Here is a 115,343-nt window from a genome sequence, read left to right on the forward strand (position 1 = left end):
GAATGGGAGATCGACGTCTGCCTAGGTGCTAGTCAGAAGGTTCTCTCTGCACCTCCGGGACTGACCTTTCTAAGTATCAGTGACACTGCATGGAAGATTATGGAAAACAGAGAAAGTCCTATTGCTGGTTTTTACTGTAACTTACTAATATGGAAGGACTATTATGAAAAGAAATGGTTCCCCTATACTATGCCAATAAGCGATATAGAGGGTTTGAATACCGCCGTCGACAACTATTTTTCAGAAAACACCATAAAGAGACATCAGATAATCGCTTCGTCCTTTAGAAAATCTATCGTCGAAGCCGGTTTAGAGCTATACACAAAGGATTCATATTCAAATACAGTAAGTGTTATAAAAATTCCTGATGGAATTGATGAAAAAAAGCTGAGAAAAAACCTTCTAGAAAAACACAACCTCATGATATCAGGTGCCTTCGGATATCTCGAGGGCAAAGTAATAAGAATAGGTCATATGGGAGAAGGTGCTAGAGAATACAGCGGATTTTATGTATTAAAATCTTTGGAAAAAGAACTTATGGATCAGGGATTCAAGCCGAAAAAATCTCTTACGGAAAATTTTATAAATATTCTTAAATAGTATACAAATATAAAAACCGGCCTAATTACTGGCCGGTTTTTTATATTTGTAATTTTAATAAAACTTAAATTTATCACTTTGAATTCGTACAGGAAACCTCTGTGTCTGTTGATAGTTTTTCATACTCATAATCTTTATAAGCAACTCTAAAAAATATCGTGTATAAAACTGGAATTACTCCCAGAGTAAGTATAGTTGCAAAAATAAGACCGAAAATAAGTGACACTGCCATAGGCTTCCACATATTTCCTCCAAAAAGCCATAAAGGAATTAAGCCACACAGAGTTGTCAATGTTGTCAGTATTATAGGTCTAAATCTGCTTTGGGCCGACATAACCACAGCATGGTCAGGTTCTAAACAATTTTCATTTATCTCTATATCTATCTGATCTAAGAGAACAATGGCATTATTTACAACAACTCCAGACAAGGAAACAAGTCCTATTATTGCAAAGAATCCAAAATTTTGATTACCTACTATAAGACCTACGGCCACTCCTAAAATACCAAGTGGAATGGTCAAAAGAATAATAATAGGTTTTCTTATGGAATTAAATTGTGCAACAAGAAGTAAAAGTATAAATAATCCAGCATAAGGAAGCTTTTGCCCTAGAGCATCACTCTGCTTATTGGACATTTCTGATGATCCACCTATTTCATATTTGTAATTAAGTCCTTCTGCACTTGCAGGAATTCCTGCTATATTTTTGACCTTAACTTCTTCTCCATTTTCAGCTTCCCATTCTATCACTTGTTCAGCTATCCAAGGAGACATTATTCTGTCAATTTCATTTGAAGTATGTCCACTAATAACATCGGCCTGCACTGATACAGTGTTGGTTCTGTCCCTTTTATGAATATACCCACGTTCAAACTCCATTTTTATATCTGCAACCTGACTTAATGGAATAAATTTCCCAGTAACCGAAGAGTATATTTTCATTGTGTCTAGTTTTGAAAATACAGTATTATGAGCTTCGTTTGTCCTTAGTACAATGGGAATGGATTTATCGGTTAATGGAGACTCAGGTTCTCTATAAGTTCCTATAACCATACCCTCAAGATTTACCGCCATAGAGTTAGAAACATCTTCTGAGGTCAACCCTACTTTTCTCAATCTCTCCTGATCTATGTCAATAGTCAGTTTCTTAACTTCATTTTTCCAGCTATTGATAACATTTTTAGCTATAGGGATAGAACTTAGCTTAGACTGAACTATATCCACCTTATCAAAAATATCTTTTAAATTATTACCTGATATTCTGTACTCCACATCCCTGTCTGCTGACGGACCTGTTTTCATTTTCTTTGTGGATATATCAAGATCAGGATAAAGATTTTTCATGTAATTGTCGATTTTCTCAGACATTTCAGGAATAATTTTATGATCGGTACTGTTATAGATTACATAGGCATATTCCTCTGAAGGCGCTTCTGGAGAATAAGCCAGAACAAATCTTGGAGCTCCCCCTCCGATAAAGGTACCCCAGCTCAACACACCATCTTTTTCATATTCCCGTATAGTAAATCCGCTTATAATATCTTTAAAAAATCCTACTTTTAATTCTTCATCAGGCACTTTAAAATTTTTTTTGATATACAAATCTAAGTCCTTTGCCACTTTTTCTGTAGCCTCAACAGAAGAACCCTTAGGAAGCCTCATAGTTGTAAGCATTATCTTCTGATCAGATTCAGGCATAAATTCATTTCCTGTAAATCTGAATAAAAATATCCCGGTGCAAAAGATTCCAAAAGCAAAAATTACGGTTATTATTTTATGCTTAAGCCCAAAAATCAATATTTTTCTATAATTAGTATATGTACGACTTTTATATTCATGCTCCTTGTGATCCACTTTTAAGAAAATATAACAAAGAAGAGGAACCAAGGTCATTGCAACAAGCCAAGATGAAAGTAGTGTAAAAACTACAACCTTTGCCATAGGCCCGACATATTCTCCCATTGATTCTTCTATGAGAAATATGGGTGTAAAAGCTGCCACTGTTGTCAATGAAGACATTAAAAGAGGAATTTTCAACTGGTTTGCAGATCCAAGACATGCTTCGAGCCTTGATTTTCCCTTTTCCATTGCAACCATTATACTTTCACTCATTACAATGGCATTATCAACAAGCATTCCTAGAGCGATTATAAGCCCTGCAAGAGACATCTGATCTAAATTTACTCCATAATGAGGCATCAGAATAAAAGCCATAGCTATGGAAGTAGGAATAAGGGATGCTACTATAAGCCCTGTTCTAAACCCTAAAGAAATAAGCATTACAATAAGCACTGTGGCCACTGCCTGTGTTAAGTTACTTACAAAAGAGTTTATTTTATCTTCTACCCTCTGAGGAGAGTAAGCAACGAAATCAAAGTCAACACCTATAGGATATTTTTTTTCAAGACTGTTTACATAAGCCTTTAAGTGTTCTCCCAATTTTGTATCATCCATGCCATCCTTTAATGATACCGCTATTCCTATTGATTCTTTACCGTTAAACCTTGTAATATAAGTAGCTGGATTTACATAACCTCTTTTTATATCAGCTATATCCTTCAAATAAACAATTCCAGTACTTCCAGGAGTATTTATAACTGTATCTCCTATCTCCTCTATACTCTTAAAATCCCCACTGGTATCTAGAGTCATCTTGTCATTTCCCATTACTATATTTCCAGATGAAGTAACCTGATTCCTTCCACTTATGGCATTTCTAATATCAGCAGTTGTTATACCAAGTTGTGTTAATTTTGCAGGATCGAAATTCAGATAAATTTTTTCCTGTTGATCTCCGTAAACATGTACCTTCCCAGCTTCAGGTACTTTTTTCAAGATATATTCTCTTAATTCCTCAGCTATAACAGCCAATTCATGATAGCTATATCCATCTCCTGTTACCATAATTACAGATCCGAAAACATCACCAAATTCATCATTTACAATAGGTACACTAGCGCCAGTTGGAAGATAAGGCTCAACTTCATATTTCACTTTTTTCCTAAGAGTATCCCATATAGGCTGTAGATTCCTATATTCAGGTTTTATATTTACATAGGCCGTAGACAATCCAGGAGAATTCTTGGTTTCCACATAGTCAAGCTCCTCTATATCCTGGACAACCTCTTCAACCTTGTCCCCTATAAGCTCCGACATCTGCTGGGCAGTTGCCCCTGGCCATTTGATAGTTATAGTTGCTGTTTTTATTGTAAAAGGTGGATCCTCTCCCTTTTGCATGCCCCTAAAAGTATTTAAACCTGCAAAGATAACTAGGATATACAAAATTATTATAGTGGCTCTGTTTTTTATGGAAAAATTAGTAATATCCATCTAATTTTCCTCCCTTGAAGATACGGACACCTCTTGTCCTTCTGTTATCTGAGTAACCCCAGAAGTTATAATGTAATCCCCTGATTTTATTCCACTCAATATCTCTACACCTTCAGAAGTTATCTCACCTATTGTCACTACAGATTTTATTACTTTTCCCACTCCGTCTTTTATCTCTTTTACTGTATACACATATTTTTCTCCTGCAGGATTCTGATCCAAGGCACTTATAGGAATAACAAGCCTTGCATCACTATTCTGACCGAAATCAAAACCTATTTTAGAAGACATTCCAGGTTTTATATTTTCGTCTTTTTCAAGTAGCTCTATTTTTACAGGAAAGGTATTTCCATACCCTTCTGAGGATGTACCTATCTCTTTTATTTCGCCTTTATAAACTTTTCCAGTTAAAGCACTTATTTCCACATCTACTTTTTGCCCTTTTTTTATTAGACTTATTATAGTCTCAGGTATAAAGGTTTCAGTCTGCAGTTTTTCTCCTAGACTAATTTTATAAACCGGCGTTCCTGAAGAAACAGTTTCATTTTCTTCTTTTTCTTCGGCAGTTATAAAACCATTTTCAGGTGCTATTAGCTTTGTATAGGATAGTTTTAGTTTACTTTGAGCCAGCTGCATCTCGCTTGCCTTTAGATTTGACTGGGCAGATTTTTTATAGGCTTCAAACTGAGCCAAATTAGATTCTGTAACGTCCCTGTCTGCCTTAGATGAATCATACTGACTTTTAGATACATTATCATCAAAGTATAATTTTTCAATACGGGCGTATTCATTTTTAGAATTTATTAACGAAGCCTTTGCACTCTTCATCTGTGCATTCGCCTCTGCCAATTTTGCCCTGCTACTATCATACTGGGCAGCGGCATTTTCTACATCTAATTTATAATCCTCGTTATCTAACTCTGCCAAAATCTGGCCTTTTTCTACATAATCACCTAATTTGGAATATTTTTTTATAATTGTTCCAGAAACCCTGAAACTCAAATTTGATTCAGTTTCAGATATAATGTTCCCTGCAAAGATTCTTTTGAATTCAGAAGTTTTATTTTCTGCAACTAGATATCTCACTGACCTTGGTTTTTCCTTTACTTGAACTTCTTCTTTTTTCTTTCCACAAGCTGCCAAGACTAAAATTATAAATATATAAATTAAAACTTTCTTCATTAATACGGCCCCCTACTTCGATGTAATTATATCTTTGATATTTTCAAACTCGATTTCTTTTTCGTCACTGCTATTTTCAAAATAATATTTTCCACATAATTTTTCTAACATAGCCTGAGATATGAAAAAATCAAATTTTACAGATGTTTTTTTCTGTTCTGCCCCTATCAGGCTGTTTCTGGCATCTAACATATCTGTGATTGTTATCTTTCCTTTGACGTATAATTCTGTCTTTAGTTTAAGGTTTTTTCTAGAAGATTCTGCTGATTTTTCCGCCGATCTTATTTTTCTGTAAGCTGCAGAAACTTTTGCATACTGACTAGATATATTCTTTGAAATTTCAGAAACCATAGTTTTTCTGTCAAGTTTTAACTTATCTAATTCTGCTTCTAGCTGTTTCTTAGTGTAAGTCAGCTCCCCTCCTTTATATATAGGTATAGAAAAGCCAACTCCTGCATTCCAATATTCATCAGAATCACTATTGTCAGACCCTGTTCCCCAAGGGTCTACAACATCTCTGTCATAATTTCCACTAGCTGTGACAGTAGGGACATATCTTTTTCTTTTTGCAGCCTTCAGTTCCCTTTCTTTTGCAGCTATTTTAGCATCCATACTTTTTATTTCAGAAGAATTTTCCAGACCCTGTTCGATAAAATAATTTTTGATTTTATCGAATTTCCAGGGTTTATTTAATTCATTTTCAAAATTTCTGAATAGATAAAAACCGATTATATCACCGATCCCATCTTCACTAAGGGAAAAATAAGTGTCCATTGAACTGCCTAAAAGTCTGTTAAGTTCTGAGTTTCCAGATAATATATCACTTTTTATATCTTCAAGGTTGGTTACGGAGTCAGCAAGTTCACTTTCAAAGCGATACACATCTTCAGGTCCTCCGCTTCCGATACTGTACTTTGTTTTTGCAAGACTTAAATATCTTTTTACCAGGTTCATATTATATTTTTCTATTTCAAATCTGGATTTAGATTTTAATAGGCCTAGATAAGCTTCAATTAAACTTTGAATCTGACTGATCTCTTTGCCTCTCATTTCTCCTTTTACAGCATCATAAAGTTTCTTTTGAATTGTTATATTTGAAAAGGTACTTTCATCATAGAGGGTCTGACTTATTTTACCTCCTACCTGCAATGAATTTTCTGCACCTGTAGAATAAAGCCTAGCCCGTGTATTGTCCTGCTTATCATAATCAAAAGTAGCTGTTAGATTTGGTTTTAATGCAGCTTTAGCTATTTTTACATCATAACTACTAGAGACCAAATCCTGTTTCTTTGATTTGAGTTCTGTATTGTTTTCAAATAGTTTATATAAAGCATCTTTTAAGCTTAGTTTTACAGTTCCTATTTCTGACTCATTTACCATCCTGATTTTTTCAGTTAGAAAATCTCCCGGATACAAATCTAAAACCTGAGCCACCTTGTAGTCTAGAAAAATATTTAGATTTTCTGAGTCTAGTTTTGTAGTCATTTCTGAAAACTCTCTTCCTTCACAATATTTCAGAAGATTCACAGCTGCAGCACGTATGCTTCTTTCTTGTATCTCTTTTAAAGAATATCCCATAAAAACATTGGCACTGTTTTCTGAACGAAAGAAAAGAGAAAAACTAGGAATTTTTTTTTCAGAAGCCCTTGCAACAGCCTTCTTTAAAACTATATTTTTATCTGAAACAATTATTAGACCGTCATTTTCTAATATGTCAGCAATATATTTTTCTTGAGATTCATCTAAAGAGATAATATTTATATTTTCCTTATCAAAAATCTTTTCAGATATTATTTTTTCTTTATATTTTCTTGCTGTGTTTTCAAATCCACCAGAATATACTATTCCTAGTTTTTCCATATCTTTGATCTCAGTCAGCATTTCTAAAATTTCTTTGAAATTGTAATCAGTTGAAATTAAATTTAAATTTTTAATATTTTCATTATTACCGTGGAAAAATGGCACAATTACAAGTTTATCAAAAGCACTCTTCATGTTTTCAGGTAAATTTATATCAAGAGATATAATAGCATCTATATTACTGTCATTTTGCAACTTATTTATAATATCTTTAATATCTTTTTTAAAAACAGTAACCTCTTTTTTTATTACCGGATCAAACTGAGTATTTTCAAAATTTTTCCAAAGCTCCTTTTCTAAGGTAATCTTTAAATGCTCATTGACTTCCTTGGGCTTGTCTCCATATATAACCCCTATACCTACCTCTTTTCCAAAGGACATCAGAAATATCCCAAATGTTAAAAAAAATACAAGAACCCGCCTTTTCATAATAACCTCCCATTCAGTATTAATATATTCAAGTTCAAAGCAGTTAAAATTTGTCTTTTCCTTTCATTAAAAAATCAAATTATTTCAATCAACTGTTTCATTATAAACTATACAATTGTTTCACAGTCAAGAGTTATAAAAATTTAGCAACTTTCATCCTTCCTATCATATTAAAAGGCTCAAACTCTTTAAAGAGTTTAAGCCTAAAATTTCCCAGATTAATTGAAATATCTTATCAATTTTGACCCTGTATTTCACGGATTTTAATATATAAAAATCTCAGATATTCATATTCAAAGGGAGTTCCCGTACTATAATATCTAAAATTAACATTACTTCTGTTGTCTACTGAGTTTGTTACCAGAAATTCTGTATCATTCCTGCTGGCATCTCCTAGATTCAAAGGGTCTGCATAATTCTGGACTAAGGTATCCACACCTAGGCCAGTGGCATCTCTTAAGGTGCTAGGCCCAAGAAGTGGCAAAACTAAATAAGGTCCCGACTTCACTCCATAGTAGGCCAAAGTCTGCCCAAAGTCTTCCTTATATTGCCTTAGACCAACTCGTGAGGCCAGATCAAAGAAACCTAAAATTCCAAAAGTACTATTAATTGTAAATCTGTTAAATGTTACAAGACTTTTCTTTCCCTTTAACTGAAGGGATGAGTTGAAAAAGGTTTTAATTTCACTGAGATTACTAAAAAAATTATGTACCCCTTCTTCTACAAAGTTCGGTGTTACATACCTATAGGTGTCCACAACAGGAAGAAATATATATTCGTCAAATTTTGCATTGAAATAATACACCCTTCTGTTAAAAGGTTCCCATGGATCATAGGCTCTAAAGTAATTCCCACTGTCTTCTTTCATCTTCAGTATTCTTTCATTTTCTTTGGAGATCGATTTTTTCTCTACTGAACTGCAGGATACTCCAAATACAATTAAAATTAGAACTATCATATATTTAATTTTCATGGGCAAACACCCCTTTTTGAAAGTATCTTACCATGTTTTCCACATTGGTCGTATAATACATATTTCCACAGTGTCCGCCTCTAGGATATATTATACTTCTTCCTTTAAAAGTCTCTTTTAAAAATTTCAAATTATCAGGAGTTAATATAAGTTCGTCTTCATTGGTTACCATAGCTATTTTTTCACTTTTTATTAGATAATCTTTGATCTCATGTATATCGGTTTTTGAGATGAGCTCTTCTAAAGTAAGACCATCGTATATCTCTGCATAATAAGGATAGGCTATATTTCTCACGTATTCAGTAAAACTTGCAAAATTAATGTTATCCAGATAAGGGTCTAAAGATTCAAACTTCCCTATATCTCTGTCTTTAGGAACATAGACTCCTCTTTTATTGAGAACATCACCTAAATAATTGACATCAATTGCCGCTACTCTAAAGGCTATTCCTATAAGTGCAGCAAGTTCTTTTTGAGAAAGATAATTGTCTTTAAAAGAATCATAAATAGTATCTTCATTTATCTCTACATTGTCCCCTTTTATATGCTGCCCTAACTCTCGGTAGATTTTCTCCAGAAACTGGCCTACATTTTTTCTTCCTCCTGGAATATTGTTATCTAACATATCATCTAGTATCTTTGCAGATTCATAAAGGTTCACTGCAGGATTTACCATAAGCACCCTTTTGAAATTAAAATATTTTTCTTCATCATCAAGCATGGTCACATAGGCAGCCTGTGTGCCTCCTAGACTGTAGCCCATGAGATAAAACTCCTCTATATCTACCTTATCTTCTATCTCTTTGTAAATATATTTCATCACCTTATATACATCATGACTGTCATTAAATAAAACCCCAGGCATTTTGATATTTGATGCCGTAATTAAAAAATTTGGGTTTACAGGAGAAGAAATAGATACAACATGAAATCCTGCATCATAAAATATTCTCTCAAAACTCTTCATCTTCCATGATGAATAAGATGTTCCTGTCCCTGCTATCAGAAATATCAAGGGAGCCTTATGGTTTTGTTTTACAAGGGAAAACTGAAACCCTTTGTGATACCATAAATGTTTTGGTGGTTTCTCATCAGGATTTATTTGGATCGTATATTCTCGCCTTGGAACTTCTTCACTTACTCCACTTGTCATCATATTTGAACTTCCTATTACTGTTGCTATATACGGGTCCTCAAAGGGATAATTGTATTCTCTTTGGGAATAGGAGGTCATACTTATAATTAAGACAAAAATAAATATTATTTTTTTCATTCGTTAGCCTCCTTTGTCTATCTACTCAACTAATCTTACACCACTTAAAAATACAACTCAAATTAAAATAAGTTAATCTAAAATCCATTTTATTCACTATAGAAAAAATAATTTCACCTAGGGTGCTTTTAATTTCAAATTAAAGTATTGAATTTATCCAAAGTTTCCGTTACTTTTCCTTGATGAAAAGTAACCAAAAATCAAGGCCTGTGAAAAATAAGCTAAATGCCTTCGGAAATCTAAGTAAAAATCAAAACTCGCTTTGCTCAGACAGTTGATTTTTTCTAGAGATTTCTCTCAGTCATTCTTAACGCTTATTTTATCAATGGCCAAAAACTTAAAAAAAACTTTTGTGTGAATAAACCTTGGTAAACCTTTGCGCTTATTTCTTATAGATAGATCATACGGTTTTATATTTTTTGAATTTCAAGTCGCAGGGCTTATACAGGAAAGAACCTGCACTCAGCCGTCCTACAGAATAAGTTCCGCAGGGAACCGAGGACTGTAGCTTACAAAGGCGATAAAAGAAATATCTACTTCCTAGACATTTGAAAATTCTTGAACTTTTGGTTACTTTTCTTTCAAGAGAAAAGTAACAGGTTCAAATAAAGTCAGTAATTTACAAGAATTTATTAAAAATAATTTCTATTTAATATTTAAATTAGCTCTTTTAAAAGTTTTTCCTTTTATAATGATAAAATACTGTTTTTAAATGCATCAAAAATATTAATATTTTCAACATTTTCAGAGTATTAGTGTATTTTTTTCACATGAACTGTCCAACTTTTGACTCGAATTTTTAGATTACTTTTTGATCTTTTGAAGATTATAAAGTGTTCAAAATTTAACTATAAATTAATCTAATGGTTTTTAACCACCGTTTTTATTAGTTTTTTAACCATAATTTTTTTAAAAAAACAAAAGATTAAATTTTAATCTTTTAACTTGACATTTTTTTCACTTAGATGTATCATCTAGTTGAGAACAAAGAAATAATTTTTTCACAATCTAAATAACAAATAAAATTATATTTTATAAAGGGGGATATTATGACAATCGAACAAACTATCGTAAATGTAAGATTAGCTCAAAAACAATACTCAACTTTTACTCAGGAACAGGTGGACAAAGTTTTTAGAGAAGCTTCTCTGGCTGCCAACGCTTCAAGAATCAAACTTGCTAAAATGGCTTTTGAAGAAACTGGAATGGGAATAGTAGAGGATAAGGTTATAAAAAACCACTTCGCCTCTGAATATATCTACAACCAATATAAAGACGTTAAAACTTGCGGAATAATAGAAAAAGATGCTTCTTATGGAATAACTAAAATAGCTGAACCTATCGGGGTTATCGCTGGAATAGTTCCCACTACAAACCCTACTTCTACAGCTATATTCAAAGCTCTTATTGCATTAAAAACTAGAAATGCTATTATTTTCTCTCCACACCCGAGAGCAAAAAAAGCAACTGTTGAAGCTGCTAGAATAATAAGAGATGCTGCTGTAAAGGCAGGGGCTCCTGAAAATATCGTAGGATGGATAGAAGAGCCTTCTATCGAAGCTTCAAATACACTTATGAGATCTGCTGACCTTATCCTTGCAACAGGTGGACCTGGAATGGTAAAAGCGGCTTACTCTTCTGGTGTACCGGCTATAGGGGTTGGAGCAGGAAACACTCCTGTAATCATTGATGATACTGCACATATTAAAATGGCTGTAAACTCAATACTTCTTTCTAAAACTTTTGATAACGGAGTAATCTGTGCTTCTGAGCAGGCTGTAATTGCAACAGAAAACATCTATGAAGAAGTTAAAAAAGAATTAGCAGACAGAGGAGCATACATACTAAAGGGAGACGAAATTTCTAAAGTTGGAAAAACAATAGTAATTGACGGTCACTTAAATGGAGATATTGTAGGACAATCTGCATATAAAATTGCAAAGATGGCAGGAGTAGATGTCCCTGAAAATGCAAAAGTACTTGTAGGAGAAGTGGAATCAGTAGAATTAGAAGAGCCATTCTCACACGAAAAACTTTCTCCTGTATTAGCTCTTTATAAAACAAAGTCTTTCGATGAATCTTTAAAGAAAGCCGACAGATTAATAGAATTAGGTGGAATGGGACATACTTCTGTTCTTTATGTTGATGAGCTAGACGGAGTTGATAAAATATCTAAATTCTCAAACACAATGAAGACAGGAAGAACTCTTATAAACATGCCTGCAGCCCAAGGTGCTATCGGAGATGTATTTAACTTTAAACTAGCTCCTTCTCTTACTCTTGGTTGCGGAAGCTGGGGAGGAAATGCAGTTTCTGAAAACGTAGGAGTTAAACATCTTATAAACATAAAAACTGTAGCTGAAAGGAGAGAAAACATGCTTTGGTTCAGAGTTCCTGAGAAAGTTTACTTTAAATACGGTTCTCTTCCTGTTGCATTAAATGAGCTTCAAGGGAAGAAAAAAGCTGTCATTGTTACAGATTCAGTGCTAGCTTCACTCGGATATACAGATCATATCACAAAGGTTTTAGAAGATATCGGGGTAGACTTTAGAATATTCTCTGATGTACAAGCTGACCCTACTTTATCTATAGTAAAAAAAGGTGCTGAAATGATGCAAAGTTATCAGCCTGACATAATCATAGCCCTTGGTGGAGGATCTCCTATGGACGCCGCCAAAATTATGTGGGTAATGTATGAGCATCCTGAAGTAGATTTCCAAGATCTTGCTATGACATTTATGGATATCAGAAAGAGAATAGTTGAATTCCCTAAAATGGGTGGAAAGGCTAAATTCTGGGCTGTAACTACATCTGCAGGAACCGGTTCTGAAGTTACTCCGTTTGCAGTAATCACAGACGACAAGACAGGAATCAAGTATCCATTGGCAGATTATGAACTTACTCCTGATGTAGCTGTAGTTGATCCACAATTAATGCTTTCTATGCCTGCGGGTCTTACTGCTGCATCTGGTATAGACGTAATGACTCACGCTATTGAAGCCTATGCCTCTATACTTGCATCTGACTTTACAAACCCTCTAGCCTTAGAAGCTATGAGACTTACATTAAAATATCTTCCTGAATCAGTAAAGGGCGGAGCAAAAGCTAAAAAAGCTAAGGAAAAAATGGCAAATGCATCTTGTGCTGCCGGTATGGCATTCTCAAATGCATTCCTAGGTGTATGTCACTCAATGGCTCATAAACTAGGTGCTGCATTCCACCTTCCTCACGGAACTGCAAATGCTCTTTTATTAGATGAGGTAATCAGATTTAACGCTACTGACAAACCGTTAAAAATGGCTGGTTTCGCACAATATAAATATCCAAATGCTAAGAGTAGATATGCAAAAGCTGCTGACTACTTAGGTCTTACAAAAGGAAATGAAAATCCTGAAGAGAAAACTAAACTTCTAAGAGCTGCTATAAGAAATCTTAAAGAAGAGATCGGTATAAAGGCAACTATCGCTGACTACGGAATCTCTGAACAGGAATTCTTAGGAAAACTTGATCAAATGGTTGAAGATGCATTTGACGACCAGTGTACAGGTGCAAACCCTAGATATCCTCTTATGGAAGAACTTAGAGAGATGTACCTAAGAGCTTACTACGGAGTTGAAAAATTCAACGAAATAAACAACCTTAAAGTTACAAAAGAAAAAACTAAAGAAAAAGCTCACGAAAAAAAAGCTCAATAATTAAAAATTTTTAACAAGGGATTTATTTCAGGAAAATTATCAGATAAATACCTCACAAGGTACAGAATATGAAATGTCCATAAAAGTCTTATAAATGCTCACTCAAAAGATCTGATAATTCACCTCTGTACCAAAAAGCCTCCATTCTTAATAAGAATGGAGGCTTTTTTATTTTTTTATATATAAATATTTAATTTTAATATATGTCGTATCCTGCATCTATAAGTTCTCTTTTTATTATCTCTCTGTGCTCCATGTCAGCACATTCAATTACAAGATCCATCTCATACTTTCCTATTTCAAGATTTTCTCTAAACATAGACTGATATATCTGAATTATATTTGCATTCTGATTGGTTATTCCTTCCAGAAGGTCTTGAAGGGCCCCTGCCCTGTCAGGAATATCCACCCTGAACCTAAATCTTCTACCCTCTTTTATAAGGGCCTCATTTAATATTCTTTCCATAAAATTCACATCTATATTTCCACCGGAAATTATAGACACTATTTTTTTACCTGTCATTTTCAGTTTTCCAGAAATTACAGCTGCCAGAGATGCAGCTCCTGCACCTTCAGTTACTACTCTGTTTTTTTCTATGAGAAACAATATAGCCTGAGCTATCTCAGATTCAGTAACGGTAATTATCTCATCAACATATTTTTTAATAAGGCCATAGGTCACCTCTCCTGCCTTTCTAACTGCTATACCATCGGCAATTGTAGAGTTTGTATTTATCTCATGGACATAGCCTTTTTGAAGAGCTGATTTCATTGAGGCAGCATTTGAGGCTTCTACCCCGATTACCTTTATATCTGGGTTTATAGATTTTACAGCTACCGCTATCCCTGCTAGAAGACCTCCTCCACCTACAGGAACCACGATAGCATCAACGTCTTCTAAATCCTCTAATATCTCTAGCCCTATTGTTCCCTGACCTGCGATAACACATTCATCATCAAAGGGATGTACAAAGGTAGCCCCAGTTTCTTTTTGAATCTCACAGGCTTTTGCATAGGCATCATCATATACAGGACCATGCAATATTACCTCTGCACCATAACTTCTGGTTGCAGACACTTTAGCAAGAGGAGCATTTTTTGGCATAACTATTGTTGCCTTGATCCCCATATCTTTTGCACCTAGTGCAACACCTTGAGCGTGGTTACCTGCAGAAGATGCTATTACACCTTTTGATTTTTCATCTTCAGTAAGATTGGATATTTTATTTAAAGCTCCTCTTATCTTAAAAGAACCTGTCTTTTGAAGATTTTCCAGTTTAAGATATACCTCATTTCCAGTTATTTCACTCAAAGCCGGACAATCAGCCAAAGCAGTTCTTTTCACAGAACCCTTTAAAGTATTGTGTGCTTTTTTTATATCTTCTAATGCTACTGTCATAATTCCTACCCCCCATAAGATTATATCAATTAATTTTTTTAGATTTAAAAATGAATATTTACAAAATAAAAAGAGCTTAAACCTTTTTGGCTCAAGCTCAATGTATATTTTATACTCTCAAGCTCAGGCCTCTTCTGGTTTGTATCAAAATGAGGTCTGAACTTCTATGTTAAAAACGCTAGTTTTTAAACAGTCCACACCTGAGAGCTAATTATTATTATAATATTTTCATATTTTTTTTCTTTAAGAAATATATTCATATTTAATTCTCCAAAAATAATTTTATATTTAAATATAGTACATTTATTTAGTCCTATTGTCAACCTTTTTTTAATATCTAACAGTCTTTGACAAAGAATCTCAGGAGTGATATAATCAAAATAAAAATACAAAGATCTTTAGGGGCGGGGTGTAATTCCCCACCGGCGGTATAGTCCGCTAAGGCTTTTGCCTTGATTCGGTGAAATTCCGAAACCGACAGTTATAGTCTGGATAGGATAGAGATCACAGCATATTTTATACAATGCTGTTTTTAGAATTATAAGCCCCTTTTTCGGGGTTTTTTTATTTACTGGAGGTTTTCATGAATTCTTATAAAAACAAAGAAATGATAGGTGCTCTGTTTATCTGTGGTGCAGCAGTCTTATGGGGATTTGACGGGGTAGTCCTGACTCCTAGACTATACTCTCTAAGCGTTCCACTGGTAGTGTTTATATTACATCTACTTCCTTTTGCAGGAATGTCTGTTTTATTTGGAAAAGAAGAAATAAAAGCAGCAAAAAAAATACCTAGAAAAGATTTTATCTATTTTTTCCTGATTGCTTTATTCGGAGGTTCTATAGGTACTTTAGCCATTGTAAAAGCCCTGTTTTTAGTTAATTTCAAGCACCTCACTGTGGTGACGCTTCTGCAAAAACTCCAGCCTGTTTTTGCTATAATTCTTGCCAGGATTATATTAAAGGAAAAAATAGGAAAAAATTTCCTTTTATGGTCTTCTATATCATTATTAGCAGGATATTTTCTAACCTTTGAATTTCATGTTCCGGAAATAGCAAATGGAGGAAATATGTTCAAGGCCAGTCTTTTATCTCTCCTTGCAGCATTCTCATTTGGAAGCGGTACGGTATTTGGTAAAAAAGTCCTGGAAAACTCTTCTTTCAGGACTGCTCTGTATTTAAGGTATGGCTTTACCAGCCTTATAATGTTTTTAATAACTCTTTATACAGGAAGTCTCGGAGGCATATCAGCCACTACAAAAACACACTGGATTATTTTTACAATAATCGGTCTTACCAGCGGTAGTGGAGCAATACTGCTTTACTACAAGGGATTAAATTACATAAAGGCAAATGTTGCTACCATGTGTGAACTTTGTTTCCCCATATCGAGTATATTATTTGATTATATATTCAACGGGAATATTCTAAGTCCAGTCCAATGGATCAGTGTCTTTATAATGCTTATATCTATATATAACATCACCCAAAACAACTCCAAACATCAAAATGAAGAAATTTCTCAAAATATATAAAAATCTCTCCTGGGGAGAGATTTTTTTATGCCTTCTATTTGGATTTCAAGAAGCCTTAACTTCTAATGATTATAACTAATTTATAAAATATTACCTTGAAAAAGCAAAAAAGTTTCTCTATAATTTAAATAAAAACAGGAGGTAAAATTATGATTTATGATTTAATTAAAAATACCAGATCTATCAGAAGCTTTGGAGATAAAAAAATAACCAAAGAAGAGATAATGGAAATAATGAAGTGTGTAAGATTGTCAGCTGCTAGCAGAAATCTGCAAGGAATTAAATATATAACTGTAATTCAAGAGGAAAGCTTAAAAAAAGTATTTCCACTCACACACTGGGCTGGTCTTCTAGAATGGAACCCTTCAGAATCAGAAAGTCCCTCGGCATACATTCTCATGTGCAGTGATAAAAATCTTCCTCTTCCGGAAAAGTCTCTTTACTGTGATATAGGTATCGCCGCTCAAAATATTATGCTAAAAGCTACAGAGATGGGGTATGGAGGCTGTATGATCGGAGCCTTTGACAAAAATAAAGTCAAAGAAGCAATGAATATAGCAGATGACTTTCAGGTGGAGCTTATCATAGCTCTAGGAGAATCTGCAGAAAAGATAAAAATTATAGACGCAAAAAATGGAAAGATAAATTATTTCAGAGATGAAAATAATGTTCACTATGTACCTAAAAGGCCTTTAAACGAGCTTATAATTGATGAAAAATAAAAACAGAGGGTGACCCGAAAGGGTCTGCCCTCTATTTTGATGCTTTTATCAAAAGATTAGTTATCTTGTTGGAAAATTCCACAGGATCATCTAACTGGAACCCCTCTACAAGAAGTGCCTGATTGTAAAGAATATCAGCATAGTCTACAATTTCCTCAGGTGATTTTTCATAAATAGATTTTAAAGCCTTAAATAGATTGTGAGATGGATTTATCTCTAAAATTCTTTCTGCCTTTACAGCATCTTCTTGTCCAGGAATATCCTTCATAACTTTCTCCATCTCAAAAGAAATACCGTTTTCACCGCTTACCAAGCAGACTGCACTTGATTTTAATCTGTTTGTTAGTTTTACCTTGGATATTTTATCCTTCAAGGCATCTTGAATTCCGTCTAAGAGATTTTTGTTTTCTCCTTCACTCTCTTCTAAAATCTTTTTTTCCATCTCGTCTTCAAGGTCTAAATTTGACTCAGTAACAGATTTAAAAGGCTTTCCGTCAAACTCCATAAGAGTTCTTATGGCAAACTCGTCTACACGTTCATTCAGGAAAAGAACTTCATAACCTTTTTCCTTTACTGCTTCCATCTGAGGCATTTTTTTAAGGGATTCAAGATCCTCACCTGAGACATAATATATCTCCTTCTGATCCTCAGTCATTCTGCTAACATATTCAGAAAGAGTTGTTTTATCATCACTGAAAGTGCTATGGAAAATCAAAAGATTTTTAAGATTATCTTTATGTAAACCATATTCACTGTATATACCTGCTTTTATATCCGTACCGAAGGCATCCCAGAAAAGCTCATATTTTTTCCTGTCATTCTTCAATAAATTTTCTAACTCTCTCTGAATTTTTTTCTGTATATTTTTACCTAGGCTCTGCAGCTGTCTGTCCTGTTGAAGTATTTCTCTTGATATATTAAGTGAAAAGTCGGCAGAATCTACTAAACCTTTTACAAATCTAAAATGGTCTGGAACAAGTTGTTTGCACTTATCCATAATAAATACATTTTTGGTGTAAAGTTGAAGTCCCTTTTCATAGTCCTTAGTATAAAAATCCATAGGTGTTCTTGACGGGATATAAAGAAGAGCAGTGTAATCTATATTTCCCTCTACTTTTATATGAATATTCATAAGTGGTTTTTCCCAATCATGAAATTTTGAAATATAAAACTCGTTATATTCTTCTTCAGTTACATCAGTTTTATTTTTTTTCCAGATAGGAATCATAGAATTTAAGGTTTCCATAATTTTTTCTGTTTTATCCCCATCTTTTTTTTCAACTTCTAGGTTTATAGGATATCTTACATAATCAGAGTACTTTTTAATCAACTCTCTTATTTTGTATTCTTCTAAATATTCGTCGTTTGGATTTTCTTTATCCTCTCTTATATGAAGGGTTATCTCTGTACCCCTCTTCTCTTTTTTAATCTCATCTATTACAAAGGTATTTTTCCCGTCTGACTCCCATTTATAAGCTTTTTCCTCTCCAGCTCTTCTTGTGGCAACTGTTATCTTCTCAGCTACCATAAAAGCAGAGTAAAAACCTACACCAAACTGTCCTATTATCTCTAGGTCAGATTGTTTCTTAGATTCTTTCATTGCCTTCATAAAAGCCTTTGATCCTGACTTGGCAATAGTACCTAGATTCGCAACTAACTCATCGTGATTCATCCCTATACCGTTATCAGATATCTTTATAACTTTTTTATCCTTTGACGCTGCTATCTCTATTTTAAAATCCTGATCTCCTTCTAAAAGCCCTTTATCTGTAATAGATAAAAATTTTAGTTTATCTATTGCATCACTTGCATTGGAAACCAACTCCCTTAAAAAAATTTCTTTGTGTGTGTAAATCGAGTGGATTACCAGATTTAAAAGTTCACTGGTTTCTGTTTGAAAATTTAAAGTTTCTTTTGACATTTTTGTCCTCCTTGTTAGCAATTGTTTATAATGAGTGCTAATATTTTTTTAACATATTTTTAAATATATGTCAAGTATATGTCGACTTCAACTTTCTTTTCATTAGAGAATGTATTTTGATTTCATTTTTTTTTGAACTTTATGTATATAAGGGTTTTAATGTATCTATAGCAGAAAAAAAATATTATTTTAATTGTAAAAATTTTAAAAATAGAATATTATAGAGGATATAAACAAAATTTAACAATGAAGGAGAATCATTTTAATATGAAAAAGGCTCATAAAATAACGATACTTTTAAGTTTTTTAATTATTTCAATATCCTTAATATCATTTTTTAATCCTTTATCCGATCCTCCGGAAAAGAATCCAGAAAAATTGAGCAAAGATGAAATCAGCATTTTTTTCAACTACGAACCTAAAACCCTCGATCCTTCCAAGGCAGCAGATGATTATTCTATAGAACTCTTAAAAAACTCATTAGAGGGTTTAACTAGAATTTCAAAAAATTCTGTGGGAGAAGAGGTTCCCGAAAAAGCCGGAGCTCTCTCATGGAAGATAGAAGACGACGGTAAAAGATGGATTTTCTTTCTGAGAGATTATCAGTGGGAAGATGGTAGAAAAGTTACAGCGGAAGATTTTGAGTACGGAATTAAAAGAAGTCTCGACCCGAAGACAGCCTCTCCTATGGCATATCTTCTATATCCAATAAAAAATGCTGAAAAATATAATAGCGGAAAAGCGGATAAAGAGAGCCTGGGAGTAAAGTCTATAGATAATAAAACCCTTGTTGTAGAATTAGAAAACCCAACACCTTATTTCATACAGTTAACCGCCTCGACTCTTATGTCTCCTCAGAGAAAAGATATCGTCGAAAAATATGGTGAGTCTTATGGAAGCAGTGCTGATAAAATGGTATATAATGGGCCTTATAAGATAAGTGAATGGAATCATGAAAAAAAGATAGTTTTGTCAAAAAACAAAAACTACTGGGATAAACATTCTGTAAAACTATCTAACGTAAATGTTCATATTGTCAAAGATGAAAATGTGAGAATGGCAATGCTCTCAAAAGGACAGGCAGATATCGTAGAGGCAACAAAAAAAGAGTGGGCAGATAAGTTTATAAAAAGTAAAAAATTCAATGAGATTTCTGGATACAGTGCCGCCACTAATTTCTTATTTTTCAATCAAAAATCAGAACTCTTCAAAAATAAGAAAATAAGAAAAGCTTTCTCTATGGGAGTTAAACGTCATGAGATGGCTGAAGTTATATATAGGGGAATATTTGAGCCAGCTTACGGCTGGGTCCCTCCTAAGGTAAGTATAGGGGAACAAGAGTACAGAAAAAAAAGAGGTAATTTTATAAAAGAAGATAGTGAAGAGGCAAGAGAACTTCTTATAGAGGGATTGAAAGAACTTGGAATAAACAAGTCTCCAGAAGATATAACTGTAACTTTTTTAAACCCAAGTACTACAACATGGGCTAGAAAATATTCTGAATATCTTGCACAAATGTACAAAGAAACACTAGGGATTAATGTTAGATCTGAATTTGTTCAGTGGTCTATTTTTGAAGGAGAAGTTGCTAAACTAAATTATGACTTTGCTGGTATGGGATGGTATGGAGATTATAATGACCCTTCAAGTTTTTTAGAACCTTTTGTAAGCGACCAAGGTTCTATTGTTACCGGTTGGAAAAATATTAATTATAATCAACTACTGAAAAAAACAACCTTGACTTTAGACGAAGAAAAAAGATATGAGTATTTCAAAGAAGCAGAAGAAATTCTTATTGATAATGCTGTTATTGCTCCCACTGTATTTTTAAAAAGAAGAATATTTCATAAAAAAAATCTTAAAGGTTTATTAATATCGGTATTTGGCAGCACTGACTATAAAAATGTATTTGTTGAAAAAAAATAATGAATAGCTTAAAATAGTGGTAGTGTTGTATTTTGCTACCACTTTTATTTTGGAGGAACAATGAAAAAATTCATTCTAGGAAAAACTATCAATATGATAATAAGTCTTTTTACAGTGCTTACGCTGACCTTCTTTATGCTCGAATCTCTCCCTGGGACGCCTCTGTCTCATCTTGGAAAGACTATAGGCACTCAGGCTAAACATAATTATCTGGAGCATTACAATCTAAACGAGCCAATTTTAAAAAAGTATATAAATTTTACTAAAAATATTTTTCTTTATAGAGACTTGGGAGAATCTATGATCTATCCTGGAAGGAAGGTAGTCGACGAAATAAAAAGATATGGAAGTACCTCTTTCTCAATAGGAATAAAAGGAATTCTCTTAGGTTTAGTTATAGGGGGGATAACAGGGATTTGTAGTATTACCGTTAACAATAAATTCATAAGAAATATTTTGGTAGTTGTATCTATCCTAATGGTTTCTGTTCCTAGCTTTATAGTTGCAACCTTTCTATATTATATATTTGTTGTCAAACTTACAACTCTATCTACTCTAACCTTAGACGGAGAAAATGTAATCCTACCTATTGTATGCGTAGCCATCTCCACTGCGGGAATATATGCAAAATATTTTAGAGAGGGAATCTTGGAAGAGCTCCACAAAGATTATATCCTACAAGCTAGAGCTAAAGGTAATACCAGATGGACTCTTCTCAAAAAGCACGTTTTAAAAAATGCACTTTTCCCTATGATCACACTTATTCTTCCTCAGATCGCTGGAATTTTTATGGGTTTTTATGTTATTGAAAGTATTTTCTCAGTTCCTGGTTTTGGAACTGTATATATCGATTCTGTAAACAACAGGGATTACAACATGATTTTAGGGTCAACTTTGGTTTTTACAATAAGTTACATTATATCTGTTTACGTCGCTGAACTTCTTTTTATTATTGCAGACCCAAGACTTAGGAGGAAAAATGGATAAATTTGAAAAATTAAACAGTTATTCCTCTGAAGAAAAATTTTCAAATCATAAGAAAAAAAATTATGACCCTGTATTGTTATGTGAGATGAGTTTCATTATTCTTATTATTATTTTGTCATTTATTATACCAGACCACCTGGCAGAAAACAGATGGAATATGAATATGCTTCCTTCTGGAGATCATCTCTTTGGTACTGATGACCTTGGTAGAGATATCTTTTTCAGAACTTTAAAGGGAACCAAAATATCAATGACTATAGCAATCTTTGGAGGGGTAGTAGAACTTTTTGTTGGTGGAGGATATGGGGCTATAGCAGGCTATCTTGGAGGAAAAACTGAATTTCTTATGATGAGAGTTTTAGATATATTTTCCTCTATACCCTACCTTGTGCTAGTGACTCTTATCCCTATTTTCCTCGGAAGAAACCTTTTTGGAATTACTGTTGCCATCACCTTTACAGGATGGTTTTCCACCGGAAGGGTAATAAGGGGAGAAGTCCTGCATTTGAAAGAAGAGAATTATGTAAAGGCCTCAAAATTAATGGGAGCATCTCCATTTTCAGTTATAAAAAATCATATATTTCCTAATTTAATAGGTATCTTATCTGCCTCTGTTATTATGAATATCCCAAAGTATATTTTTGCAGAAGCTTTTCTACAGATTTTGGGTCTTGGGTTGGGATACCCCAATGTAACATGGGGGATGTTGATTGCAGGGTCTCAAGAGAACTTATTTTTTTATCCCTATCAAATTATTTTCCCGAGCATTATACTGGTAACTGTCATCTTTATAATAACTCATATGGGGGAGCGGATTAAAAAACTTGTAAACGGAAGCAGACTTCACTGGAGGGGATACTATGGATAAGCTCCTTCAAATAAAAAATCTTTCTGTAAAGCTTGGAGAAAAACAAGTGGTAAAAAATCTTAGTCTGGATATCAAAATAGGGGAAGTAGTTGCCCTAGTAGGAGAATCAGGGAGTGGAAAAAGTACCCTTGCCAGAACTATAATGGGATTTGAAAAAAATTTCAAAGGTGAAATTTTCTTTAAAAACAGAAGGATTGATATGTTAAGCGACAGAGAATATTCAAAAATAAGAGGAAAAAAGATTGCAATGGTCTTTCAAAACTCCATGAACGCATTTAATCCCACAATTCGGACAGGATCTCAGATAGAAGAACCCCTATACATTCACACAGAGGAAAAAAAGAAGTCAGTTTTTGAAAAGGTATATTCGGCCCTTGGAAAATTAAATTTAGACAAAAAAAGAGCCTATTCCTCCTTTCCTCACGAACTTTCAGGTGGGATGAAACAAAGGGCCGCCTTTGCCATGGGATCCATATGTGATCCAGAAATTTTAATTTTAGACGAGGTTACAACTGCAATTGACGTAGTAAATTTCCGTACTATAATTACCTCTGTCAGGGAAAGAAAAAAGAACTCTAGTGTACTATTGATTACTCACAACATTGATCTTGCCAGGACTCTCGCAGACAGAGTCGCAGTTATAAAAAACGGTGTTCTCATCGAAGAAGGGAAAAATATTCTTAACGCCCCCTTACATCCATATACAAAACTCCTTGTCTCGTCAGAGCTCACCATCTCATGTAAAAGAAAAAAAATAAAAATACCCCTATACAGCAAAACAGATAGGGAATCTTACGGGTGTCCCTTTGCCCCAAACTGTTTCGATGTCATGAAAATATGCATGGAAGAGATTGGATATGAGAAAAAAATAAACGACAGAATTATTAGATGCTGGAAGTATCACCCAGATTACTTGAGGAGGAAAGATTTTGAGTAGACTCTTTGATATAAAAAATCTCACTGTAAAATTTAACAAGGGATCTTTTAACGCCCTTGAGAAGGTAAACCTATACCTTAAAAAAGGAGAGATATTAGGAATATTAGGAGAAAGTGGTGGTGGAAAGTCAACTTTGGCAAATTCTATGACACTTTTAAATGATAGATATACAGGTGAAATACTATACAAGGGGAAAGAGTTAAAATCCATGAACCATGGAGAAAAAAAAATTTTTTCAAAGGAAGTTCAGCTTATATTTCAAGACCCGTATTCTTCACTTAATCCAAAAATGAGATTAAAAGATATAATTCTTGAAGGAGCATTTATCCACGGCCTTATTCCAAAGAATGCCTGTAATGGTTTGGTAAAAAGTCTTTTAGACAAGGTAGGATTAAAAGAAAGTTACTTAGATAGATATCCTAGAGAACTCTCAGGAGGAGAAAGACAAAAGGCAGCAATAGCTAGGGCACTGGCTCTTTTTCCAGATGTCATTATCTTTGATGAGGCAACTACTAACCTAGACCTAGTAAGTCAAAGAGAAATATTAAACATCATACTTGAACTTCAAAAGTCCGGAGTCACCTGTATAGTTATATCACACAACCTCCCTCTTATAAATATAATCTCCGACAGAATTATCGTCATAAACAATGGCAGGATAGAGGAAGAAGGTAAAACAGAAGATATTTTAACTTCTCCCAAAAGTGAATATTTAAAAGAAATCCTCAATTCAAATTATAAACTTTAATTAAATATAAATAACTTTAAGTTACTTCCTGAATCTAAGATATTCGTTTGAAGATATTGATTTATTCGGATTGTATTGCTTTTCTTTTGAAAGAAAAGCAATACAGGCTTTCAGATAAATTCAGTAATTTATCTTCAAATTAAGTTGATAATATTTATTTCAAATGTCAAAAACAAGGTGAAATTCCAAATATAATATTGAACCATTTTAATTTCTTCTCTCAAGGTTTCTAAGAGTAAAGACAGAATCTGAAATATCTGGATCAATAACTATATCACTTAAAAGCAGCTCCGTATAAGACCCCTTTTTTATCTTGTCTTCCATCCGAAACTTTGTTATATAATATCTGCCCTTTATCCGAATAATTTCATCTACATAAAACTCCTTGAGAAGTTTACCAGACATAGCATACATTTTTGAATTCTTCAGGACATAGTTTTCTTTATCCACCTCTATAACCCTCATATAGTAAGCTGTATCCTCTCCCTCTTTTGCAACGAGTCTCAAAGTATACAAGCCCTCTGTTTCTTTCAATATTTCAGAGTTGTAAATGTCTGTGAGATGAGTTCTGTCAGTCTGATCTTCATAAGATATGTCGCTTCCCATCATATTTTGTCTCAACATATGCCCGGATATTTTCACTGTTCTGTCTGCCTTAGGGAGAAATATCCAAAGATTATCTCCATTCCTCAAGTACTTTGTTCCTTTGTCTCTCGGAGGAGATATAAACTCGATAAAAGCTAAATTTTTCCCCACTGCCTGAATCTTCATTTTTTTTACAAATTTTTTATTCTTTTTATGAATAATCATCTCCCCGTCGTATTTTATTGAGCTAGGAGTCATATTATAGTCCACTTTTTCCAATATCTCCTCTGCTGTAATTCCAAATAAAAAAATCGAGAAGATCAAATATATAATCAAATATTTTTTCATGAAATCCTCCTACTTATTTCTCAGATTATCCACAGCTTCTTTTTTGATTTCCGGAGTTACGGTCATAAAAGTTACAAAAACAGATAGAATGGATCCCAATAAAAACCCAAAGATAAGAAGCCTCCAGCTAAAAAACATATAAATAGTACTCTGGATATTAATTGTATCAGAAACAGTCTCTAAAACTTCTCCAAGCTTTATGCCCTTTACTGAAAAATAATATACGATACCACCTCCTGTTACAATCCCAAGGAAAGATGCAAAAGATCCTATAAGACCTCCTTCGAGACACAGAAGGTTCCTTATATCAGAATTCCTCATTCCCTGCGACTTTAAAACTCCTATCTCTTTTCTTCTTTCAAAAACCACCATCATCATAGTATTAGTTATACCTATGCCAGAAAGGAGACTCAAGATCAATGTGAATATTAATTTCACTACTGGAAAAACTGACGACATATATTCATTTATCCCTATCTCACTCCAGAGTTTTACTAGATAATTTTTCCCAAGTTCAGATACCAGTATTTTTTTATATTCTTCAGAGTTTTTTTCTTCCTTTGGATATAGAAGAAATTCAGTCACCATATTATTCATATCCAATAAATACTGAGCATCTTTTAGAGTGACATAAAAGCTTCTGTTTAGTCGCCCGTTATCCATCTTATAAAATCCGGATATTTTATAATTAAGAGCCGAAATAGACTTATCTTGTGTGAAAGTAAGAACAGTAACAGAATCTCCGATTTTTAATCCTAGTTTTTCTTTCACCTTGCTTCCTATTATTATCTCATTATTTTTTTCAAAGTCTAAAAATCTTCCTTCGTAAATAAAATTATCAAACCCTATTATATTTCTGTCCTCTTTTTCAATTCCGATTCCCATAGCTCTTTCATCTTTATCGCCGGAAAAAATCATCGCTCCAAATTTTATCCTTCCAATTGCAGTACCGTCAAAATCTCTCAAATATTTCCGAATTTCATCAGAAGATATATTTGAGGATATATCTAAAGACTTTTCCTTTAGCTGAAAATCGTGAGCCGTAACCCTGACAATCCCAGTAAGTTTTTTCCCCTCCTCTGTAAACATCCTTTCAATTCCATATACCCAGCCTAGACCAACTGTGACTCCCATTATGCCAATCATCGTTGATACTACCGTCAGGAAAGATCTCCTTTTATTTCTAAATATATTTCTAAATGCTATTTTTAACATGACCATCACCGGTCCTTTATAGCTTCTGAAGGATTTAATTTTATAGATTTTACTGCAGGATATACCGAAGCAAATACAGAAAAAACAATTCCCACAACAAATATAATTAAAGATTTTTCTAAATCAAAATAAAGATAAAGTCTATCTGAAAAAGGAATACTTATTCCTAGATCGCTACTTTTTATTGTGATTTCTATACCATTATTTTGGTAATAATTAGTAGTTATACCTCCAAAAATAAATCCAATAAAACTTCCTAAGCTCCCTACAAGGGTTCCTTCGCCTAAAAAAAGGATTAAAATTTCCCTATTATTCATACCATTTGCCATTAATATACCTATCTCTTTCTGACGTTCTAGCATGGCCATGAGCATTGTATTGGCTATTGTCACACCTGCCATGACCAGAATGGTAATACTTATTATGGCAAAGGCTTTTCTTCTTATAGAAGTTATCCTAAGTATGTCCTTTATCTCTTCCTGCCAAGGAATAAAATCTATCTGCAGTTTTTTCAGACTTTCAACTTCTTCATCAGTCAGCAGAGTCTTTACAGCAATATCATTTACAAAAGGGGTGTCTGCAAATTTTTGAGCAAAATTCAGATCAATAAAAACACAGCTACTGTCCATAATGGTATTCCCGGTTTTTATTATCCCTGTTATAACTAGACTATAAGCATTTATACTCTGTGATGCAGTTCTGGCTATGAGAGTCACTTCATCCCCTATACCCAACTTCAAAAGTCTCGCCATTTCCAATCCCAAAACCAGTGAATTCTCATTATCTACAAAAGATCCATCTACCATGTATCTGTTTCTTTTAAATACAAGATTTTCTTTATGAGGTTCCACCCCTATAAACTGAGCTCTAAGCTCCTCCTCACCGTCAGTTATACTGCCTTCAAATAAAAGCCTTTTACTATAATCCTTATTTTTCAGTATTTTTTCTACCTTATCTAGATTATCTATTGGATAATCCAACTGGTCATTATCTTCTTTTTCCAGATAAAAATCTTTACCATATATTTTATAATAGGATGTATCTGTTTTTATATAAATATCTGTTATCTGATTTTCCAGCCCGGAATTTAGACCCTCGCCTAATATTGCAAGATATATCCCCACAATCATGGTTATCAATGTGAGAACCGTTCTTTTCTTATACCTAAATATATTTCTAAATATCATTTTAAGTATCATGACGAATCCCCCTCTTTGATCCCATCTCGGAGTCTTACTACTCGTTTAGCTTTTTCAATTATTTTGAGATCATGAGAGGAAAAAATAAAGGTTATATTATATTCCTCATTGAGTTTTTTCATCATCGCAAGAATAGCTTCACCTGTTACACTGTCCAAATTTGCCGTAGGTTCGTCTGCTAGTATAATACTTGGTTTTTTCACTAGAGCCCGGGCCACTGCAACTCTTTGCTGCTGACCCCCAGATATTTCAGAAGGCCTTCTGTCTTTAAGCTCATAAATATCCATCTCTTTTAAAATAGTTTCCACCATCTCTTTTTTGCTCTCTTTATCATGAATCCCGAGAAGGTCTAAAGAAAACTCCACATTCTCATATACTGTCAACACAGGAATAAGGCTGTAATCCTGAAATATAAACCCTATCTTCTCTCGTCTAAAATTCGAGGCATCCTTAGGTTTTAAAAGGGAAAGATCAACTCCGTCTACCAAAGCCTTACCAGAGGTAGCTCTGTCCATGGCCCCTATAATATTGAGAAGTGTCGTCTTTCCTGATCCTGAAGGTCCTGCTAATACTGTGAATTCTCCCTTTTGAATATCAAGGGTTATACCGTTAAGAGCCTTAACCTCTAGAGCGCCCTTTAGATAAATCTTTTTTATATTTTTAAGACTCACTATAGCCATCTTCTGCCCCCTCTAAAAAAATCCTTGGATTTCAAAAACCAGTTCACTGTCTAACTCTTCATTATAAGAATATTGGTATAAACCTCTGAAATTATTATAATAATTATAAGATACCTGAATATTGAAATAATCATTTAATTTATAAGTAAGACCTGATCTCAGATAGAGATAACTTATTTCTCCGTCTACAAGTAAACTCTGAAAAACCTCTATATCCTCACTCACCACATAGTTATACCTTAGATAAATAGCACCTGTATCTTCCTCTTTTATATAAATAGTCTCTGCAAGGGTATAAAGAAGAGTTCCACTTAGATCGAAGCTGTAGTCTCCTCCTATTACAACTGCATTCTGATCTGAACCTTCAGATTCTTTGTGTATAAGCTGTGACCATATTCCTATTCCTGCATCTCCCTTTAATTCAAGTACAACATCTTCATTCTTGACTGCTTCTCCCAAAGGATTTTTTTTATCATAATGAAAATAATTTGTCATGAATTCATAATTGTCAACTAAAAAAGTATAACGGGCCCCTATATTGTTATCTCTGGCTAAGTTTTTAAAAACCACCCCTTCAAGACGGGACATGTTTTGCAAATTATACTTCAATCTCAGAGAATCAAGCCCATCCTTATCACTCCTGGGGTTTTCAAGATCAACCTCGTTAAAAACATCAGCTCCGTTAAAAATATATGCACTTCCCCAGACTATCATCTGTCTACCTGCACTAAAAGTAGTATAATCACCATAAAGTTCTAAATAACCTCTATACAACTCCAAATAATCCTCAGGATCATCGGTAGCCTTTAGAGAGATCTGGGAATAAAAATTATCCTCCTGATGCTCTGCTCCTAATATAAGCTCTATAGAACCATAGCTACTGTTGTAAGAGTTAAATCTTTGGGTTCCTTCTACCTCTCCAAAGTAATCTAGGGAGAAAACTTCAGAAAAAACAATTAAAAATATAAAAGCAAATAATTTTTTCATATTTCCCCCGCCTTTTCAAAAGAATAAAAATTTTAACCTTCATTTATTCTATTCTGCCTTATAAATTAATTCCTTTGATTGGCGAAACATTATAATATACGTAAGAATACCGATCTATTTACCAGGTCTTAAAATTTCATATACAAAGATTTTTTTATAAATAAACTCTAAAAAATAAAGATCTCATCGTTTTATTTTAGAGGCTCTCTCTGATTCTTGATTTAAAGAAAAAACTTGTGTAGACTTTAATGAATAAAAACAGATTAGAGGAGGACAAAAATGGTCATTAAAGTATTAGTAGAAAATAATTCAGGTGACATTTGTAAAGGGGAAAAGGGTCTTTCCCTCTATATAGAGGCTGATAATAAAAAAATACTCTTAGACACTGGAGAAACATCTCTTTTTTTAGAGAATGCATCTAAACTAAATGTAACTTTAAATGACTTAGACTTTGTTGTCTTGAGCCATGGTCATTTTGACCACGGAGACGGCCTTAGATTTATAAAGAATAAAAAACTCATATGCCATCCAGATTCCTTCAAAAAACGATTTAGAAAAAGAGATAGTTCTTATCTCGGCCTTCACATGGATCTAGAAAAGGCCAATTCAAAATTTGACCTTATCCTCACTAAAAAGCCCTATAAATTATCTAAAAATATAACTTTTCTAGGAGAAATTCCCAGAGAAAACAACTTTGAAAGTAAAAATACACCTTTCAAATTTGAAAATGGTCAGGATGATTTTGTTCTAGATGATTCAGCTCTTGTCATAAATTCTAAAAACGGCCTAATAATAATTCCAGGATGTTCTCACTCAGGTGTATGCAACATAATCACTTATGCAAAAAAAGTAACAGGTATAAATAACATTTATGCGGTTATAGGAGGGCTTCACCTTATGAACCTAGATAATGTAACCTATAAAGCCATTGATTTTTTAAAAAAGGAAAATATCAGTATATTTTATCCTATACACTGCACAAAAAAACTTGTGTCAGATGAAATCTCAAGGCTATTAATCAATACAGAAGTAAAAAGAAGCTTTTCTGGAGATACCATTTCTCTATAGATATTGACGCAAATAAAAAAGTCCCTCTGAATCTAATTCAGAGGGACTTTTTTAGAAATTAAATTATTTGCAATGCTTGTTAATAAATAGTTTAAATTTACCAAATATACTGTAATCCAATCAAAGCAAGAAAATAAATACCTGAATCTGTACTGGAACTGCTGTCAGAAACATTCTTTTTATATCCGTATCCTGGAAGTCCTATTTCAGAAAAAACTCTTAAATTAGGATAAACTTCCCTGTTATAAAGCAGATGTGGGTATAAAGTAAGTTCACCTGTATAATCCTGGCTTGTACCTCCTATAAACTTATCCACATCCACTTCCGTTTCAAAGCAAAATGCCCAGTTCTTATTAAATTCATAAGTCCACCTGGTTATACTTTCCAGTCCTAGAAGATATGTCCCTTCATAACCACCATAGTCATAATATTCATTATAAAGGGTGTTGAAAGTCTGCCATCCGTATCCCCAGTTTGTAGATGTGAGAAGGTTGCCTTCAAGGGAATATCCATCTCTTCCAGTGACAAATACTTTCCCCAACCAAAAATCAAATCCCCAGTAAGTTCCACCCATTCCTATATCCGCATTGGTTCTCAATCTGTATCTCAAGGCAAATTCATTTTTTTCGTAGTTTCCACCGCTCTCACCTGGAAGCCCCAGCTGATTATATTCCCACATAATTCCAAAGTCTGTACTCCACATATTACCTGCAAAATTATGCCTGCCTGTATCTTTTACAAAACCCACGAGACTATCCCATCCGTTATAATTTACACTGCCGTTTCCCAGATCATCATCGATATAAAACTCACGATCTGTATCATATTCAAAATCCCATTTTTCATCCAAAGCAATATAACCCTGAGCTATTTTCCACTCTACCAGCGAATAAGCTGCACCGTATTCATAACTTAAATAATTCCTTATACTATTTTTCTCTGATACAGGTTCATAAAAATTGAGCACATCAATACCTCTGCTTTTTCCTACGAAACTTTTTTCCTCTAATGCCAGCTCATCTTTTGAAAAGGATGTCAGAGATACTAAAAGCATTAAAAAAAATATATTCTTAACTCTATTCACCTATATACCTCCCATCTCTGTCAAATCCATTTCTGTCAATTCCTGAGAAGTTATATCCCCTTCGGTCATAACCATCTTTATCATAACCATAAATATCATAGCCTTTCGGATCATAACCTGTCCCTGTAACTATATGTGTAGCATCATTTTTCCATCCATCTCTACTATAATTTTTACCTGTAGTTTGGTGTAGACCGTTTCTGTCAAAACCAAGGCTGTCATATTTTGTACCTGTTTTTTTGCTTATCCCACGGCTGTTCCATCCGTATTCGTCATATCGGCTACCTGTTTCCTTATTTATTCCTCGCACATCAAATCCGTAATAATCATACCTAGTGCCTGTTCCTTTAAAGATGCCTTTCCTACTCCATCCTGACCTATTATATCCGTCTGAATCAAGACCCCTATCATCATAACCACTTTTATCGTAGCCTTCCTTATTGTAGCCATTAACATCATAATAGTCTCTTGTCTCTGAATTTAAACCATACCAGGTCCAGCCATTTACATCAAATTCTGTTTTTGTATCTTTATGAATCCCCTCAGTGTCAAATTTAAGAAGGTCATATTTTGTCCCGGTTTTATTATGAATCCCTTTAAAATCAAAACCTCTTTCATCATATTTCGATTTTGTAGCAGGGTTATAACCATCTTTCTCAAAGCCCCTATAGTCAACTGTGGTGCCAGTATATTTAAACACCCCATTCTCATTCCAACCTTCACGGTCAAATCCCTCTGCGTCTTTTCCTTTCCTATCGTATCCCTCTCTGTCATATCCTTGAATGTTGTACCCATTGGAATCATAATATTCTCCAGTGTCTTTATTTACTCCGTACATGCCCCAGCCATCTTTATTGAATGCTGTTCCTGTATCTATATGAATTCCCTCTCTTTTAAAACCATCTTTATTGTACACTGAGCCTGTCTCACTATTATAACCAGAAGCATCAAATCCATTTTCATCAAAAGATGTTCCTGTCACAGAATGTCTTCCATAAAAATCAAAACTATAATAATCATAGGGTGAATCGGTGTAAATATTCCAGCCTAAAGATGTAAACCCTCTTTTATCTGCTCCATCAGAGTTATAACCCTGTATATCATAACCACTGAAATCATAGGTGCTCATAGTATGCCAGTTATGCTTTGTTATATTATTAAATCCTCTTTCATCATATCTAGAACAACCGTTCAAAAATCCAGATAAAAGTATTATAACTATCACAGGCAGATAACCTTTTCTGCTTAAAAACTTGTCCAAGATATTTATCAACGGACTTCTTATTATCTTTTTAAAATTTTGTCTGTAAAAAGTAGTATAGCTAATATTTTTAAAAAGTCTATTCAGCAAAATATTGGCAAATAAAAGAGTTATAAAGGAAGAAAGAAAAAACCCTAGCCCAGTATATTCATTTCCAAATTTTACAAAATAAAGAGAAAATAAAAGGTCTGTTAAAAAAAACACAAAAGACACCATAAGAGCCTGTATTCTAGCGTCAAAATATAAAAATATAGTTATGATCATAGATATAAACACGGCACAAAATGCTGAAAAAAGTGATATCCTAAATAGATCTAAAAGATATAAATCAAGTCCATAATTTTCAAATATCAATTTTGAAAGTAGTGCAAAGGATATACTTATGAAAAACTGCATCTCCATGCAATAAAACATCTCTCTCTTTAATACATCCATCATTGTAGCCAAACTTTTATCTATATCATCTAAAGTTCCTTTATAAGATATATGAGCATAATAAGTTTTATAATCTGGAAAAAATTTAGTTTCTAAAAAAACAACAAAGTATACCATACTTGGAATAGTTATAAAGAAAGCGTAAAATAAAGCCACTTCATAAAAAGGTGAAGCTGTAAAAGTCCCGGCAATTATATAATGGTCTCCCTTTGTCCAGACAATAAAAAGATGAACCCATATTCCCAATATATAGAATAATCCCATAAAAAAAAGAGAGGAATAACCCTTTAAATATTTTAAAAATCCGAACTCAGTGCCTCCTCTCTCCTTAAAAGCTGACAGAAGATAGTATGACAAAAGTAGAAAAGTCAATAGTATTCCCATTGCATAGGCAAAAATAAGATTGGTAGCCAAAAAATTTTCTGGAAAATTAATTGGGTTTTTTATAAGATAAAATCCCAAAACCATTGCCAGAAGGTTTCCTATAAAGTAGGAAAAAGCCACAAATTTATAATTCTTTAGTACGTTAACAAAACACATCCCTATCCACGATGCCGATAACAGAGTAAAGAGAATAACGGCCATTTTTTTATAATAATACGGCAATGGAGAATTCCGTAAAAACAAACTTCCTATTATAAATGCCATTATAATTATTACTTTTATTATTCCTATATATGTTTTTCTAAGCTCGTTACTTCTCTTCTGGTAGATGCAGTCTGACATATATCTTGTTACTACGTACTGCCAAGGGGTTGCCAGAAGCTGAGAAAATATAAAACAATAAAGTACTGTAGACATAAACAGCACTCTCTCATCTCTTATAAATATATATTCTCTCGATATATGCATGAGAAAATTCAGACTTATTGTTGTTATCAACCAAGGTCCTACACTTATAAGAGTGGAATATGCTATGGCTTTTAGATCTCCAAGGGTACTGTCACTTTCTGAGAACAATTTTCTAAATTCAAATCCTATTCCTGCCACTGTTTATCACCCAACTCTCTATATATCTTTCTGTAACCTTCGATAAAAATTTCTCTGGAGTAATATTTTTCTACGATTTTCTTTCCATTCTCTCCCATCTCTTTTAGCCTGTCTCGGCTTTGATACATTTTTACAAGTGAGTCAGCGAGATCGACATAGGATGTAGGAGGAATTATGACTCCAGCTTCCCCTATTTCTGTTTTTTCTGTTAGTATCTCCCTGCAGTTCCCAACATCTGTGGCTATAAATGGTATTCCTGCAGAAAGGCCCTCTAATATACTCAAAGGCTGCCCCTCTGATATAGAAGTCAATAGCAAAAGGTCTAAAAACTTGTAATAATCAGCCACATTTACTTTCCCTGTAAATTCTACATAATCTTCCATTTCTAGACTTTTAACCATCTGTACACACTCTTTATAATACTCAGGGTTTTCATCTATAGGTCCTATCAGGTATAGTTTAGTGTTTCGAAGTTTCCTCAGAGCCACACGGAATCCCTTTATCATCATCTTTACATCTTTTATAGGAACAACTCTCAGAACAGCCCCTATACTAAATGTATCTCTTTTTTCAAAATCAAGGTTACCGAACCTACTTTTATCTATTCCATTTGGTATAACCAAGCATTTTGACGGGTCGGCCCCATTTTTAATTTGGAGATCTCTGTTATAATCAAATAAAGTGACTACAACATCACTGTATTTATAAGTTATTCTAGAAAGAAAGTAAAAGAAATCTATCCATATACTTTTGAAGCTTTTATCCACCCACTGGGCGTGTACTATCTCTTCTTCTCTCTCTCTTGGATAGATTCCGTGCTCAGTAAGTATTACTTTTCCTTTTCCCCTATACCCTGCCATAGCTGCTATAACTCCAGCGTATCCTGTGGCAACAGAGTGGTAAATATCTGCTTTAGGAATTTTTTCCTGGAGAATTCCGATTAGATTCAAAAAAATATTTCTATAAGTCCAGTAAAATACATTGTAATTGGTACTGCTGTAATTTTCGCTGTAATATCTCAAAAGAGGGTCCCAAAATACCTTGCTCACTACCACTTCCATAGGATTTCCGTATTTTTTTCTAGAAAAACTTTCAAGAAGTTTTGCGGCCTTTTCAACAGATGTATCTCTGAAGTTCATGAGATTAAAAAGTTCCTCTTTGACCTTTTCTTTTTTCATATAGTTATTTCTAAACATCCTGAATCCGTTTACCGGGGTATCAGGATTCAAAGTTATGTTTTTAACCTCTTTGACATTGTCTGGAAGATCATATTTTGAAACAGCAAATTCCTCATTTGGAATAATACACAGTATAGAAAATTCATGTTCTTTATTCAAGTTTATTAGGTCCTGTACCCATGAAGATACCCCCCCTACAACATAGGGATAAGACCCTTCACAAATCAAGCATATTTTAGCCATCACCCTACGCTCCTTTTATGTCGTTTCTAAGATGATAAGGAATCTCAAGCCCTGTTTTTATAAATTTTTCTTTCATCTGGATTATTTTTTCATACCAGTTTTTCTCATAGTAATATTCCAGGGCAAAATTTAATACCTCTGCATCAGGTTTTTCTTGCTCTAAAATCCGCTCCAAATGAATCTGACATTTTTTATCATCCATATTTTTATAAAATTTTAGAAGCTTTACAGCATAGCTTCTGTCTTTATCAAAAAGAGTTTTTAGAATATTGAGAGCTTTTTTCTGAGCTAAAAGCAGCACATCTCCCTTTAAAAGACCAGATTCTATATAGTCATTATAACTTTTAAAGATTTTTTTCAAATCCCCACTTTGATTAGAGTTTTGTATATTAATCCTATGTTTTTCATAGATCCAGTTTAATTCTGTAGCTGCATAATGTATAACATCTATGTCTTCATCTAAGAGGGCTTTTTCTAGAACCTCCACCTTAAACCGTTCATCAGGAGGATCAAAGTTTATCAAAAAGTTTTTTTTCTCTTCTGGAGTCCCTGTGGCAAGTATATCAAAGGCCCCCATCGTCCCGAGTTCCAATGCCAGATCTATAAATTCTACCTCTCTTCTATTTTTTAGATAGGTTTTAAAGTCTGAACTTTCCTCTATCATTTGATAATCTGCATCTAATTTTGGAATAAGCTCTATAAAAAGAAATCCTCCAAATCCCATGACTGGAAATAAAAATATCAAAAGATCAAAATAATATATGTCCTCATGAAAGAAAATCCAGTTTAGTAAAATAAAAATCAGACTTAGTCCTATATGAAAATACCAGAATTTTTCCAATGGAAACTTCAGATTATAATAGGTTTCTATTAATAAAAAGGAATCCAGACAGGTAGCCAATATTAAAATTAAAATAAATATCCATCTCTTTTTTATAGCTCTTCACCTCCAAGTATAATATTAGATTTATCAGCATAAAACTTTACAAGATAAAGGTTGTCTTTAGCTGTCTTTTCAATTAGGTGAAATTCTCCGTTTTCAATTTCTTTAATTCTGTTGCCTCTTATTCTCACAAAGGTATTTACAGGACCTCTATAATTACTAAAATTAATTTTTATAATATTCTTTATTTTCTCATGATCTATAACTAAATCTTCCATCTGCATATACTTAAGAGTAGCGTCACTTTGAACATCTGCATCTAGCATGGGAAAATGTGTGTTTATCTGTGAAAATATATTTTCATACTCTTTTTTCAATTGCTCCCAGGATTTACCCCCGCCTCTTTCCTGATCTATAATATCATCAGGATGTACAAAATGACTTACACAGCCATAAGCTCCTATTGTATTGTATATACTCCACATTAGATCCTCGTTGTAGTGAAATCCTGAAGAAAACCTTGGCAGACTATAAAGCTGAGGATAGTCTGGATCCCTTCCAACTTCCTGCAAAAGTAATCCTGGTTCATAGACTCCTTCAAAAACTCCAGATATTGATTTTAATTCAGGCATAGCAATAGTAAGGGCTTCCTTCCCTTCTTTTGTTAGAATATTACTTGGCGGCACATAAGAAAATATTTTCACTTCCTCTCCGTAGAGGTTTTTAGTCAGTTCTTTTAATTTTTCAATGGAAAAAGCCATGTCTGTTACCCCTTTCCAAGGGGAATAATTATAATCCTCAAAATCCATTCCGCCTTCTAAAGCTAATGAAAAGTGATTATATCCGTGAAAACCAAGCTCTCCACCATTTTGAAAAACTTCCCTTCCAAAATATCCCGTTGTTTCCTTCAACTCTTCTGTGAAATCTACAATTTTTTCTTTATCTGTAATATCAGTATAATCACCTATCATAAAAGTTGTATATCTTAGTTTTTCTCTCTGGGCTATTGACTCCATGTCAGGCCACCATACTTTTTTAAAAAAATTGATATTATTCATATTATATTCTTCGTGAATTTTTTTATTATCTCCAAGAGGTATCGGTGCTGGAAAATCATCGATATGAGCTATCTTGGAGTTAAACACCGGCATTATAAAATATTCATTTCCATAGGCTATAAGCTGAGTCATAAGTCCCCTGGTCGTATTTGCTTCAAATATTGAAGTATTAGAATATATTACTCTTCCCTTTCCGTAAGAAATCTCCCAGATCAAAGGGGTGTTATCATCAGAGGCAGCTATAATCTCTGCACCTTTAGAAAGATTAAGCTTTAATGATGATCCACTCATTATCTTCGCACTGGGTTTTGTAGTTTCCATCCCAGGGAAAAAACTCGTATAAAAATTAACTCCCGATGTCTCTGTAAAACCATCAATGTCAAGTATCCCTGCCATGGAATTAAAAGGGCTTTTAAAGGACCTTTCCAAAACTATAAGGTTTCCACCATCTCGGACGAATTTTTTTATTTCTAAAAAAACTTTTTTTCTCATTCCTGCGAAATCTTCTGCTACAATTATCACACTAGAATAATCAGATATTTTCCCTCTATAACCATTTATCTTTTCACTATGGTATTTAGTCTTTGTAAATTCAAAAACTTTAGTTAAATTATATAAAATCTCCCTACTTCCTACACCGTCTTCATTGTAAAGTAGAAGGTGCTTTTGAGGATTTTCTATATTCAGATCCCCATCTCTGCTTTCAGGTAGAATAAATTCCATCTCTTGCTTTAAAGTAAAGTGGGTATGAAGTGCATTTACACGAAAATACTGAAGTCCTAACACAGTTATAAAAGTAAGCAGCATAAAATATTTAAATTTCATAGAAATCAACCTCTATACCATGGAACAGACTTGCTATTTTTTCCATTAATAACTCTTTACTTGCTGCAGTTGTGGCAGGAAAAAGTATCCTTAACTTATTATCATCCATTGCCATAAAGTCACTCTCACGAACCTTTCCTTTTATCATCTCTGCAACCTCATCTGGAGTGACTCCTTCGATTTTAGTTTCAAAGGCCATGAAATCCATACCCAGAAGTTTTTTTCTTCTTTCCTCTTCAGACATAATCTTGTTAAAATATCCCATAGTAAATATTTTGGTATCTTTAAGATAATTTTCTTTTATCTCTTTTTCCTCTTTGACAAAGGCTTCTGATAGAGCTTCATTCAGCCAGTGGGTTATTATCTTAAACATCTCATAGCTGTACCTTTCACTGGCCTCAAGACTCATTCTTTCTATATTTATAAATCCTAAAATTTCATCATTATTTTTGATAGGAGACACAAAAATCGGAGAGTCACCTTCTATATCAAGGGGGAATTCCATAGGAGCCCCAGCTTTTATAACCTCATCAAACACACTGTCTTTTTTTACCTGAAGAAATCCAGGGATTCGTCCGTTTCCTGCTCTTAGTTTTAACCTCATAAAATTCTTCTCATGATTAAAGCTGTAAATAGACACTACATCACTTTCTAAAAACTGTCTCATTACAAGTATGGCTTCTGTATATATCTGTTCCACATTCATATTTGCAAAAGAGGACTTTATCTGATTCAGGGTAACTATACTCTCACGACTACTTATTATCCTTTTTTTTAGCCTGCTGTTTATAGTTATAAGTTTGACATTATTTTCCTTTTGCTTCTCATAGTCCTCTCTGGTTTTAGAAACCTCTCCTTCTAAATGCATTATCTTTTGATCAGTGGTGTCTCTCAGTTTCCCTAAAAAAAGTGCCGTAAAGAAAAACATCAAAATAAATTTATAATATTCAAAGCTTGAAAAGAATATAATCATATCCCTTCCAAGTCCTATATAGGCTAAAATATAGTAAATTATAGAAAAAGAAACTACAAATCCACTCATATAGGTTCCGTACTTAAGGGATATAACCGCTATTACAATCAAAAGGGGATGAAGGTTCATAGCCAAAAAACTATATTTAAAGGAAGAAAAATGAAAAAATACCAGATAAACTGCCGTGGTGTATAATAAACTCTCTATAAAACAATTAAAAGTTTTGCTTTTCATAATTTACTCCTTTTCCTCAAAAAACCTATAGGTGTCTACCGTATCCAAAAAATATCCGTCAAAACCTGCAGAATCTATTTTTTTCTGATAATCTTTACTTATCTTTTTCCAAGCAGGATCCCAGTATTTTACAATATAATTTCCCGGCCAGTTGGGGTTTTCTTTTTCGATCCATTCAGGCAAAGTTTTACTCCACTGCTTTTTCCAATACTTCCTGTAATTTTCCGCCTCTCCTATACTAAAATATGCAACAACCAGTCTTCTGGCTCCATTTTTCTTCTTTTTCAACCTTTCTACCTGAGATCTGCTCAAGGCCTTCCCCATGTGGTCAGAATCTATTATAAGTAGATCATAATCTAGATTTTCAAGTGTTTTTATAAAACTTTCAGCACTTTTAAATTTTTCTGGATTCAAGAGACACAAAAAATTTTCTGCATCTTCTAAAGACTCTACACTCTTATTATTGAATCCAGATAAGGGTTTATATATTGAATTTAGCTCATATGTATCGAAGCTTTCCCCTATAAAGTCATATTTCTTTATATACTTTTTTATTTTTTTCTTGTTCCAAAAGCTGTCTGTGTACTCTATCAAGAGAATCTTTTTGTTTTTTTCTCTTATTCCTATGAGTTCTTTTAAGGGTTGCTGAATGTACTCAGAAGAATTTTTTTTGTTATATGCTCCTTCACCATAAAAAAGTGATTCTCGGGATATCCCGTCTATTTTTGATAAAAGTTTTTTATCTGCTTTTTTTCCCTTGTAAAATAATTCAGTCGAGTTTTGCACTATGATAATTTTCCCTTCATCAGAGCGCTCCCTTATCTCTCCTATAAAATTTATCATCTCTTTCCTGTAGTCTATATTTTCTCCGCTACTGGTAAGAAAGACAGAAAGCATGAGAATTAATAAAATCGGCATTTTATTCCCTCCTTAATAATCGTCTAAATTTTTGTATCATAAATCAACTTTTTAAAAGCCAAAGTTTATAAAATTAATTTTAAAATTCAATGTATTTTCATTGTTTATTTGGTTTCACAGCTTATTTATACCATATTCACTATTTATTATCAATTTTTAGAAATTTAGGTTTCATAATTAGTACAAAATGTAATTTTTATTCCTTTTTTCGCCCCTTAAAGAGATCTGTTTCCTTGAAAAACCCAGTATAATAACTTTTCTGCCTCTAAAAAAATACTTTCATTTTAAAAACAGTTCTTTTAAAGATAATTTATTTCAAAAAAAAATGAAATCTAATATTTCTTTCAAAAAGGAAAATAATTACTTCTCTTTACAAGGAACTGTTTGGACATTGAACATTCAGGACGTGAAGAGTATAGTTAATACATAAAGAGTAATATAATTAAAAAATTAAATTTGAGGAGGAAAAAATCATGAGTCAGACTGAAGTTAATAACGAAAGTCAAAGTTTGAAAGTTAAGGTTCAGGCATTTGGTAGATTTTTAAGTGCGATGGTTATGCCAAATATAGGGGCGTTTATCGCTTGGGGGTTTATCACGGCATTGTTCATCCCTACAGGATGGCTTCCAAATGAAACCTTGTCAACACTGGTAGGTCCAATGATAACTTACTTACTCCCTTTATTAATAGGATACAGTGGTGGTAAAATCGTTGCAGGAGAGCGTGGAGGAGTGGTAGGAGCTATCGCTACTTCAGGAGTAATTATTGGTACTTCAATACCTATGTTTATGGGTGCTATGATTGCAGGTCCTATAGGAGGATACGCAATCAAGAAATTTGACGAAGCTATACACGGAAAGATAAAATCTGGATTTGAGATGCTTATAAACAACTTCTCATCAGGATTAATAGGTATGACTTTAGCTTTATTATTCTTCAAGGTTATAGGACCTGTTGTTGAGCTGCTTAACACAGCTTTAGGAAATGCAGTTAAAGCACTAGTTGAGATGAACCTTTTACCACTTACATCTCTTATAGTAGAACCTGCAAAGATCCTATTCCTTAATAATGCAATCAATCATGGTGTATTCTCTCCACTAGGAATACAACAGTCAACTGAGGTTGGAAAATCATTATTCTTCTTGATAGAGGCTAACCCTGGTCCTGGACTTGGAATACTAGTTGCCTATATGCTGTTTGGTAAGGGAATGGCTAAAGAATCTGCACCTGGTGCCGCTATAATACATTTCTTCGGTGGAATACATGAAATTTATTTCCCGTATGTACTTATGCAGCCATTATTGATAATAGCTGTAATCCTTGGTGGAATGACAGGAGTATTTACAAACGTATTGTTAAATGGTGGTCTTATAGCTCCAGCATCACCTGGAAGTGTCTTTGCAGTATTAGCTATGACTCCTAAAGGTGGATTTATTGCAACAATGACTTCAATCATTCTTGCAGCATTGGTTTCAGGTTTCGTAGCTATGATTATTCTCAAGAAAACTGCCACTGGAAAAGATCTTGATGAAGCTAGAGAAAATATGAAATCTATGAAAAACAAGACAAGTGTAGCAGGATCAAAAGATTTATCTGCAAATATCTCTAAAATAGTAGTTGCTTGTGATGCCGGTATGGGATCTAGTGCAATGGGTGCAAGTCTTCTAAGAAAGAAAGTAAAAAATGCAGGACTTGATATCAGCGTTACAAATCTGGCTATAAACAACCTTACTGAGGATATCGATATAGTTATAACTCATAAAGATCTTACTTCAAGAGCTGAAAAGAAAGTTACAAATCCTGTGCATATGTCTCTAGACAACTTTATGGACGGTAAATTCTACGACTCTTTAGTAGATGAACTCAAAAATAAAGTCAGTACAAGCACAAGTGATAAAACTGAAGAAGCCCCAGCTAAAGAGGCAGGAGATAACACTATCCTTGTAAAAGACGGAATCGTATTAGGACTTCCTTCTATCTCTAAAGAAGAGGCTATCAAAAAAATAGGTATGCAAATGGCTGAAATGGGTTATGTAAAAGATACTTATTATGAATATATGCTTGAAAGAGAAAGTAAATCTACAACATTTATAGGAAACAATGTAGCTATCCCTCACGGAACTCTAGAAGGAAAAGCAAGTGTTTTAAGAACTGGTATTGTTATCAATCAGTATCCTGAAGGTGTTGATTTCGGAGACGGTAACAAGGCATATCTACTAATAGGAATAGCTGGTAAAAATGATGAACATGTAGATATTATCTCTAATATCGCAGATGCAATTGAAGAGGAAGAAACAGTAGAACTTCTGTCTAAAACAAAAGACAAAGAAGAAATTTATAGCAGATTTTCATCATAAAATTATAAGGAAGGGGTAAATAATGAAAATAGCAATTCAATTTGGTGCGGGGAACATCGGACGTGGATTTATAGGTAAACTTTTATCTCAATCAGGATACAGTGTGTACTTTGTAGATGTAAACGAAAAAATTATTGACGAGCTTAAAGCTAAAAAGCAGTACACAGTAGAAGTAGTAGGAGAGGCCAAGGAAGATATCCTTGTAACAAATGTAGATGGTATGATGTCAACTAGTCCAGAAGTTCTAGACCTGATATCTAAAGCAAAAATAATAACTACAGCAGTTGGACCAAATGTTCTTAAAATAATTGCAAAAACAATAGCAAAGGGAATCGAAAAAAGAATCCAAGATGGAAATAAAGAGAACTTAAACATAATTGCCTGCGAAAATATGATCAACGGTTCTACTTTCCTAAAAGAGGAAGTTGAAAAACATATATCTTCAGAGGCACTAACTGCAATGGCACCACTTGTTGGATTCCCAAATTCAGCAGTTGACAGAATTGTTCCTCCTATGGAAGGATCTGACGACGTACTAAGAGTACGTGTGGAACAGTTCAAGGAGTGGATAGTAGAAGAAACTTTATTTAAGGGAGAAATACCTAAGATAGAGGGAATGCAGCTTACTGACAACCTTATGGCTTTCGTTGAAAGAAAGCTTTTCACTCTTAACACAGGACACGCTATAACTGCATATTTAGGAGTACTAAAGGGTTATGAGACTGTAAAAGAGAGTATAGAGGATGAAGAGATTGCAAACACTGTAAAAGAGGCTATGAAAGAAAGTGGAGAGGTTCTTATAAACAGATACGATTTTGACAGAGAAAAACACTATCTTTACATCGATAAGATACTAAATAGATTTAAAAATCCTTATCTGAAAGATGAAGTTAGCAGAGTCGGAAGAGAGCCTTTAAGAAAGCTTAGCTATAACGACAGACTTATAAAACCTTTAAGAGGTACTATAGAGTACAATACAAAAAATGATAGTCTGATAAAAGGTATCGCAGCAGCTTTAAAATACAGAAATTCTGCAGATGAACAAGCTCTTAAATTAGAAGAAAGATTAAGTAGCGACGATTTAAAAACTGCCATTGAGGATATCACATCACTTAGCAACAAAGCTGTTATAGAAAAAATAATAGACGCTTACAAAGCTTAAATTTAATAGCTTGCAGTTTAGCTGAAATTATAAAAGGTGTAATTCTTGTTATAAGAATTACACCTTTTTTTATTAAGCCAACTGTTTTATAGTCGTATTTAAAATGTGCGTAGACTATCAGATAATTCTTTTTATTCTTTTTATTTAATCAACTCAGGTTTTCTGACCAGTTTACGAATAAGGAGTTTAAAGTAAACTTATCTCTTATAAAAAATAAATCCGGAGCTTTTGCCCCGGCATTTTAAATCTATTCTACTGTAACTGATTTTGCTAAGTTTCTAGGTTTATCAACATCTATTCCTCTCATAGCTGATACATGGTAGGCTAAAAGTTGAAGTGGTACAATTGCAGTTATTCCCGCAATAAGGTCATCTGTTTCAGGGATATAGATTACTTCATCAGAAACTTCCTCTACCACTTTGTTATTTTCTTGAGTAACAGATATTACATAGGCTCCTCTTGCTTTTACCTCTTTTATATTAGAAACGGACTTTTCAAAAAGGCTAGACTGAGTAGTTATTGCAACTACAGGTATATCATCCTCTATAAGGGCAATAGTACCATGCTTTAATTCTCCAGAAGCAAATGCCTCTGTATGCATATAAGCAACTTCCTTCATTTTTAGAGAAGCCTCTGTTGCCACACTATAATCAAGTCCTCTTCCTAGGTAAAAACCTTGAGTACAGTCTTTTATTTTTTCAGCTATTGCCTTTATCTTATCTTCCTGAGCAATTATTTTTTCAATTTTTTCAGGTACTTCATTAAGTCCGTTTAAAATTGTTGTATAATCCTCATCAGTGATTATCTCTTTAAGTTTTGCAATATAAAGTGAAAGCATGTAGAAAACAACTACTTGAGTTGTATAAGCCTTTGTAGATGCAACTGCGATTTCAGGACCTGCCCATGTATAGATTACATTGTCTGCTTCTCTTGCTATTGATGACCCTATAACGTTTGTTATTGCTAATGTTTTAGCACCTTTTAGTTTGGCCTCACGAAGAGCTGCCAAAGTATCTAGAGTTTCACCAGACTGACTTACCAGTATTACAAGAGTTGTTTCATCCATGAAAGGATCTGAATATCTGAATTCTGAGGCAATATCAGCATCTGCCTTTATTTTTGCTATCTTCTGTAGTGCGAACCTCCCTTGAAGGCCAGCATTGTAAGCTGTACCACAGGCTATGATATAAATATCTTTTATAGCTTTAAGTTCTTCTTTACCTAGGTTAATATCATCAAAATGGATAAGATTATTTTCATCTACCCTTCTTTTTATTGTCTCTCTTATTCCCTCTGGTTGTTCATTTATCTCTTTTAGCATGAAATGAGGATATCCGGCTTTGGTAGCCTGCTCTAAAGACCATTCGATTGTAACCATTTCTTTTTTTATCTCATTTTTCTCTATGTCATATACTTCTACAGAGTCTTTCTTCACAATACCTATCTCTCCGTTTTCAAGAAAATATACATCTTTAGTATACTTTAGAAGAGCAGGAACGTCAGAAGCTATGAAGTTTTCATCTTTCCCAAGACCTATTACTAAAGGACTGTCTTTTCTAGCACAAAATACAGTATCTGGATATTTTGTATTTAATATCCCAAGTCCATAAGAACCTTTTACTTTTTTCAGAACTTTCTGAATAGTGGCAAAAAAGTCTTCTTCTAAATATAAATCTAGAAGATGAGCCAATACCTCTGTGTCTGTATCTGAAAGAAACTCATATCCTTTTTCAATTAATTCTTTTTTTATTTCTATATAGTTTTCTATTATACCATTGTGAACAACAGAAATACTTTCGGTGGCATTTGAGTGAGGGTGAGAATTTTCATCAGATGGCTTCCCGTGAGTAGCCCATCTAGTATGACCTATAGCCACATGTCCCTCTATAGGATTTTTATCGATATAGTCCTGTAAATTTTTCAGCCTTCCCTGCTTCTTTTTTACAATTAACTTATCTCCAGAACTTACAGCAATACCTGCTGAGTCGTATCCCCTATACTCTAATCTGCTTAATCCGTCTAAGATAACCCCACTGGCATCTCTGTCTCCTACATAACCTACAATTCCACACATAATTGTTTCCTCCTTCGTTGTCTGAAAGTATTCACTACTTCAGTAAATATGAATTTTTTCACAACAAAAAGAGTCTATTTTAACTCTTTTATGAGAAGGAAATGCTACTGAAACGTCTTTTGTCCCAAAGATCACTCTTTGAATTTGTAACGTTACTGAGGTTGTAACCACCTTCGGAGCATCCGCCGAATTTTCGATAACTCCGTTCCTCGTCAGCTTATAAGATCATAAGCTCTGGCGCTTTTTTTATTTTTATTTCCCTCTTGTTGCTTTTATATAGTATATTATAATAAATACATACTACATATTTATTGTAACAGAAAAAAAATTTATTTACAATTCAATTTTTCAGCATATCATCAAATCATTTTTTTCAAAAAAAACTGAAAAGATTTGTTATTGTTTCGATTTGGTAAAAACAGTACAATATACAAACAATATAAGGTGAGGGGATATCTTTATGAAGATAAAACTAAAAAAGATTCCAGAATTTCTGAGTCATATAATTGTAGAAAATATACCACTTTTTATAATTATAGGAATACTTAACTTCTTCGATTTGGGAGATTTAAGATTATTCCTGTATAAGGTTATCATGCCCTTGGTTATCGCCTATACATCTGGGGCTGCAGTAGAAAAAAAATATGGAGGCATAACTGCCGTAATTATAATCGGGGGAGTACTGTCTCGATATAACGTAGACACTTTATTAGAACCAGTTTTTATAGGAGCTTTGTCAGGATTTGCCATAAAAAAATATCATGATTTCCTGGAGAAATATAAATTTCCAGGTTTTGAAATGCTTCTTAATAATCTTGGGGTCGCATTTATAAGCTTAGGTCTTGTAATCATATTAAACAAAGTACTTCCATTTTATGAAGGGTTCCGAACTATCTTTTATAAAAATATAATTTCAAACCTCTTCAAAACAGGTTATCTGCCGCTTTATTCGATAATAATAGAGCCTGCAAAGGTTCTTTTTATGAATAACTTCGTCAACCACGGTATTTTTTCAGTTTTAGGTCTTTCTGAACTCAATGAAAAGGGAAAATCTATTTTTTTTCTTTTAGAAACAAATCCTGGGCCTGGAATGGGACTGCTTTTAGCTTATTTTTTCAGGGAAAAGGAAAAAAAGAAAAAAAAGGAAGCCCTTTCAAATATCTTTATACAGTCTATAGGTGGAATCCACGAGGTATATTTCCCTTATGTTCTAAGAAACCTTAGATTAATTTTACCTTTGATTTTAGGCGGAATGTCTGGTATATTTTTATTTTCAATATTTGACTCTGGCCTTATGGGAGTAGCCTCTCCAGGAAGCATTTTTCTCATAACTGTTTTGACACCTGCACAGAACCGACTTACTCTACTACTTGCAGTAGCAGTCTCTGCATCTGTTACTTTCTTCCTATCTTATATTATGATAAGGCAGGAAGATATGGCAAGAGACAAGATAAAAACAAATGAATCAAAGAAACTTTTTCCAGATATTAAAACTGATTTTGCTCAAAACAAAAATTATAATAGTATTTATATAGTCTGCGATGCAGGAATGGGTTCAAGTGCCATGGGAGCTACATTTTTGAGACGTAAATTAGAAAAAGCCGGCTTGAAAGATATAAATGTGGGAAACTGTTCTATAGACAAGATAAAATCAGAAAACCCTGATATAATAATAGTTCACAGGCAGCTTCTTGAAAGAGTAAAAAAAGAGGTTAATAATGCAGAAATAGTCATCGTAGATGATTTTCTCGATCCAAAACCATACGATCTGCTTGTTGAAAAAACAAAAAATTATAAAACTATTAAAAATCCTACCACTCAAGAGGATAAAATACTAGAGCATTCAAATATAGAGCTAGGACTAAAAAGGATAAAAAAAGAAGAGGCTCTTAAAAAAATCGGTGAGTCCATGATACAAAGAGGATATGTAGAACCTTATTACCTAGATAGTATATTTGAAAGGGAAAAAATATCGAATACATACCTTGATAATGGAATTGCTATTCCTCACGGAACATTTGAAGGGAAAGTTTATATTAAAAAGACAGGAATAGTTATACATCAGTACCCCTACGGAATTGATTTTGAAAATGGAAACACCGCCTATGTACTTATAGGCATCGCAGCCTTAGAGGACGAGCATACTGAAATAATTTCCAAAATAGCAGATATTGTAGAGGATGAGAAACTTGCAGAGACACTTACTACGGCTATAGAGGTTGAAGAAATTTACAAAATACTATGTTTGGAGGATGACCGTGCTTAATAAACGTTGTTTAGAGATAATTAAATATTTGATCGATCACGAAAAGCAGATATCCATTAGAGAATTGGCTGATGTTTATGAAATAAGTGAAAGAAGCATCAGATATGACATTGATAATATCAACTATTTTTTGAAAAAAAATGGATTTAGACAACTAAATAAAATGTCAAAAGGGATATATGAAATTGATGAAACCAAAGAAAATTTAACCACAGTAATAGAACTGTTAAATGCCAGTTTTTACAGTTTTTCAAAGCATGAACGAAAGGAATATATAAAATCCATATGTCTTTTTTCAGAAGACATTATAAAACTTCATGAGATATCAGAGACCCTATCAGTAAGTCTAAGCACTATAAAACTTGACCTAAAAGAGATCAAAGCCTTTCTAAGCGAGAAAAAATTAAACCTTAAATTTTTCTCTAAAATGGGTCTGGTTTTAGAAGGAGAAGAGGAAAAACTAAGAAAAGCCCAGCTCAAGTTTCTTCTTGATTATCTAGAGTTTTCCAAAGATGAGCTTGCAACTAAAAATAATATTGAAGAAACTTTAGGATATAAAATGATCTCTGAGGAGTTATTCTCATACTTTGAAGAATTCCCAATAAGAGATATCAGGGTTTTTATAAAAAGAATTGAAAAACACTTAGAAACAGTTATCTCAGACGAGGCATACAAGGTTTTAGAATTTTATCTAATGATTACTTTAAAAAGATTAGAAAAAAAATTCCCTATAACTCAAAGAGAGGAAAATGAAAATTTTCTAAAAAAAACGAAAGAATATAATATCCTTTTAAAAGAGTTAAAACACTTTGAAGAAAATTTTAGTGTAGAATTTAATGATTCTGAAATTCTTTTACTAACTGAGCTTTTTTTAGGAAGTCACTCTTATAATTTCAAATCCTCCTTTTATGAAAAATGGATTGAAATTGAAATCTCAGTAAATGAGATAATAAAAGAGGTCAGTCAAAACATAGGAATAGATTTATCTAATGACAAAATACTTTTAGATGGGCTATTAAATCATATAAAACCTGCAATTTATAGAATAAAAAATGATATCGTTTTAGAAAATGAGATTTCCAATGAAGCAAAATTTTTGTATGAGGAACTTTTCCAAAATGTGAGAATCGTATGCAACAAACATCTCCGGCCATACATGAATAAATCAGTCCCAGAAGAAGAAGTGGCATTTTTGACAATTCACTTTAAAATCGCAATTGACAGAAAGGCAAACATAAGCAAAGAAACCAAAAATGTATTACTAGTCTGTGGTTTCGGATACGGTAGTTCAAAACTTTTATCACAGAAATTACTGGAAAGATATGATGTAAACATACTCGATATCCTTCCGTACCATAAATTTTTGGAAATAGAAAATTATGATGATATAGACCTTATAATATCTACTTTAGATGTTGATGAACATATCAAATATCCTTTTCCCATAATAAAAGTTCATCCTATTTTTTCAAAAAATGACAGGATGAAACTCGAAGAATACGGTTTAACTGAGGTTAGAAAAAAAATATCTTTGACAAAACTTTTAGACGTAATAAAAAATGAATGTACTATAAAAAATGAGAGTAGACTAGCCGGTAGTCTTAAAGACTTTTTTGCTTCAAAAATTTTTGATGACAGAGATAAGTATAATAAAAAAGATCTGTCCAATCTTTTGTCAGAAAAAAATATTAAATTAAATTCCCAAGCCAAAGACTGGCAAGATGCCATAAGAATAGCAGGTAATATATTGGTGGAAAACGGCTCTGTAACCAACGATTATGTTGAAGATATGATAGAAGCGGTAAACAAAAATGGAAGCTATATGGTAGTTGCAGAAATGATAGCACTCCCACATGCAAGAGTGACAGAATCGGTTTTAAAAACAGATATGAGTTTAATAAGGCTGGTTGATCCAGTTATTTTTCCAGGGAATAAAAGTGTAAAAATAATATTTCCATTTTCAAGTGTTGACCAAAACGAACACATTGAAGCTCTTTCTGAATTAGTTACATTGATAGAGGATTACGACCTCATAAAAATTATAGAAAAAACAGAGAAGCCTCAGCAGTTAATAGAATTTATAGCTGACAATAAGATATAATTCTTTATAAAGCATCTGAATTTTTATTTTTAAACATCGATACTATAACCAGAGTAATTGCTAATAACAGCAGTTACTCTTTTTTATATGTTTCATTTTTACTTGGAACTATAGTTAATACCATTTATTTAAACCGCTTTATAAAAATTTAAAAAATCCCAATACTTTGCTTATATGCAATTAATCTTGCAATACAAAAACCTTCAGAACCACCAAATTAATTTTGGATAAGATCTGAAGGTTTATAGGTTTTTTAGAACTTAAGTTATCAACATTTATTTCATTAAAATATGTATCCTATATTGAACTGCGTCAAGACATTTTGAGTATCACTATCCTCCATTACGCTAAGCTCTAGAGGTCCAAAAGGACTATCTATCCCAAGAGTGACACCATAACCTTTGACTTTATCGTCCCATATTTTTTTGTCATTTTCTCCTTGTACAGGAGCCCCTGTATATGTGGCTATATTCCATTTCCCAGCCAAATATATATTTGAATAAAATCTATACTGTAATCCCAGTTGGGCTATTGCAAATTCCTCAACAAGTTTTCTCTGAGAGTTGTATCCATAAAAGGCAAACTCCTTGTTGGATATGTCACTTCTCATTCCTCCTAGTTTAAAGTATTCATCTGCAAGTATTCCTTCACCTTGTATACTTCCTCCAGCCACTGCTGATAAGAACGATAATTTTTTTGTGACTGGAAAATAACCCTCTAAAAGATAAGCCGGTCCATAAAAATCTACACTTTCAGTACCAAAGTCTCCGCCCCAAGTATACTGGAAATCACTTCTTATCCCCTGACTAGGATACATTTTATTGTCCAGATTATCCAAAACAATTTGGAAGAAAACATTTCCATAACTTTCATCATATTCAAGACTCTTGTCTTCACTCAAACCAATATCTTGCTCTAGTTCACTAAACTTCTGTGAGAATCCATAGGAGATAAAAAACTGGTTTTCAAACTGTGTTGCAAGAGCACCTTTTAACTCAAAAGTTTTATTTGTAAATTCACTTCTTTTTTCATCTCCCTCATAAAAGAAAAATGGGGTTTCATTATAACCAATCTCAAAAATAAAACCTATCTTATCTTCGATTCCATAGTAAGCGTAATTTTTTGCACTTGCTTCAAAATAATCTCCAAATTTAAAATCAAAAACAGTTTTACGTCCAGTTTTACCTGTAGATAAAGTATCTGTCTCCAAAGCTATCGTTGTTCCATATTCACTATTATAATTCATCCCAAGCTTTAGATAGTTTGTTGGTCTTTCAACAGTTTCTATATAGAGATCTTTTCCCTTTATTTTATAATAAGCTTTTTCTATATATGGCAGTGCATAAAGATTTAATATCATATTTTCCAAGTCTGATTCAGTAACTTCACCTGGAATTTCCTTTCGTAAATTTCCCTCTATAATCTCCAGATTTACATTTACGTTTCCGACCAAATATATATTCTCTATAAAGACTGAATCCGAATCCTTAGACTTCAAAACTGTTCTTTTCTCTGGAATTTTCTCTGTTTCACTTAAATTCTTCATCGAGTTTATTTTAGCCCTTGCTTCCTTTTCACCGACTTTTATTATCTCTTCTACTTTTTCAAAATCAGTGCTCTTAAATTTTGAAATATCAGGCTCAATTATATAGTTTACCATTGACTTTTGATCTGGAGTCGACCCTGAACTCTGTATGGCAAGAACCTGATCTAAAACTGTCAGTATATTATAATCTTCTTTTTCTTTTATACGAGTCCCGACATTCACCCCTATTACAATATCAGCTCCCATATCAATCACATCTTCTACTGGGAAGTTCCTTGTCACGAGACCATCTACATAATTTTTGCCATCTATCTTTACAGGTCCAAAAAGTGTTGGAATTGCTATACTTGCACTTATTATTTTAGAAAGGTCACCACTTGAAAAAGATTTTACTTTTCCACTGTCTAAATCAGTGGCTATTATCCTCATTGGGATAGGAAGCTCATCAAAATTCTCAATATTTTCAACATTCCAGAGAAGTTCTTTTAATTTTAGATATATTTTCTGTCCCTGTTTCAGTCCTCTTGGAAAATATATATTGAGTTCTTTGTCAAAGGCTATAGAAGCCGGATATTCTTTCTTGCCTATCTTATCCTCTAGAGGAATGTCTAGCCTGTCTGGAGCATCTTTTAATATCTTGTTCCAGTTAGTTTTTATCATTACATCTTCTATCTCTTCTGGAGAGTACCCCACAGAATAAAGAGCCCCTATAACAGCCCCCATACTGGTTCCTGTGATATAATCCACCTTTATATTGTTCTCTTCGAGAACTTTGAGAACCCCTATATGGGCAAATCCCTTGGCTCCACCTCCACTTAATACAAGTCCTAGTTTTGGCCTTGTATTTTCGGTGTCTTTGGCCATCCTCAGTTTTTTAGATCTCTTCAATATATGAATTTTACTCTGAATACTCTCAATTTCTGCTTCTAACTGTTTTATTTTTACATCTTCATAATAAGTTTTTTCATCTGCCTGTATAGCTATTGAAAAAATAAAAAATACCAGTAAGATTATTTTTCTTAACATCCCATTCCCCTTTTTCATATGTAACTTATAATATCTGAAATTATTTTGAGTTTTTCTATAGAGCAAACTTCTCCAAAAATATTATTATTATAAATAAATTTAATTTTCTTAATTCTAAAATTTATTTATGTTAGACATCAACTGTTCTTTTGTAATACCTTTGTAGTCAAGCTGCCTGTATAGAGCATCTTCGAGTATTTTCCTAAATTCCGGACTTGGTTTGTAACCTACACTGATAAGGTCAGCTCCTGTTACAAGAGGTTTTATTTTTGAAAGATCAAATATAAATTTTCTTATCTTTTCTCTTGATGATTTTTTACCTTCTAAATATATCAGCATAAGTACCTCAAAACTTATCTCATTTAGAGTATCATAAATTTCAGAATTTTTATCAGCCTTTTTTAATTTTGAAAGTGCCTCTGACCTTTTTTTTATTCCAAATTCATATTTCTTTCTAAAATCCTGAGAGAAACTAAACTTATTAAAGATCAGCTCTATTTCATCGCTTTTCAAGTCCTCCATGAGAATCAAAAAAGCCATAATCCATTTTTTAAGTTTTAATTGAGAGAACATCTCCCCTAGAGAATTAAGCTCCTCTAGGTGCTTTTTCATTTTTTCAGTAAGTTTTATATTGTGATGAATATTTTTTAAAACATCATATTTTTCTAAAAAATTTAAAGCTTTTTCGGGATTTTTATCTCCTAAAATTATTTTAAATTCATTTTTCACTCTCGGCCAGGATATTTTTTTCAGAAAACCGTTTTCAACAGCATCCTTTAAGAATCTTTCTGTCTCTTCTTCTATTTTAAAATCGTACCTGCTAGCAAATCTAAAGGCCCTTATTATTCTAGTAGGATCTTCTACAAAGCTAAAATTATGAAGTATTCTGATCTCTCTGTTCTGAATATCTCTGTAACCATTAAAAAAATCTACCAACTCTCCAAATTTCTGATAGTCTACCTCTAAAGCCAGAGAATTTATTGTGAAATCCCTTCTGTACATGTCCTCCCTTATACTTCCATAATCAACACTTGGAAGTGATGTAGGATACTCATAGTACTCCACTCTAGATGTAGCCACGTCAATTTTAAGATCTTTATCTACTATTACCACTGCCGTCTTAAACTTTTCATGGACGACTATTTTTTCCCCATTGAGCTCATTTTTTAGATCCCATGCAAAGGCTATCCCCTCGCCTTCCACAACTATATCAATATCTTTATTAGGAATCCCTAGAATTATATCCCTTACTATCCCGCCTACCATATAAACTTTTTCTTTTCTTTTTTTAGCTATTTTTTCTATAGCCTTTAAGAGGTCTATAAGGTCTTTTGGAATCTTATCCAAAAGCTGTTCCCTCATGGCCTTTGAGACTTTTCGTTTTTTTATATCCATCCTTTTTTTCTGGGCATAGAGAAATCTCAAAATATCAGCTCTTGTAACTATTCCTACCAGCTTATCCCCTCTGAGTATGGGAATTCTTCCTACTTCATTTTCTACCAATAACTGTTTAAGATCCTCAATGGAAGTTTCTTCTGAGGCTGTTATGAGTTTTGATGTCATATAAACCTTAACCGGTGCATTGGCAAAACCATGTCCCATTGAACGATCAATATCACGTCTTGATATTATCCCTGCAAGTTTTCCGTCTTCTACAACAGGAAGACCTGTATAACCAAATCTAGTCATTATTTTATGAGCATCTCTTAGTCTTGTTTCCATTGTAATGGTCTTTACTGGAGTGGACATTATCTCTTTAGTTGTTTTCCCTTTTTTTACATTTTTAAGTATAATCTCCCGTAGTTGATTATAGAGCTCATCTACAGGTATATTTTTAACTACCACAGAAGATGCACTGGTGTGCCCTCCTCCCTGATATCCCTCTAGTATCTCATCTAATGGAACCCCTATACTAGAGCTTCTCGCTATTATATTAGACTTCTCATCATTACCGCATATTATAAAACAGGCAGTACAGTCCTCTACATCCTTTATCTTATTTATTAGTTCATCTATTCCGCCTAGAAATTCTTCTGAGTATAACTTAGTTAGAAATATCCTCTCTGCTGAAAATTTTATAGTCTCTCCTGCCTCAAGGAGTTCTATAAAGGTTTCCTTCTGATCCTCCCTGAGCCCCTTGGTTGTATACTCATGAACAAATTTCAAATCCCCACCTTTTTTTATCAAAAAAGCCCCGGCTTTTAGATCCTTTGGAGTAGTTATAGAGTATGTAAAATTTCCCGTATCTTCATATAATCCCATCAAGGCCACATTTAGTTCATATTTTTCGAAGTTCACACTGCTGCCTAGTCTGTTTTTTATGATCTCTAAAAGATGTGTTGTATTAGATCCATAGTCTACTCTCACTATATTTCCCTCTATATCTTCATCACTTTCAGGATGGTGGTCATATATCTCTACAGGAACCTTGCCTATAAGTTCGCTAAACCTTCCTATCCTTGAAACTTTTGCCGTATCTACAACTATAAGCTTCTCTACCTGATCAAAATCAATCTCCTTGGTTTTGCTTATCCCGAGGAAATCCTGGTAAAGGGTCACAAATTTTTTCACATTATTACTCACATTTCCAGGAAAAGCTATGACAGCATTTGGATAAAGTTTTTTTGCCAAAACCATGGATGAAAGAGCATCCAAGTCTGCATAAATATGTGTTGTAATCAGTTCCATATTCGACCCCGCCCTTCTTTATATATTATAATTTATTTTAGCTTTTTTTAATATAAAAGTCTAGCTATAATGATATTCTTGACTTGTCGTAAATTTTCATCAGAATTTTTGATGTGCAAAATTATCATATTTTTAGTATAATATGATATCGTTCAAGTTTAAAGGAGGGGGTATTTTGAAAAAATTCATCTTTCTTTTTCTTCTGGTATTGACAATCTCAGCCTGCAGCAATGTTGAAAAAGCTGATTATCTCAACATAAATAAATCTGAATTAAAGTCATCCTATGATTCTTCTGATTATGATAAATTAAAGGATGATCTCAAAACAAACACTATCTTTTTAGCAGGTGAAATACACGGCATAAAGGAAAATTACACCCTCAGAATGAATCTTCTTAGATTCCTAAAAGAAAATGCTGATGTTAAATACTACTTAGCTGAAATGGGTTACAGCAGCAGTTCTTATATAAACAAATACCTCTCCACAGGAGATGAGAAATATCTGTTTCTTGTGACTAACTCTATAGTAGGTTCATATGACTATTCTATAGAGGATGTTGAGTTTTGGAGAAGCCTCTACAAATACAACAGCTCCATTTTGGAAAAAGAAAAAATTAAAGTTATCGGTCTTGATTTAGAGCACCAATACTGGATATCTATTATACATCTTAATGATATTTTAAAAAACAAAGAGCTAGGTCCAAATATGACAGTAGTTCTAAAGGAGCTAAACAGACTTACCTCTTATATCTGTCCCGATATAAATAATACAGAAAATATCCTCAAAAATGTTCAAGGAATAAAAATTTCATACCTCAAGAAAATAACTGAAAATATAAACAAAGATTTAGAAAAAAGAAAATTTTTATATAAGAAAATTCTTAATAAACAAGAGTTTCGCGACTTAGAGTTAACTCTGTCTAACTCTAGGGATACTGCTAGAATCTACAGTAATATAGACGATAATAGATCTTTCAACTGTGAGAGAGAAAAAAGTATTTATAACAATTTTCTTAAAGTCTATAATGAACTTGGCAGTAGTAAATACTTCGGTCAGTGGGGTGGATTTCATATCCTTCAGAAAAGCAGATATGATGAAGATTCTTTTGCCTCTTATCTTAACTTAAAAGATTCTCCTGTGAGAAAAAAAGTAGTAAGTATAAAATTTGTCTATGACAATAGTAAACACAAAACCACAAACAGAAAATTACTAAACGCTTTTAAGGAGTACAGCAACTCTAAATTCACTTTATATAAACTTAAAAATTCTGACAGTATAGGGGATGGCCCATGTCCTATCAATGATTATGACCCCTCTGATATAACTGAATATTTTCAGTATGGAATTCTTATTAGAGACCCTAAAAAAGTAACTGCATTATAAAAGGTCTGCCAGTGGCAGACCTTTTTCTATTGATATTTTAAAATCGAGCTTATTCTTTTGCAGGCAAAATCTTTCTTATCATATCCATCTCTTCCATAGAATGATCTATATTTATTTTTACAAAAGAGTTTGGATTCGCAGCTTCCACCTCTTCTTCATGTCTGTTTTTTACCAGTATCATTTTAGGTAGAGTTATTTTTTTCGGATCTCCCTCAGGGGTCACTATCTCTAGCTCTTGACCGGTTTCTATACGGTTTCTTACAGCTAACAGATATTCATTTTTAGATATCTTTTTTTCTACCTTGGCTACAAGCTGATGACTCTGGCTGTATGAATTCCTGTTGTTATAATTTTGAGCTTTATCGTCAGGTCTTCCAAAATAAAAACCAGGTGTATAGAGTCTATGGGAAACAGTCTCTAGTTCCTTCAGCCATTCTTCCTTAAACTTGTAATTCCCCTTATAATAACTGTCCACAGCCTCACTGTATACCTTTACCACATTGGAAACATAATATATTCCCTTCATCCTTCCCTCTATCTTGAGAGAATCCACACCGAGGTCCAAGATTTTATCTATAAACTCTATTGTGCAAAGATCTTTTGAATTAAAGATATGGGTTCCCCCCTCATCTTCATATACAGGCATATACTCCCCTGGACGAGTTTCTTCAACTATAGAGTACTTCCACCTGCAAGATTGAGCACAGTCGCCTCTATTGGCGTCTCTTCCTGTCATATAGTTACTTAGTAAGCATCTCCCTGATATGGACATACACATGGCTCCGTGTACGAATACCTCGATCTCAATATCTGGAACTTTAGCCCTTATTTCAGCTATATTTTCAATGGATATTTCTCTTGCCAAAACTACTCTTTTGGCTCCCATATCCTTCCACATCTTTACCGATCTCCAGTTGGTATTACTAGCCTGAGTACTTATACTTATTGGAATTTCACTGTTTTCTCGAACGACCTGAAAAACACCTAGATCTGCTACAATAACACCATCTACTTTGATTTTTTCTAGAAATTTTACATATCCAGGAAGAATCTCTAACTCCTCATTGTGAGGTATTATATTTAAAGTCACATAAACTCTTTTCCCCATTTTATGTGCATAATCAACTGCTTCTTCCAATTCTTTATCGGAAAAATTATGACTTCCTGCTCTAAGATTAAATATTTTTCCACCTAGAAAAACTGCATCTGCCCCATAATGGAAGGCCATTTTTAATTTTTCCATATTTCCTGCAGGAGCCAACAACTCTGCTCTTTTCATTTATTTCATCCTTTCTGAATTTAATCAATTTTTGTAGTATAATCAGCAAATTTCGTAAGTTCGTGGAAAAACCTTAAGTTTACAGTTCCTACAGGACCGTTTCTCTGCTTTCCTATATTTATTTCAGTTATTCCCTTAAACTCACTCTCTTCATTATAGTAATCATCTCTGTAGAGAAATACTACCATATCTGCATCTTGCTCTATGGCACCAGACTCACGAAGGTCAGACAGTATAGGTCTTCTGTCTGCTCTTTGTTCAGGTGCACGGGATAGCTGTGACAGGGCTATTACAGGTACATTTAGCTCCCTAGCTATTCCTTTTAGTGCTCTTGATATGTCGGAAATTTCCTGTTGTCTGCTGTCGTTTTTACTGCCAGAACCACTTATCAGCTGTAGATAATCTATAAGTATCATATCAAGTTTCCCCGCAGCTTTTAGTCTTCTGGCCATGGCTCTTATTTCAAGAACAGATACATTTGGAGTGTCCGCTATATGAATCTTAGAATTTGCGAGTTTTGCACTGGCTATCCCAAGTCTTCCCCATTCTTCATCATTCAAGAATCCGTTCCTTATCTTTTGAAGTGGAAGACTGCCTTCCACAGCAAGAAGTCTTTGTAAAAGTTGAGAATTAGACATCTCCAAACTGAATATGAGAACTCCATTGTCTCCGTTTTTTACGGCGTTTAAAGCCAGGTTAAGAACAAAAGCTGTTTTACCCATAGAAGGTCTAGCCGCTATTATAACCAAATCCGAAGGATGGAATCCACTTGTCATATCGTCAAAATGCTTGAATCCGGAAGATATACCTATAGTTGCTCCTCTGTTATTTTGAAGATTTTCAAGTCTTTCAAACTCTTCACCTAAAATATGACTTATGCCTACCACATCTTTCGCTTCTTTGGTCTCAGATATTTTAAATATCATCCCCTCAGCTTTATCTAAAATAGCATCGGCATCTTCATACCCCTCATACGTCATCTCTACTATTTTTGTTCCCACGTCTCCTAGTCTTCTTAAAATAGCTTTTTCTTTTACTATTTTTGCATAGCTTAGAATATTGGCAGCAGTTGGAACCTCTTCTATAATCTCATAGATTATAGAGTTCCCTCCGCTTTCATCAAATTTTTCTTGTTTTTTTAATTTATCAATTAAAACAATGGGGTCGATAACTTCCCCATTGTTATAAGCTGCTATCATAGCTTCATAGATATTTCTATGTGCCGCTTTGTAAAAATCTCCCGGTGCCAGTATCTCCACTACATCACCTAATGCATCGGGCTTTAATAGTATCCCACCTAGAATAGACTTTTCTGCTTCTAAGCTACTAGGAACTTTTCTCAATTTATCTAAATCATGCATAGATTATACTCCTTTATCCCTTAGCCACCAATTTTAGTTTCGCTTTTACATCACTATGCAGTTTAAGAGTAACTATATGCTCACCTGTGGTCTTTATATGTGCATCTATCTTCTTCTTGTCTACAGTCAATCCAAAATCCTTTTCTATTGCTGCCGATATTTCTTTTGTAGTTACCGAACCAAATATCTTTCCACTTTCTCCAGCCTTAACTTCCATTACCAGCACTTTTTTCTCTATCAAATTTTTGAGTTCTTCAGCTTTTGCTTTTTCCTCAGCCAATTTTTTTTCTGCTTTTAGCTTCTTTTTTTCAAGCTTTTTAAGTTCCTCATCTGTTGCAATTATCGCTTTATTATTTTTTAAAAGGAAGTTTTTTGCATATCCTTCAGATACATTTATTATTTCACCTTTTCTACCTTGTCCTGCTACGTCTTGTGTAAGAATAACTTTGATCTTTGACATTATAAATTCCCCCAAACTCTATTTTTTTTCAACATTTATTTTTATTATATCAAAACTTTTTACAGCTCCTATTATAAAAACTGCCGTTGGAAACATTGCAGCAGTAAGCACTGCCAAGATTTTTGTAAACCCTTTTATGCTAAACTTTTTACCAAACATCGAGTAAATTACCTTTATACCGAATATCATATACATCAGTTTACTTATACTCAAAAGGTTGTTGAGATAAAAATTTTCCGTACCCAGAAACTTTGTAGAGAAAAAAGCAATTATATAGATAAGGGTCCACTTATAAGAAAAGTCCCATACTCTATAAGTCTTTGAGTTCAGATTAAAATAAGTAAAATAGTTGCATATAAAAGAATATATAAACATTATAAACAGCGAATTAGCTGAAATATATTTAAAAACTTCCTCCATCTGTTTCGGATCCATTTTTAAAGCTTCAATGTATAAACTTTTATTTGCCTCTATAACAGTTGCTGAATCTTTTACTACAAGCAGTGAAAAAACAAGAGCAAGTAGAGTTATTATAGAGGTAGATACAAAAATCCTGTCAAATATAGCCATATCCGGTTTATATTTTTCAAAATAATAATACAAGGTCTCTATTACAAGAAATACTCCTATGTATGCAATCAAAAGACTTAGGTCAAATATTCCAATAGCTGCCATAGCTAGAAAGTTAGCAATCAGTCTGGATTTCATATTCATGGTACGCATCTTTTTTATCTTGTATACCGGAAGTAAAAAGGATAAAAAAGGAACCATCAGGGCTACTAAAAACAATCCGAAAATATTAATTGCTGCTATTATCATCTTAAACTCCTTTCAAAAAAATAATAAGTTACCTGTGAACTCAACATATAAAAATACTTTAAATCATTATAACATAATTTCATTATTTTGTTAACTTTAGGTAATTCCCTCTTTAATCCAAAAGATTTTAAACAACTGTAAAGATAATTAATTTACATAAGTTCTCCATCAAAAAACTCTATTATTTTATCAGAGAAAGATTTTCCAGTTTCAGTTTTTTTATTTTTTTCTCCAACTATTTCATATACTATTTTGAGTTTTGGATGAGTCAGTTCTCTCATAGAATTTAGGAATATATCTCTGTACTGATTCTCTTCCATTTTATCCCGAGAAAATCTATTCTCTGGGTAAAATCCCACATAAAGAGTTCCTTCAGAAACTTTTACAGGAAAAGCCCCTGTAAGAAGTGCCGCTATAGTTATCTTTTCATTTTTAGCCCTTTTTACGGCTTCATCCCATGATCTTTTTACATCGTCTATAGTCACTCTTATTTCAGATTCAGAGAGTTCCTTCTCCAATGTTTCTTCGGTGTTGGTCTCTCTTATTTCAGGAATATATCCTGTTTTTTCTTCTTTGTAGACTGTTTTAGGTAAACTAACTTCTCCTGAAAGTTTATGAAGAATTACATACCCGAGAAGCCTCTTATCCTCTTCATATTTAAACTTTGTTATAACATCATATATCGCCCCTATAATAGGCATCCCTTCCTCTGGAGTCAGCTCATCTTTCAGCATAAGCTCTTTTGACAACTTTGCCAGATCTCTAAAAAAACTCTCTATATTCACAGAACCATTCCAAAGTTTATCCAAAAATTTTACACCTTTATAGCTGTCTCCTTCCCTTGCTATTTGAAGAAATTCCATAAGCTGTTTTTCTGGTATAACTCCTAGAACCTTCTGACTTTTTTCTATTGTGATACTCTCTCCATAACAACTTGAAATAAGTTTTTCAAATATGGATATAGCATCTCTCATGCTTCCTCCTGCCTTTTCATAGATAAGAAGTAAACTTTCATCATCCACCTCTATACCCTCACTTTTACCTATTTCAAGCAGCCTGTCCCTTGTACTTTCAAATGAAATAGGTTTAAAATCATATCTTTGGCATCTCGATATGATAGTTGGAAGTATTTTATCAGGTTCAGTTGTTGCCAGTATAAACAATACATGACTTGGAGGTTCTTCCAGAGTTTTTAAAAGTGCATTAAAGGCTTCTTTTGTTAACATGTGAGCCTCGTCGATTATATATACTTTTTTTCTTCCTCTTGCAGGTCTGTAGTTTATCTTGTCCTTAAGCTGCCTTATCTCGTCTATACCTCTGTTTGATGCTGCATCTATCTCTATCATATCGACAAAATTTCCCTCGTTGACTGCTAGGCAATTGTCACAGATATCGCATGGATCATCTGTTATGCCATTTGTAAGACAGTTTAATCCCTTTGCTATAAGCCTTGCAGTTGTGGTCTTTCCAACACCTCTTGGACCTGCAAAAAGATATGCATGAGCCATCCTATTTTCTCTCAAGGAATTTTTTATGGTTTTTATTATATCCTCTTCTCCCGCCACTTCATTAAAATTGGAAGGTCGGTATTTTCTATATAAAGTAAGATGCATTATTTCCTCCTAAAAGCTACCTTATTTTGAATTACAGCAGCAAAATCAACCATTGATCTCACAGCTCTAATACAATTTTATCAGATAAATCATCGCGGAGCGATGTTTTTCTTCCACCCCTCCGCAGTATATTATAAGACCAATTATTCCAGCCCGTAATTATTCATCTTTGTTCTAAGTGTATTTCTTGTTATTCCTAAAATTTCTGCTGTTTCGACTTTTTTACCACTTGTCATCTCAAGAACCTGTCTTATAAGCTCTTTCTCCACTCTTGATATTACGTTTCCATAATAATCCTTTTGGGAATTTCCCTTTAAAACCGAAACTTCTCCTTCTATCCAGTCTGCAAGTATCCAGTCCTGTATATCTCCTCTTCTCTTGCTTATCTTAGCCCCTATAACATTTGCCGGAAGGTCCTCTACAAGTATTGAGTTTCCTCTGCAAAGTGCCACAGCAGATCTAACTGCATTCTTTAGTTCACTCACATTTCCAGGCCAGTCATATCTCATTATTTTTTTAATGGCAGGTTTTGAAACCCCTTTTACATTTTTCCCAAACTCCTCATTACAATCCATTATATAATGATCTATTATAAAAGGTATATCATCCTTTCTGTCTCTAAGTGGCGGTATATCTATCTCTAGAACTTTTAACTTGTGATAGAGTTCCTCTATAAACTTACCGTTTACAATAAGCTCCTCTATATTTTCACTAGAAGCCGTTATTATCCTCAAGTCTGTTTTCAACAGCTGTGTTCCTCCGATTCTAAAGAATTCACCTTCCTGGAGAACACCCAAGATTTTTGATTGCATATCTATACTTAGAGATTCAATATTTCCCAGATATAAAGTCCCTCCGTTGGCTTTCTCTAGCTCACCCATCTGGTCAAAAGCTGCTCCTGGAAAGGCACCTTTTTCATAACCGAATATCTTTCTCTCTAAAAACTCATCCTGAAAAGCAGTACAGTTTATACTTACAAAGGGCTTGTCACTAAAGTCGCTAAACTGATGTATTGATATAGCCACAGATTTTTTTCCGGTCCCTTTTTCCCCTGTTACCAGTACCGGTACTCTGCTGGCAGCCATTTTCCCCACCATCTTATAGACTTCAACTATCTCCTTTGTCTGACCTATTAGTTTGTCTCCAGTATCTTTATTCTTATCAACTTTCTCAGCCTTGAGTTTATGGTCTCTGACTGCCTTTTCCAAAAGTCTTGATACCTTAAGTATCTCAACAGGTTTCAAAATATAATCATAAGCCCCTGCCTTTATGCTTCCTGCCACTAGGTCAAGATTTGATCTCTCTCCCAAAATCATTATAATAATTTTTCTCTGGGCTGTACTTATCATTTCAATTGACTCAATAAGCTGAGACTTCTCCATAGTATCACTATCTAATAATACAGCATCATACTTGGCTTCCTCGAGCATTTCAAGAGCCCTCAAGACTCCCTCTGCAAACTCGATACTCCCATCGATGGATTCAGCTATCCCATTCTTCAATTTTTCATCTATCAGTATACCTAAAGCATTCAAATACATCACCTACTCTCCTCTGACCAAATTAAATCTATATTCTAGTAAAACTGTCCCCTTTACGCTGAGACCGTTTTTCGTCAAATAGATCTTCCATGTTCTTCCTACCTCTTCTATAGCCCTGTCAATCTCAGGAATTCCACTTTTTTCTTCTACAATCAATTCATTGATTGTACCATCTATTCCTATATCGGCTTTAAGTTTTACAACTCCTGAAAGCCCTCTTTCTAAAGCTGTTTCAGGATAGATCGGTTCTCTGTTTGCACTGTCCCATTTGGCAGTTATATCTCCGTCTGCAAATCCCATTTTATGTCCCTTTGGAAGACCTTCTATCTTATCTGAATCTGAAGATATCAGTGTAAATTCCATCTCTTTTCCCTTTTCTTCAGATGTAAAGCTTCCGGTTATCTCTTTGTCACTTAAAATACTCTTTATATTTTTTTGCTCTATCTCCTGGAGTTTCTCCTGACCTTTCAGCTCTCCTTCTGTAACTTCAAGCTTTTCACTTGTTTCTACCTGGGGAGCCGCCTTATTATTCAATATATCTTTTTTTGTGACTATCTTTCTCTCCACCAAAGATTTATCTACTGCCAGCAGAGAGTCTATTTCAAAATCTGGATTTTCTATTTTCACAGGTTTGATCTCTTTTTTCTTCACAGGATCCAATTTTTCTTTTTCTATCTTTATCTCTTTTTTTACCTGAGGAATAGTTTTTTCAACTGACTCTTGTTCTGTTTTCTTGGGGGGAACCTTTTTATTTTCATCCTTTAGTTCTATAAATCCCACACTTATTTTAGCTGTATCCACCACTGTTTCGCGGATTCCAGGTAGAAGAAATATGATAAAAAGATTCAGAATCAGCGATATCCCAAGACTACGAATATCATTTTTTTCCATAGTCTGCCTCCTACTTTGCAACAGCTGTGTCTATATCTAGAGAACTTGCTCCTGCTTCTTTGGCTATTGTCATTATTTCTACTATAAAGCCATAGTCAAGTTTTTTATCAGCAGTTATTATTACATTTTTCTCACTGCTGTTCAAAAGTTTTTCTCCTAGTTCCTCTTTAAGATTTTCAAGAGTGACTTTCATACTCTTTTTAGATTTAGTAGTTTCTCTGTAATTAAGATATAGTTCGCTGTTTTCATCTATCAGTATCTGTATCTCCTTTACTTCTCTGACCTCTTTGATCGTAGACTGAGGAAGGTCTATTTTTATTCCACTTAAGTCTTCAAAAGTAGTGGCCACCATAAAAAATATAAGAAGGAGGAACACTACGTCAATAAGAGGCGTAAGTTCTAAAATCATATTACCACTGTTTCTTCTGGTCATTCTCTTCAATCTCATGGTCTATACCTACTTTCTGAAAAAGTTGATCATTTCAACACTAGACTTTTCCATATTGTTTACTACAGTATCTATTCTTTTATTAAAATAGTTATAGAAAATTACTGCTGGTATTGCAACAGTCAGTCCTCCTGCCGTTGTAATAAGAGCCTTAGATATTCCCTCGGCAAGTACTGAAGGGTCTCCTGTCCCGTAAGAAGCTATTGCATGAAAAGCCTGTATCATTCCTGTAACTGTACCTAGTAGTCCTAGAAGCGGAGTTGTATGAGCCACTATACCTAACAGCCACATTCCCCTTTCAAGTCTTGGAAGTTGTGAAAGTCCAACCTCTCTGGCCTTTTCTTCCATGTGAACTATACTATAATCTTTATTTTTAGTACACTGAAGTAAGAGTTCCTTTAAAACTTTATAAGTAGAGCAATCATGCTTTTCAAGAAGTGCAAAGGCTCCTGTATAATCACCTTTTTCTATGTACTCTTTCACATTCCATTTTATATCATCAAAATTTCCTTTCTCTTTCGATGCAAAATAAATACTTTTATCTATTACAACTGCCAATCCGATTACTGACATGGCAACTATAAAATACATGAGTATCCCGCCGTTTTGTATCCACTCCATTTTTGATTCCTCCTTAAAAAGCTATTAAAACTAAAAAACTGCAACTCCTAGTACAATAACTGCTGCTACGCCTATAAGATATTTCCAGAGAGGCTTGTTTGACGCCATGTCCTCAGACAGTTCGTTTTCAAGTTCATTATTATTTTCCTGTTGCTTAGCAATGTCCAATTTTTCTTTACTTTGCTGTACATCGTCACTCTTTAGTTTTGCATCTACATCACTTATATCCTCGTCCTGAATATTTTCAAGGACCGTTATCTCATTACCGCTTTCTAAAGTTTCCTGACTGACGCCTGTTACCTCTTGGCTGATTTCAGCAGTATTTTCCTCTCCGTATAAAAAAACAAAAGATAGCATTAACATTAAAAAAACTAATTTTTTTTTCACTGTTTTTCCCCCTCTTCGAAATACTCAATATATTTTTCTGACTTCTCAGGTGATCTTTTTTTGAGCTCCTCATAATATAACACAGCTTCTTTTTTATTTTCCTCTTTCAAATTCATACTGATTAACTTTTCTAATGCAAAATCTTTGAATTTGGACTCTTTATATTCATCTAAAAAATCGTTATAACTTTTTTTTGCTTCTTTTTCATCCCCTAGAGCTTCATAAACAACAGCAATCTTTATTACTGAGGATTCTTTAAGAGGACTGTCCTTATAAAGAAGATTCACCTTTGTAAACATCCTAAGGGCGTTGTTATAATCTTCCTCTTTCTCGTATATAACCCCTAGCTGAAATGCAGCTGTGTCTTTATACTGGCTTTCACTACTCTTATCAACTATTTCATAATACTTCTTCGACTCTGCGTAGTTTTCTTTTTTGAAATAATAATTCGCCAGATTAAATGCCGCCCTGTCCCTATATTTTTCATCTTCAAGAAGTTTTTTGTACTCAGTATGAGCCAGATCCACCTCACCTTTTTTATCATAGGTGATTGCTTTCCAATAACTGGACTTGTTTTTTACAGGAATTTTATCTGCCCATAAGAGTGCATCGTCAAGATTGTTGCTTTGATAATATATTTCTGTAAGTTTAGAAGCCGAGTTTTCTTTTAGATTTTCATCCTCTATAGTATCATAAAGTTCTTTATAAGTAGCAATTGCACCTTGGAAATCTTCAGAAGCCATATTTGCGTCTGCACTAAAAAGCATAACATTTCCTCTATAGGTACTTTTCTTATAATTCTTCAGAAATTCCGATGAACTTTTCTTCAAAAGCTCAAACTCCTCTAGGTTATAAAGTGAATTTATTTCCCAGTATAACGAGTCCTCAGCATATTTTCCTTTTGGGTCTTTATTATATATATCTCTGTAGACTTTAGAAGCCTCTTTATATTCGCCCTCACTGTAAAAACTTTCTCCTGTCTGGAATAATGCATAGTCGCCATAGCCCTCTATACCCTCGAGCTTTTCATAGGTTTCCCTGCTTTTTTCATACTCTCCCATCCTAAAATATGAAAGAGCTATTTTATCCAAAGTGTCTCCTTTGTTTCTTCCATAACCATTTTCTAGGTAACTTTCACCGGTTTTTACAGCTTCAGAATACTTTTCCCATGAAAAATAGGTTTTCATGAGGTTATATTGGGCTTTTTCTTTTGTCTCATTATTTTTAGATTCAGAAGCTTTCTTAAAGTAGCTTTCAGCATCCTGATATTTCATCATACCAAGAGAAGCTATTCCCTTAAGATATGTATTTTCAGAAGATGAATTCTGCATATTCAGATATTTTGACATCTTTTCATACTGTTTTTCATTTAAGAGTATAGCTATTAGATTTCCAAGTATCTTTTCATCTCTGCTGCTCCTTAAATATTCTTCATAGACACTCTGAGCCTTAGCTATATCTCCTGCAGTGTAATAAGATGCCCCTACAGCTAGATAGACATCTTTTTTATACTGCTGGTCCCTTACAAATGTTTTTCTGTATTCATCAAAACGAATCTTAAGGTCTTTCAAATCCCCTATTTTACTGTCCACTACTATAATTTTATAGAGTTCATCTTTTCTATAAGATTTTTCATAGACCTCCATATAATACTTTCTTGAAAGCTTATATTTACCAGTTTCATAGGCAGAACTTGCCATCATAAGATAAAGATTTTCGTTATATATTGATTTTATTTCTCTGCCGTTTAAGTTTTTAGTCAGATTTAAAACATCATTATACTTATTTTTTTCATAATTAATAAGTACAGAGTAATAAAGCGATTCATCTTCATATTCAGTATCGCTGAGATTTTTAAAGTAATTTAAAGACTTGGTTTTTTCACCTTTTTTAAATAAAGAATAAGCATACCCATAAATTACACTTGGGTCATCTGACATGGAAACTATTTTTTCATAATATTCTGCAGAACTAGAGTAGTCTCCCTTATTCAGGTTATATTCTGCCACAAGTTTGTATGCAGTATTTGCTTCCTTACCCTTTTTTAGTCTAGCTACAGCATTCATCATTTCAGCTTCGTTTTTCATATCCCTGTATATCGACACCAGAGAAAGAAGACTACGTTGTGCATAAGTGTTCTCAGGATAGTTTGCTGCCACCTCTTTAAAATAACCTTCTGCCTTTGCTATATCATCCATTTTATAGTAGCATGACCCATATATATAATTCATGAGAGGATAATTTTTATCTTCTTCAGTTCCGTTATAATACTCATCTAAATAAACTATACTCTTGACATATTGTCCGTTGTTATAAGATGACAGGGCGAGGTATAATATTCCCTCATCATAATAATTCCCCTTGCTGCTTAAGAGTTTCGATAGCTCAGTCTGAGCCTTATTGTATTCTCCGGACTTGTAATACTCCTTCCCCAGTTCGTAAATAGCTTTGTCATAATATTCACTTTTTACATCAAGATTCTTTTGATAGACTATGGCATCTTCAAAGTTCCTTAAATAGGCACAATTTATCGTCTGATAGTAGTAGAACTCATTTTTTTCTTTTCTTTTGAGCCTGTAGTTTGCCAAAAGAATATCAAAATATTTTTTGGACTTTTCATGGTTTTTTTCCAAAAAATAAGTTTTTGCAAGTCTTTCCTGTATTGTTTTTACATATTTAGATTTAGGGTAATTCTTTAGAAAACCTTCCAATTCAAGAACTGCAACCTTGTAATTTTTGCTCTTATACAGTTCATCTATATACTTTATGTCCTCTTTTTCCCCTGCAAAAGATACGGTATTGAGAACAATCAGAAAAGCCATGATTGTCAGCTTTTTTTTCATGATGCGATCCCCCTTAAAGTAATTGTAGTTACCCATCTTAGACTAAGTTAAAGCTATTTTTTTCCAACTAAATCAAAAATTTTTTTTATTTCTTCTAGAGAAACATCTGTATTCATACACGGACCGTTGTCTAATTTATTAAATATCCCATAAACTATCATAGGAAAAGAGTCATATATTCCTGCAACAAGATCCCTTTCACAGGCCACAGCCACTACAAAATCAGGTTTTTCATTTTTCAAAAAAAGCCTTGCCAAAGTACCACCTGTAGCTATTTTTACTATGGCATTTCTTTCCTTTACAAATTTAGATATTTCACCTATTTTACATAGTCCACACTCTCTGCAGTTTCCTATATCAGAAGTTATCTTATATGGACATGAATAATTTTGTATGCAGTGGGGAAGGAGAAGGGCTATTTTTTCTATCTTTACCTTCTTACTTCTCTTTATAGCCAGTCTGTTATTAAACTTTATAAAGCCTTTTGAAACACAATTATTTTCACATCTGTTTTTGTTAAATTTTTTTGCCACGATATAGGCAAAATAATAAAATGTATAAGCTGTTTTAAACAGTAAATTTTTGACCATTTTTTCTTTCCCCTTGTGGATTTTATCATAAATTAGTATAGCATATTTATTTTCCCTTTTCAAACAATGAAAAAAGCAAGTCTGCAGACTTGCTTAATCTCTTAGGGCTAAAGGCATAGCTATATATAAATATTTTTCATCTTTGCTATTTTTAAGTTGTATGGCACTATTTGAAGTTAAAAGATCAATTATTAACCTGTCATTTTTATCCAGGTGTTGTATAAAATCCAAAAGGAATTTTACATTTAGGGAAATTTTTACATCCTCTCCCTCTTGTTCCACCTCTATATGCTCATTAACTTTTGCAGTTTCTGACACACCACTTACATAAAAACTTCCAGCCTCTAGACTAAATATTGCACTGTATTTAGACTCACTGTTATTTTTTACAAATATCTGAACTCTTTTCAAGATTTTAGAAAATTCTTCAGTATTGGCCGATATTTTCTTGTTGTGAGATACAGACTTCATTATTCCGTTATAGTCTGGAAAAGGTAGATCTATTACCCTACTCAAAACCATTGAATTACCCACCTTAAAGAAAACCTGATTTTCTTCAAACTTAAACTCAACATTTTCTTCATCTAAAGTTCTGAGGGTCTTTATCAATGCATCTACTGTGGTCAGAGGAATGCTGACTTTGAGAGAACCATCATACTCTATGTCGTCTTCTAAGTATACCAGACGGTAAGTGTCAGTGGCTACAACCTTTACCTTTTTATCTTCTATTTCAATCCTTACGCAATTTATAGACAGATTATCAATAGAAGTAGATGCGCCGAATTTTGTTTTTTCAAGCATTTCAGAAAGCTTCTCTCTTGAGAAAACTATACCGGTTCCCTCTATACTATCTTTTATCCTCGGATACTCTTCAGGCTCCATTACAGAAAATTCAGAAGATGAATCAGATGTCTCTATAATAAGAAGCCCCTCCTTTACCACAAGGTTTATCTCTTTGTCTGTTATTTCCTTTAGATATTCTTCAACAAGCTGATATGAAAATACCGCTTTCCCCTTTTCCTGAACCTCCCCCTCCATAAAGGATGTTATAGTAAGTTCAAGATTCGTACCTCTTAGTACAATTTTTCCGTCTTCTTGTGCTTCTAAGTAAACACAAGAAATTATAGGTCTTATTTTATTTTCAGCTATGGCTTTTTCAACTACCCTAAGAGTTTTTAAAAACTCCTGTCTGTCTACCTTGATATTCAAATTATTTCCTCCTGCTTAGAGATTATTTAAAAAGATATGGTTTTAACTCTTCACTGAACTTATTTCGAAGTTTCTGAAGGGTCTTTTTCTCTATCTGTCTAACTCTCTCTCTGGTTATACTAAAACTTTTCCCTATCTCTTCTAGGGTGTGTATCTCATAACCATCAAGTCCATATCTAAGTTTTAATATCTCTTTCTCACGGGGTTTTAACACTTCTAGTATATCATTTATCTCGTTTCTTCCTATCTCTCCCAATACTTCATCTTCAAGAGATTCTTCATCGGGCTGGCTGATCGTGTCTTCTAAGAAAATATCGTCACCTATTGATGCATTCAGAGACAAAAGATCTTGGAACTCAAGCATAACCTTCTGAACCTTTTTAGGAGTAATCTCCAGTCCTAGTGCTATATCCTCTATATTCGGGTAAACACTATTTTTCATCACAAATTCCATTATAAATTTATTTACCTTGTTTAAAAGATCATGCTTATACGAAGGAATTCTTATCTCTCTTCCTTTACTTATGATGGCCTTACTTATAGACTGTTTTATCCACCAGACAGCATAGGTAGAAAATCTAAAACCTTTTTCTACATCAAATTTTTCTATAGCATGCATAAGTCCAAAATTACCCTCACTTATCAGGTCAATAAAACCCATTCCTTTATGGACGTAGCTTTTAGCTATATTAACAACCAATCTTAAATTAGAAAGAATAAGTTTGTGTTTAGCATCTTCACAACCGCTCTTAGCCCTTATTAAAAGATCTAATTCTTCTTCTTTCGTCAAAATGTTGTAACTACGGATATCTTCAAGATAAAGTGAAACTAAATCTCTTTCTTTTTCCATATATCTCTTCCCCACTTCTTTTAAGTTTTAGTAAAAATAAGATACAGATTAATAAAATTCCTCTTTTAAATCTCTTTCCATCAGTTTCTTTACCATCTCTTTTGCATTGGCATCTTCATAAAGTACCTTGTACACAGCATCAAGAATAGGCATAGACACCTTATAAGATTTAGACTTTTCATAGACAGCCTTCACCGTCGGAACCCCTTCAGCTACCATAAGCATCTCGTCTAGTATTTCCTGGAGTTTCATACCCTTTCCAAGCTTATCTCCTACATGTCTGTTTCTGCTGTGTTTACTTGCACAAGTAACAATGAGATCCCCTATGCCACTAAGACCGCTAAAAGTTTTTTCATCTGCCCCAAGCTCCACTCCAAATCTAGTTATCTCTGCAATCCCCCTGGTTATAAGGGCAGCCTTGGTATTGTCTCCAAACTCCATTCCGTCAGCCATTCCAGCTGCTATAGCCAGGCAGTTTTTTACTGCTCCGCCTATTTCCACACCTATTATGTCTTCATTTATGTATACTCTAAAACTTCCCGTATTAAACAATTCTTGTATTTTTTTTGCATTTTCAAGATTCCCAGCTGCTACAATTGTAGAAGGTATCTTGTTAGCAACTTCTTCTGCATGAGTAGGTCCTGACAGTACAACTATATTTTTATGAAATTTACCCATTACTTCGTCTTTCATAACCTCTGACAGTCTCATTCCAGTTGATACTTCCAAGCCCTTAGCAGTATTTACTAAGACGATATCTTTTGTTATCTGAGGTGATATACTTTCGATTACCCCTCTAAGCACCTGAGAAGGAACTGAAAAAACAACACACTGGGCTCCTTCTAATAAACCATCTATATCGGAAGTTACACTCAAGGTATCAGGAAATTTTATTCCCTTCAGGTACAGAGGATTCTCTCTTTCTGCCAGAAGTTTTTCTGCTCTTTCCTTTTTATATTCCCACAGAGTAACTGGATACCCCTTTTCAGCCAATAATACCGCCAAAGCCGTTCCCCAGCTTCCTGCGCCCATTACAACAATTTTGTCCATATCCATCTCCCTATTTAAATTTAAATTTGTTTTCATTTCCATTCATAAGCCTAGATATATTTGTTCTGTGTCTGTATATTACAAATGCACCTATCAAAAATGTCATAATGAAAAGTTCTACCCTTATAAGTGATTCCCTTATCGGCATGATAAGAGTAAGTATCGGCAGCAGTGCTGCACAGGTAACAGAGGCAAGAGATACATATTTGCTAAAGTACGCCACTATAACAAAGACCCCTATAGTCACTAGCATAATCTGTGGAACAAGATAGAGAAATACCCCCAAACTGGTGGCAACACCTTTCCCTCCCTTAAACTTTAGAAAAATCGACAGAGAATGACCCATTATTGTTATTAGCCCTACCAGTATCAGTAAAGTTCCCTCTATTCCTGCTAGGTCTGCAAACATAACTGGGAAAAACCCTTTGGCTGCATCAGCTGCTAGCACCATAACTCCATACCTGGCACCTAGTACCCTGTAAGCATTTGTAGCCCCAGAGTTTTTACTTCCGTGCTCTCTTATGTCTATACCCTTCATTTTTTTTCCTATTATAACACCAGTTGGTATTGATCCCAAAAAATATGCCAAAACTGCAAAAAATATAAATTTAAACATCGCTTCCTCCTAAGTTCTTTTTACAAATTTCCCCACAACTTCTATATGGCTCGTTTGAGGAAACATGTCTACAGGCTGTACCTTTAAAAGATCGTAACCTATTTCATTTAAAACATTGGCATCCCTTGCAAATGTAGAAGGATTGCACGATATGTAAACTATCTCATTTATTCCGGTTTTTGCAACACTGTGAAGGACGCTTTCCTCTATTCCCTTTCTAGGAGGGTCAAAAATAATAGCATCTATTTTTTCTCTTTTTTTGAGGAGTTCCTCTAGTTTGCCTTCTACTTTTCCGTTTATAAAATCAATATTTTTAATTTTATTTTCCATACTTGTTTTTTTTGCATCTAAAGTGGCAGATTTAACCATCTCTATGGCAAATACTTTTTTCGCCCAACGAGATAATATCATAGCTATTGTACCTGTCCCAGAATAAGCATCTACTATATTTTTATTTTTTACATCATCAAAATACGAGATGGCCGTTTCATAGAGTTTCTTTGTCTGTTCTAGATTTATCTGAAAAAAAGATTTAGGAGATATATTGAATTTTATATCAAAAAGCTCCTCTTTTAAAACCTCGTCTCCGTACACATAGATATCCTCGTCCCCAAGGGCCACATTGGTTCTCTTATTGTTTACAGATATATAGGCGGCTTTTACCTCAGGACACCGGTCTCTTAGATCATATAAAATCTTTTTCAAATTCTTGGCAGGCTCCCCTTTCACAACAAGCACAACCATGGCTTCATCAAAAGAATTGGTTCTTACCATAACATGTCTCAGTATTCCTCTATGCTTTTTCTCATCATAAACAGGTATTCTTTTTTTATTAAGTATTTCCTTTAGCTCTTTTGTAATTCTGTTTGCAAGTTTTGACTGAAGCATATTTTCAGACACTTCAAAAACTTCATGAGATTTTTTCTTAAAGAAACCTGATATTATCTTCCCGTCTTTATAGGCAAAGGGTTCTATTACTTTGTTTCTGTAATATTTCGGGGAAGTGCTTCCTATTGTATCGTAGATTTCAAAATTTTCCAGTTTACCTATTTTTTTTAATACATCTTCTACCATTTCTTTTTTATATTTTAGCTGGCTTTCATACTTTAGCATTCCAAAATCGCATCCGTGAAAATCTTCAAATGTAACCTTGTCTTTATCAGCTGCTCTTTCTTCACCTGGTTTTATTATAGCCTCTATAATCCCTCTGGCGTAACTCTTCTTCAGAGATATAATTTTAACTCTTACTCTGTCTCCAGGTACAGACATAGGAACAAATACAGCCATTTTTTCATAATAGCCTAGTCCCTCTCCTCCAAAAATAAGCTTTTCAATATCCAGCTCGATTATCTGATCTTTTTTTAGCACCATATTATTTGGTTTCCCCTCTTTTTGTACTTTTTTATTATATATTGTATGAAAACAAATGTCAACGAAAGCTAAATTAAGAAAAAATAAAGTTTATTTCAATTTAAAGTATTCAATTTCGTTAGAAACTTCCATTCTCAATTTAGTTCTGGCTTCTTTTTCTATCTTTTCAAGGTCTACTTTGTTTTCAAGTTCTATTTTTTTACTTTGATAAAGCTCTTCAGATTCACTTACAATTTTTTTTATTTTTCTGACCTCGCCCTGTTCCTTTGCCAGCTTTATAACATAATTAAGATGAACTATAGGAAGAGCTATAATCAAAAAAACAATAAGTACTGTATATACCTCTTTCAGCTTTTTTTTCATACTTTTACCCCAGTCTTTCCACCACTCGTAATTTTGATGAACGGGCTCTCTTGTTAAATTTAAGTTCGTCATCCTTTGGAGTTATAGGTTTTCGTGTTATTATTTTGACCTTGGCTTTATTGTCACATCTGCATACCGGGAGTTCAGGGGGACATATACAGTCTACCGACATCTCCTTAAACTTATTTTTTACCATTCTGTCTTCTAGTGAATGAAAGGTTATTATAGCAAGCCTGCCTCCAGGTTTAAGAGCATTTATCGCCTTGTCTATAGATCTTTCTAAAACGTCTAATTCTCTGTTTACCTCGATTCTGATGGCCTGAAAGGTTTTCATAGCAGGATGTTTAGGGCTCTTCCCCTTGTATGCTCTTTTTATTATTTCCACAAGGTCTCCAGTTGTTTCTATGGGCTTCTCTGCCCTGATTTCACATATAAGCCTTGCTATTTTTCTGGCGTGACGTTCTTCTCCGTAATCATATATTATTTTAGAAAGTCTGCCTTCTTCATACTGGTTTACAACTTCATAAGCAGAGACCTTGGCATTTTTGTTCATTCTCATATCCAGTTTGGTGTCAAATCTATATGAGAAGCCTCTTTCTGGATCATCTAGCTGTGTAGAAGAGACCCCTATATCCATAAGTATTCCGTCTATCTTATCATAACCAGCAAGATATAACACTGTGTCCAGGTTTTCAAAGTTATCCTTATAAGACTCCCATTTTTTACCATATTTACCCAGTCTTTCCCCTGCAAAATCAAGGGCTTGCTGATCCTGATCAATAGAAATAAGTTTCCCTTTTTCAGACAAAGCCTTTAGGATTCCTTCTGAATGACCTCCCCCTCCTAAGGTGCAGTCTAAATAAACTCCGCCTTCATTTTTTACGAGATTTTCTATTGTTTCACGGTACAACACAGGTATATGATATTCACATTCTATATCTTCAAACATTAATTACACTCCCAATTTTTAAAAGATAGATTATTAGCTTCATTTTACTATAATGAGGGAAAAAAAGCAACTTAAGGGGCATCTGTCCAGAATAATATTTAATTTCATTTTCATCTTTTTTTTTAGACAAACTTTCATTTAATTCAAAATATAAGGTTAATTTCCTTTCAATTTTACAATATCTTTTACACTGTTTTTATATTTTTTATACACTGAGATGCTAAACTTGTATTTTAAGATAAATACTGGGGGAATCTATGAACAACATACTTTGGGATAACAAATTAAAAATTTTAGACTTTGCTTTTCAACCTATAATATGTGCAAATTCAGGCGAGATATACGGTGTAGAAGCTCTTCTTAGAAACAGTTTAGAGGCTGGTTTCAAAAATATCGGAGATGTCTTTGACAGCGCCTATAAGGATGGTTCCTTATATACACTTGATTTAATGCTTCGAGAAAAAGCCATCCAGAAATTTAAAAAACTGAAATTCCACAAAAGTATAAAAATATTTTATAATCTAGACAACCGACTTTTAGAAATGCCCAACTTTTCAATGGGAAAAACAGAGATTCTTTTGAAGGAAAATAAAATAGAAAAGAGCTCTTTGTGTTTTGAGATATCGGAAAAATACAAACTCAACAAGATAGAGGATATCAATGATATGCTGAGCGTATATAAGAGTGAAGGGTATATTATTGCCTTAGATGACTTTGGAAGCGGCTTTTCTAACCTTCAGAAACTTTATCACTTTGACATAAATCTTTTAAAAATAGACAGATTTTTTATCAAAAATGTGGGAAAGAGCAGTAAAAAAAGAATTTTCTTAAACAACATAATAAATCTAGTTCATACTCTAGGGGGACTTGTAGTGGCAGAAGGGATCGAGACAGAGGAAGAGATGCACGTTTGTCGTATGCTCGGCTGCGACCTCTTACAGGGATATTACATACAACATCCCAGTCAAAACTTAGACGATATCAAAGTGCTGTATCACCATGTAAAAGAAAACATTATAAAACAGGAGAATTTTTTAGGGGAAGACAGAAACATTATCGAAAGTCATATTTTAAAAATAGAAGGAACCTACATAGAAAACCATATGGATAAGATTTTAGAAGTTTTGAAAAAAAATAGCCATGCAGAGGTCTTCCCGATATTAGACCAAGACAAGAGGGTTCTTGGTATGATAAGAGAAAAAAAGATCAAAAGATATCTTTTGGCTCCCTTTGGAAATGAATTCCTCAAGAAGAAAACTGTACGTGACCTAATGGACATTGCAATAATTGCAGATATTAACGTCAACGTAAATAGACTAATAGAGATACTCTCATTAAATGATGAAGTAGAATTTATAATCATAACCTGCGATGGTAAGTATAAAGGTTATCTTGACAAAAATGCAGTCATTAAAATAATCAGTGAAAAGAAGATAGGAGAAGCCAAAAATCAAAATCCCCTTACAAGGCTTCCAGGAAATACCCAAATATCAGATTTTATAGAAAAAACTCTTTTAGATAAAGCAAATGGATATATTTACACATACTTTGACTTCAATAATTTCAAGAGTTACAATGACAAGTATGGATTTAAAAAAGGGGACAAAATAATCACCTTATTTAGTGAGATTTTAAAAGATGAAGAAAAAGATGAAAATTCATTTATAGGCCATGTAGGTGGGGATGATTTTTTTTTAGGCATAAGGCAAAGGCCAAATAAAAATTTTAATGATACCCTAGATAAGATAACCTCAATTGCAGATATGTTTAAAACCCAGGCCCGGGACCATTATGATCAGAAAGACTTAAAAAAGGGTTTTATTTTAAGTCAAGACAGAAGCGGCCAGCTTAGAAAGGTACCTCTTATAACTGTCTCTGCTGCAATTTTAGAAATTATTCCAGGAGAAAGGAATTGTACAATCGAAGATGTCAGTGATCTCCTATTTAAATTAAAAAAGAATTCTAAAATAGCAAAAGATTCCACATGCTGTTCGACCATACTGCCATACAAACAATTTTTTTAACGTATCCATATCTTAAGCTTAATTTCTGTACCTCGAAATAGGTCAAGTCATTTTACTAATTATTTTATAAAAGCTAGTTTATAAAACACAGACTAAAAAAGGGAGCCTCTAAGGCTCCTTATACTTTTCTGGCTTTAACTTTTTGTCTATCCTGCTGAAGTTTCCACCTTAAATTATATGCTGCTCGCAATTTTTATGCCGAACTTATCTTTTACTTCAAGTTTAAATTTCAACATACTTCTTTCTTGATCATCCTGAAGTCTGGATTTCTTGGCATTAAGCTTTTTTATTTTTTTTATATTTGGTTTTTTATTACGTCTTTCTTTTTGGATTTGATTATCTATTTCCTTAATAGCCATCTTATGTTTTTTCTTATTATCCATGGCTCTTTCATGCATAACTTTGTATTGTCTTTGTTGTCCTGGTTTTAGATCACTTACTTTTTTTGCTATTTGAGATTTTCCTGCATTCTTATGAACCGAATAATTTACAGGCTGATTTTTAGAAAATGCCGTTGTTGAGATTATTATTGCTAAGATTCCGATTATTTTTTTCATTTTTTATAGTTCCTCCTGTTTGTTTTCTACAGGAATATTCTAACTTACTTAAGTGACAGTTATGTGATTACAATGTGTCACAATTTTCTCTTTCCTCACACTTACATTTCAGAACTTATTTATGAAAATATACATACATAAAAAAGGAGAAGCAAAAGCTTCTCCTAACGTAGCAACAGTCCAAATGCTAGATTTCTGATGAGATTAAGGGCAAAGTAAGCAAGTATAGGGGATAGATCCATCCTCATAGACCCTAAAGGTATTAGCATCCTAAAAGGTCTCAGTATCGGTTCTGTCACCTCATATACAAGATGTGTAAACTCATTTCTGCTGTATGGAGCCACCCAGGATATCACAATCCTTATCAAAATAAGCATTTTTAAGGCTCTTATAGCAAGATCTATAATTTTTAAAATCGATAACATTATATAATCCCCTTTCTTTTATTTTACATTCATAAAGTAGTGTTTAGCTTTTGCAGTATATTCCCATCCTGACCATATAGTCAGTATTACTGGGATCAACATCAGGTAAAAGTTATATTGATTTTTACCAAATATTATTATAATTATTATTACAATCATCTGAGAAGTAGTTTTATATTTTCCCAGTTTTGCCGCCGGAATTACCTCTCCCTTAGCTGCAGCCAGTGTCCTTATGCCGCTTATCAAAAACTCTCTTGCAATTACAACTATAGACATCCATGCAGGTATGTATTTTATATCCACAAATATTACAAGGGCAGATATAACAAGGATTTTGTCTGCTAAAGGATCCATCAGTTTTCCAAAATCAGTTATAAGATTTCTTTTTCTAGCTATATAACCGTCAAAAAAATCAGTTATTGAAGCAACCGAAAATATCACCAGTGCAATAACTCTGTAAGCAAAACCTCCACTTTCTGCATTTCCCAAAAAAAATATAAATGGAATTGCTAAAATTATTCTGAGTAGTGTTAGTTGATTAGGCAGATTCATCATGTTATCCTCCATTAAATATGTTTGTCTTTTTTCCAAAATTTATCAATCAATATAAACTCATACAGGATTCATTAAAAATTTGTAAAATTAAAAACAAATTACAGCGAAAAACACAACGAACCCAAATCAAAAAATAATTTATTTTACTGTATCTTCATTTTCTACAATGGCCCCTAGAAGATCGTAGTCAAAATTTTGTTCGATTTTAACTTTTACTATCTCTCCTTGTTTTGCTGTCCCATCGTTGGTCAAAATCTTCCCGTCTATCTCTAAAGCCTGACCTCTGGTTCTTCCTTCAAGCATATATTCACTTTCTGAAGATACTGTATCTATAATAACTTCTACAGTTTTACCTATAAATTCTCTGTTTTTTATTTCAGCTATTTCTGACTGAAGATTGGTTAGCTCCATCCATCTTCTGTGCTTTACTTCTTCGTCTATCTGTTCATCCATATCATGTGCTACTGTATCCTCTTCTCTAGAGTACTTGAATACTCCCACATAGTCAAATTTAAATTCTTTTACAAACTCTTTAAGCTCTATAAAATCCTCTTCTGTTTCTCCTGGGAACCCAACAATAACAGTAGTTCTAATGGTTGCATCAGGAATTTCCCGTCTTATTTTATATAGCAGATCTTTTATCTGTTGTCCAGTTTTAGCACGTCCCATATTACGAAGTACACTGTCAGAAACATGCTGCACAGGTACATCAAAATAATTACATACTTTTTCTTCTTTTTTCATTGTTTCAATAAGTTCATCAGTTATTGAATTAGGGAACATATAATATGTTCTTATCCACTCTATCCCTTCTACTTTTGAAAGAGCTTTCATAACATCTGGAAGTGCCTTCTTTTTGTATAGGTCGATTCCGTATTCAGTAGTTTCCTGGGCCAGAAGATTTATCTCTCTCACTCCACCAGCGGCAAGCCTTTGAGCTTCTTCTACTATATCCTCTATATTTCTGCTTCTAAGGTCCCCTCTGAGCTTGGGTATAATGCAGTATGTACATCTCCTGTTGCACCCCTCAGCTATTTTAAGGTAAGCTGTATGAGGATGTGTAGTTAGTATTCTATCTGTATCGGCATTTGCAAGGAATTCCAGACTTTCACTTTTTATTATTTTTCTCCCAGCTAACACCTCGTCTACGACCTCTTCTATCTTATCAATCTCTCCTGTTCCTATTACTGCATCTACTTCAGGCATCTCATTTATTATCTCTTGGGCGTATCTTTGTGCTAGGCAACCTGCCACTATTATCTTTTTAAGGTTTCCTCCCCTCTTGTATTCTCCTATTTCAAGTATTGTTTGGATGGATTCCTCTTTTGCATCTCCTATAAATCCACAAGTATTTATAAGAGCTATATCTGCATCCTCTATATCAGTTGTTATCTCAAATCCTTTTTTATTGACCATTATACCTATGAGGTTCTCACTGTCAACCAGGTTTTTACTACACCCTAAACTTATTAACGCTAATTTCATTTAATACTCCTTTTAATATTTTTCATAGTCAATTATAACACATTTGATCGGCTAATAAAACCTATAAAATTCTCTACTCCTGAGACAATAAAAAGAACACAGAACTAACTGTGTCCTTTTTTAACTCAGTAAATTTTCAAGAATACTAATTTTTACTTAGTCTCTTCTGAAGATTTTTTGTTACTTTCTTTTACAGGTTTTGCAATAAGCTGTTTTCTACTTAAGCTTACCTTACCATTTTCATTTGATATAACTTTTACTTCTAAAATATCTCCTACAGAAAGCACGTCGTCCACATTTGCCACTCTCTCATGAGCTATTTCAGAAACATGCAGAAGTCCTTCTTTTCCAGGAAGTATTTGCATAAAGGCTCCAAACTTGGCAACTTTCACAACTTTTCCTTGATAAATTTCTCCAGCTTCGATATCTTTTACATAGTTATTAACTAGGTTTATTGTTTTTTCAAGAGTTTCTCCATCATTCGAGAAGATCGAAACTTTTCCGTCATCCTCTATATCGATAGTAGCACCTGTTTCCTCTATTATCGCCTTGATGTTTTTCCCTCCTGGTCCTATTAGAGCAGCTATCTTGTCAGTAGGCACCATCATCTGATAGATTCTAGGAGCACTCGCTGCCAGTTCAGCCGGCGCCTCTATAGCATTTTTCATTACTCCGATAATCTGTAGTCTTGCATCTAAAGCTTGCTTCAGTGCTATTCTCATTACATTTTCATCTATTCCTGTGATTTTTATATCCATTTGAAGTGCAGTAATTCCAGCTTCAGTTCCTGCCACTTTAAAGTCCATATCTCCAAGGTGATCTTCCAATCCCATAATATCAGTAAGGACTGCATAGTCGTCTCCTTCTTTTACTAGACCCATAGCAATACCGGCAACATGACTCTTAACAGGTACACCTGCCGCCATTAGTGCCAACGAACCTCCGCATATAGACGCCTGTGATGACGAACCATTTGATTCAGTTATCTCAGAAACCACTCTTACTGTATAAGGGAAATCATCTGTTGAAGGCATTACGTAACTAAGTGCTCTCTCTGCAAGGGCACCGTGTCCTAATTCTCTTCTTCCTGGAGCTCTCATAAATCTTGCCTCTCCAACTGAGTAAGGAGGGAAGTTATAGTGAAGATAAAACTTCTTGTAGTATTCTTCATTTAATCCGTCTACAAGCTGCTCATCCTGTTTCGTTCCAAGTGTTGTTGTAACTATTGCCTGAGTTTCTCCCCTTGTGAACATAGCAGAACCATGAGGTAAAGGAAGTGTTCCTATCTCAGCATAAAGGTCTCTTATTTCATCAGTTTTTCTTCCGTCTACTCTGTGTTTATTATAAACGATTGCTTCTCTTACAAATTTCTTCATAAGATCATGATAATAACTTTTGAACTCTCCTTCTATCTCTCCAGGAAGTTCTTCAAGCTCATTTTCCTGAATATACTTTTCAGTAAAACTTGCTAAAAGCTCGTCTTCAAGATCATTAACTGCATCTTCTCTAGCCTGCTTTCCTATTGCCAATACAGCTTTCTTTAATCTCTCACCGCCATTTTCATCGATAAAGCTCTGAACTGTTTCATCGATTTCAGGTTTTACAAATTCAAATTTCTCTTTTCCTGCTAGCCTTGCAAACTCTTCTTGGAATTCACATATTTTCTTTATATTATCATGGGCAAAAAGGATAGCCTTTAGCATTACCTCTTCTGACATTTCAGAGGCTCCCGCTTCAACCATATTTACAGCATCCTTAGTTCCTGCAACAGAAAGATTAAGAGGGCTCTCAGCCAACTCTTTTGGTGTAGGGTTGAGTATAAATTCCTCTCCCTTCATTGCAACTACGACTCCAGCAACTGGTCCTAAAAACGGAATATCAGATAACATAAGTGCTGCTGATGATCCTATTATTCCTAGGTAGTCAGGAGTATTGTCTCCATCATATGAAAATACAGTATTTACAATATGTACATCATAATTGAATCCCTCTGGAAACATCGGTCTTATTGGTCTATCTATAAGCCTTGCAGTTAGAGTAGCATCAGTAGAGGGTCTTGCCTCTCTTTTATGAAACCCTCCTGGAAATTTTCCTACTGCATAATATTTTTCTAAAAAATCTACAGTCAGAGGGAAAAAATCCGCTCCTTTTCTTCCTTCTTTACTTCTGTTCACTGTACTTAAAAGTATAGTATCTCCGTATTGGATCATTACTGCTCCACAAGATTGTCTAGCTATTTTACCTGTTGAAAGTGAGAGAGTTCTCCCCCCAATTTCCATTTCCATTTTTTTTTCTTCAAACACACACATTCCTCCTCATTTTTTATAAAGATGAGGTCAATTAGAACTGCAAATAATAAGGAGTAAAGCTTCCCCTAAGAACCTTCGCTTCTTACTACTTACGCCCTTTCTATGACCACAATCGTTCTTACTATTATAACACCTTTAAAAATAAAAATCAAAACTTATTTGTCCTTTAATTGGAGAATTAAATATTGTATTACTCGGGTTTACATAGTATAATATACAAAAAAATCAGAGGTGGATTATGGAAAAAACTATTAAATTTAATAAAATAGGAATTAAAAGACGTTTTATTCAATATATCGTTATTCTCCTTATCTCTATCTTTGTTCTCTTTCTAGCTTCTAAGCTAATTGAAAAAAGAAAACATTCTAAAATAAGGATTTATAACAGTCAAATAGAAAAACTGCAAGATGAAAAACAGAAAAAAATAGATTTAATCGAAAAAGAATATAATGATAAAATTGAAGCTCTTTTAAACAAAATCGATAAAATCAAAGATTAAAATTTTTAATCTTTTAGATTGTGGAATATCAAATTTGATATTCCACTTTTTTATTCACATAAAATTCAAACTTGCTATAAATCAAAGATAAGAATTTACTTTTTCTATTTTTATAGAAATTTCCCATCAGGAACTATTCAAAAATTTAATATTATATTATTTTCTAAAATCTTATCTGAACTGTATCAGATCCTTATAAATAAAGATATATACTACATTAAACCCCTTAATTCACTCCAATCTATCATTTACACAGTAAATAGTTAAACAGATAAGACTATATGTCGTAAATATTGTTATTGACATATCTACACTATTAATATATAATCTTTGTATAGATATACAACATAAATATGAATTTAAAAATGCAAATAAAAAATTGAAGTGCATTAAAAAGCACTGAATAAAAATTTTATTTTATCATTACTTATTTCAGGGAGGTATTATTATGACATTAAAAAAAATGAAGAAATCACACGAAATTTTACAGGCTATGTTAATACATGAAAATGGAATCGTATCCCACAGAGGATTTACATCATACGATGAAATTGTCGCTTATAGGGAAAGAAATAAAAATGACAAAGTAATTTTAGAAGTCGGAACTGAATCATAGTTTTTTAAAAACAAAAAATTAAGAGCTTATCCTTTAAAGGATAAGCTCTTCTTTCATATGTCTTTATTAAAAATAAAATTTAATCCATTCCGCCGGGCTATCACAATAATCAAAAGTAACTTGGAAAAACTTGATTTTTAACATACTCCGAAAATTTTTTTATGTCTAAATTATCTTTTTCAAGTTCTTTAAAATAATTTACAGTTTTCACTTTCAGCTCTATCGTAGAAGCTTCATCGCATACTATTATAGCTTTTTTATGGACTTGAATTGCTGTAACTGTCCACATATTATTGATATCTCCTTCAATAACCTGCTTTAGAGCCAAAGCTTTTTTCTCTCCTTTTGCCATTATCAGTACTTCTTTCGAATTCAAGATTGTTCCCACTCCAACAGTAAGAGCTTTTTTAGGAACTTTTGATACATCATTATCAAAAAATCTAGAATTTGCCTTTAAGGTTTCTTCAGTCAATGTTATTAACCTTGTTCTTGAATCCAGTGAAGATCCTGGTTCATTAAATGCTATATGTCCATTTGCTCCTATTCCTCCTATAAATAGATCAATACCTCCATATTTTTTAATCTTTTCCTCATATTCTTCACATTCCTTCATAATATCCATTGCATCCCCATTTAAAATGTTTATATTTTCATCTGGGATGTCAATATGCCTAAAGAAATTCTTATGCATAAAGGTATAGTAACTTTGAGGGTGATCTTTAGGAATACCAACATATTCATCCATATTAAAAGTTACTACATTTTCGAAAGATACTCTACCCTTTTTATGGAGTTTTATGAGTTCCTTATACATTTTAAGAGGCGTCTCTCCTGTCGGCAGTCCAAGTACAAAATTCTTGTTGTTATCTGAATAATCATTTATTTTAGATGCTATATATAAAGCTGTCCATTCACTCATTTTATCCGTGACCAAAACTCTCATGTTACCCTCCTTTACATTAAGTTTTTCTGCTATTACCTAAATTAATATACTTTCTATAGACATTACATCCTTCTAGCAAGAAGGTCTGGTCTTATTTTTTCAACAAACTAAAAAGAATTCCCATAAAGGGAATCCTTTTCCATTAATTATATCAGTTCCAAATCAGCAGACAGGCACTAAATATTTGCGCTCCTAAAACTCCTCCCACAAGAGGAGCAACAACCGGAATCCAAGCATATGCCCAATCTGAATCTCTTTTCCCCTCTATAGGAAGGAGTGTGTGAGCTATTCTCGGACCTAAATCTCTGGCTGGATTTATGGCATAACCTGTAGGCCCACCGATACTAAGGCCTATTGACCATACCAAAACACCCACGAGAAGTGCCGCCATAGGCCCTACGTTATTATTGCTGTTTGTTATCCCCATTATTCCTATCACTAGAACGGCGGTACCTATAGTCTCAGTAACAATGTTCCACTTGGATCCGCTTATGGCAGGCCCTGTGGAAAAAGTTGCAAGTATCCCATCGGCGTCATCAGTCTCATCATAATGCTGTTTGTAAGAAAGATACACAAGGACAGCACCTGCAAATCCTCCTGCCACTTGGGAAACTACATAACCTGGAACAAGGGACCAGTCAAAGACACCTATAGAGGCCAAGGCCACAGTCACCGCGGGATTTATGTGAGCTCCACTTACCCAGCCAGTGACGTATACTGCTACTGTGACACCAAATCCCCATCCTGCAGTGATCGCTATCCATCCCCCGCCATTACCCTTGCTTTTACTCAACACGATATTTGCCACAACTCCGTTCCCAAGAAGTATTAATATCATCGTACCTATAAATTCTGCTAAATAAATTCCCATTTTAACCTCCTGATAATCTTTTATTGTGTAAATTTTTCCAAATAAAAAACTACACAAAAATAAGTATTTTTCTATACCTTTTATGCGTAGTTTTTATTGACACTATCGTCCTTATCTAAGTGGCAGACCCTTTACAAGTCTTGCTCCGTTGCTTCCTAAATCTCTCAATTTATTTTTTTCTACAAAAATGTTTGCCTTTTGTATATATTCCTTATCGTACTTCCTTGTTGTTAGAAGGGCGTCGCCATTTTCTAATACTCCGATACCTATCTCTAGAGTTCCTGAAACATAATTTTCTTTGACAACTTCTTTAGAAGGTACAATTTTCAGAAGATATGGTATCTCTTCCTCCTCTATACCCCACAAAATTTCATTAATATATTCCCTGTCAATATTATCTGAGCAAAATAATGTTATATTAGGCCTGTTGTCCATCATTCACCCCCATTACAAGTCCAGTGGCTACAGCATTTCTAGGGCCCTCTGTTCCTCTTATATTTCCGCATCCTGCTACTATTCCATACTCAGATAAAGCTTCAGTTATCATCTGAGATATTTCAAAATCCAATGCAGATCCTCCAACAATAACTACAAATTCAAAATCCCTAATATTTTTTGTATGAGAAACTTTCCTTAATGATCTAAGTACATTGGTTATAAAAATTTTTCTTTTGGCAGACCTTCTGATAATTCTGATTTTTTCCAGAGACATATCAAGGTCGATTGGAATAAGTTCACCTTCTTTTATAAGGACATTTTTAGCAAATACTTTCGGAGAAAGAGAGTTTTCAAAAAATTGAACATTTCCATCCTCGTGTCTTATATAAAATAGAGATTCTACTTTTGCCAGAGGATATTTTTTTATATCTTCAGCAAGATTAAAATCCTCTATACCCAGCTCTTTTTGAATAAGAAGTGTTGTCATATTACCAGCTCCGGCCAGATGAACCAGTTCTTTATTTCCATATCTGTCAATGGAACATGCATCTGTCGAACCTGCTCCTATATCTACAATTACCAGAGGTGTTCCTGTGCCTGGAGTAGTTAGAGCACCGGTTATAGCCATATCTGCCTCTACTCCTCCTACTTCTACTTTTACTCCCAGTTCTTTTTCAATCTCTTTCGCTACTTCGGACATTTGATTTTTTTTGGTATTTACCATTGCAGCTATTCCTACAGCATTTTCAAATACAAATTCTTCTGCAATTCCCCCCTTTATCTTTTGTGGGACAAAGGTATCTACTGCCAATATGTCTTTTATTTTTATATTATCAATGGACTCATTGGTGAAATTCCCCATTACACTTTTTACATTTTTTAGCATTCCTCCGATATTGGTTCCAGATTCTCCATTTATATCTTGGACATGCTCAATACTTCCCAGGGCTTTCATTATTCTTTTGGAACCCTCTTCTATATTTACACTTTTTGACCTGTAGTTTCCGTCAATCTGTATCCTTCCAGCAGGGATAACCTTCTCTTTTACATCTCCGTGAGGTGTCTTGATAACTACTCCAGACCTGTTGCCTATAAGTGCTTTAGAAATAGGAACTATTTTTTTAGTCTCTTCTGAAGTGAGGGAAAAAATTGTGGCAATGCCATATGGATTTGAAATAACCTCTATTATTTTTCCCTGTGGAGCTACTTCTACAGCAGCCTTCATCCCTGTAGGTACTTTTTTAACAAAAAGTACCTCATCAACTATGGGGATTTTATTTATGAGTCTGTTATTTATGAGAACCCCATCATCTTTTTGAATAATAGCACCCTTTATTTTGCATCCATTTTTAAAAGCTTCATTGATTCTGTGAGCTACCTCTAAGAAGCTGAAACTTTTTTCCACTATTACTATGTAATCTTTATCATTTTCAAAATTTCCAAGCTCTTGGAATAGGATTGTTTCTCCTATCCCAAGACCTATTCCCCCAGGAGTTGAAGGGTTATGTCCAATCATAGTAGACTCTGTAATTATTGTTTCTGTTATAGTTTCCATAGAAACGTCTCCTATAACAGGAGTAGCTTCATTTATCCTGATTAAAGATAAATCTGCATTTTTTAAATCAGCTCTTTTCATTGCCTTCTTAATGGCTCTTTTTATTCCCAAAACATTATCTTTAGTACCTTTTAAACCTGTTGTTTCATGTAAGGCACTGGATAAAAACTTACATTCTATATTGTCTACCTTTGCCAAAGCTACTTCTGTTGTAGCATTTCCAATATCTACACCCACTATGATCTTCATAACTATCCCCGAACCTTTCTAATCTTTTCTAAGTTGACCTCTTTGTTCATAAACTTCTGCGGCTTCCTTGATAAATGCAGATATTACAACAGCTGAATACTTACTTTCTAGTTCATCGGCTATTTCAAATAATTCTTCCTTTGAAGATCTGTAAGGTCTCAAAGCGTTGTAAGTTGCTAATATTTTATCATCTGGAATGGCAACCATTTCACTGGCTCTTTCAAAGTTCTTTGTTATAGTTGGCCTGTTACCTTTCTTTGCTATCTCTCCCTGTAATTTTAGAGTTTCAGGTGAGATTCTTATATCTTCAGGCTTTATATCTCCATTTATTACATTTTCTAAAGTTATTTCATCCAAAGTTTTACCTGTGGATGTTTTCAACCATTCTTTTCTCTTTTCTCCTAATGGATAATCAGAGATTGGATTTATATTTTTAACATCTATATTCATAATTCCTCCAAACTAAAATTCATACTTTATCTCTACTGGTTTTCCGTGTTGAACGACATGTTTTGTCTCTTTTATATGTAGTAATGCTGCTTTTGCCTGATATTTAGGTCTCGCCATCTGGTCACTGGCTACAGGTACTGGATTTGGAGATTCTCCCTTTGCATATTTTGCAGCATTTTTTCCTATTAATCTGAATGTTTCAGGTGTTAATAGTGGAGCCTGTGGGAAAAGTTCTAGATTGTTTAGAGGAAGCAGATCCTTTTGGTGGATTACTGTTGTTCCCTTTGACTGAATTCCTATTCCTATTCCAGAACCACTTAACTTTGCAGCATCCAGCGCCATAAATGAAACATCAGAAGTTCTTGTTACTCTTACGATTCTTGCCTTTAATCCCTCTTCCTCTATACCTGCGATAAGTTCAGTCAGGACTTCATCGTGAGGGACATCTGTTATTGTTTTATGTTGAAATTTTTTAAATGCAGGAGCCAGTCCTATAACTACTTCTTCAGATCTGCTTCCTTTTTTTGCTTCTCCGATTTCTTCTATCTTTACAGATGGTACAAATTTATTTTCCATAATAGTAAACTCCCCTATTCTATACTTTCTGGTTTTATAGCTGATGGGATATTTTTGATCTCTTCCCATCTTTCCTCGCTTATTCTATATCCGCTTCCAGGACCCATGTAATCATTTCTATCGTTTATGGCACTCTTTATTTTAAAGCCTTTGTCTAATATAGCTGAAGTTTGCAGGTAATCTCCTGAAACTCTCTGTTTTAACATACCTAAAACATGCTCAGCTACATCGTCAAATCCGCTTCTGCTAAGTCCTTTAACAAGATCTACTCCTGTTATTCCAGAGCTTAAAAGTTCTTCTGCCGCTTTTAAATCTTCAACCACATTTCTTGCAGGCATATCAACACTTCCGTGGGCATATGTTGCTGCTTCCACTTCTTCATCTGTTATTTCAGGAAGATCAAGTTCTTTGAATAACCCCTGTATTGCTCTGGCTGCTTTATTTCTTACTTTGACAATCTCATCTTCAGTTACAGGTTTTAAACCACCGTCTATTTTAAGGTCTCTCTGAAGAGCATTATAGTCATCAAAATCCTCTGCATCAAAATTTGATCCAGCAAACATGTTATCACAGTTTGGTACGGCACTATATCCTGAGAATATGAAGTCTGTTCCAGGAAGCATCTGCATTAGAGTTCTTGCTGTCCTTCTATATTCTGAGTGAGAGAATGTCTGGTCATTTGCTGATGCACATTCTAAGTCAAGTAACATTGCTATCAGGTTTTCAGCCAGTACAGCCCTTATTCCTCCAGGTAGTGACCCAGGCATCCCTATGCAGCTTACAGAACCATTTTGTAGTCCTTGTACTCCAGACCCTCTTGTTACGTAGATACATCTTGCTTCAAGGTAAAGCATTGATTTCCCTTCAGCATTTCCCATAAGAGCCTCTGAACCAGTTCCAGATGTAAATCTCATTTTTAATCCTCTTGATGCATATGCTGAAGCAAGGAAGGCTTTTGACCAAGGAGTGTCGTCACCGTCTATAAACACTTGCTCTGTACCATATACAGACACTGTTTCTGCATAACTTGTGAATCCTTTCATTCCAAGCTCTAATTCAGTAGCTTCTTCTACAGAACACTGAGTCAGTATTCCTCCTCTACCTACTTGTGAACCTACAAATATTGAGATGGCATTGAAAGGTGCATATCTTACTATACCGATTGTAGTCTCCTGTTCATCAAAACCTCTTACTGACGCTTCGGCAGCATCAGCGGCAATTAATACAGGATTGTCTCTCAAGTTAGTTACATGACACTGATTGGAAGGAGTTTTTCTGGCTCTCATTTTTTGTACGGCCATCATCATCTCTACAACATTCATGTGTTCCATAACTTTAATTATTTTTGCTGGGGTAATTCCTGTTGTTATTTCCAGCACTTCATCTCTTGATACATTTATGTCTACTAGTTTTTTAGATATTTCCATAGATGACATTTTCATAGCTTTTTCAGCATTTTCCATATTTATTGCATAATCTGCTATAAATCTGTCGATCATGTCAAATTCTTCTCTGCTTTTACCGTCTAACTCTGTTATTTGACCATTTTCTATTTTCAAACTTGGATTAGGATCGTTAGGACTTTCCATTGCGATTAGTCCTTCTTCTATCCATTCACTTATAAAGCCATCTTTATTTACAGGACGTTCCTTCAATACTTCAAATCTTTTTGATTTCACTTATTATTCACCCCAAACTATAAAATTTCTAAAGCTGCTTTAGCTATAGTCATATCTTCTTCAACTGTTCCGCCACTGACTCCTATGGCACCAATTACCTGTTCTTCAAAGACAACTGGAAATCCTCCTCCAAAAGAGATGATTCTTGCATCATTTGTAAGATTTAATCCATAAAGGCTTTCTCCAGGCTGAACAACTTGGCTAATTTCGTGAGTCCCGGTTTTTAATGCCCATGATGTGAAAGCCTTGTTATTTGCAATATCTACACTTGTTACGAAAGCTTTGTCCATTCTTTCTGTGTAAAGAAGGTTTCCTCCGGCATCTACTACTGAAAAGACAACCGGTACATCGATTTCTTCAGCTTTTTTAATAGCTTTTTCTCCCATAAGTTTAGCAGTCTTTAATGTGATTTGTTTCACAGTTACGACATCAATCATTTCATTACCTCCCAAATTTTAATTAAATCTGATACAAGATTCCTTTCCGGTTTCCGTCTATTCAGCTCTTGTTTAAGAACACATATTACAATATCAGTTTAATTTGTTCTTTAAAAGGTAAAGTTTTATCTAAAAATGGTACTTTTTGATTTATTAATATACTGTCTTGTTCTTTTTTTCGAATAATTCCCTATATTTTTTGGGTGTTACCCCCACATGTTTTTTAAACATTTTGGTAAAATAGCTGGTATCTTCGATTCCGATGGAATACCCTATATTGTAGATTGTGTTATTAGTTGACTTGAGCAAGTACTCTGCCTTTTCTATTTTTTTCCCGTTTAGATACTCTTTAAAATTCTTACCCACCTCTTTTTTGAAAACCTTGCTGAAATGAGATACACTCAAATTGCAAAGAGACGCTGCTTTTTCTAAGCTTATATTTTTATCTAAGTTGTTTTTTACGTGATTTACAGCAGGCCCTACTGGCGATATGGAAAGTTCCAAATTTTCCAGATTGTTATCAATTTTATGATTATGCCACTTTTTTGACTCTATGTTTTCCACGATATAAAAACTAGAGTAATAGACCATATTTGCGATACTGTTTAATTCTTCATGGTAGAATTTTTGAAGTTTATCATAGGCATCTCTAACACTCTTATCCTTCATGCTATCCCCTATACTCTTCCCCACATTCTTATCCAGAATCCTCTCTACACCGTAGCTTTCATCGGAAAGAAGTATGGCCTGACCTATCAGTATAGCCCCTAGATACTCTCCGTTTAGCACCAGAGGTATAGCCATATCAATAAGCCCAGAATGGCACCTGTATATATAAGGTGAGGAGGTACAAAAAGACCTGTTTAATGCTTTAACGTCACATTTTTCACATAGACTCTTCAGTTTGTCGTTCTTCCTGAATATAGAACAAAACTCAGAATAGTTCTGCTTTTTGGTGATATAGTGCCCCTCTTTATCAACTATGACTATAGCCAATTTTGTTACATCTGCTATCTCCTGCTGGACTTTTTCTAGCTCTTGTTTAAATTTATAAAGCATCTTCACCCTCCTAAAATTTAAATCATATATGAAATAAATGTAAAATTTCTTTATTTGCTTATAATAAAATATTCTAGCATATTTATTAGATTAAATGACATTTTTCACATTAAAAAATAGTTTTTTCCCATTTTTTAATATTATTTCACCTTGTTTAAAATGTTTCTGATTGATATATTTTCAATATGAACAAGAAAAAAATGTGTTGTTTTTATACACAAAAAACTAAAATTAGATGGAGGTAAAAGATGAGATATTATGATTATTTGATGCCAAGTGTTAACTTTTTCGGACCTGGATGCCTTGAGGTTATAGGTGAGAGAGCTAAAATTTTAAACGGAACAAAAGCTTTAATAGTCACTGACAAGTTCTTAAGTTCACTAAAAGGTGGAGCTGTAGAAAAAACTTTGGAATATCTAAAATCCGCTGGAGTAGAAGCAGTTGTTTTTGACAATGTCGAGCCAAATCCTAAAGATACAAACGTATATGAAGGTGCAAAAGTTTATAAAGAGAATAATTGTGACATGATCATCACTGTTGGTGGAGGATCTCCCCATGATTGTGGTAAAGGTATTGGTATTGCAGCTACTCACGATGGAGATATCTGCGACTATGCAGGCATAGAGACACTTACTAATGCTCTGCCTCCAATTATTGCGGTAAATACTACTGCTGGTACAGCTTCTGAAGTTACAAGACATGCTGTTATCACCAATACTAAAACAAAGGTTAAGTTTGTAATCGTAAGCTGGAGAAATCTTCCTCAGGTTTCAATAAATGATCCACTTCTAATGATTGGAAAACCTGCGGGACTTACAGCTGCTACTGGAATGGATGCACTGACTCATGCTGTAGAGGCCTACATATCAAAAGATGCAAATCCTATAACTGATGCTGCAGCAATACAGGCTATCAAACTTATTGCTCAAAATCTGAGACTTGCCGTTGCAAACGGAGAAAACTTAAAAGCCAGAGAAAACATGGCCTACGCTTCTGTTCTTGCTGGAATGGCTTTTAACAACGGAAACCTAGGTTATGTACACGCTATGGCTCACCAATTAGGAGGGCTTTACGATATGCCCCACGGTATAGCAAATGCAATGCTTTTACCACATGTGTGTAAGTACAACATGATCTCTAATCTGGATAAATTTGCTGATATTGCTGAATTCATGGGAGAAAATGTAGACGGACTTTCTAAATCAGAAGCTGCTGAAAAGGCAATCAGTGCAATGTTCAGACTTTCATCAGACCTTGGAATTCCAACAAGTTTAGAAGAAGCAGGAATCAAAGAGTCTGATATAGAATTGATGGCTGAAAACGCTCTTAAAGATGGAAATGCATTTAGCAACCCTAGAAAAGGTAATGAAAAGGACGTTGAAAATATTTTTAAAGCTGCAATGTAGTTATAGATAGAAAAATTTTAATAAAAATCACGGGCAACTAAAGTTGTCTGTGTTTTTTATTATTTTAAATCCTTTATGATTTTAACTTTATCTGCTTTACAAGAGAAAGGAGAGAGACCAAATGAATTTTACACATTTAACTTTTATATCAATATGTCTAGCAGCAGACACCTTTGCTGTCTCCTTGGCCAAAGGATTTATAATTGAGAAATTAAAATTCACTGAAATTTTTAAAATAAGTTTTATTTTTGCCATGTCCCAAACTATGATGTCTTTTCTTGGTTCCAAACTTGGAAAATTATTTATCAATCAAATCAGTGGATTTAGTCACATAATTATTTTTTTGATTTTAACTTTTACAGGAAGTAAAATGATCTTTGACGCCTGGAGGGAACATCGAAACAGGGATGCTCCTAGGTTTAAATTAAATTCTAACTTATTTATATTAAGTTTAGCCACAGGTATAGACTCTTTAATAATAGGAACATCTTTTTCATCAATATTAAATTCAAATATTAATTTTTTTATTGTCTTTACAGCGGTGATAACTTCTATAGCATCCCTTACTGGAATTTTTTTAGGATATAAAAGTTCGTCTTTTATGAGCCACTACACAAATTTTGTAGGAGGAAGTGTCCTTATTCTTATAGGTTTCAAAAGCTTATTATGATCTTAGTTTCTAAAAGATACAATAAAAAAAGGGCCGAAAAACGACCCTACTGCAATCTTCTTCACACAACCTCTATACTGTCTCCTGCCTTCACCACGCCGCTTACTATAACCTTGGTAAATATACCTTCCTTTGGCATCACACATTCACCTACAGCTTGCTTTATGGCACATCCTGTGTGACACTCCTTGCCTATCTGCGTCACTTCCTGCAGTGATTCACCTATCTTAAGTTTAGTTCCTACAGGTAAGCTATACAGCTCTAGTCCCTCTGTAGTTATATTCTCAGCAAATTTTCCGTCCTCTATATCTAGTCCTGCAGCCCTTACCTTATCTGCACTTTCACTTGCGAGGAGACTCACCTGCCTATGCCAGTTTCCTGCATGGGCATCTCCCTCTAGACCGTGGTCAATTTTAAAATAACCTTCTTTTACTGGATTTTTAACAACACCCTTTGTTTTACTTATATTTACAGCTTTTACTCTTCCATGTATTTTTTTTTCTTTTTCCATATTATTCCCCCAATGAAAAGTCTGATTTCCCACCTGTCTTCCTAATTAATTTAATATCCCCAATTATCATTTTTTTATCTATTGCCTTGCACATATCATATATACTCAAACAGGCTACAGAAACTGCCGTAAGAGCTTCCATCTCTATGCCAGTCTTACCAGTTGTTCTAACCTTTGCCTCTACCCATATTCTGTCTGAATCAACTGTAAAATTTATATCTGCACCGTCTATCAAAATATTATGGCACATAGGAATAAGGTCCCAGGTTTTTTTGGCTCCCATTATCCCACCTACCTGTGCTACTGAGAGAACATCCCCCTTTTTTATTCCTCCATTTTTTACGGTTTCTATGGTTTTTTCTGCCATTAGGATATATCCCCTAGCCACTGCCACTCTGTCAGTCTGAGATTTATCCCCGACATCCACCATCCGAGCTCTGCCTTTATCATTAAAATGAGTTAAGTTCATTCATCCTCCAATTTTATACATATCTTTATCTATATACTGCTTTTCGTCCAAATGATGTTTTTCAGGTTTATCCAGTATATTTTTTTTTAACAATTCCCGTATATTTTCACCTTTTCTAAGAGACCCCAATAGATCTATCTCTTTATTTGAATGAAGACACAATTTCAATTTTCCAGAGGAGGTTATCCTGACTCTGTTGCATGAGTCACAGAATTTATTGGAAATAGTATTTATAATTCCCACTCTCCCTTTTCCTTCAGGTAGTTTATACAATATTGAAGGGGATGATGCATAATCCTTTTCCAACATTTGTAGCCTAGGACATCTACTTAGAACCTCTTGGGAAGAAAGGTACTCTTTTTCAATCCAGCTTACTGAACTCCCCATGGGCATGAGCTCTATAAACCTCACATCTATCTTTTTTTCCACTGTTATATTTACAAAATTTTCTATCTCTTCCTTATTATAGCTATTCATAAGAACCACATTTAATTTTATGGGATAAAGTCCCTCAAGTTTAGCCTTTTCTATCCCCTCTATAACCCTTTTAAGATTTCCCCCAGTAAGTTTACTATACTTATCCTCTTCTAGGGTATCAAGGCTTACATTGACTCTCATAAGTCCGGCTTTTTTTAGCTCCTTAGCCTTTTCAGCGAGAAAAATTCCGTTGGTAGTCAGGGCTATATCATCAATTCCTTCGATCTTTGAAACTTCAGAAATAATTTCCGTTATATCCTTCCTTAGTAGCGGCTCCCCACCTGTAAAACGAACCTTTTTCACTCCAAGGTCTGCCATCGCCTTCACCATAGATACAACTTCTCTTTTGGTCATAGGGTCTCTTCTAGCCTCTATACATTCATCAGGTTTGCAGTAGATGCACCTCAAATTACAGTTCTCAGTGAGAGATATTCTTAAATAATCTATGACTCTTCCGTGTAAGTCCCTCATGAAATATCTCCTTTAAAAATCAGTTTTCCCGTTTCTCTTGCATTATACCCACCTAGATTTTTGATTTTATCTTCAAATCTTTGAGATCTTATAAAATTTAAAAAACTTTTCATTCTCTCATCTGAAAGAGTCTCTTTTTTTACTAAAAAATCATAATTCTCAAAGGTTATTGGAATAAAATCCAAATCCATTACTTGGGCGGCAGCCTTTATGCCTAGTGCCACATCTGCAGAACCACTTTTAACTGCAGTAGCACAGGCCATATGAGTAGTAGCTTCCCTTTCATAACCAGTTATATCACTGCTGCTTATTCCATCTTTTTTTAGCAAATAGTCTAAAAGTATTCGTGTCCCAGCTCCCCGCTGTCTATTAATAAAAATTATATTTTCTTTTAATAAATCTGATATTCCAAATATATTTTTTGGGTTTCCCTTTGGAAGAATTAGACCCTGCTCTCTCTCTACTCCACGTATTAGAACCGTCTCATCATCAAAATATTTATCCAAAAGAAATTCATTATAAACACCATTTTGTTCATTTAGTATATGAACTGGTGCAATATGAGTTTGACCTCTTTTCAATGCAGTTACGCCACCCATACTCCCTGTGTGTGTAGACGATAGGTTGACTTCGTCAGCGATAAGATCCATTACAATGTCATGACTTCCTATGGAAATCAAATACTCCCCTATTTCTTCAAGTGGCCTCAAAAGCGTAACTTCCACTTCCTCGCCTTTCTGGTAACCCTCATAGTTTCTAGGTATTTCAAGTAAGGCATCGGCTTTTACAAGACTCATGCTGACACCGGCTCCTCGAGAAAGAGGTGTGGCTATCAGCTTTCCGTCAATAAACCCTAGAGTGACTCTTACAATCTCCCTATGCTTTAAAGATGACGGAATGGATCTTGATAAAACAGCCTTTATTTTAGATCTATTTTGCTTTTTCTGTAGAAGATAATTTTCAATCAGTGGTTTTAAAAAAGTTTCTGCAGATATAAAGGCAGATACTGGATATCCCGGAATCCCCAATACTGGTTTCCCTTGAACAACAGCTAGAATAGTTGGTTTACCTGGTTTCAAAGCCACTCCATGACTTAAAACTTCCCCCATATCTCCTATTATCGACGCTGTAAAATCCTTTGTTCCAGTAGATGACCCTGCATTTATAACTACTATATCATTTTCTTGTACGGCTTTCTTTATTGTTTCTGATAATTTATGATAGTTATCCTCTGTTGGTGAAAATCTAGATGCTTCCCCACCCCATTTTTCAACCATGGCAGCAAACATTCTAGAGTTTGAATCCATTATTTTACCGTAAGAAAGCTCTTTAGAATCTTCCACTATCTCAGTTCCTGTCGGGATTATCCCGACTTTTGGTTTTTTATAAATTGGTATTTCCATCAATCCCGCAGACAAAAGGGCCCCTATATCCTGGGGTCTTATCTTGTGATTAGCAAAGAGTACAGGCTCTCCTTTTATTATATCCTCGCCTACCGGTCTCACATGTTGCCATGGCCTTGCAGGAGATATTATTTCCACTTCACCCTTATCTAGCTCCACAACATCTTCTATCATTATTACAGAGTCATACTCTTTAGGAAGAGGATTTCCTGTATTTACATATAAAAAGTCTGTCTTTTCCTTGAGAATCAATGGCGAGTTTTCTCTTGCATTAATTGTTTTTTTTGATAAAACTGCGATTCCATCCATTGCCGCAGCGTTATAATTAGGGGAAGAAAAATTTGCTGATATAAGATCTCCTGTGATTCTGTCTAAAGAATCCCAAGGGGCTTTTTTTTCTATCTCTCTTTTAAAGTCAATTTTTGAGAGGAATTTCTGCAATGCTTCCTCTACGTCAATATTATCTATGTATTTATCTCTTTTCAAATTTTCCCCTCCTAAAATGCCCACACATCTACTATGTCTCCTGAATTAAATCCCTCTTTATCTGAGGGAATTATCGTATACCCAAAAGCTTTATTCAAAAGACTTATTACCCCTGATTTTCCGTGCAAAGGAACTGCATATTCTCCATCTATGACAACAGGTTGATAGGTGGTTCTTCCTGGAGTCGAGTGAATCTCCTTTTTCAAAATCATTCTATATGATTTGCCTTTGTCTTTATTCAGAAAATCTTCAAGTAGTGCCTTAAATACCATAAGAGCTGACACTGGATGCCCTGGAAGACCTATAACCAGTTTCCCATGGACTCCACCTATAATTGTTGGCTTACCGGGCTTGATAGACATCCCGTGCACCATGATTTCTCCACCTAGTTCTTTTATGGCTCTGCAAGTATAATCCTTACTCCCAACAGAACTTCCTCCTGAAAGAATCAAGATATCTGAGACTTCAATACCTTTTTTTATCTCATTCTTCAAAAGCTCAAGATTATCTCCCACTAGTGTACGCCCCTTTAGCTTGGAGCCCCACTCATTTACTAGAGCCTCCAGGGTATAGGAGTTTATATCTATTATCTCTCCCGGTTTCAGCTCAGATCCCAGACTTTTAACCTCATCACCTGTAGAAATAATATAAAAACTCGGATTCACTGATACCTCTACCTCTGTTATTCCTCCAGCAGCAAATGTACCTATATTTTGAGGTCTTATCTTTTTCCCGGATTCCAGCAAAATATCATTTTTTTCAAGGTCTTCACCCCTATAGATTATATTTTCTCCCTTTGCCACAGAAGTATTTAAAAATATTTCATCACCTAAAACTTCAGAATATTCTATCATAACAACAGCATCTGCGCCACAAGGAATCATCCCTCCTGTTGGCACATACACTGTTTCACTAGAATCAATAGTATATGTATTCTCTTTTCCCATCTCAGCCTCTCCTTTCAGGTTTAGCATAGAGGGAATTGAATCTGAGGCCCCATGGGTACTTTCAGCTTTTACTGCATATCCATCTACCGTAGATTTATCAAAACTGGGAACAGAATCCCTTGAGACAATCTTGGAGGCAGAATACCTTCCAATTGACTCACTCAAAGGAACAATTTCTTTTTTTGAAAATATTTCAATAAATTGTTTTCTTATTATTTTTTTTGATTCTTCCAATGAAGTCACTTTAAAAAAATCCAATTAATTCACTCCCTTTATGTAGTCCTTCAGTTCAATAGTCTGATCTGCCATCCTATTAATCTGCTCATTATCATGACTGATCATTATAATTCCAGCCTTCTCATCTTGGGTATATTTACTCAGCACACTCTCAGCAAGGAAGGTAGATTCTTTATCTAGATTGGAAGTAGGCTCATCCAAGAGTATCAGCTTTGGCCTAAAGGAAAGTGCTCTGGCAATGGCAACTTTCTGACTTTCTCCGCTACTAAGTCTGCTAGCATTCTTATCAGATAAGTGTTCTATTTTAAATTCAGACAAAAGAAAATCCACTCTTTTTTTTATCATTTCGTTGTTCCATTTTCTTATTTTTAGGGGATAAGATATATTCTCATAAACAGTTCTTTTCAGCAAATAAAAATTCTGCTGAACAAAGGTTATATCCTTCTCATCTATTCCTTTTTTTAAAATCTCACCTTCAAAATCCTTTTCTATTCCGGATATCAAAGAAAACAAGGTTGTTTTTCCTAAGCCGTTTTCACCTCTTACAGCGGTTATTCCCATAGTATCTATTACCATTTTCTCTATATCCAAAACTCTTCTTTTACCAAATGATTTGACGAGGTTTCTTATCTCTATCATAATTTGCCTACTCTCCCTTGTGAAGTGTGTACACCACACTGTTGACACCAAAGGTTAACAACATTAGTATTATTCCAAGAGCTATCCCCATTGGATACTCACCCATGGAGTTTAGCATAGAAATAGTTGTAGTCATCACCCTGGTTCTCCCTTTGATGTTTCCCCCTACTATCATTACTGCTCCTACTTCTGTTATGGCCCTTGAAAAGCAGGTCAGAAATATAACCAGCAACTCTTCCCTTAGTTCCTTCAAAACCAGTATCAATAAATCCTTTTTCTTTGCCCCTAGGAGTTTTCCCTCATTTTTTATTTTTCTACCTTGGAATTTCGAAAGTTTATATGAGAGACCCATTCCCAACGGAAAAACTAAAAGAACCTGGGCAATTATCATCGCTCCAGGTGTGTAAAGAAGTCCTAAAAATCCAAATATAGAACGTCTAGACATAAGAAGTGCTACTACGAGTCCAATCACTACAGAAGGAACCCCCATCATTGAAAACAATATTTTTTCAAATAGCCTTTCTCTTTTAAACTTTCTTAGACCTACAGACACACCAATTGGCACAAACAAAGCTGTAGCTATAAGAGTTGCACTTAATGAAACCAAGATAGAGAGAAGTATAATACTGTACAACTCCCTATCTAGTTTTACTAAAAGAGTAAGTGCCTGATATACTCCTTGTATTATATAATCCATAAATTAATTTTTTCTATCTGGTACAAATAATGACATCCCAAATTCTTCAATACCAAACTTACCAACCTTATCTTTTATTTTATCAGAAGATATCCAGTCCATAAATACCTTAGCACCTTCAGCATTTATATATTTATTTTTTGAAGGATCGATAGTTATAACTCCGTACTGATTTAAAAGACTTTTATCTTTCCCTACTTTTATTTCAAGGTCAAGATCTTTGCTCAAATGTAAATAAGTAGCCATATCTGTAAGAGTATAAGCTTGCATCTCACTAGCTATTTTCAGTGTAGCTCCCATTCCACTTCCTGAAATAATGTACCATCCACCTTTAGGAATTATCCTATTTTTATTCCAAAGCTGAAGTTCTTTTTTATTTGTTCCTGAATTATCCCCTCTTGAAGCAAAATTTAACTTTTCTTTGCTTATTTTTCCCAGCGCATCTTCTACAGAAGACATCTTCTGTTTATCCTTTGGACCTACAATTACAAAATAGTTATGAAAAACTTCTCTTCTTTCTTTACCATGCCCATTTTTCATAAACTTTAACTCAGAAGGCTTTGCATGTACTAGAAGAACATCTGCTTCTCCGTCTCTACCCATTTGAAGGGCTTTACCTGTTCCAACTGCGATAAGTTTAACCTTATACCCTGTTTCACTCTCAAAACTTGGTATAAGATAATCCATGAGGCCTGAATCCCTTACGCTGGTAGTAGTAGCTAGAACGATATCCTTATTCGACTTCGCAAAAACACCCACTGAACAAAGCACCCCGATTAATAATATTAGTAGCGACCTTTTGATTTTTAACATTTTTTTCTCCCCCTTATTTAATTTGTTAAACTATTTAAAGTTTATAAAAAGAAACTACACTGTAATTAACCTTATATCAACTTTAAATCCTCTCAATTTTTATCTATTTCATAGTATTTTTTAACTACTTAAAAACAAATAGTGGTAATTTTTTGAATTACCACTATTTGAAATTTTAATTCATTTTAATAAAAATTACAACTATAAATTTTCATTAAATAAATTTAACTATTCATATTTCAATATTTTTAAGCTTCAAAAGTCGAAAATGTGTTGTTTTCCAAATCTATATATAACACTTGACTCTGTAAAGAATCACCCTTATTCAGTAACAATTTCAATGTTTCTGAAACCTGAATCGATGCGGCTAAAGCCGGAGTAAAAGAGGGATTACCAAGTTCTGCCTCTATACCCTTTTCTATGCCGCTATACATTTTTTTCAGTATAAAATCCCCAGGTCTTATTACGGCTATCTGAGCTACCCATCCCCCTATTGCTCCGTGAACTATTGATATGCCTAGATGAGAGCACTTTTCTTCTACCATTATCTTCAAAGGTATAGAGTCTAATGCATCTACTACCAAGTCTATATCTGTTAATAGATTGTCTATATTTTCTTCGTCAACTTTAACATTGAAACCTTTTGTTTTAATATCTGAATTTATTGATTTAATCCGTTTCAGAGCTTCTTCCACTTTAAAAAATCCCAGGTTTTCTTCATTTGAGAGAATCTGTCGGTTGAGATTACTTTCATCAAAAATATCAAAATCAACCACCTTAAGATTACCCACTCCCAATCTTGCCAGCATTTCGATTATATAGCCACCCAGTCCGCCACATCCCAAAACCAAGACTCTTTTATTTTTCAAAACTTCCTGTTCCTTTTGAGAAATAAGTTTTTTGTTCTTAAGGTAGCGCTTTGAGTAGTCCATACTAACCCCCTCCTACTGGAGGGAATAAAGCTATTCGGTCGCCGGCTTTTAATTTTTTCTCAAAGTCTTTTTCCCGCCGTCCATTTTTCAAAATAATAACAGTTGATCTGTCTATCTCTCCGATTAAGTCTACCAAATCGTCGATGGAAAATCCTTCTAAAACTTCGAATTCTTTTACTCCCCTGCTTTCTTTGGGGAATCTCTCTCTGAGATTAGCAAAAAGTCTGACCTCTATCTTTATCTTTTCAGCCATCTAACCTCCTAAAATTCAAGTGTCATATCAAGCTCTTCATCAGTAATGTCAAAGGCAACATTATGTGGTTCTAAATTTTCATTGAAAAACTCAGGAAGCCTGTCATGGGCTTTTGTAAATCCAGCTCTTCTATTAAACTCTTTTTCTTCCTTTAGAATTTCCTGTCCCAAAGTTATTACATCTTGAATTTCTATACTGGTGTTGTATTCTGCATTTATCATATTTACGATTTCCTGAAGTGCTCCCGCATTATCTAGTATTGCAAAGGCCACAAATAAACAGAGCCCTGTACTATCTATAGCAGCAGTTGCCACTTGAAGGTTTCTCGATAGATCTACCTGTCCCTCTTTCTTAAGAGGATCTACAGTTCCTCCTACTCCTAAAATATTTGCAGTAACAGAGTATCCCGCCGTATGGTCTGCACCCATTGGAGTAGTTGCATATGTTACCCCTATACCTTTTACTGACCTAGGATCATAAGCTGGAAGAGCCTGTTTCTTGACAACTGGTACTCTCTCTGTACCAAATGCCTGTCCTGTAAAGGCTGCTCCGTTACCTATAATCCGACCTATAGGAGATCCCTTACCTACTTCTTCTACAAGTTTTATGGCAGCCTTGTCATCTCCTAGTTCTATATATTTACCTTCCATGGCAATTCCTACTGCAACTCCTGTATCTATGGTGTCTATACCTATATCATCACAAAGTCTGTCCATTTTTGCAATGGAATCAAAGTTTTTTATATGACAGTGAGAGCCAAAGGCCCATATAGTTTCATATTCAAATCCACCAGTTAGATATTCTCCATTTTCATCGTTGTATATCTGTGAACATCTCATAATACAACCAGGATGACATGCATGGGTAGGATTTCCCTTTCTTTTGTTTATTAATTCATACATAGTTTCTCCGCTTATGTCTTCAGCAAATTCAAAACGTCCGTTTCTAAAGTTATCTGTAGGGAGTCCTCCAGCTTCATTTAGAATATTTACAAGAACTGCGGTTCCATATGTAGGAAGCCCCTGACCAGAAACAGGGTGATCTAGTATCATTTTAGAAAATGATCTAGAAGCTTTCATAAATGAATCCTTATCATGATATTTCACTTCATTTGTTTTACCAGGATCTATTATTATCGCCTTTATCCCCTTAGATCCGAGTACAGCTCCAGTCCCTCCACGTCCACAGTGTCGGGTAGGGTGCCCTTCTGTATCTGTGACAGCTATTGAGGCTGCAGAAAGTTTCATCTCCCCAGCCTGACCCACAGACATAACAGTTGTCTTCTTTCCAAATTTTTCCCGTAAGATATCACCTGTCTCGTAATTCCCTTTCATTTTCAGATAACTGGCATCCTCCATAGAAATTCCTTCAGAAGTTATTTTTATAAGATTTAGCTCTTCTTTTTCAGGCTTATCCTCTATAATTATCGCCTTATAACCAAGTTTTGCAAGATTCTGTGCAGCAGTTCCTCCTGCATTGGATTCTTTTATTCCTCCTGTTAGAGGACTTTTAGATCCCACACTCAGCCTTCCCGAACTAGGAGCCATTGACCCCGAAAGAAGTCCGGGAGCTATGACAAGTTTGTTATTTTTCCCCAAAGGATGACATGTAGCATCCACTTCCTCAGAAATAATTTTGGATGTAAGCCCTCTGCCTCCCAATGCCATGTACTCAGATTTTACTTCCTCGTAAGTAATAGATTTGTTTCTCATATTAATACGACAGATTTTCAAAATAAACCCCTCCTTTTTTTGGCTCCTTTCCAAACGCGGGAGGCAGACCGGTTTCCCTGTCTACCCAGTGGTGCAGTTCCCTAGATTTTATCCTTAGGAATTTACACTCGGAGTAGCAATATAAAAATAAATTTTTTACAATTTATTTGCCTATATTAAATTACCAATCAACAAGTTAATAATATTTCACTATTACATACAATAATTTGTTATTCATAATTACTGTCTAATTTTCATTTAAGCAAAAAAATTAGATATTCAAAGTAATTTAATGCTTTATAGCAAGCAAACTTTTATGGAATTTTTATCATTGTTGCAATAAATATGTTTTAATAGCAATCTTGTTCATTAAAACTCAAATAAAGGCTACATTAATATAAATACACCTAATATTTTTAATTCCTTTTAAAAATTAATATAGAACTAAATATTTTAAAACAGATAAAATTGTCAGATAAAGAAGCACATATTAAACTATAAGTTTTTCCTTATTTTATATATATTTTTTTTCTTTTAATTGGTAAATAACCAAAAATAAAACTTTATATTTTTGTAGTTTTTTATATAGAAAAGTTGTATATTTAATTTATAAACAAATTCTGTGTATAAAAATTAAGAAAGAGAGGGATTTTATGAAGTATATAATAGGAATTATCCTAGTATTTATGACCTTTGGATGTATGTCAGCTCCAAAAGATCTCGGAGTTAAATCAGGAAAATTATCACCTCTGAAAACATCTCCTAACGGTGTTTCATCACAGACAAATCAGCTAGAAAAACTAGTAGATCCTCTTGTACTAGACATCCCAACTAGCAATGCAAAAGAAATAATCAAAAAAGCATGTGAAAGCTATGGAAAACACAAAATTATAAAAGAATCAGAAGATTATCTATATGTTGTTTTTATTACTGGAACAATGAGGTACCGAGACGATGCAGAATTTTATTTTGATTCTGAAAACAAGGTTATTCACTATCGTTCACAAAGTAGGATAGGATACTCAGATATGGGACTAAACCGAAAAAGATACAATACATTGGCAGAATTTTATTATAAAAATAAACAATAAAATACTCCAGTTGATGCTTTAAAGAGATTTTTGGTAAATTAAGGATTTTATTTGAACCTGTTACTTTTCTCTTGAAAAAAAGCACTCCAAGAGTGTTTCCTCCCTTCGGTCAGGGCATAACCAAAAGTTCAAGTATTTTCAAATGCCTAAGAAGTAAACATTTCTTTTATCGTCTTTGTAAGCAAAAGTCCTCGGTTCCCTGCTCATCCATAGGATAAGGTGTGTCGTGGTCGCTATCACTCCTTGATCTTAACTTATTTTGTAGAACGGTTAAGTGCAGGTTCTTTCTTATATAAGCCCTGCGACTAGAAATTCGAAAAATATAAAAAATGGAGCATCGGCTTTTTCCCGTTGCTCCAAAGATCAGTTTAACTTTAAATTATTAAGTTACTGGAATGATTCTGTGATATATTTTTCATATTCATCTATTTTAAAGCTCAACCTTTCAGCTAGATATTTGTTGCTGAATTTTAAAGATTCCAATATATACTGGGCCTCTTGTCTATAGGATATTATCTTTTTATTATTCCAGTGTTTTGGAGGTTTCTGTAAGTTTGTTATCCTGTCAAACATCTTTACTATACCCACCTCTTTTGGGCAGTTTAAAATCTTTTTTATTGAATTTTGCATCTGTTCATATTTTGCAATATTTTTATCTTTTGTTAGTGCAAATACTCCTTTAGATACCTCTATACCAAAAGTTTTCTCTAACTCCTCATAGCTAGTCTCAGTGTCCTCAAGAGTATCGTGTAATAAAGCCAACTGAAGGGCATATTCTATATCAAAATCTTTGCAAGATTCCCATGCAAACATAACCTCCATGGCTACATTACTAAGATGGACTACATAGGGTAATCCGTAAATCGGAAGCTTTTGCTTTTTATGTTTTTCTCCTGCAAATAAAATTGTCTTTTGATACAAATCCTGTTTTAAATACATTCTTCCCCCTAGAGTTTACATTTATATTTAAGAAGCTTTTCTTTTAGATTAAGAGATGATGTAAAAAGTACTGTTTTGAATCCTAATTTTTCAGCACTTATAATATTTTCCTTTGTATCATCTATAAATATTGACTCAGACGGGTTTATATCGTACCTACCGGACAACGTATTATAAATTTCACTTTCTGGTTTCAGTAGGTTTTCTCTGTACGAGACTATCCCCCCATCGAAACCTATAAAAAAATGATATTTCTTTGAAATTTTTTCAAAGGCTAACATATGAAAATTAGACAAAAAATATATTTTATATCCCATAAGTTTTAATTTTTTTAAAATTTCTACAACATCTTCCATCGGGGTGAGTATTTCGTACCAGTTATTCATCACCTCCCTTATAAGCTGCTCATTTTCTGGATCTCTGTCACATATTCTGTTAATTGCTTCCTCTTCTGTAATTACTCCTCTATCAAGCATAATCCATTCATTACTTTTAAATATCTCTTGATAAATTTTATAGGCTCTTTGTTTATCAGGAATTTTTTTGTATGTATACTCTAGAGGTTCAAAATTTAGCAATACTCTTCCCAAATCAAATATAATATTTTTTATCATAAGTCCCCCTTATTTACATTATCTTTTATACATAACAAATGCCTTTCACCATAGAAAATAAAATTCATTCAATATACTCGTAATTGTTTGAGCATATAGCATTTTAAAATATTTAAATTTAATTGGGCTCTATCTCGTCAGGGATAAACCCCTTGTACTGGGCATCATATAGAGATCGGTATATGCCCTTTTCCTCTAGCAAATCCTCATGGGTTCCGATTTCCTGTATCCCATCTTTGTTGATTACGATAATTTCATCTGCATGTTTGATGGTAGTTAGACGATGGGCTATAATAAGACTGGTTCTTCCCTTAGATAATTTTTCCAGAGATCTTTGAATCTTAAACTCAGTTTCATTGTCAAGGGCGGATGTAGCTTCATCTAATATAAGTATAGGGGGATTTTTAAGAAACACCCTTGCGATGCTTATTCTTTGTTTTTGTCCACCAGAAAGCTTGATACCTCTTTCTCCTACATCGGTGTCATAGCCTTTTTCAAGGCTCATAATAAAATCATGAATTTCTGCATTTTTAGCCGCTTGGATCATCTCTTCCTCTGTGGCGTTTATATCTCCGTAGATTATATTATCTCTGATTGTACCTGCAAATAAGAATACATCTTGTGAGACCAAACCGATATTTTTCCTTAAACTGTTGATTTTTATATTTTTAATATTGATATCGTCAATGGAAATCTCCCCAGAATCCACTTCATAAAATCTCGGAATTAGATGACATAAAGTTGTTTTACCTCCCCCAGAAGGCCCAACAAGGGCGATTGCCTTTCCAGGTTCTATATTTAGATTAATACCAGAGATTATATTGTGATTTTCATTATAGGCAAAGGTAACATTTTTGAAATTTATCTTTCCCTTGCAGCTCTCTAGCTCTAAGGCGTCTTCACTGTCTTTGATGAGAGGTTCTATAGCCATAATTTCATTGAATCTTGCAAATCCCGTCATTCCTGATTCAAACTGCTGAACTGAATTGGTAAGCCTTCTTATGGGAACTAGGAAAGCATTGGTATATAAAGTAAAGGCCACTAAATCTGGAAAATTCATCTTTCCATTGTAAATAAGAAAGCCTCCTAAGCCTAGAACTATTATATTTAAAAGATTTATAAAAAAATGCATGCCACCCATAAAAACAGCCATCTGCATATAAGCTTCATTTTTAGAGTTTTTAAATAGAACATTACTCTCATTGAATTTGTTGATCTCATGCTCTTCATTTGCAAATGATTTCGATACCCTTATCCCTGAGATGCTGCTCTCAAGCTGTGCATTTACACCTGATATTTTTTCTTTTACTTTTTTAAATCCCTGAGACATTTTTTTTCTTCTTTTTACTGCGAAAAAAACCATGATCGGTACAATTGTATATACTCCTAAAGCCAGCTGCCAGTTTAGATACAGCATGGCAAAGAAAGACCCTATAAGCATAAGTGCAGAAAGAAAAACATCCTCAGGAACATGATGAGCCATCTCAGTCATTTCGTTTAGATCATTGATCATTCTAGACATTATATGCCCCACTCTCGTCTTGTCATAGAAACGAAAAGATAGTTTCTGAAGATGTAAAAACAGTTCTTTTCTTAAGTCATACTCAATTCTTATTCCCAGAATATGACCCCAGTAATCATTTACAAACTGAAAAAACACCCTTAAAACATATAAACCAAGTAAAACCAATACAAAAACAAAATAACTCCTAAACTCATTTCCGGGAAGAAGATCATTTAAGGCATATTTTGCAAGCATTGGGTAAGCCAAATCAATAAATGCAACAAAAAAAGCACAGACCATATCAATTGTAAAAAGCTTTTTATGGGGCTTATAAAATTTTCCAAATTCTTTAACCATAGAAAAATCAAACTTCATCTTATTCCTCCGTTATATAAAACTGTATTTAACAAAAAGTAACTTAAATTAACTTTATTTTAACATAAAGTTTTAAAGTATTGCAAAAAAAGAGACAGTTATCTGTCCCTCTTTTATCATATAGACTCAGGTTTGACAACAAGTATCGATTCCTGATTGTTATATGTGACAAAACCAGGTTTACCACCCTTTGGTTTGTTTAAGTGTTTTTTCAAGGTATAATCTATCAGCACTTTTTCTCCAGGCAAAGTTTTTGAATAAAAGGCTGCTATTTCTGCCCCCTTGAATATAACCTCCTCTGTGAACTCTCCGTTCCAACGGATTATTACATGGCTCCCAGGAACCTCTTTTGAGTGAAGCCACATATCATTTCTATCCGCCACCTTAAAAGACAAATTGTCATTTTCAAGATTATTTCTTCCGTAAAGAATCTGATACCCTTCAAATTCTATAGTTCCGTAATTAAGTGGTGTAATTTTTTTCTTTTTTAGACTTTTTACCGCCTTCATATACTTTCCTACCACAAGTTCATCTTTTATAGTGTTTAGATTTTCCATAGTTGAACTTTCCTCTAAAAAACTTTTTACACCTTTAAGGTAGACAATCTCATTTTTTACTTGTTCGTACCTTTTTAGATTGAACTCAAAGCCTCGTTTTAATTTATTGTACTTTTTATAATACCTGTCTAGATTTTCCTTAGGTGAAAAATTTGGATTTAAAATTATAGTCGTCTCACAGTTATTGTAAAAATCAAAGAGTACCGCTTCTTTCTGCCCTCTTTTTATCGAGTAAAGATTTGCTGCTAGAATATCCCCTGTCTCTTTTGATTTTTCATATTTCTTGTTTTTATCCATCTCCTTTTCCAAAATTTTCAGGGTACGCTTATTTTTTTTGATCTCTTTTTCCACAACATTCAAGAGAGATGAGAAGAGATTATTATACGATTCAGAAGATTTTGTAGCCTCTATATAAAAATTTATCATTCGATTTATAGTTTCAAATTCCTCTTTCCTGTCAAAACCAGCATTTTTAACCTGAAAAACCGAGGCTAAGGTTATTTTTCTGTTGTTGTAGTAAACAGTAGGAGTACCTTTGGTGTTTAGCACTTCAAAAAAATCAGAAGTGGTCTCTATGGCTTTGGCAGCAACCATTCCTAGCCCCTCTATACTTTTCACCATTTCTTTAGGACTGCCTATCATTTTTTCCAGACTTTCTTCAGATAATTCCGCGGGAGAATTTTTCTTCTCAGTTATAGGCTGGGAATACTTGGCTCCTGGCAAAAGGACCCTAAGCTTATTTTCCTCTAAAGAGAATTTTTTCATAAGGTCTAATATCCCCCCATCCTTATCTGTTAGAATAAGATTGCTGTGTTTACCCATTATCTCAAAATAAAGTATATAATCTTTATACTGTCCCAGTTCATTTAGTTTTCTAAATTTAAATACAAGTATCCTGTCATATCCAAGTTGACTTACCTCTGTGATTATAGAGTTAAGCAGATGTTTTCTAAGATTTAAAGAAAAACTCATAGGAGTTTCCGGTGCATTTTCCTTGTTATCTTTCAGATAGCATACAGGAAGGGAGGCGTTGCAGGAAAAAAACAGATTCAACTTTCCAAAAAAAACAGAGGTTGAAAGTCTGCTATACTGAAAAACTTTGGTTACTTTTCTACCTGTAAGAACTTCTGATAGTTCATCTTTAAGTTTATTTATAGATATTCCATCTAAATAAAGCACTTTATCATCTCCTTCTCAGAAAAAAAAGAACTTACCTCAGAAAGGTAAGTTATGATTCTTTTTTTACCGCTATTAAATTTTTTGCATCTAAAGCGTTGATCTCTAAAAGAGAGCCGTCTTCTTTTTCTACAGTTACTGTTTTATGATTATTAGATATTATTTTCATCTTACTGTATATCTCTATTCCATGATCCTTGAAAAAAGCCTTTATAATTGGTGTCCCTTTTATATCAATGACGCTAACAAGATAGTTTTTAGGAAAATCAGTTATAGGATTTGGCTTAAAATAATCTATTTTCTCCCGAAGGTTTTTCAAAATCTTTTCAAAAACATCTACGAAAATCTCAATATCCTTAGAATCTATGTTTTGGGTTATGCTAGACATAATCATATTATGATAGTTTGTATGGTAGTTTAGAGCCTCATCACCTTTTCTAGACAGGGATACAAATACCTTTCTTCTGTCAAGATCTGACCTCACCCTGTTAATAAAGCCCTTTTCACTGAGCTTTGAAATGGCTACTGTGGCTGTTCCCATTGTTATCCCTAGTCTGTCAGAAAGTTCATTCATAGTAAGAGAATCACTTCCTATAGCTTCAATAACATGGAGTTCAGTATGAGTCAGACATTTTATCCCCTGTTTTAGAGCAAGATCCTCAGTTTCATAAAAAAGCTTGTAAAAATCTTCTAAAACTATATTAACCTTTTCTAAAACCATTAAACTCACCTACTTTTTTAGACTTTCTATTCTCTCCTTGTAATTTCCAGAGAAAACATAAGAACCAGCTACAAAAACATTGGCTCCGGCTTCTATACAACCTTTTACGGTTTTATCTGTGATACCTCCATCCACTTGGATATCTATGTTTGCATTCATCGATCTTACTTCTTTTATTTTTTCAAGAGTGGAAGGAATAAATTTTTGTCCACCAAAACCTGGGTTTACAGACATAAGAAGAACCATATCTAGTTCATCTATTATATATTTTAAAGATTCCACCGAAGTTGCAGGATTTAAAGAAACTGCAGCTTTCACACCGTGGGCTTTTATCTGCTGTATAGTTCTATGAAGATGTGTAGTAGATTCTGCATGAACAGTTATAAGGTCAGCACCTGCCTTTACAAACTCATCTATATATCTTTCTGGGTTTTCAATCATAAGATGTACGTCAAAACAAAGGTTTGATTTATCTCTTATTGATTTTATAACCACTGGTCCGAAAGATATGTTTGGGACAAACATCCCATCCATAACATCAATATGTATCATGTCAGCTCCAGCTTCAGTTATAGAAGTGATTTCCTCTCCTAATTTGCTAAAATCCGCTGAAAGAATCGACGGAGCTATCTTTATCATAATTTATTCCACCTTTCAATTTTTAATTTTTCATAACATCTCAGAAAAAACTCATATCTTTCCTTTGAGATCGATCCGCCTTCAACGGCATTTTTTACAGCACATCCAGGTTCATTTACGTGTATGCAGTTTGAAAACTTGCACGGCTCATCCAGATCAAATTCAGGAAAAAGATCTATAAGTTCCTGTACATTTGATATCTCCGGAAGATCTACTGAAGAAAATCCCGGCGTATCTATTACAAATCCCTCTTCTTTTAAAGGAAGTAAAGTAGTCGCCCTTGTTGTGTGCTTTCCTCTTTTTAACTTTCTGCTGGTTTCTCCGACTTTTAAGGTAGTACCTTCCTGGAGAAGATTTAGTATACTTGATTTACCTACGCCACTTGGACCTCCAAAGGCAGTAACATGACCCTGAATATAGGATTTTACTTCCTCTATACCGATATTTTCTGCTGTCGATACAAAGAAAAGGTCGATATCAAGGGCTTTCAGATAATCAAGGTTATTTTTTATCTCTTCTATTTCAGACTCTTCTACAAGGTCTATTTTATTTATTATTATCACAGGTTTTATCCTGTGATAGTATGAATTAAGTATCAGAATATTTATTCTTTCATAATCAAGTCTCGGATCCATAGCAGAAAACTGTATTACAATATAATCTATATTTGCAACTAGCGGCCTGTGAATTATATTTTTTCTTTCAAAGACCTTGGTAATAGAACAGTCCTCGGAAAACTCCACAATATCCCCTACAATACAGTTATCTTTTCTGTCGGTTTTCTTTAGTATTCCCCTTAGACGACATTCATAAGTCTGCCCCTGGCTCTCTACATAATAAAAACCCTGCATTTTTGTAATGACTATGCCTTTAATGATAATTCACCTCTATTTATTAATTATTACATCTACAACGGTTCCTTCAAATGTCATTATTCCTGGCTGAATTCCGCTGTCTACAATAATTCCACTTTCCAATTCACCGTTTTGTATATACTCTATATTTCCCATTATTAAATTTTTTGATTTAAGCAGACGTTTTCCTGTAAAAACATCAACCCCTATAAGATCAGGCATTCTAACCTTGGCACCAACCTTTTTCATGTCCACAAGAAAAGAGATCTCCTTGTTTCTGTAGACGGTACTTCCTGCCTCTGGATCTGAAGAGATCACCTGGTTATACACAGCATTCTTCTGTGCATAAGATATATTTTTTAACCTGAGTCCTAGCTTTTCAGCTGTGGCCTTGGCATCAGAAAGATCCATTCCGTTAAAATCCGGAACAACAACCTGATCCTGCCCCCGGCTGATCCACACTCTTATAATTCTTCCTTTTTTTATAACTTTCCCAGCTTTAGGCTCCTGAGAAAAGATCTTGCCACTATCATACTGAGAGAAATCTTCTCCCATCTCTTTTATTTCAAGAGATTCTTTTGAAAGTAATTTTTCAGCTTCAGAAACACTAAAATTTGAAAGGTCTGGAGTGACAATCAGGAACTCATTAAAGTAATATTTCAAAAAAACATTCCCTGAAAAGAATAGGATCGCTATAAGCATCAAAGCTGACGAAATATAAAATCCTCTTTTATTCATTATTCCTCCTGTGTGGTCAAAAATCAAGCAGAAAACTTTATTGAGATCATAACATATAGAAGCTCAAATAGCAATAACTACTTGATAATTCTTGTGTGAAGTGTTAGAATAGGTTTATGATTTTTTTACTTTAGGAGGTAATTTAGTTGTCAAAAAAACCTTGGGATAAAGGAATTTCTAGGAAGATGTATACAGAGGAGCAGATCGCTCAGAGAGTGAAAGAATTAGGTGCTCAGATTACAGAAGATTTTAAGGATAAAGAGGAAGATTTAATAATAGTTTGTCTGTTAAAAGGATCTATCATGTTTATGGCAGATATCTGCAGAGAGATAAAACTTCCCATCAAAATGGACTTTATGAGTGTGTCTAGCTACGGAGACGACTTTGAAAGTTCTAGAGAAGTGAAGATTGTAAAGGACCTCGATGAGAAAATAATGGGTAAACATGTGATAGTTGTAGAAGATATAATAGACTCAGGTCTTACACTGAAGAAAGTTTTAAAACTTCTAGGTAGCAGATCACCTGCTTCTGTATCTCTTTGCACCCTTTTAAACAAAGAGGTCAGAAGAGAGGCAGATGTTGAGGTTCAGTATATCGGTTTTGACATCGAAGACGAGTTTGTACTTGGTTATGGTCTCGACTACAAACAAGAATACAGAAATATCCCTTATGTTGCGGTAATGGGGTCACTAGATTAATTTAAATTCAAAGAATCCAACGGAAGAAGTTTGAGGTGTATTATAAAATGAAAAAGCACAAAATCGAGGTAATGATACCGAGAGAAGATATCAAAAGAAAAGTCAGGGAACTAGGGGAACTTATTGAAAAAGACATAAAAGATAGCGACAACGAAGTCATCTGTGTAGGACTTTTA

General features: G+C 34.0%; 97 protein-coding genes and 2 riboswitches (2 of these 99 running past the window's edge). Of the genes, 23 read left to right on the forward strand and 74 right to left on the reverse strand.

Annotation, left to right across the window (positions count from 1 at the left end; genetic code table 11):
- Positions 1-600: the 3' portion of a pyridoxal-phosphate-dependent aminotransferase family protein gene (locus ILYOP_RS06165; protein WP_013387672.1), read on the forward strand. It extends 534 nt beyond the left edge of the window; 600 of the gene's 1,134 nt are visible here — the last part of the coding sequence; its start codon lies beyond the left edge, outside the window; the stop codon is at positions 598-600.
- A 73-nt stretch (positions 601-673) separates the two neighbouring features.
- Here ILYOP_RS06165 and ILYOP_RS06170 read toward each other — a convergent pair whose 3' ends face one another.
- The 5 genes from ILYOP_RS06170 to ILYOP_RS06190 all read right to left on the reverse strand — a co-directional run bounded on the left by ILYOP_RS06170 (position 674) and on the right by ILYOP_RS06190 (position 9,648).
- Positions 674-3,931: an efflux RND transporter permease subunit gene (locus ILYOP_RS06170; protein WP_013387673.1), complete on the reverse strand. Its 3,258-nt coding sequence runs from the start codon at positions 3,929-3,931 to the stop codon at positions 674-676.
- The gene (locus ILYOP_RS06175; protein WP_013387674.1) at positions 3,932-5,113 is read right to left on the reverse strand and encodes an efflux RND transporter periplasmic adaptor subunit; all 1,182 of its coding nucleotides are present in this window, start codon (positions 5,111-5,113) and stop codon (positions 3,932-3,934) included.
- A gap of 12 nt (positions 5,114-5,125) precedes the next feature.
- Positions 5,126-7,402 carry a TolC family protein gene (locus tag ILYOP_RS06180; protein ID WP_013387675.1) on the reverse strand — a complete coding sequence of 759 codons (2,277 nt, stop codon included), beginning with the start codon at positions 7,400-7,402 and terminating at the stop codon, positions 5,126-5,128.
- A 235-nt stretch (positions 7,403-7,637) separates the two neighbouring features.
- Complete coding sequence (locus tag ILYOP_RS06185) at positions 7,638-8,375, reverse strand: MlaA family lipoprotein (protein WP_013387676.1); 738 nt, start codon at positions 8,373-8,375, stop codon at positions 7,638-7,640.
- Positions 8,365-9,648, reverse strand: a complete 1,284-nt coding sequence (locus ILYOP_RS06190; protein WP_013387677.1) for an alpha/beta hydrolase family protein — start codon at positions 9,646-9,648, stop codon at positions 8,365-8,367. The genes ILYOP_RS06185 and ILYOP_RS06190 overlap by 11 nt, the downstream gene beginning before the upstream one ends.
- A 1,049-nt stretch (positions 9,649-10,697) precedes the next feature.
- On the opposite strand from ILYOP_RS06190, the gene adhE reads away from it, so the two are divergent.
- Positions 10,698-13,343 (forward strand): bifunctional acetaldehyde-CoA/alcohol dehydrogenase, encoded by a 2,646-nt coding sequence (gene adhE / locus ILYOP_RS06195; protein ID WP_013387678.1) that lies wholly within the window; start codon positions 10,698-10,700, stop codon positions 13,341-13,343.
- Positions 13,344-13,539: 196 nt separating this feature from the next.
- On the opposite strand, the gene ilvA is transcribed toward adhE, so the two are convergent.
- A complete protein-coding gene (ilvA, locus tag ILYOP_RS06200; protein WP_013387679.1) occupies positions 13,540-14,742 on the reverse strand; it encodes a threonine ammonia-lyase in 1,203 nt (400 codons plus the stop codon).
- 391 nt (positions 14,743-15,133) lie between these two features.
- Positions 15,134-15,250, forward strand: a riboswitch (FMN riboswitch).
- Positions 15,251-15,325: 75 nt separating this feature from the next.
- On the opposite strand from ilvA, the gene ILYOP_RS06210 reads away from it, so the two are divergent.
- On the forward strand, positions 15,326-16,273 hold the full coding sequence (locus ILYOP_RS06210) for a DMT family transporter (protein WP_013387680.1): 948 nt from the start codon (positions 15,326-15,328) through the stop codon (positions 16,271-16,273).
- Positions 16,274-16,422: 149 nt separating this feature from the next.
- A complete protein-coding gene (locus ILYOP_RS06215) occupies positions 16,423-16,995 on the forward strand; it encodes a nitroreductase family protein (RefSeq protein ID WP_013387681.1) in 573 nt (190 codons plus the stop codon).
- Between the two features lie 31 nt (positions 16,996-17,026).
- On the opposite strand, the gene htpG is transcribed toward ILYOP_RS06215, so the two are convergent.
- Positions 17,027-18,916, reverse strand: coding sequence for a molecular chaperone HtpG (gene htpG / locus ILYOP_RS06220; RefSeq protein ID WP_013387682.1), 1,890 nt, complete (start codon positions 18,914-18,916; stop codon positions 17,027-17,029).
- Positions 18,917-19,183: 267 nt separating this feature from the next.
- Between htpG and ILYOP_RS06225 the strand changes: the two genes are divergently transcribed.
- From ILYOP_RS06225 to ILYOP_RS06245, 5 genes are read left to right on the forward strand one after another with little or no spacing between them, the layout of a single operon-like run.
- Positions 19,184-20,842, forward strand: a complete 1,659-nt coding sequence (locus tag ILYOP_RS06225) for a peptide ABC transporter substrate-binding protein (protein ID WP_013387683.1) — start codon at positions 19,184-19,186, stop codon at positions 20,840-20,842.
- A 60-nt stretch (positions 20,843-20,902) separates the two neighbouring features.
- A complete protein-coding gene (locus tag ILYOP_RS06230; protein ID WP_013387684.1) occupies positions 20,903-21,829 on the forward strand; it encodes an ABC transporter permease in 927 nt (308 codons plus the stop codon).
- The gene (locus tag ILYOP_RS06235) at positions 21,822-22,697 is read left to right on the forward strand and encodes an ABC transporter permease (protein WP_013387685.1); all 876 of its coding nucleotides are present in this window, start codon (positions 21,822-21,824) and stop codon (positions 22,695-22,697) included. Before ILYOP_RS06230 ends, ILYOP_RS06235 begins: the two co-directional genes overlap by 8 nt.
- Positions 22,690-23,634 carry an ABC transporter ATP-binding protein gene (locus tag ILYOP_RS06240; protein ID WP_013387686.1) on the forward strand — a complete coding sequence of 315 codons (945 nt, stop codon included), beginning with the start codon at positions 22,690-22,692 and terminating at the stop codon, positions 23,632-23,634. Before ILYOP_RS06235 ends, ILYOP_RS06240 begins: the two co-directional genes overlap by 8 nt.
- Positions 23,627-24,382 carry an ABC transporter ATP-binding protein gene (locus tag ILYOP_RS06245; protein WP_013387687.1) on the forward strand — a complete coding sequence of 252 codons (756 nt, stop codon included), beginning with the start codon at positions 23,627-23,629 and terminating at the stop codon, positions 24,380-24,382. The genes ILYOP_RS06240 and ILYOP_RS06245 overlap by 8 nt, the downstream gene beginning before the upstream one ends.
- 207 nt (positions 24,383-24,589) lie before the next feature.
- Here the strand turns inward: ILYOP_RS06245 and ILYOP_RS06250 are convergent, their stop codons facing one another.
- From ILYOP_RS06250 to ILYOP_RS06270, 5 genes are read right to left on the reverse strand one after another with little or no spacing between them, the layout of a single operon-like run.
- Entirely contained in the window at positions 24,590-25,315 is a 726-nt protein-coding gene (locus ILYOP_RS06250; RefSeq protein WP_013387688.1) for an outer membrane lipoprotein-sorting protein, read from the reverse strand.
- Positions 25,316-25,324: 9 nt separating this feature from the next.
- On the reverse strand, positions 25,325-26,530 hold the full coding sequence (locus ILYOP_RS06255) for an ABC transporter permease (RefSeq protein ID WP_041921020.1): 1,206 nt from the start codon (positions 26,528-26,530) through the stop codon (positions 25,325-25,327).
- A gap of 5 nt (positions 26,531-26,535) precedes the next feature.
- The gene (locus ILYOP_RS06260; protein ID WP_013387690.1) at positions 26,536-27,729 is read right to left on the reverse strand and encodes an ABC transporter permease; all 1,194 of its coding nucleotides are present in this window, start codon (positions 27,727-27,729) and stop codon (positions 26,536-26,538) included.
- Positions 27,726-28,409, reverse strand: coding sequence for an ABC transporter ATP-binding protein (locus tag ILYOP_RS06265; protein WP_013387691.1), 684 nt, complete (start codon positions 28,407-28,409; stop codon positions 27,726-27,728). The genes ILYOP_RS06260 and ILYOP_RS06265 overlap by 4 nt, the downstream gene beginning before the upstream one ends.
- Positions 28,410-28,421: 12 nt before the next feature.
- A complete protein-coding gene (locus ILYOP_RS06270) occupies positions 28,422-29,396 on the reverse strand; it encodes a hypothetical protein (protein WP_013387692.1) in 975 nt (324 codons plus the stop codon).
- Between the two features lie 279 nt (positions 29,397-29,675).
- Between ILYOP_RS06270 and ILYOP_RS06275 the strand changes: the two genes are divergently transcribed.
- A complete protein-coding gene (locus ILYOP_RS06275; RefSeq protein WP_013387693.1) occupies positions 29,676-30,464 on the forward strand; it encodes an MBL fold metallo-hydrolase in 789 nt (262 codons plus the stop codon).
- A 97-nt stretch (positions 30,465-30,561) separates the two neighbouring features.
- Here the strand turns inward: ILYOP_RS06275 and ILYOP_RS06280 are convergent, their stop codons facing one another.
- The 7 genes from ILYOP_RS06280 to ILYOP_RS06310 are packed head-to-tail and all read right to left on the reverse strand — an operon-like array spanning position 30,562 to position 40,546.
- A complete protein-coding gene (locus ILYOP_RS06280) occupies positions 30,562-31,548 on the reverse strand; it encodes a hypothetical protein (RefSeq protein ID WP_013387694.1) in 987 nt (328 codons plus the stop codon).
- Positions 31,541-34,234: an exopolysaccharide Pel transporter PelG gene (gene pelG / locus ILYOP_RS06285; RefSeq protein WP_013387695.1), complete on the reverse strand. Its 2,694-nt coding sequence runs from the start codon at positions 34,232-34,234 to the stop codon at positions 31,541-31,543. The genes ILYOP_RS06280 and pelG overlap by 8 nt, the downstream gene beginning before the upstream one ends.
- The gene (pelF, locus tag ILYOP_RS06290; protein ID WP_013387696.1) at positions 34,222-35,655 is read right to left on the reverse strand and encodes a GT4 family glycosyltransferase PelF; all 1,434 of its coding nucleotides are present in this window, start codon (positions 35,653-35,655) and stop codon (positions 34,222-34,224) included. The genes pelG and pelF overlap by 13 nt, the downstream gene beginning before the upstream one ends.
- 4 nt (positions 35,656-35,659) lie before the next feature.
- Positions 35,660-36,556, reverse strand: a complete 897-nt coding sequence (locus ILYOP_RS06295; protein WP_013387697.1) for a hypothetical protein — start codon at positions 36,554-36,556, stop codon at positions 35,660-35,662.
- A gap of 32 nt (positions 36,557-36,588) precedes the next feature.
- On the reverse strand, positions 36,589-38,421 hold the full coding sequence (locus ILYOP_RS06300) for a DUF2194 domain-containing protein (protein ID WP_013387698.1): 1,833 nt from the start codon (positions 38,419-38,421) through the stop codon (positions 36,589-36,591).
- On the reverse strand, positions 38,411-39,628 hold the full coding sequence (locus ILYOP_RS06305; protein WP_013387699.1) for a hypothetical protein: 1,218 nt from the start codon (positions 39,626-39,628) through the stop codon (positions 38,411-38,413). Before ILYOP_RS06305 ends, ILYOP_RS06300 begins: the two co-directional genes overlap by 11 nt.
- A 3-nt stretch (positions 39,629-39,631) precedes the next feature.
- Positions 39,632-40,546 carry an endo alpha-1,4 polygalactosaminidase gene (locus ILYOP_RS06310; protein ID WP_013387700.1) on the reverse strand — a complete coding sequence of 305 codons (915 nt, stop codon included), beginning with the start codon at positions 40,544-40,546 and terminating at the stop codon, positions 39,632-39,634.
- 473 nt (positions 40,547-41,019) lie between these two features.
- On the opposite strand from ILYOP_RS06310, the gene ILYOP_RS06315 reads away from it, so the two are divergent.
- Positions 41,020-42,903 (forward strand): PTS mannitol transporter subunit IICBA, encoded by a 1,884-nt coding sequence (locus tag ILYOP_RS06315; protein WP_013387701.1) that lies wholly within the window; start codon positions 41,020-41,022, stop codon positions 42,901-42,903.
- A gap of 22 nt (positions 42,904-42,925) precedes the next feature.
- On the forward strand, positions 42,926-44,065 hold the full coding sequence (locus ILYOP_RS06320) for a mannitol-1-phosphate 5-dehydrogenase (protein ID WP_013387702.1): 1,140 nt from the start codon (positions 42,926-42,928) through the stop codon (positions 44,063-44,065).
- 247 nt (positions 44,066-44,312) lie between these two features.
- On the opposite strand, the gene glmS is transcribed toward ILYOP_RS06320, so the two are convergent.
- Positions 44,313-46,139 carry a glutamine--fructose-6-phosphate transaminase (isomerizing) gene (glmS, locus tag ILYOP_RS06325; RefSeq protein ID WP_013387703.1) on the reverse strand — a complete coding sequence of 609 codons (1,827 nt, stop codon included), beginning with the start codon at positions 46,137-46,139 and terminating at the stop codon, positions 44,313-44,315.
- A 460-nt stretch (positions 46,140-46,599) separates the two neighbouring features.
- Here glmS and ILYOP_RS06330 point away from each other — a divergent pair, with 460 nt between their 5' ends.
- Together ILYOP_RS06330 and ILYOP_RS06335 are read left to right on the forward strand one after the other, a co-directional pair.
- Positions 46,600-48,405, forward strand: coding sequence for a PTS sugar transporter subunit IIA (locus ILYOP_RS06330; protein WP_013387704.1), 1,806 nt, complete (start codon positions 46,600-46,602; stop codon positions 48,403-48,405).
- A complete protein-coding gene (locus tag ILYOP_RS06335) occupies positions 48,398-50,506 on the forward strand; it encodes a BglG family transcription antiterminator (RefSeq protein WP_013387705.1) in 2,109 nt (702 codons plus the stop codon). Before ILYOP_RS06330 ends, ILYOP_RS06335 begins: the two co-directional genes overlap by 8 nt.
- 283 nt (positions 50,507-50,789) lie before the next feature.
- Here the strand turns inward: ILYOP_RS06335 and ILYOP_RS06340 are convergent, their stop codons facing one another.
- A complete protein-coding gene (locus tag ILYOP_RS06340) occupies positions 50,790-53,078 on the reverse strand; it encodes a patatin-like phospholipase family protein (RefSeq protein WP_041921022.1) in 2,289 nt (762 codons plus the stop codon).
- A 114-nt stretch (positions 53,079-53,192) separates the two neighbouring features.
- A complete protein-coding gene (locus ILYOP_RS06345) occupies positions 53,193-55,766 on the reverse strand; it encodes a CBS domain-containing protein (RefSeq protein ID WP_013387707.1) in 2,574 nt (857 codons plus the stop codon).
- A gap of 175 nt (positions 55,767-55,941) precedes the next feature.
- On the opposite strand from ILYOP_RS06345, the gene ILYOP_RS06350 reads away from it, so the two are divergent.
- Positions 55,942-57,150, forward strand: a complete 1,209-nt coding sequence (locus tag ILYOP_RS06350) for a TraB/GumN family protein (RefSeq protein WP_013387708.1) — start codon at positions 55,942-55,944, stop codon at positions 57,148-57,150.
- A gap of 49 nt (positions 57,151-57,199) precedes the next feature.
- On the opposite strand, the gene ILYOP_RS06355 is transcribed toward ILYOP_RS06350, so the two are convergent.
- From ILYOP_RS06355 to rsmH, 19 genes are all read right to left on the reverse strand, one after another.
- On the reverse strand, positions 57,200-58,429 hold the full coding sequence (locus ILYOP_RS06355; RefSeq protein WP_013387709.1) for a peptidase U32 family protein: 1,230 nt from the start codon (positions 58,427-58,429) through the stop codon (positions 57,200-57,202).
- A gap of 20 nt (positions 58,430-58,449) precedes the next feature.
- A complete protein-coding gene (dnaB, locus tag ILYOP_RS06360) occupies positions 58,450-59,790 on the reverse strand; it encodes a replicative DNA helicase (protein WP_013387710.1) in 1,341 nt (446 codons plus the stop codon).
- A 13-nt stretch (positions 59,791-59,803) separates the two neighbouring features.
- Positions 59,804-60,250: a 50S ribosomal protein L9 gene (gene rplI, locus ILYOP_RS06365; RefSeq protein WP_013387711.1), complete on the reverse strand. Its 447-nt coding sequence runs from the start codon at positions 60,248-60,250 to the stop codon at positions 59,804-59,806.
- Between the two features lie 18 nt (positions 60,251-60,268).
- The gene (locus ILYOP_RS06370) at positions 60,269-61,069 is read right to left on the reverse strand and encodes a hypothetical protein (protein ID WP_013387712.1); all 801 of its coding nucleotides are present in this window, start codon (positions 61,067-61,069) and stop codon (positions 60,269-60,271) included.
- 152 nt (positions 61,070-61,221) lie between these two features.
- Complete coding sequence (gene dnaX / locus ILYOP_RS06375; protein WP_013387713.1) at positions 61,222-62,682, reverse strand: DNA polymerase III subunit gamma/tau; 1,461 nt, start codon at positions 62,680-62,682, stop codon at positions 61,222-61,224.
- 143 nt (positions 62,683-62,825) lie between these two features.
- Positions 62,826-64,217, reverse strand: coding sequence for a sigma-54-dependent transcriptional regulator (locus tag ILYOP_RS06380; protein ID WP_148223700.1), 1,392 nt, complete (start codon positions 64,215-64,217; stop codon positions 62,826-62,828).
- 9 nt (positions 64,218-64,226) lie between these two features.
- Complete coding sequence (locus ILYOP_RS06385; RefSeq protein WP_013387715.1) at positions 64,227-65,114, reverse strand: energy transducer TonB; 888 nt, start codon at positions 65,112-65,114, stop codon at positions 64,227-64,229.
- 10 nt (positions 65,115-65,124) lie between these two features.
- Positions 65,125-65,562, reverse strand: a complete 438-nt coding sequence (locus ILYOP_RS06390) for an ExbD/TolR family protein (RefSeq protein ID WP_013387716.1) — start codon at positions 65,560-65,562, stop codon at positions 65,125-65,127.
- A 9-nt stretch (positions 65,563-65,571) separates the two neighbouring features.
- Positions 65,572-66,183 carry a MotA/TolQ/ExbB proton channel family protein gene (locus ILYOP_RS06395; RefSeq protein ID WP_013387717.1) on the reverse strand — a complete coding sequence of 204 codons (612 nt, stop codon included), beginning with the start codon at positions 66,181-66,183 and terminating at the stop codon, positions 65,572-65,574.
- A gap of 30 nt (positions 66,184-66,213) precedes the next feature.
- Positions 66,214-66,570, reverse strand: a complete 357-nt coding sequence (locus ILYOP_RS06400) for a hypothetical protein (protein WP_013387718.1) — start codon at positions 66,568-66,570, stop codon at positions 66,214-66,216.
- Positions 66,567-69,413, reverse strand: a complete 2,847-nt coding sequence (locus tag ILYOP_RS06405) for a tetratricopeptide repeat protein (protein WP_013387719.1) — start codon at positions 69,411-69,413, stop codon at positions 66,567-66,569. Before ILYOP_RS06405 ends, ILYOP_RS06400 begins: the two co-directional genes overlap by 4 nt.
- Before the next feature lie 53 nt (positions 69,414-69,466).
- Positions 69,467-70,003: a DUF116 domain-containing protein gene (locus ILYOP_RS06410; protein WP_013387720.1), complete on the reverse strand. Its 537-nt coding sequence runs from the start codon at positions 70,001-70,003 to the stop codon at positions 69,467-69,469.
- Positions 70,004-70,096: 93 nt separating this feature from the next.
- Positions 70,097-71,212, reverse strand: a complete 1,116-nt coding sequence (gene dnaN, locus ILYOP_RS06415) for a DNA polymerase III subunit beta (RefSeq protein ID WP_013387721.1) — start codon at positions 71,210-71,212, stop codon at positions 70,097-70,099.
- Positions 71,213-71,234: 22 nt separating this feature from the next.
- Positions 71,235-72,062 carry a sigma-70 family RNA polymerase sigma factor gene (locus ILYOP_RS06420; RefSeq protein WP_013387722.1) on the reverse strand — a complete coding sequence of 276 codons (828 nt, stop codon included), beginning with the start codon at positions 72,060-72,062 and terminating at the stop codon, positions 71,235-71,237.
- 48 nt (positions 72,063-72,110) lie between these two features.
- A complete protein-coding gene (locus ILYOP_RS06425; protein WP_013387723.1) occupies positions 72,111-73,112 on the reverse strand; it encodes an NAD(P)H-dependent glycerol-3-phosphate dehydrogenase in 1,002 nt (333 codons plus the stop codon).
- Positions 73,113-73,122: 10 nt separating this feature from the next.
- Entirely contained in the window at positions 73,123-73,728 is a 606-nt protein-coding gene (plsY, locus tag ILYOP_RS06430; RefSeq protein ID WP_013387724.1) for a glycerol-3-phosphate 1-O-acyltransferase PlsY, read from the reverse strand.
- A 9-nt stretch (positions 73,729-73,737) separates the two neighbouring features.
- Complete coding sequence (gene rlmD / locus ILYOP_RS06435; protein WP_013387725.1) at positions 73,738-75,099, reverse strand: 23S rRNA (uracil(1939)-C(5))-methyltransferase RlmD; 1,362 nt, start codon at positions 75,097-75,099, stop codon at positions 73,738-73,740.
- Between the two features lie 90 nt (positions 75,100-75,189).
- Positions 75,190-75,462 carry a hypothetical protein gene (locus ILYOP_RS06440; protein WP_013387726.1) on the reverse strand — a complete coding sequence of 91 codons (273 nt, stop codon included), beginning with the start codon at positions 75,460-75,462 and terminating at the stop codon, positions 75,190-75,192.
- Positions 75,463-75,466: 4 nt separating this feature from the next.
- The gene (gene rsmH / locus ILYOP_RS06445; RefSeq protein ID WP_013387727.1) at positions 75,467-76,411 is read right to left on the reverse strand and encodes a 16S rRNA (cytosine(1402)-N(4))-methyltransferase RsmH; all 945 of its coding nucleotides are present in this window, start codon (positions 76,409-76,411) and stop codon (positions 75,467-75,469) included.
- A 257-nt stretch (positions 76,412-76,668) separates the two neighbouring features.
- On the opposite strand from rsmH, the gene ILYOP_RS06450 reads away from it, so the two are divergent.
- Positions 76,669-78,435: a GGDEF domain-containing protein gene (locus tag ILYOP_RS06450; protein ID WP_013387728.1), complete on the forward strand. Its 1,767-nt coding sequence runs from the start codon at positions 76,669-76,671 to the stop codon at positions 78,433-78,435.
- Positions 78,436-78,608: 173 nt separating this feature from the next.
- On the opposite strand, the gene ILYOP_RS06455 is transcribed toward ILYOP_RS06450, so the two are convergent.
- The 5 genes from ILYOP_RS06455 to pnp form a co-directional block, all read right to left on the reverse strand.
- The gene (locus ILYOP_RS06455) at positions 78,609-78,992 is read right to left on the reverse strand and encodes a hypothetical protein (RefSeq protein WP_013387729.1); all 384 of its coding nucleotides are present in this window, start codon (positions 78,990-78,992) and stop codon (positions 78,609-78,611) included.
- A 164-nt stretch (positions 78,993-79,156) separates the two neighbouring features.
- Positions 79,157-79,417 carry a YggT family protein gene (locus ILYOP_RS06460; protein WP_013387730.1) on the reverse strand — a complete coding sequence of 87 codons (261 nt, stop codon included), beginning with the start codon at positions 79,415-79,417 and terminating at the stop codon, positions 79,157-79,159.
- A gap of 18 nt (positions 79,418-79,435) precedes the next feature.
- A complete protein-coding gene (pgsA, locus tag ILYOP_RS06465) occupies positions 79,436-79,969 on the reverse strand; it encodes a CDP-diacylglycerol--glycerol-3-phosphate 3-phosphatidyltransferase (protein WP_013387731.1) in 534 nt (177 codons plus the stop codon).
- 141 nt (positions 79,970-80,110) lie between these two features.
- Complete coding sequence (gene rimO / locus ILYOP_RS06470) at positions 80,111-81,457, reverse strand: 30S ribosomal protein S12 methylthiotransferase RimO (RefSeq protein ID WP_013387732.1); 1,347 nt, start codon at positions 81,455-81,457, stop codon at positions 80,111-80,113.
- A gap of 152 nt (positions 81,458-81,609) precedes the next feature.
- Positions 81,610-83,760 carry a polyribonucleotide nucleotidyltransferase gene (gene pnp / locus ILYOP_RS06475; protein WP_013387733.1) on the reverse strand — a complete coding sequence of 717 codons (2,151 nt, stop codon included), beginning with the start codon at positions 83,758-83,760 and terminating at the stop codon, positions 81,610-81,612.
- A 244-nt stretch (positions 83,761-84,004) separates the two neighbouring features.
- On the opposite strand from pnp, the gene ILYOP_RS06480 reads away from it, so the two are divergent.
- Both ILYOP_RS06480 and ILYOP_RS15790 read left to right on the forward strand, forming a co-directional pair.
- Positions 84,005-84,265 carry a hypothetical protein gene (locus ILYOP_RS06480; RefSeq protein ID WP_013387734.1) on the forward strand — a complete coding sequence of 87 codons (261 nt, stop codon included), beginning with the start codon at positions 84,005-84,007 and terminating at the stop codon, positions 84,263-84,265.
- Positions 84,266-84,728: 463 nt separating this feature from the next.
- Complete coding sequence (locus tag ILYOP_RS15790) at positions 84,729-84,881, forward strand: hypothetical protein (protein WP_222838846.1); 153 nt, start codon at positions 84,729-84,731, stop codon at positions 84,879-84,881.
- A gap of 109 nt (positions 84,882-84,990) precedes the next feature.
- On the opposite strand, the gene nagB is transcribed toward ILYOP_RS15790, so the two are convergent.
- The 9 genes from nagB to ILYOP_RS06525 form a co-directional block, all read right to left on the reverse strand.
- Positions 84,991-85,824, reverse strand: a complete 834-nt coding sequence (gene nagB, locus ILYOP_RS06485) for a glucosamine-6-phosphate deaminase (RefSeq protein ID WP_013387736.1) — start codon at positions 85,822-85,824, stop codon at positions 84,991-84,993.
- Between the two features lie 151 nt (positions 85,825-85,975).
- Entirely contained in the window at positions 85,976-86,695 is a 720-nt protein-coding gene (locus ILYOP_RS06490; RefSeq protein ID WP_013387737.1) for an MIP/aquaporin family protein, read from the reverse strand.
- Positions 86,696-86,806: 111 nt separating this feature from the next.
- Entirely contained in the window at positions 86,807-87,133 is a 327-nt protein-coding gene (locus ILYOP_RS06495; RefSeq protein ID WP_041921023.1) for a glycerol dehydratase reactivase beta/small subunit family protein, read from the reverse strand.
- Positions 87,114-88,937, reverse strand: coding sequence for a diol dehydratase reactivase subunit alpha (locus tag ILYOP_RS06500; protein ID WP_013387739.1), 1,824 nt, complete (start codon positions 88,935-88,937; stop codon positions 87,114-87,116). The genes ILYOP_RS06495 and ILYOP_RS06500 overlap by 20 nt, the downstream gene beginning before the upstream one ends.
- Before the next feature lie 18 nt (positions 88,938-88,955).
- Positions 88,956-89,387, reverse strand: a complete 432-nt coding sequence (locus ILYOP_RS06505; RefSeq protein WP_013387740.1) for a diol dehydratase small subunit — start codon at positions 89,385-89,387, stop codon at positions 88,956-88,958.
- 12 nt (positions 89,388-89,399) lie between these two features.
- Complete coding sequence (locus ILYOP_RS06510; RefSeq protein WP_013387741.1) at positions 89,400-89,963, reverse strand: propanediol/glycerol family dehydratase medium subunit; 564 nt, start codon at positions 89,961-89,963, stop codon at positions 89,400-89,402.
- 14 nt (positions 89,964-89,977) lie between these two features.
- Complete coding sequence (locus tag ILYOP_RS06515; RefSeq protein ID WP_013387742.1) at positions 89,978-91,642, reverse strand: propanediol/glycerol family dehydratase large subunit; 1,665 nt, start codon at positions 91,640-91,642, stop codon at positions 89,978-89,980.
- A gap of 17 nt (positions 91,643-91,659) precedes the next feature.
- Positions 91,660-92,079, reverse strand: a complete 420-nt coding sequence (locus tag ILYOP_RS06520) for a GlcG/HbpS family heme-binding protein (protein ID WP_013387743.1) — start codon at positions 92,077-92,079, stop codon at positions 91,660-91,662.
- 153 nt (positions 92,080-92,232) lie between these two features.
- Positions 92,233-93,138 (reverse strand): PocR ligand-binding domain-containing protein, encoded by a 906-nt coding sequence (locus tag ILYOP_RS06525; protein WP_013387744.1) that lies wholly within the window; start codon positions 93,136-93,138, stop codon positions 92,233-92,235.
- 248 nt (positions 93,139-93,386) lie between these two features.
- Between ILYOP_RS06525 and ILYOP_RS06530 the strand changes: the two genes are divergently transcribed.
- A complete protein-coding gene (locus tag ILYOP_RS06530; protein ID WP_013387745.1) occupies positions 93,387-94,544 on the forward strand; it encodes an iron-containing alcohol dehydrogenase in 1,158 nt (385 codons plus the stop codon).
- A gap of 121 nt (positions 94,545-94,665) precedes the next feature.
- On the forward strand, positions 94,666-95,214 hold the full coding sequence (locus ILYOP_RS06535) for a manganese efflux pump MntP (protein ID WP_013387746.1): 549 nt from the start codon (positions 94,666-94,668) through the stop codon (positions 95,212-95,214).
- Positions 95,215-95,275: 61 nt separating this feature from the next.
- Here ILYOP_RS06535 and ILYOP_RS06540 read toward each other — a convergent pair whose 3' ends face one another.
- The 11 genes from ILYOP_RS06540 to ILYOP_RS06590 form a co-directional block, all read right to left on the reverse strand.
- Positions 95,276-95,725: an MOSC domain-containing protein gene (locus tag ILYOP_RS06540; protein WP_013387747.1), complete on the reverse strand. Its 450-nt coding sequence runs from the start codon at positions 95,723-95,725 to the stop codon at positions 95,276-95,278.
- A 1-nt stretch (position 95,726) separates the two neighbouring features.
- Positions 95,727-96,194 carry a cyclic pyranopterin monophosphate synthase MoaC gene (gene moaC, locus ILYOP_RS06545; RefSeq protein ID WP_013387748.1) on the reverse strand — a complete coding sequence of 156 codons (468 nt, stop codon included), beginning with the start codon at positions 96,192-96,194 and terminating at the stop codon, positions 95,727-95,729.
- On the reverse strand, positions 96,195-97,142 hold the full coding sequence (gene moaA, locus ILYOP_RS06550; protein WP_013387749.1) for a GTP 3',8-cyclase MoaA: 948 nt from the start codon (positions 97,140-97,142) through the stop codon (positions 96,195-96,197).
- Positions 97,139-99,031, reverse strand: a complete 1,893-nt coding sequence (locus ILYOP_RS06555) for a molybdopterin biosynthesis protein (RefSeq protein ID WP_013387750.1) — start codon at positions 99,029-99,031, stop codon at positions 97,139-97,141. Before ILYOP_RS06555 ends, moaA begins: the two co-directional genes overlap by 4 nt.
- Positions 99,032-99,042: 11 nt before the next feature.
- Positions 99,043-100,236: a molybdopterin molybdotransferase MoeA gene (locus tag ILYOP_RS06560; protein ID WP_013387751.1), complete on the reverse strand. Its 1,194-nt coding sequence runs from the start codon at positions 100,234-100,236 to the stop codon at positions 99,043-99,045.
- Positions 100,237-100,854 (reverse strand): ABC transporter ATP-binding protein, encoded by a 618-nt coding sequence (locus tag ILYOP_RS06565; RefSeq protein WP_013387752.1) that lies wholly within the window; start codon positions 100,852-100,854, stop codon positions 100,237-100,239.
- A gap of 7 nt (positions 100,855-100,861) precedes the next feature.
- Complete coding sequence (locus ILYOP_RS06570) at positions 100,862-101,551, reverse strand: ABC transporter permease (RefSeq protein ID WP_013387753.1); 690 nt, start codon at positions 101,549-101,551, stop codon at positions 100,862-100,864.
- Positions 101,552-101,554: 3 nt separating this feature from the next.
- On the reverse strand, positions 101,555-102,364 hold the full coding sequence (locus ILYOP_RS06575; RefSeq protein ID WP_013387754.1) for an ABC transporter substrate-binding protein: 810 nt from the start codon (positions 102,362-102,364) through the stop codon (positions 101,555-101,557).
- Between the two features lie 248 nt (positions 102,365-102,612).
- A complete protein-coding gene (locus tag ILYOP_RS06580) occupies positions 102,613-103,296 on the reverse strand; it encodes a HesA/MoeB/ThiF family protein (protein ID WP_013387755.1) in 684 nt (227 codons plus the stop codon).
- A 1-nt stretch (position 103,297) separates the two neighbouring features.
- Entirely contained in the window at positions 103,298-103,549 is a 252-nt protein-coding gene (locus ILYOP_RS06585; RefSeq protein WP_013387756.1) for a MoaD/ThiS family protein, read from the reverse strand.
- Between the two features lie 8 nt (positions 103,550-103,557).
- Positions 103,558-105,315, reverse strand: coding sequence for an aldehyde ferredoxin oxidoreductase family protein (locus tag ILYOP_RS06590; RefSeq protein ID WP_342633588.1), 1,758 nt, complete (start codon positions 105,313-105,315; stop codon positions 103,558-103,560).
- A riboswitch (molybdenum cofactor riboswitch) is annotated at positions 105,289-105,407 on the reverse strand. It overlaps the preceding gene by 27 nt.
- 507 nt (positions 105,408-105,914) lie before the next feature.
- On the opposite strand from ILYOP_RS06590, the gene ILYOP_RS06595 reads away from it, so the two are divergent.
- On the forward strand, positions 105,915-106,352 hold the full coding sequence (locus ILYOP_RS06595) for a DUF1499 domain-containing protein (protein ID WP_013387758.1): 438 nt from the start codon (positions 105,915-105,917) through the stop codon (positions 106,350-106,352).
- 387 nt (positions 106,353-106,739) lie between these two features.
- On the opposite strand, the gene ILYOP_RS06600 is transcribed toward ILYOP_RS06595, so the two are convergent.
- From ILYOP_RS06600 to ILYOP_RS06635, 8 genes are all read right to left on the reverse strand, one after another.
- Positions 106,740-107,291, reverse strand: a complete 552-nt coding sequence (locus tag ILYOP_RS06600; protein WP_013387759.1) for an HD domain-containing protein — start codon at positions 107,289-107,291, stop codon at positions 106,740-106,742.
- 8 nt (positions 107,292-107,299) lie between these two features.
- Entirely contained in the window at positions 107,300-107,905 is a 606-nt protein-coding gene (locus ILYOP_RS06605) for an HAD family hydrolase (RefSeq protein WP_013387760.1), read from the reverse strand.
- Positions 107,906-108,023: 118 nt separating this feature from the next.
- Complete coding sequence (locus tag ILYOP_RS06610) at positions 108,024-109,784, reverse strand: ABC transporter ATP-binding protein (protein WP_013387761.1); 1,761 nt, start codon at positions 109,782-109,784, stop codon at positions 108,024-108,026.
- A 116-nt stretch (positions 109,785-109,900) separates the two neighbouring features.
- Positions 109,901-111,520 carry an Rqc2 family fibronectin-binding protein gene (locus tag ILYOP_RS06615; RefSeq protein WP_013387762.1) on the reverse strand — a complete coding sequence of 540 codons (1,620 nt, stop codon included), beginning with the start codon at positions 111,518-111,520 and terminating at the stop codon, positions 109,901-109,903.
- A 49-nt stretch (positions 111,521-111,569) separates the two neighbouring features.
- A complete protein-coding gene (locus ILYOP_RS06620) occupies positions 111,570-112,238 on the reverse strand; it encodes a MarR family winged helix-turn-helix transcriptional regulator (protein ID WP_013387763.1) in 669 nt (222 codons plus the stop codon).
- A 9-nt stretch (positions 112,239-112,247) separates the two neighbouring features.
- The gene (rpe, locus tag ILYOP_RS06625; protein ID WP_013387764.1) at positions 112,248-112,877 is read right to left on the reverse strand and encodes a ribulose-phosphate 3-epimerase; all 630 of its coding nucleotides are present in this window, start codon (positions 112,875-112,877) and stop codon (positions 112,248-112,250) included.
- Positions 112,874-113,737 (reverse strand): ribosome small subunit-dependent GTPase A, encoded by an 864-nt coding sequence (gene rsgA / locus ILYOP_RS06630; protein WP_280985350.1) that lies wholly within the window; start codon positions 113,735-113,737, stop codon positions 112,874-112,876. Before rsgA ends, rpe begins: the two co-directional genes overlap by 4 nt.
- Before the next feature lie 27 nt (positions 113,738-113,764).
- Entirely contained in the window at positions 113,765-114,469 is a 705-nt protein-coding gene (locus tag ILYOP_RS06635) for a PASTA domain-containing protein (protein ID WP_013387766.1), read from the reverse strand.
- A gap of 146 nt (positions 114,470-114,615) precedes the next feature.
- On the opposite strand from ILYOP_RS06635, the gene hpt (ILYOP_RS06640) reads away from it, so the two are divergent.
- Both hpt (ILYOP_RS06640) and hpt (ILYOP_RS06645) read left to right on the forward strand, forming a co-directional pair.
- Positions 114,616-115,167, forward strand: coding sequence for a hypoxanthine phosphoribosyltransferase (gene hpt, locus ILYOP_RS06640; protein ID WP_013387767.1), 552 nt, complete (start codon positions 114,616-114,618; stop codon positions 115,165-115,167).
- Positions 115,168-115,214: 47 nt separating this feature from the next.
- Positions 115,215-115,343, forward strand: the 5' portion of a protein-coding gene (gene hpt, locus ILYOP_RS06645) for a hypoxanthine phosphoribosyltransferase (RefSeq protein ID WP_013387768.1). 408 nt of this gene lie beyond the right edge of the window; the window shows 129 of its 537 coding nt (coding positions 1-129); it begins with the start codon at positions 115,215-115,217; its stop codon lies beyond the right edge, outside the window.

The sequence above is a fragment of the Ilyobacter polytropus DSM 2926 genome (assembly GCF_000165505.1).
Classification (GTDB): Bacteria; Fusobacteriota; Fusobacteriia; order Fusobacteriales; family Fusobacteriaceae; genus Ilyobacter; species Ilyobacter polytropus.

Bases quoted from the DNA above. Each gene is read 5' to 3' on its own strand.
- ILYOP_RS06170 (WP_013387673.1), bottom strand. From the start codon at position 3,931: ATGGATATTACTAATTTTTCCATAAAAAACAGAGCCACTATAATAATT.
- ILYOP_RS06175 (WP_013387674.1), bottom strand. From the start codon at position 5,113: ATGAAGAAAGTTTTAATTTATATATTTATAATTTTAGTCTTGGCAGCT.
- ILYOP_RS06180 (WP_013387675.1), bottom strand. From the start codon at position 7,402: ATGAAAAGGCGGGTTCTTGTATTTTTTTTAACATTTGGGATATTTCTG.
- ILYOP_RS06185 (WP_013387676.1), bottom strand. From the start codon at position 8,375: ATGAAAATTAAATATATGATAGTTCTAATTTTAATTGTATTTGGAGTA.
- ILYOP_RS06190 (WP_013387677.1), bottom strand. From the start codon at position 9,648: ATGAAAAAAATAATATTTATTTTTGTCTTAATTATAAGTATGACCTCC.
- adhE (WP_013387678.1), top strand. From the start codon at position 10,698: ATGACAATCGAACAAACTATCGTAAATGTAAGATTAGCTCAAAAACAA.
- ilvA (WP_013387679.1), bottom strand. From the start codon at position 14,742: ATGACAGTAGCATTAGAAGATATAAAAAAAGCACACAATACTTTAAAG.
- ILYOP_RS06210 (WP_013387680.1), top strand. From the start codon at position 15,326: ATGAATTCTTATAAAAACAAAGAAATGATAGGTGCTCTGTTTATCTGT.
- ILYOP_RS06215 (WP_013387681.1), top strand. From the start codon at position 16,423: ATGATTTATGATTTAATTAAAAATACCAGATCTATCAGAAGCTTTGGA.
- htpG (WP_013387682.1), bottom strand. From the start codon at position 18,916: ATGTCAAAAGAAACTTTAAATTTTCAAACAGAAACCAGTGAACTTTTA.
- ILYOP_RS06225 (WP_013387683.1), top strand. From the start codon at position 19,184: ATGAAAAAGGCTCATAAAATAACGATACTTTTAAGTTTTTTAATTATT.
- ILYOP_RS06230 (WP_013387684.1), top strand. From the start codon at position 20,903: ATGAAAAAATTCATTCTAGGAAAAACTATCAATATGATAATAAGTCTT.
- ILYOP_RS06235 (WP_013387685.1), top strand. From the start codon at position 21,822: ATGGATAAATTTGAAAAATTAAACAGTTATTCCTCTGAAGAAAAATTT.
- ILYOP_RS06240 (WP_013387686.1), top strand. From the start codon at position 22,690: ATGGATAAGCTCCTTCAAATAAAAAATCTTTCTGTAAAGCTTGGAGAA.
- ILYOP_RS06250 (WP_013387688.1), bottom strand. From the start codon at position 25,315: ATGAAAAAATATTTGATTATATATTTGATCTTCTCGATTTTTTTATTT.
- ILYOP_RS06255 (WP_041921020.1), bottom strand. From the start codon at position 26,530: ATGTTAAAAATAGCATTTAGAAATATATTTAGAAATAAAAGGAGATCT.
- ILYOP_RS06260 (WP_013387690.1), bottom strand. From the start codon at position 27,729: ATGATACTTAAAATGATATTTAGAAATATATTTAGGTATAAGAAAAGA.
- ILYOP_RS06265 (WP_013387691.1), bottom strand. From the start codon at position 28,409: ATGGCTATAGTGAGTCTTAAAAATATAAAAAAGATTTATCTAAAGGGC.
- ILYOP_RS06270 (WP_013387692.1), bottom strand. From the start codon at position 29,396: ATGAAAAAATTATTTGCTTTTATATTTTTAATTGTTTTTTCTGAAGTT.
- ILYOP_RS06275 (WP_013387693.1), top strand. From the start codon at position 29,676: ATGGTCATTAAAGTATTAGTAGAAAATAATTCAGGTGACATTTGTAAA.
- pelF (WP_013387696.1), bottom strand. From the start codon at position 35,655: ATGGCTAAAATATGCTTGATTTGTGAAGGGTCTTATCCCTATGTTGTA.
- ILYOP_RS06300 (WP_013387698.1), bottom strand. From the start codon at position 38,421: ATGAAATTTAAATATTTTATGCTGCTTACTTTTATAACTGTGTTAGGA.
- ILYOP_RS06305 (WP_013387699.1), bottom strand. From the start codon at position 39,628: ATGAAAAGCAAAACTTTTAATTGTTTTATAGAGAGTTTATTATACACC.
- ILYOP_RS06310 (WP_013387700.1), bottom strand. From the start codon at position 40,546: ATGCCGATTTTATTAATTCTCATGCTTTCTGTCTTTCTTACCAGTAGC.
- ILYOP_RS06315 (WP_013387701.1), top strand. From the start codon at position 41,020: ATGAGTCAGACTGAAGTTAATAACGAAAGTCAAAGTTTGAAAGTTAAG.
- ILYOP_RS06320 (WP_013387702.1), top strand. From the start codon at position 42,926: ATGAAAATAGCAATTCAATTTGGTGCGGGGAACATCGGACGTGGATTT.
- glmS (WP_013387703.1), bottom strand. From the start codon at position 46,139: ATGTGTGGAATTGTAGGTTATGTAGGAGACAGAGATGCCAGTGGGGTT.
- ILYOP_RS06330 (WP_013387704.1), top strand. From the start codon at position 46,600: ATGAAGATAAAACTAAAAAAGATTCCAGAATTTCTGAGTCATATAATT.
- ILYOP_RS06340 (WP_041921022.1), bottom strand. From the start codon at position 53,078: ATGTTAAGAAAAATAATCTTACTGGTATTTTTTATTTTTTCAATAGCT.
- ILYOP_RS06345 (WP_013387707.1), bottom strand. From the start codon at position 55,766: ATGGAACTGATTACAACACATATTTATGCAGACTTGGATGCTCTTTCA.
- ILYOP_RS06355 (WP_013387709.1), bottom strand. From the start codon at position 58,429: ATGAAAAGAGCAGAGTTGTTGGCTCCTGCAGGAAATATGGAAAAATTA.
- dnaB (WP_013387710.1), bottom strand. From the start codon at position 59,790: ATGCATGATTTAGATAAATTGAGAAAAGTTCCTAGTAGCTTAGAAGCA.
- rplI (WP_013387711.1), bottom strand. From the start codon at position 60,250: ATGTCAAAGATCAAAGTTATTCTTACACAAGACGTAGCAGGACAAGGT.
- ILYOP_RS06370 (WP_013387712.1), bottom strand. From the start codon at position 61,069: ATGATAATAGCAGCAATTAATATTTTCGGATTGTTTTTAGTAGCCCTG.
- dnaX (WP_013387713.1), bottom strand. From the start codon at position 62,682: ATGCATCTTACTTTATATAGAAAATACCGACCTTCCAATTTTAATGAA.
- ILYOP_RS06385 (WP_013387715.1), bottom strand. From the start codon at position 65,114: ATGGAAAAAAATGATATTCGTAGTCTTGGGATATCGCTGATTCTGAAT.
- ILYOP_RS06390 (WP_013387716.1), bottom strand. From the start codon at position 65,562: ATGAGATTGAAGAGAATGACCAGAAGAAACAGTGGTAATATGATTTTA.
- ILYOP_RS06395 (WP_013387717.1), bottom strand. From the start codon at position 66,183: ATGGAGTGGATACAAAACGGCGGGATACTCATGTATTTTATAGTTGCC.
- ILYOP_RS06405 (WP_013387719.1), bottom strand. From the start codon at position 69,413: ATGAAAAAAAAGCTGACAATCATGGCTTTTCTGATTGTTCTCAATACC.
- ILYOP_RS06410 (WP_013387720.1), bottom strand. From the start codon at position 70,003: ATGGTCAAAAATTTACTGTTTAAAACAGCTTATACATTTTATTATTTT.
- ILYOP_RS06420 (WP_013387722.1), bottom strand. From the start codon at position 72,062: ATGGAAAAAGAAAGAGATTTAGTTTCACTTTATCTTGAAGATATCCGT.
- ILYOP_RS06425 (WP_013387723.1), bottom strand. From the start codon at position 73,112: ATGGACAAAATTGTTGTAATGGGCGCAGGAAGCTGGGGAACGGCTTTG.
- plsY (WP_013387724.1), bottom strand. From the start codon at position 73,728: ATGTTTAAATTTATATTTTTTGCAGTTTTGGCATATTTTTTGGGATCA.
- rlmD (WP_013387725.1), bottom strand. From the start codon at position 75,099: ATGGTGCTAAAAAAAGATCAGATAATCGAGCTGGATATTGAAAAGCTT.
- ILYOP_RS06440 (WP_013387726.1), bottom strand. From the start codon at position 75,462: ATGAAAAAAAAGCTGAAAGAGGTATATACAGTACTTATTGTTTTTTTG.
- rsmH (WP_013387727.1), bottom strand. From the start codon at position 76,411: ATGTTTGAAGATATAGAATGTGAATATCATATACCTGTGTTGTACCGT.
- ILYOP_RS06450 (WP_013387728.1), top strand. From the start codon at position 76,669: ATGAACAACATACTTTGGGATAACAAATTAAAAATTTTAGACTTTGCT.
- ILYOP_RS06455 (WP_013387729.1), bottom strand. From the start codon at position 78,992: ATGAAAAAAATAATCGGAATCTTAGCAATAATAATCTCAACAACGGCA.
- ILYOP_RS06460 (WP_013387730.1), bottom strand. From the start codon at position 79,417: ATGTTATCGATTTTAAAAATTATAGATCTTGCTATAAGAGCCTTAAAA.
- pgsA (WP_013387731.1), bottom strand. From the start codon at position 79,969: ATGAATCTGCCTAATCAACTAACACTACTCAGAATAATTTTAGCAATT.
- rimO (WP_013387732.1), bottom strand. From the start codon at position 81,457: ATGAAATTAGCGTTAATAAGTTTAGGGTGTAGTAAAAACCTGGTTGAC.
- ILYOP_RS06480 (WP_013387734.1), top strand. From the start codon at position 84,005: ATGGAAAAAACTATTAAATTTAATAAAATAGGAATTAAAAGACGTTTT.
- ILYOP_RS15790 (WP_222838846.1), top strand. From the start codon at position 84,729: ATGAAGAAATCACACGAAATTTTACAGGCTATGTTAATACATGAAAAT.
- nagB (WP_013387736.1), bottom strand. From the start codon at position 85,824: ATGAGAGTTTTGGTCACGGATAAAATGAGTGAATGGACAGCTTTATAT.
- ILYOP_RS06490 (WP_013387737.1), bottom strand. From the start codon at position 86,695: ATGGGAATTTATTTAGCAGAATTTATAGGTACGATGATATTAATACTT.
- ILYOP_RS06495 (WP_041921023.1), bottom strand. From the start codon at position 87,133: ATGATGGACAACAGGCCTAATATAACATTATTTTGCTCAGATAATATT.
- ILYOP_RS06500 (WP_013387739.1), bottom strand. From the start codon at position 88,937: ATGAAGATCATAGTGGGTGTAGATATTGGAAATGCTACAACAGAAGTA.
- ILYOP_RS06505 (WP_013387740.1), bottom strand. From the start codon at position 89,387: ATGAATATAGATGTTAAAAATATAAATCCAATCTCTGATTATCCATTA.
- ILYOP_RS06510 (WP_013387741.1), bottom strand. From the start codon at position 89,963: ATGGAAAATAAATTTGTACCATCTGTAAAGATAGAAGAAATCGGAGAA.
- ILYOP_RS06520 (WP_013387743.1), bottom strand. From the start codon at position 92,079: ATGATTGATGTCGTAACTGTGAAACAAATCACATTAAAGACTGCTAAA.
- ILYOP_RS06525 (WP_013387744.1), bottom strand. From the start codon at position 93,138: ATGCTTTATAAATTTAAACAAGAGCTAGAAAAAGTCCAGCAGGAGATA.
- ILYOP_RS06530 (WP_013387745.1), top strand. From the start codon at position 93,387: ATGAGATATTATGATTATTTGATGCCAAGTGTTAACTTTTTCGGACCT.
- ILYOP_RS06535 (WP_013387746.1), top strand. From the start codon at position 94,666: ATGAATTTTACACATTTAACTTTTATATCAATATGTCTAGCAGCAGAC.
- ILYOP_RS06540 (WP_013387747.1), bottom strand. From the start codon at position 95,725: ATGGAAAAAGAAAAAAAAATACATGGAAGAGTAAAAGCTGTAAATATA.
- moaC (WP_013387748.1), bottom strand. From the start codon at position 96,194: ATGAACTTAACTCATTTTAATGATAAAGGCAGAGCTCGGATGGTGGAT.
- moaA (WP_013387749.1), bottom strand. From the start codon at position 97,142: ATGAGGGACTTACACGGAAGAGTCATAGATTATTTAAGAATATCTCTC.
- ILYOP_RS06565 (WP_013387752.1), bottom strand. From the start codon at position 100,854: ATGATAGAGATAAGAAACCTCGTCAAATCATTTGGTAAAAGAAGAGTT.
- ILYOP_RS06570 (WP_013387753.1), bottom strand. From the start codon at position 101,551: ATGGATTATATAATACAAGGAGTATATCAGGCACTTACTCTTTTAGTA.
- ILYOP_RS06575 (WP_013387754.1), bottom strand. From the start codon at position 102,364: ATGTTAAAAATCAAAAGGTCGCTACTAATATTATTAATCGGGGTGCTT.
- ILYOP_RS06580 (WP_013387755.1), bottom strand. From the start codon at position 103,296: ATGGACTACTCAAAGCGCTACCTTAAGAACAAAAAACTTATTTCTCAA.
- ILYOP_RS06585 (WP_013387756.1), bottom strand. From the start codon at position 103,549: ATGGCTGAAAAGATAAAGATAGAGGTCAGACTTTTTGCTAATCTCAGA.
- ILYOP_RS06595 (WP_013387758.1), top strand. From the start codon at position 105,915: ATGAAGTATATAATAGGAATTATCCTAGTATTTATGACCTTTGGATGT.
- ILYOP_RS06600 (WP_013387759.1), bottom strand. From the start codon at position 107,291: ATGTATTTAAAACAGGATTTGTATCAAAAGACAATTTTATTTGCAGGA.
- ILYOP_RS06605 (WP_013387760.1), bottom strand. From the start codon at position 107,905: ATGATAAAAAATATTATATTTGATTTGGGAAGAGTATTGCTAAATTTT.
- ILYOP_RS06610 (WP_013387761.1), bottom strand. From the start codon at position 109,784: ATGAAGTTTGATTTTTCTATGGTTAAAGAATTTGGAAAATTTTATAAG.
- ILYOP_RS06620 (WP_013387763.1), bottom strand. From the start codon at position 112,238: ATGGTTTTAGAAAAGGTTAATATAGTTTTAGAAGATTTTTACAAGCTT.
- rpe (WP_013387764.1), bottom strand. From the start codon at position 112,877: ATGATAAAGATAGCTCCGTCGATTCTTTCAGCGGATTTTAGCAAATTA.
- ILYOP_RS06635 (WP_013387766.1), bottom strand. From the start codon at position 114,469: ATGAATAAAAGAGGATTTTATATTTCGTCAGCTTTGATGCTTATAGCG.